This window comes from Pedobacter cryophilus (assembly GCF_005116455.1).
Taxonomy (GTDB): Bacteria; Bacteroidota; Bacteroidia; order Sphingobacteriales; family Sphingobacteriaceae; genus Pseudopedobacter; species Pseudopedobacter cryophilum.
In genome coordinates, this window is sequence record NZ_SWBP01000006.1 from 57,672 (window position 1) to 173,014 (window position 115,343).

Below are 115,343 nucleotides of genomic sequence, written 5' to 3' on the forward strand. Positions count from 1 at the left end.
TTTGGTTCGGTCCTTACTTCACAATTTTTCATGCTGCAATAATGGCAACACTGTGGGATACAAGGATCTGCATGGATAAAAAATTCAATAGCCACATTCACATTTTTATTAATCACTCGGTCTATATCAGTAACCTCGTGATGTACTTTATTCAAATCAAAATAATAAGGCAAAGTCACATGGCAATCAATATGTATTTCAGATCCGTATTGTTGTGTTCTTAAATTATGAATATCAATCCACTCTTCTTTTCTATGTTTATTTAAGTAATTGATAATTTCTTCTACCACCACCACATCAGATTCATCCATTAATCCCCCAACAGATTTCCGCGTTAAGCGATAGCCATTATAAATAATATAAAAACCTAAAGCAATAGAAATTGCACTATCTAACCAATTAATAGACGTGATATAAATTAATAATAAACCTACAACCAAGCCAAAACTGCTTACGGCATCTGTTAATAAGTGCTTTCCATCTGCCTGTAAGGTTAAAGAGTTTAGGGTTTTACTCTTGTTTATTAAATACCAACCCAACAAACCATTTACCAAGCCTGTAAAACCAATTATAAATGAACCTTCTAAAATCTGACTTAATTCTTGAGGGTAAAAAACATTGTATATGGATTTGGAAATAATTACAATTCCGGCAATCATAATCAGCGTTCCCTCTACAAAAGCCGAGAAAAATTCTACTTTTCCATGTCCATAAGGGTGATTTTGATCTCGGGGTAAACCCGCTAAATAAATACTGTAAAAAGCAAAAGAACTGGCTAAAACATTCACAATACTTTCGGCAGCATCAGTTAAAACAGCATTTGAATGCGTAATAAAATAAGCCGTAAACTTTAACAGCATTAAAGCCACGCTTACTAAAAGCGAAAGAAGAATAATTTTTATTTTGGGCTTCAAAAGGATGTGAATTTTAATGCAAATATGGATCTAAAAAGGGCTAATCAAAAATTAAATTTTTATTTGGGGGTTTTAACACGCTTTCCACTATACTCCGTTTGCCCTCAAAAAAAGGGCAATCCGGGTACCGTTTCAATCGTTAACCCAAAATTTATAAAGTGTAAAAGTTTGCCACTAGCCTTTTAATTTTTTGATATCTTCTTCAATCTCTTTCAAACTTTGTTCTTGTTGTAGAACCGATTGTTCTAATTTATATTTTTGATACTCTTTCTCAGATTTATCCAATGCCATTTGATGAGAAATAACACCTGCATGTGTTAGCAATTCTCTCCCGTTTAGTTGCAACAAACTGTCTAATCTGGCAATCCAATCCTTCATATACATGGGTACTTGTTGCTGAGCCATCGTTTCGGCAAATGCCAAATACTGTTCTACCAATAAACCTAACAACTTCATCTCATCTTCCTTTAGGTAGTTTTTAGCAATACTTGCCTCTTGTTTTTGAATAGACTTAGCTTCTTTTTTATCGTAAGAAAACATACCCATCAACGGTAAACTGGCGTCAACCCTTCTAAAAATTAATTCGGCAGCTGTATTTTGCGAAATAGCCCAAAGCAACTTGTTTTGTACTATTTTAAAAAACTCAATCGTCTTTTCTGCTTTTGCATCATAATCTATACTGGTTGTATAAATGTCTTTTATTTTTTGGTAAAAGAATTTTTCAGACAATCGTATTTCCCTAATTCGGCTTTGCAATTCGTTGAAATAATTCATTGAATTACCCGATTTAAAACGGTCATCATTTAAGGCAAAACCTTTAATAATATATTCTTTCAATCTTTGTGTTGCCCAAATTCTAAACTGTGTGCCTTGTTTAGATTTTACTCGGTAGCCTACAGATATAATAACATCAAGATTGTAAAGTAGAACATCATTTTCTTGTGTTTTGCCGATAATAGCACCATGTGGAGTGGTTATTCGGAAATTCCGAACAACCACTCCCTTATCTAATTCTCCATCTTCAAAAATATTTTTAATATGTTCACTAATCGTGGATTTTGACTTTTGAAAAAGTTCACATAGTTGCGCCTGAGATAGCCAAACAGTTTCATCTTCCAAACGCACATCAATTTTGATGTTTCCTTCTTGGTTTTCATATAAAAGTATTTCACCAGTGTTCATGTAAAATTGTTTAGGCTTATTATTAAAAGATGTTTAGGTGAAATTAAGAAAAATAAGGCTGCCTAAAAATTTGCCGCAACAATTAATTGTCCCAAATAAAAAATGCTTTTATTGGTTTATCACAAAGCGCTGTTTTAAGCTAATCTTATTGCTCACTTCTCATAGAAAAGTATTTTTATATATTTGCGCTTCAACTTAAACCATGAGTATATTATCAAATAGAATCAATAATCTGGCAGAGTCCCAGACTATTAAAATGGCCAAATTAGGTCGCGAACTTTCTGCAAAAGGAGTAAACGTTATCAATTTAAGCTTTGGTGAACCAGATTTTCACACTCCACAATTTATTAAAGATGCGGCTGTAGAAGCAATGGAGAAGAATTTCACCTATTACACTCCAGTTTCTGGTTATCCTGATTTAAGAAAAGCAATTGCAGATAAATTAAAAAGAGAAAACAATTTAGATTATAATTTTGATCAAATTGTGGTTTCTACAGGTGCTAAACAAGCATTGGCAAATGCTTTAATGGTAATGTTAAATCCGGGTGATGAAGTAATTATACCTACTCCATATTGGGTTTCTTATTCTGAAATGGTGAAATTAGCAGAAGGCGAATCTGTTTTTATAAACGCAACTGCAGCAAACAATTTCAAAATTACCGCCGCAGAATTAGAAGCAGCCATTACGCCAAAAACAAAAATGTTTATGTTTTCTTCGCCTTGTAACCCTACAGGTAGCGTTTACAGCCGAGAAGAATTAGCAGCTTTGGTTAAGGTTTTTGAAAAATATCCAAATATTTACATACTTTCTGATGAAATTTATGAGCACATTAACTTTGTTGGTGGTCATGTTTCTATCGCCGAATTTCCTTCTGTTAAAGAAAGAGTAATTTTGATAAACGGTTTCTCTAAAGCTTATGCGATGACAGGCTGGAGAATTGGTTATTTAGCTGCACCAAAAGAAATTTCTGATGCTGCCGATAAATTACAAGGTCAAATCACTTCTGGAACTTGCTCCATTACACAAAAAGCTGGAGTTGCAGCCTTAAATGGCGGTTTAAAAGAAGTACACGAAATGAGAGATGCCTTCTTAAAAAGAAGAGGGATTGTTTATGATTTATTAAGCAAAATTGAAGGTTTAGAAGTAAATTTACCAGACGGTGCATTTTATTTCTTCCCAGATGTTTCTTCTTTCTTTGGTAAATCTGTAGATGGAAAAACATTAAACAACGCAGAAGATATTTCTTTATATTTATTAAATACTGCCCATGTTTCTACGGTAACTGGCGAAGCTTTTGGGAACGAAAGATGTATTAGAATTTCTTATGCCGCATCGGAAGATGAATTAAGAGAAGCTTGTAGAAGAATTGCAGCAGCATTAGCTAATTTAAAATAATTGATTACAGCACTATTCAATAGTTTCAAAGATTTAAACATCCTCATTATTGGAGATGTGATGATAGACGCTTATTTGTGGGGGAAAGTAGATCGTATTTCACCTGAAGCCCCTGTTCCTATTGTATCTGTAAACAAAAAAGAATCAAGATTAGGAGGAGCCGCCAACGTAGCCTTAAACATTAAGGCTTTGGCGGCTCGTCCTATTATTTGTGCCGTTGTTGGTGATGATGCCGAAGGCGAAGAATTTTTAACACTACTGGCAAAAGAGCAAATCAATGCCAGCGGAATTGTAAAAATAGCCAACAGGCAAACAACTGTTAAAACTAGAGTGATTGGCCAAAATCAGCAAATTTTAAGAATAGATGCGGAAACTGACGCTGAAATTACTCAAGAAGAAACCCAACAAGTTCTAACTAAATTTAAACAAATATTAGATCAGCAAAGCATTCATGCCATTATTTTTGAAGATTATGATAAGGGATTAATTACGCCTTATTTAATAGAAGAAGTAATAAAAGTGGCTCAAGAAAAAAATATTCCTATTGTGGTTGATCCTAAAAAAAGGAACTTCTTATCTTACAAAGGAGTAGATGTTTTTAAACCCAATTTAAAAGAATTAAAAGAAGGTTTAAAAATAGATTTTGATCCTAAAAACTCATTAGAATTAAAAAATACCGTTGCGCAACTGCAAGAAAAAATTGCTTCAAAAAGTATTCTACTCACCTTATCTGAATTAGGTGTTTACGTTTTAAACGGAGAAAAAGAAAGCCTTACTCCTGCTCATATACGTACAGTTGCAGATGTTTCTGGTGCTGGCGATACTGTAATAAGTGTTGTGGCTACTTGTATTGCAGCCGGTGCAGATATTTTTACTGCCGCCCAATTAGGCAACTTAGCAGGGGGTTTGGTTTGCGAAAAAGTTGGCGTAGTTCCTGTAAATAAAGAGTTATTACTTCAAGAAGCATTAAAGCTTTAATTCTCTGCTTCTTGTTCACCATGTTTCTCAGGCTTTAACTCTGATCTGTTGGCGTCTTCTACAAAATCCTTTTTATCTTTCTGATTTTTAATAATTAAATAAATCATTAATATCATCACTAAAAGTATTACAACAGCTACTACTAAATAGTTCATTTCTTGTTTTTTAAATGAGTGGAAGAAATTATGTCTCCTTATTTTTTTTAATTCAGGATACCTTCATTTTAATCATACAAAAATAGAACCAACATCAAATTATATCACATACTTTGGTGTGTGATACCGGTCACATTTAAAGCACAAGCTATTCTATATTTTTGTTAAATGAAGAAAATATATTTGTTTGTAGCTTTATGTTTATTAGGTGTTTCATCTGTAAAATCGCAAACTCATCAATTGCAATCTTCTTGGGTAATGTGGGTTCATAACCATAGTTTATCTGCTAAAAACAGTATAAATCTAGATCTTCAGGTGAGATCTAACGAGCAATTTGATGGCATTAAGAATTTTTTAATCAGACCAAGTTTTAATCATTCCATCAATAAAAACTTAAGTGCCACCTTAGGTTATAGCTATTTTAACACACAAGTTAATGCCACTGAAAATCAAAAATCAAGCTTAAGCGAAAACATGATTTGGGAACAATTTTCTATGCATCAAAACATAAATAACATTAATGTGATTAGTAGAATACGCCTAGAGCAACGATTTATTGAGCAACAAAGTTCAAATATTTTTACCCAAAGAATAAGATTTTTTGTACGAACGGTTATTCCAATTACCAAATCAAAACCAAAAGGCTTCAATAAAGGGACATATATTGCCTTACAGGAAGAAGCTTTTTTTAATGTCCAAAACAAAAATAAGTTGAACACTCATTTTTATGATCAAAATAGAATTTCCCTGAATTTAGGTTACAAATTTAACCAAAAAGTAAATTTAGAAGTAGGCTATCTTCATCAATCTATCCATAGAAAATTAGGCTCAACTAACAATAATATATTTCAAATTGTGCTGTTTACAAAGTTCAAAAACAAATAATTTGGATCTTAAACAGTCTCATATTTATAATTAATCTTTTTTTTCAAAAAACCTAATAAAACACTACTCGTTTACCTACACGATTAACAAATTTACGTTTTTTTGGTCTTCAAAAATATAGTTAAACTATTTTTTTTTAACTAAAAGACAAGTTACCAAGCTCCGGTAACGGTTGCGTAGATTATTAAAACAAAAAATATAATTTCTATCAATTATTTTATTCAACTTGAGTTTTAGATTAGCAAAACGACTAATTACAAAACCAATTAAATTAACTAATTATTTATTTTTTTATGCAAAAAATCAAACTATTTTTAATGATGGTGGCGCTACTCATGTATTCATCAGTAAACGCACAAACAAGAATCGTTTCGGGGACGGTAACAGATGACGGAAAATTACCACTTCCTGGAGTATCTGTAAGTGTAAAAGGTGTTAAGTCTGGTACACAATCTGGTGTTGATGGTAAATTCTCTATTAATGCGCCGGCTAATGCAACACTAGTTTTTACTTATTTAGGATTTAAAACTAAGGAAGTATTAATAGGTAATTCAACCAACGTTTCCGTTACTTTAGAACTATCGGCTACTGAATTAGATCAGGTGGTGGTTGTTGGTTACGGCACTCAAAAGAAAAGAGACGTAACTGGCGCTGTTGGTTCTGTATCAATGAAAGATATAGAAAATGTACCTGTTACCAGAGCTGATCAAATTTTACAAGGAAGAGTAAGTGGAGTACAAGTAACTCAAACCAACTCAGAGCCAGGTGGTAATGTTTCTATACGTATTAGAGGAACAAACTCCATCACGTCTGGTAACGAACCATTATTTGTAATTGATGGTTTTCCGGGTGCAGGAGATCTAAACTCTATCAATCCTAATGACATTGAATCTATTGATGTTTTAAAAGATGCATCTGCTACAGCAATATATGGTAGTAGAGGTGCAAATGGAGTTGTGATCATCACTACCAAAAAAGGAAAAGCAGGGCAAACAGCTATCAATTTTGAAACTTACACAGGTTTACAAACCGTAAGTAAAACTTATGATATGATGAATGCTACAGAATATGCTAATTATTTAAATGATGTAGTTACTTTAACCAATGCCGAAACTGGCTCTGTAAGAGCGCCTGCTTATACTGCTGCACAAATTTCTGCTTTAGGTGAAGGTACTGATTGGCAAGATGCTCTTTTACGTACTGCGCCAATTAGTAATTATCAATTAAGTATTTCTGGTGGGAATACAGATACCCAACAAAGCTTAAGTCTTAATTATACTAATCAAGATGGTGTAGTCATTAATTCGGGTTTTAAAAGAGCTACCTTAAGATACAGCTTAGATAAAAAGATTAGTGATAGAATTAAAATGGGATTTAACACCCAAATATCTCGCACTGATGAAAACAGAGCTTTAGTAAATACAGCTGGTGGTAGTGCGGGTGGTGTTATTTTAGATGCCCTAAGATATAATCCTGCTATACCTGTTACAGATCCAATTACTGGCGAATACACTTTTCAAAATGGACCAGCACCTTATGCAGATAACAACATGGGTAACCCTGTTGCATTTGCTAAGAAAGTGAACAATAAATTCGCTAACCTAAGAAGCTTAATGAATATTTTTGGGGAATATGAATTTATGAAAGGTTTAAAGTTAAGAGTAAATGGCGGAGTTGATTTAAACTACAACACTCGTGATTACTTTTTACCTACTGATCTTTTCTTGGCTAACGGACAAGGAACTGCAACAAGAACAGCCAGAAACAACTACAGTTGGATTAATGAAAACTTCTTAACTTATGATAAGTCATTTAGTAAAAATCACGTTCTTAATTTATTAGCTGGTTTATCTGTTCAACAATTTGACAACACCAATTTTAATGCAACTAACACCAACTTTTTCACTAATATTTTAGGTTCTGATAATATTGGTATTGGTTCTAATATTCAGCCTCTTTCTTCATCTAGATCTAGAAAAAGTTTAGCTTCTTATTTTGGAAGAGCCAATTATAATTTCATGGAAAAGTATTTGTTTACTTTCACGATGAGAGCTGATGCATCTTCTGTTTTTGGTGCTAATAATAAGTGGGGTTATTTTCCATCTGCAGCATTTGCATGGAGAATGATTGATGAAAATTTCATTAAAGACCTCACCTTTTTAAGTGATTTAAAATTACGTACCAGTTATGGTATAACTGGAAATCAAGAGATTGACCCTTATTCATCATTAGGAAGATATTCTGCTAATGGATATACTTCAGGCGCAACCAGATTAATTGGTATTGCACCAAATAATATTTCTAATCCAGATTTATCTTGGGAATCTACTGCATCTTTAGATATAGGTATAGATGCGGGATTTTTACAAAATCGCATCACCTTTACAGCAGATTATTATCAGAAAAAAACCAGCGACTTATTATTACAAGTTTCTATTCCTAGAAGTACAGGATATGCAACTACATTAATTAATGCAGGTGGCGTAGAAAACAAAGGTGTTGAGTTGGGTTTAAGTACTGTTAATTTTGATGGAAAAAACTTCCAATGGAGTACCAATGCCAACATCTCATTCAATAAAAACAAAGTCACTGATTTAAATGGTGAATATCAACGTTTTGTTGGAGAAACCAGCAGTAGTGTTTTTCCGGGTGCAAACCCCGGAAGTAACGTATTACGTGTTGGAGAACCAATTGGATCTTTCTATGGTTACACTTTCTTAGGTATTTGGCAAACTCCAGCAGAAATTACTGCTAGCGGAATTACCAACGTAGTAAGACCGGGCGACCCACGTTATGCAGATACAAATGGCGACAAAGTAATTAATGCTTCAGATAGAACTATTATAGGTCAGGCCCAACCTGATTTTATTTATGGCTTTACCAATAACTTTAGCTATAAAGGATTTAATTTAAACGTATTTCTTCAAGGAGTAGAAGGTGTAAATGTACTTAATTTAAACAGGTACGAAATTGAATCAGGTTTGTTAAATACCAACAAACTACAAAGTGTGGTTAATCGTTGGACCGGACCAGGTACAAGTAATACCATTCCAAAAGCAAATAGTACTTTAAGAAGATCTACAGGTGTATCTAGTGACGTTGTAGAAGACGCAAGCTTTTTGAGAATAAAAACAGTTTCTTTAGCTTATAAAATCCCAGTTTTAAAATCAATGATGAAAACTGTAAAATCTACAAGCATTTATGTAACTGCTCAAAACCTATATACTTTTACTGATTATACCGGCTTTGACCCAGAGGTAAACTCTTTTGGCGCTAGTAATTTGAGTTTAAACACAGATTATAATGCATATCCAAACGTAAGAACATTTATTGTTGGTCTAAAAATTGGATTTTAAATTTTAAATACATGAAAAAATATATTTTAGTAATGGCCGGACTGATGTCCATAACCATGGTCTCTTGTGAAAAGTTTTTAGAAGAGAAACCCTATGATTTTATAGGAAGTGCCAATTTTTATAAAACCGAAGGAGATGCTAACGCAGCATTAAATGGCGTTTTTAGTAGCTTACAACCCCAAACTTATTTTGGAAGAACAAGTTGGTTGGTTACTGAGCTAAGTGGCGATTTAATGAGAGTAAATGCCACATTAGCAGATCGTGACAACTTATACGGTCAAACTTTTGATGCAAACAATGGTGAAATTGGCAACTGGTGGAATAGTTCTTTTAACTTAATTAACAGAGCTAATGATGTAATCAAAAATGTGCCTAATATTTCAATGGATGTTACCAGAAGAAACAACATTGTAGGAAATGCTCGTTTTTTAAGAGCTATGGCTTATTTTGATTTGGTAAGAAGCTTTGGTAGTGTTCCTTTAATTCTAAATCCAACAGAAGATTTAAGTAATTTAAAACCAGCCAGAACTCCAATTGCAGAAATATACACTCAAATTATTGAGGATTTACAATTTGCAGAAACAAATTGTACTGCAGAAAATTTAATTCCTGCTAGCGCAAAAGGTAGAGTATCTACTGGAGCAGCTTCTGCATTGTTGGCTAAAGTTTACCTAACTAAAGCAACCACTACTGCAAAAGAAGCTACAGATTATACAAATTCTTTAACCGCTTCTAATAAAGTTATCAATTCTGGATTATATGCTTTAGGAGCTTATGCTGATGTATTTGATGTGACCAAAGAGAACAATAGAGATCATATATTTTCTATCCAGTTTGACTTACCTCCAAATGTTGGAAACATTGTAGTGCGTATGCATTTGCCTGCTGGTTTAAACGGAACAGGATCTTTTGTTGTTGAAAAATCTTTTGAAGATTCTTTTTTAGCTTTAGACACTAGAAAAGCTTTAACACTTAAAAAAGAAACTACCACTTCAACAAATGCTTATTATTCTAAATTTGCAGATCCATTAAGACAAACTAATAATGCAAGAAACAACGTATTAATTACAAGATATGCTGATGTTTTATTACTGCAATCAGAAGCGTTAAATGAAATAAATGCAGCTGATGCCACTAAACTTACCGGAATTAATGCTGTTAGAACAAGAGCTGGTCTTCCTATTTTATTGTTAACAAATGTATTAACAAGAGATGCTTTTGTTGATGCTTTAGTACAAGAAAGAGCTTGGGAGTTTAGTGCCGAAGGACACAGACGTTTTGATTTATTAAGATTAGGAAGATATAAGCAAAGACAATTAGCAGCATTTAACAGAACTGTCGCTGATAAATACTTATTATTCCCAATTCCTCAAACAGAAATAGATTTAAATCCAAATTTAAAACCTCAAAACCCAGGTTTTGAGTAATAAAAAATAGAATTAAAGAGAAAGCCATTTCGTATTGAAGTGGCTTTCTTTTTTTATGAATAAATTTCCCTATCGTAAGCTATATATAAATCAATCTAAAATCCTTTTAAGCTAATTGAAACCACTCCTACTCAGTCTAATTTATAAAACCTGATTTAGCAATAAAGAAATCTGAAGTGATTTCTAAGATTCAACTCCTTAATAATAGCGCTTTCATTTCGTGTATTGTAATCATTTAGCGCTTTGACTTCCATGTGCACTCTGTGTTTAAAAAAATTTCCATCACGCATAAAAACAATTGTTTTTTAAAGCTTTAAATTTTGCTTTATTTTAAAACAATAGGAGAATCATAGACCTTAAAATAAAAGATAAATCTTATAGAAAATTAATTACGCATAAAATATATTGAGTATTTTTTGGTAATTGATGTCGCTCTAAAGAATGTTTTAAGCACTTTACCTTAAAAGATTACAACAAAAAACTGGCTATCTCCATTACAGAAATAACCAGTTAAACACTAATTAATCAATTATTTAGATCGGATAGCCTCCACAGGATCTAACCTTGAAGCCGAGAAAGCTGGCCAAAAACCAGATATCACTCCTATAATTACCGAAATACTTATTCCTCTGATGATGTTTCCAGAGTCTAAAACAATTTTCACATCAAAGCCATAAGTGGCTACCAAAGTCCCAAGGTATACTACACCCAAACCTATTAACCCACCTATTAAACACAATGCAATAGCTTCAAAAAGAAATTGCATTAATATGAAATAATTTTTAGCTCCCAAAGATTTTTGAATACCTATAATGTTGGTACGCTCTTTTACAGACACAAACATAATGTTAGCAATACCAAAGCCGCCAACTAAAATAGAAAAACCTCCTATAATCCAACCGGCAACGTCTACAATTCCAAAAAGCTGATCTAACTGAGCCGATATAATAGTAGTCTTATTTAATGCAAAATTATCATCTGCCGAAGGACTTAATCTTCTGATAGATCTCATTAAACCTTTCAACTCACTCTCTACATCTGTTACAGAATACATTTCTTTTCCTCTAACCGTAATTTGAGGACCGTATCTGTCACTTTCAATATCTACTAAGTTTCTGGCAAAATTTAAAGGAAGTAGTAAGGTTTTATCTGATGAAACACCTAATAAATCTTCTCCTTCTCTAGCAAATACACCTACTACTCTTACTTTTCTACCTAAAACTTTAATGTCTTTTCCAGAAGCAGTCTGATTAGGAAAAAGTCCCTCGGCAATATCAGATCCAATTAAACAAACTGGAGAACCACTAGTAGATTCATTTTCTGTAAAATACCTTCCATCAGACAAATCAAAGTTCCAAGTTTTATTATAATCATGAGAAGCTGCAGTAACTTGTGCACCTTCTATACTATTACTTTTAAATTTTAAAGTCCTGTTAGATAAACTTATTTCATAAGACAAGCCCTCAGCTGTAGTTGCTCTTTCTTTTAATGCTTGGTAATCTCTTAAACTTGCATTTGGTCTTTGCATGTACTTCCACCAAGGATAATCGCCAAAACCACCCCAAGGCCACTTCTGAACATAAATGGTTTTGCTTCCTAATTTATCAACACTAGTTTGCAAATTACCTCTAAAAGTATCTACTGCTGCAAATACAGTGATAATGGTAAAAATACCTATCGTTATCCCTAAAAGAGATAAAAAGGTACGCATTCTATTTTGCCTTAATGCATCAAAGGCAAAGATGAAGCTTTCGCGAAAGAGTTTTAGAAACAGCATATTGCAATTTAGACGCCTTTATTGAATTTAAGTTACAAGTGAATTAAAATTATGTTTTTGTGTGAATTTAAAATTCTCTAGATCAAAATGTTTTGGGCGTTTTAAAAATCAGAATAAACTTCTCTCATCGTTATCCAAAAAAAAGCCCCAACAAAAAAATCATTTAAAACCCTTTTTCATATTAAAATGAAGCCTTCAAACTCTTCAAACAACTTATTCAATATTTGAATATATTTTTCATAAATTTGCGCTCCAAATTATTTGTTTAAAACGTATGAAATTATCACAATTTAAATTCCATTTACCTGAATCTCTTATAGCTCATAATCCTACAGAAAACCGCGACGAGTCTCGTATGATGGTTTTAGATAAAAAAACAGGAAAAATAGAGCACAAAATATTCAAAGATATCTTAGGCTATTTTGAAGAGAAAGATGTGATGATTTTAAATAACACTAAAGTTTTTCCAGCCAGATTATACGGTAATAAAGAAAAAACTGGTGCAACTATAGAAGTCTTCTTACTAAGAGAGTTAAATAAGGAGTTACGTCTTTGGGATGTTTTAGTAGACCCAGCCAGAAAAATAAGAGTTGGTAATAAGCTTTATTTTGGTGATGATGATCTTTTAGTTGCCGAAGTAGTAGACAACACCACTTCAAGAGGTAGAACCATTCGTTTCTTATTTGATGGTACTGATGAAGAATTTAGACAGAACATTGAAATTTTAGGCGAAACTCCACTTCCAAAATATATTAAGCGTCGTCCAACTGCTGAAGATAAAGAACGTTACCAAACCATTTTCGCTAAAAATGAAGGTGCAGTAGCTGCCCCAACCGCAGGTTTACACTTTAGCAGAGAATTATTGAAAAGATTAGAGCTAAAAGGTGTTGATTTTGCAGAGGTAACTTTACACGTAGGTTTGGGTACTTTTCGCCAGGTAGAGGTAGAAGATTTAACTAAACATAAAATGGATTCTGAGCAAATTATTATTAGCCAAGAATCTGCAAATATTGTGAATAAAGGAATTGAAGAAAAAAGAAGAGTTTGTGCTGTAGGAACAACCGCCATGAGAGCAATTGAATCAGCAGTATCGGCAAATCATCAATTAAAACCAATTAATGATTGGACTTCAAAATTTATTTTCCCTCCTTATGATTTTAGCATTGCTAATTGTATGGTAACAAATTTTCACACTCCAGAATCTACTTTATTGATGATGGTTGCTGCATTTGGTGGTTACGAAAACGTAATGAAAGCTTATGAAGAAGCCGTTAAAGAAAAATACAGATTTTACAGTTATGGTGATGCCATGTTAATTATCTAAATAAATAAGTATTTAAAACCAAAAAAGACCGAAAATTTCGGTCTTTTTTGGTTAATTAGATTTCTAATGAAAACAAACAATCATTTTTATGCGGTTATTGTTGCTGGAGGTAGCGGCAAAAGAATGGGCAATGTTATACCAAAGCAATTTATGCTTTTGAATGGAATACCTGTTTTAATGCACACCTTAAACGCGTTCTATACAAATGAATACCAACCACAAATTATTTTGGTATTACCTGAAAGTGAAGATTTTTTTTGGCAACAATTAATAGCAAAGCATCATTTTAAAGTCCCCCATCAAATTATTTATGGCGGAACGGAAAGATTTCATTCGGTTAAGAGTGCTTTATCTATCATCACAGATTCAAATTCTATAATTGCAATTCATGATGGGGTAAGGCCTTTAGTTTCGCAAAAAACCATTTCAAATTGCTTCCAATCAGCCTTAGCTAAAGGAAATGCTATTGCCGCCATTCCTGCTAAAGATTCTATACGCAAAGTAAAAAACAATCAATCTGAAGCGCTTAACAGGTCTGAAATTTATTTGGTTCAAACTCCTCAAACTTTCATATTTGAGCAGCTTAGAAACGCTTATAAGCAAGAATACAGCATAAATTTTACAGATGACGCCTCTGTAGTTGAAAAAGCAGGCTTTCCTATCCACATAGAAAATGGAGATGAGTTTAATTTTAAAATTACTTTTAAAGAAGATTTAATTATTGCTGAGGCTCTTCTTAAATCTAATATTTAAGAATTTCGTTTAAAGTTTGGATAGATAAATCTAATTCACTTTTATTGATTACCCCCACTCTTTTAATCAAACGTTCTTTTGAAACAGAACGAATATGAAAAATCAAAAGCTCAGAAATCTCTTGTAAACCATTATGATGGTTTGGTTCTATTATTGGATTTCCTTTATAGTTTTTAATTTTTGTAGTGAGAGGAGCAGTTATTACTACTTTTAAATAGGTATTTAACAAATTTCCACTTAAAATAACCACAGGCCTATAACCCGCTTGCTCACTACCTTTAGTTGGATCTAAATTAGTAAACCATATTTCGCCTTGTTTCAATCCTCTATTTGTTTGAAATAATCTGCCATTCCTTCTTCTGCAATGAGTAAAATATCCTCATCATTTAATGCGTTTTTGTAAGATTTAGCATATTCTGCCTTATTCAATTGCTCCAAATAAATTCTCAAAGCCTTTTCAATTAACCGATTTTTGGGTAATTTCATTTTTTTTGCCTTTTCAGAAAGCAAATCCATTAAATCATCTGGCAAAGTGCTGGTGAATGTGGTCATCTTAATAAATGCTTTAAAACCAAATTTACAATTATATTTATGATTTATAAATATAATTCATAAAAAAAGCGAAACATCGTTAGACATTTCGCTTTAATTAAACTTATTAAAAGTTTAAGCTCCTCTTATCACTCTTAATAGTACTGCAATTACAGCAATTACTAATAAAATATGAATTAATCCTCCTCCAAATGGAGAAACAAAAGCGCCAAAAATCCAAAAAATAACTAAAATTACAGCTATGATGTAAAGTAAATTTCCCATGATGATTTAATTAAGGTTTAACAATAAAATATTCTTATTAATTCCATAACTAAAACCAGACCAATTAAAATTTACAATACAATATGCGTCCTTATTTAATAAAAATCAAACAATTGTTAAAGTAGTTGTATTTTAATTTGGACAAAAAAAAAGACTCAAATTACATTTGAGTCTTTTTTCTTAGTATTCATCTTCATTAAAGAAGAAGTCATCCTTGGTGGGATAATCCGGCCAAATTTCTTCGATATTTTCATAAGGCTCGCCATCATCTTCTAATGCCTGTAAGTTTTCTATAACTTCTACAGGAGCACCAGAGCGAATTCCGTAATCAATTAATTCGTCCTTTGTTGCCGGCCATGGAGCGTCTTCAAGATGTGATGCTAATTCTAATGTCCAATACATATTCTTAGAATTTATTTTATAATTTGCAAAAGTATATTAATATTTAAGCTTTACTAAAAAAGTTTTCAACAATTTTAAATCCGGGGTAACCAAATGTTCTCTTCATTTTTATTATCAAAAATTACTTTCCTGCTTAAGGTAAATAAATAATCAGAAAGTCGGTTAAGATAAATCACTACTTTATCATCTACCCATTCTTCTTCTGATAGATGAACGGCAATTCTTTCGGCCCTACGACAAACACATCTGGCAATATGGCAATAAGATGCTATTGGGTTTCCTCCGGGTAAAATAAAATGCTTTAACTCTGGCAAAACAACATTCATTCTATCTATTTCTTTTTCCAATAGCTCAATATCTTCCTCATGTAAATCAGGAATTTTCATTTTTGATTTCTCAGGGTCTGATGCCAATGTTGAACCTACAGTAAATAACCTGTCTTGTATTTCTTTTAAAGTTTGTTTGTCTTCATCGGCTATAGCCTGATCTCTAATTAAACCTATATAAGAATTTAACTCATCTACAGTTCCGTAAGATTCTATTCGTAAATGATGCTTTGGTACCCTAGTTCCTCCAATTAAAGAAGTAAAACCTTTATCTCCTGTTTTTGTATAAATTTTCATTGATATATTTTGTCTAGTCTATATACAGTTAGAATTTAATTCTTGTTTTAATATTTCTTTAAATCTAAAGCAAAAGACGGCAAAGCGCAAAAATTGTGAAATAAAAAAAGGTGAGTCACACATTACTCACCTTTTCCAATAAAACTAAAAAAATCAATTTTAAACGGCTTCCTTTTTAGCAGAAACTGTTTTAATGTCTTTATTCAAATAATCTTCTTCTATTAAACCATCTCTCATCCTCACAATTCTATGTGCATGTTGTGCAATATCCTCTTCGTGGGTAACAATAATAATGGTATTTCCTTTTGAGTGAATTTCTTCTATTAAACCCATAATCTCTGTAGATGTTTTGGTATCTAAGTTCCCGGTGGGCTCATCCGCTAAAATGATAGATGGATTATTAATAAGTGCTCTGGCTACGGCAACTCTTTGTCTTTGCCCTCCAGATAATTCATTGGGTTTGTGATGTACCCTGTTCCCTAATCCTACATTCTCTAAAGCTTGTATAGATCTAGTATCTCTATCTTTTTTCTTAATACCAGCATAAATAAGCGGTAAAGCCACATTATCTTGTGCGGTAGACCTTGGCAAAAGATTAAAGGTTTGAAAAACGAAGCCAATTTCTTTATTTCTTACGGTAGCTAATTCACTTTCAGACATTTCACTTACGTTGATGCCATTTAAAATGTATTCACCTTTGGTTGGCGTATCTAAACATCCTAAAAGATTCATTAAAGTAGATTTTCCTGATCCAGAAGGACCCATTAAAGCTACAAATTCTCCTTTATTGATGGTTAAAGAAACAGATTTCAAAGCGTGAATGGTCTCTGCTCCTATCACATATTTTCTACCTAAATCTTTAATAGTAATTAATGGCTGCATTTTAACGGTTTTGATAATTTGACAAGGTTAGTTGATCTTTTGTTACAAGGGAAACCAAAATTTTAACAAAAACCTATTTCTGAATCACTTTAGCCACTTTAATATATTCCTCATTTTTTAAGGGGGCGTTTAGCAGCGCTTCTTCTCTGGTCATTTCTTGCTTCACTTCATCAGCTCTCAATACGTTAACCGCTTGGTTCATGTAAATTAAAGGCTCAACACCTGTGGTATCTAACTCATTAAGTTTAGCCATAAAATCTAAAATCTCACTTAGCTCTTCAATAGATTTTTCTTTTTCCTTTTCGGTAAGTTCTAGTCTTGCTAAATGGGCTATTTTCTCTACGGTTTCCTTATCAATTTTCATAATTTATAATTTAAGCCTGATGCTATTTTCTGATACACTAAATCCTTTAATAAATCTTCATCCTCTGGGTTATAACCATCGGTTTCTATGGGTTCGTGAACACAAATATGCGAAACTCCGGGCTTACAACCATATTTAAATCCATCATCCCAAAATATTTTCCAATTATCATGAATGGTTACCGGTAAAATTGGAATTTTATTGGTAATTGCTAATTTAAAAGGTCCATTTTTAAATTCATGTAATTGAGGTGGAAAATCAGCTCCTATTTTACCTTCTGGAAAAATAATGACCGACATTTTCTCATGCAACCTATGCTCTACTTTTTTAATGGCTCTAAATGCAGCAATTTTACTATCTCTATTGATTGGAATATCTATGGTCTCAAAAAATATCCGCATAAAAGGATTTTTCAGTAATTCTTCCTTTCCTAAAAAGAAAAAATTATTTTTCATCATCAAGGTCATTGCAGAAATATCCAAGTTGGAGGCATGGTTTGGACAAATGATATAAGTTTTGCTCCAATCTATTTGGCTTTTAAATTCAAACTTGTAAAATATGCCGCTAAAAGCTGATGAAAGATAGGCCCAACACTTTCTCACTTTATTAAATTGAGGATATCTACTTTGTTTTCTCGAAAAATAATAAAGAAAAGGATAGAGTAAAACGAAGAATAGAATCACCATAAACAGGTATTGGTAGAGTAAACATCGTCTCAAAATTCTTTTCATAGCCCTCAAAAATAGAAATTTTCTGTACTTTCGTCGCATTATGGAAACTGTTGTTAGCGGAATCAGGTCTACTGGTAAATTACATCTCGGAAACTATTATGGAGCGGTTAGTAATTTTGTGAAAATGCAAAATGAATATAATTGCTTTTTCTTTATTGCCGATTATCATTCATTAACCACCCATCCTACTCCAGCCAACCTTCATGGAAACATTAAACAAGTTTTAGTAGAGTATTTGGCAGCGGGATTAGATCCAGAAAAAACTACTTTGTACATTCAATCTGACGTACCAGAAATTGCCGAATTGTATTTGTATATGAATATGAATGCCTATTTGGGTGAATTAGAAAGAAGTACATCTTTTAAAGACAAAGTAAGAAGCAATCCTGATAATGTAAATGCTGGTTTATTAACTTATCCGGTTTTAATGGCTGCTGATATTTTAATTCATCATGCCACAAAAGTTCCGGTAGGAAAAGATCAGGAACAACATTTAGAAATGACCCGGACTTTTGGCAATCGTTTTAATAACCTTTACCAAACCGAATATTTTAAAGAGCCTTTTGCTTTTAACTATTCTAATGATTTGATTAAAATTCCAGGATTAGATGGGAAAGGTAAAATGGGAAAATCTGAAGGAGAAATGAATGCGGTTTATTTATCGGATTCACCAGAAATCATCAGAAAAAAAGTAATGAAAGCAGTTACTGATGCTGGCCCTACTCAAGAAAATCAGGTTAAACCACAAGAGGTTCAAAACTTGTTTGATTTGATGAAAGTAGTTTCATCTGCAGATACTTTAGTTCATTTTGATGAGCTTTACAATAAATGTCAAATTAGATATGGCGATTTTAAGAAGCAATTGGCCGAGGATATGATTATTGCCACACAACCTATCAGAGAAAAAATAGAAGACATTTCTAAAAATACTGTACTATTAAGGCAAGTAGCCAAACATGGCGCCATAAAAGCCAGAGAAAGCGCTTCAAAAACAATAAAAGAAGTAAGAGAAATTATTGGCTTTAAAGCTTTTTAATATTAGATTTAAAATTGTCGGACTAAAAATCGGCGTAAGCAAAAAAATATGCACATAGCAATTGTTGGAAACATTGGAGCCGGTAAAACTACCTTAACAGAATTATTAGCTAAGAATTATGGTTGGGAAGCCATGTATGAAGCGGTTGATAATAACCCTTATTTAGAAGACTTTTACAGTGATATGAAAAGATGGAGTTTTAACCTCCAAATTTACTTTTTAAATAGCCGTTTTCAACAAATTAAGGAAATTCAAAAGGGGAATAAAAGTATCATTCAGGATAGAACCATTTATGAAGATGCTTATATTTTTGCAGAAAACCTCCACGAAATGGGTTTAATGACCACTCGTGATCATGATAATTACCGTTCAATTTTCGAAAACATTACTTCGTTTATCAATCCACCGCACTTATTGGTTTATTTAAAGGCATCTGTACCTACTCTGGTAGAGAATATCCAACGCCGAGGAAGAGAATATGAAGCCAGCATCAGGATAGATTATCTTCAAAAACTGAATGAGAAATACGATAAATGGATAAAAGGTTATGATGCCGGTAAACTATTAATTCTTGATAAAGACAATTTAGATTTTACCAATAACCCCGAAGATTTAGCATCCATTATTGAAAAAATTGAAAGAGAAATAAATGGTTTGTTTTAGCTTTCGCCGATGAAAATTTTAGGCATCATACCAGCAAGGTACGCATCCACCCGCTTTCCGGGTAAACCCTTAATAGATTTATCAGGTAAATCTATGATTCAAAGGGTTTATGAACAGTGCAAAAAAGCTTCTTCATTAGTTGAAGTAGTGGTTGCTACGGATGATGAACGAATTTTTGCTGCTGTTAAGGCTTTTAATGGAAATGTAATTATGACAGCTGATGACCACCAAAGTGGGACTGATAGATGTGCTGAGGTTGCCAGAAAAATGCCAGGCTTTGATGCTATTATTAACATACAAGGAGATGAGCCATTAATAGATCCAAATCAAATTAACCTTTTAGCTTCTTGCTTTAATGATATTTCAACAGAGCTAGCTACTTTGGTTAAAGAAATAAAAACAAAAGAAGAGCTTTTTAATTTTAACACCCCAAAAGTTATTCTCAATAAAAACTTAGAAGCTATATATTTTAGTCGCCAGGTTATTCCTTATTTAAAAAACGTAAATCCTGATGATTTTTTAAACCAATATACTTTCTATAAGCATATTGGCATTTACGGCTACAAAACATCTACTTTAGGCATCATTTCAAACATTTCTACCGGAAACCTTGAAAAAGCAGAAATGCTTGAACAGCTTCGCTGGATAGAAAACGGTTACAAAATTAAAGTAGCCATTACAGCTCATGAAAGTTTAGCTATTGACAGCCCAGAAGATGTTGAGAAAGTGCTATCCGCTTTAAAATAATTATTAAGCATGTAAAGGCCTTTGTTTTACCATGCCTCCATAGGTATCATCTACGGTGTGCATTACAATAAATGCTTGTCTATCTATGTTTTTAACCAAGTTTCTTAATTTGGTAACTTCTAATCGGGTAACAACCGTAAAAACAATATTGATATCTCTTTCCGCCAGACTTAAATTCTTTACATAACCTCTTTCTCCTTTGTAAATGGTTACCGCTCTTCCTAATATTTTGATGATGGCTTGTCTAATTTCTTCATTTTCTGATGAAATAATAGTTACACCAATGTACTCTTCAATACCATGAATAATAAAATCGACGGTTTTTGAGGCTGCCAAATAAGTTAAAATAGCGTAAAGAGCAGTTTCAAAATTAACTACCCAAGCAGCAAAACCAAAAATAATGATATTAAAGAGCAAAATAATATCGCCCACACTTAAGCTCACATTTCGTGAAATAAATAAGGCTAAAACCTCTGTGCCATCTATTACAGCGCCTCCTCTAATGGTTAAACCAATTCCAGCTCCTAAGAAAAAACCGCCAAAAACAGCTATTAATAATTTATCTGTAGTAATAATAGGGAAAAAATCAAAGGAAACCATTAATGCCAAACCGGCAATTGCGGCTATGGTTTTGAGTGCAAACATTTTAGAAATTTGCTTAGAACCTAGTAAAACGAAAGGAATATTCACCAAAATAACGAGTGCGCTAAGCGCATAACCTGTTTTAATGTTTAATAAAAGAGAGATTCCCATTGCGCCTCCATCTAAAAAATGATTGGGCAGCAAAAAACTTTTTAAACCAAAACTAGCCGAAGTGATTCCTAAAACTATAAAGAAAAATTCTTTTAAAATAACCGTATAATCTGCTTTGCGATAGGCGTATTTTAATTTCTTTTTGTAACTCATATACCGCAAAATATAATAAATTTTATAGTTTTTTGCTCAATTACATCAAAAGGATTCTTAAATTGTTACAATTTTAAACATATCATGAGCCTAAAAAGTATCAATCCGTATAACGGAAAAACGATAAAAACATATAAAGAACATAGCTTAAAAGAGATTTCTGATAAGATTAAAGAAACTCATGAAGCTTGGCTGAGTTGGAGAAAAACTGACTTTAAAGAACGAGCATTATTGATGCAAAATTTATCTGCCGCTTTAAAAAACAGTAAAGAAAGTTTGGCTAAAATGATGACAGAGGAAATGGGAAAACCCTATAAAGCGGGTATTGCCGAAGTAGAGAAATGTGCAGGAGTTTGCGATTATTATGCCACCCATTCCAAAGACTTTTTAAAAGATCAATTGGTAGATACAGATGCTACAAAAAGCTTCATTTCATTTCAACCTTTGGGTGTAGTTTTGGCTATTATGCCTTGGAATTTCCCTTTATGGCAAGTATTTAGATTTTTAGCCCCTAGTTTAATGGCGGGCAATTGTGGCATTTTAAAACATGCATCTAATGTGAGTGGCTGTGCATTAGCCATTGAAAATTTGGTGATAGCAGCTGGATTTCCTGCCCATGTGTTTCAAAGTATTTTGGTGAGTAGCAAAAAAGTAAATCCAATTATAGAAAACCCTTTAATTAAAGCCGTAACCTTAACCGGGAGTACTTTTGCCGGAAAAATGGTGGCTCAAAAAGCGGCTTCATTGATAAAAAAATCAGTTTTAGAGTTAGGAGGAAGCGACCCTTACCTTATTTTAGAAGACGCCGATTTAGATTTAGCTGCCGAAATTTGCGTAAACTCCAGATTAATCAATAGCGGACAAAGTTGTATTTCGGCAAAAAGATTTATCGTGATTAAAACTATCGAAAAGGAATTTATTCGCTTATTCAAACTAAAAATGTCTAAAAAAATAATGGGAAACCCATTGAATGATAAAACAGATATTGGTCCACAGGCTAGAGAAGATTTAAGAGAGGAGTTACATCAACAAGTTAAAAAATCTATAAAAAAAGGCGCTAAATGTGTTTTAGGAGGCGTAATTCCGAAAGGAAAAGGAGCATTTTATCCTGCAACCATTTTAATTAATGTGAAAAAGGGAATGCCTGCTTATGATGAAGAACTATTTGGACCTGTGGCGGCTATTATATCAGCAAAAAATGAAGAAGAAGCCATAAAAATAGCCAACGATACTTCCTTTGGATTAGGATCTGCGGTGTTTACCAAAGACCTTATAAAAGGCGAACGAATTGCAAAAGAAGAATTACAGGCGGGAAGCGCTTTTGTAAACGAATTGGTTAAATCTGATGCTCGATTACCTTTTGGAGGCATCAATCAATCTGGCTATGGTAGAGAATTAAGCGCTTTTGGTATTCATGAGTTTGTGAATATTAAAACAGTTTATGTGAAATAGTATGTAATAAAATAGCCCTAACAAACTTCAATTTAAATTAAATGATCATCAAAAATATGGAGCCCCATCATTGGGAAGCTGTTAAAGAAATTTATGAAGCCGGCATTGCTACTGGATATGCCACTTTTGAAACTTCGGTGCCAGAATGGGATGTTTGGGATAAAAATCATTTACCACATTCTCGCTTGATATGCGAAATTGACGGTAAAGTTGCTGGTTGGGTAGCCTTATCACCTGTTTCAGGGAGATGTGTTTATAATGGTGTTGCCGAGATTAGCATTTACATTGATCCCAAATTTCAAGGTTTTGGAGTGGGTTATGTATTGTTAGAACATTTAGAAAAGGAAAGCGAAGCTAATGGATTATGGATTTTACAAGCCGGGATTTTTGAGATCAATAAAGCCAGCATCCGACTACATGAAAAATCGGGGTTTAGAAAAGTAGGCTACAGAGAACGTATTGGACAGCTCAATGGCGTTTGGCAAAACGTAGTTTTATTTGAAAGAAGGAGCAAAACCGTTGGTGTTTAAGTTCCGTTTTTAAAGGACAATATCTTATCAATAAATTGAAAAAATTGAAAACAGCCCTTATTATATTTTTAAAATACCCCGAACTAGGTAGATCCAAAACACGTTTAGCTGCAACCGTTGGAAATGAAAACGCACTTAAAGTTTACATAGAATTATTAGCACATACAAATCTGATTTCTAAAGAATTAAATTTTGATAAATATTTGTTTTATGACAAGGTGACAGCCCATAAAATGCCTTGGGGAGATGATATTTACCACACCGCCTACCAATTAGAAAGTGATTTGGGCGGCCGAATGCAAAATGCTTTTGAGCAACTTTTTGATAAAGGTTATGAGCGAATAGTAATTATCGGATCTGACTGTTATGAGCTTACGCAAGAAATCATAGAAGAAGCGTTTAACAAGCTTAATAGCAACAAAGTAGTAGTTGGCCCTGCTAAGGATGGAGGTTATTACTTATTAGGCCTATCACAACTCATTCCGCAATTGTTTAGCGATGTAGCTTGGAGTACTGAAGAAGTGTTTTCATCTACTATTAAAATTTTAAAATCTTTAAATTTAAGCTATGATACTACCCCTATCTTATCTGATATTGACACCGAAGATGATTTAACTGAAAAATTAAAGTTATTAATTAGTTAAAATTATATAAATATCTGAACTACAATACTAATTAATTTTAAAGAAATAGTAAATACCATTAATTACTGAGCTTAAACCTATGAAAATCACAATATTTTGCATCATACTTTTTATATTTTCATTTAAGATTAATGCAGCAGAAAACTATAAAATTGGAGATCAACTTTTTGTAGCAAGTTCAAAAGGTTTGAATCTCAGATTATCTTCTTCCCTAGATTCTAAAATCATAAAAACATTAGTATTTGGTTCCAAAGTTGAAATTATTGATACTAAAATTTCAGAAATCCCTTTTAGCTTATTTGTAGATGATTTTTGGGATCATAAAGGAATAGAGCTGAAAGGTTTTTGGGTTAAGGTTAAATCAGGAGATAGTGAAGGTTATGTCTTTGATGGGATATTAACCAAAAAAAAGTATGTAGAATTTGGAGTTGAAGTTAACCAAATTAAAATTTTTGGTGAACCCAAAATAGATACACTTAAAAAAATATCAGCACCAATGAAAAATGGGATCAAATACCCTTATCAAACCATTATTAAAACTTTTTCTAATCTCATAGAAGAAGAGACCTTTTTTGATGGTTGCTGGAATGTAAAGCAAACATTTAGAAATATTTCTTTTAACGAAGTCTATTGGTTAATAAACCGAGATATGATCAATGCAGATGCTATTCAGGAAGTAAAAATAATTAGAACTAAAAACACCACTATCATCACTTATTATTCTTGTACATGATTTCGCGTTAACGATAGCAGCGGATACCGGCCAAAAGCCTAATGCCAGCGCAGTATGAGCGGATAGCGTGTTAAAACGCCCAAAATCTGACAACTGATAACCGATAACTCCTTAACTGAATTCAAATCTTACTTCCTCCTGACTACCTCCTCTTCCCTACTTCCTAATTAAAATTTATCTTTGCAGCTTCAAAAAAAAGAAAAATGAGTAAACACGGAAGAATTTTGGTAGCGATGAGTGGCGGAGTGGATAGTTCGGTTGCTGCCGTAATGTTGCATGAGCAAGGTTATGAGGTAATTGGCTTAACCATGAAAACCTGGGATTACGCTTCTTCAGGTGTAAATTCAAAAGAAACTGGCTGTTGCAGCTTAGATTCTATTAACGATGCCCGTTCTTTAGCAGTTGGATACGGTTTTCCACATTATATTTTAGATATCAGAGATGAGTTTGGCGATTTTGTGATCGATAATTTTGTGGATGAATATTTAGCCGGCAGAACGCCAAACCCTTGTGTATTATGCAATACGCACATAAAATGGGAAGCCTTACTAAAACGAGCTGATAAATTAGATTGTGAATTTATTGCCACGGGGCATTATGCAAATATCCGTTCTCAAGACAGCGGCAGGTATGTGATCTCTAAAGGAAAAGACGAGAATAAAGACCAGTCTTATGTGCTTTGGGGAGTTTCTCAACAAAATTTAGCCCGTACGCAATTTCCATTAGGCTCTTTTGCGAAATCAGAAATCAGGCAAATGGCTTTAGATATGGGGCAAATGGAATTGGCCAATAAAAGTGAAAGCTACGAGATATGCTTTGTTCCTGAGAATGATTATAGAGCGTTTTTAAAGCATAGAGTGCCCGAATTAGAAACCAAGGTTGATGGCGGCGATTTTGTGCTTACAGACGGCACAAAAGTAGGTAAGCATAAAGGTTATCCGTTTTACACCATTGGGCAGCGCAAAGGTTTAGGCGTTGCTTTTGGTCACCCCATGTTTGTGACACAGATTTTGCCCGAAAGCAATACTGTGGTTTTAGGCACACAAGACCAACTACAAAGAACCGAAGCCTTGGTAAGAAACCTTAATTTGATTAAATATGAATCAATTTTAGAACCTTTGGAAGCTACCACTAAAATTAGATACAAAGATGCTGGTGCCATGAGCCATATTCAACAAGTGGGCGATAAAATGAAAGTAAGCTTTCATCATGCGGTTTCGGGTATTGCACCAGGGCAATCAGCAGTATTTTATGAAGGAAATGACTTATTAGGTGGTGGATTTTTGATCTAAGCTTAATTTTTAATTTTATAATATTAAATTCGCTTCATGTTGAAGCGAATTTTTTTTTGGATTGTAATTTCAAGCTTAACTTGGGCTTCCTGCACCAAAGAAACAACCGCACCCCCTATTGATTTTCAAAGCAATTTTTACCCGCTTAAAATTGGCGCTGTATCTATTTTTGAGGTAGATTCTACCGCTTACAGCAATTTCACCAATAGCAGTGTAAATTATCAATTTGAAATAAAAGATAGCGTAACCAATACTTTTGAAGATTTAACGGGCACAACCAATTACAGAATAGAACGATATAAAAAGGTAAACGGAGCTTCTAATTGGGTTTTTCAATTGGTTTTTACTCGAAACAAAAGTATAAGAGCGGCTGAAGAATTTATTAATAACCAAAGGTTTATACGTTTAATATTTCCGCCATTAGCAGGTGCTGTATGGAATGGTAATTCTAAAAATACCATTGGACAGCAAGAATTTATTATTGAAAATGAAGTGGCTGCTTTAAGTCTTAATAATTTCAATTTTGATTCTACCCTAGTAGTTACAGAAATTGACGAACAAAACTTGATCAGAGAAGATGTAGTAAATGTAACTTATGCTAAAAATGTAGGTTTGGTTCAAAAAGAAGTGAAAGCTTTAGATAAAAATATTTCGACCGGAAAAATCACCAATGGCTTTGCCTACACCCTCAAGATTAAAAGTTTTAAGTAACAGTTTTTAATTTTTGGTCACAAAAAACCGCTTAATTCCCTCTTATTTTGGGATTACTAAATTTATTATCCTTTATTTGCGTTAAAATCTGATTTGAATGGCGAAAAATTTACTGATTGTAGAGTCTCCGGCGAAAGCCAAAACTATTGAAGGTTACCTTGGAAAAGATTTTTTGGTACGGTCTAGTTACGGCCATATTCGTGATCTAAAAAAAGACGATAGCGCTATAGAAGTCGATAATAATTTCAAACAACATTATGAAATTCCGGCAGATAAGAAGCAGTTGGTTAACGAATTAAAAAAGTTAGCTAAAGAATCAGAAATGATATGGCTAGCATCCGACGAGGACCGTGAAGGAGAAGCAATTTCATGGCATTTATTTGAATCGTTAGGATTAAAAGAAGAGAATACCAAGCGTATTGTTTTTCATGAAATTACCAAACCTGCCATTTTAAAAGCGATAGACAACCCAAGAAGAATAAATTACGACTTAGTAAATGCCCAACAAGCCCGCAGAGTTTTAGACAGATTAGTAGGTTTTGAGCTTTCTCCCGTTTTATGGAAAAAAGTAAAGCCATCTTTATCAGCAGGAAGGGTTCAATCTGTAGCTGTAAGATTAATTGTAGACAGAGAAAGAGAAATAAATGCTTTTACAAGTGTACCAGCGTTTAGAATTGTTGCTATTTTCTCTACCGATAAAAGAGAATTATTTAAAGCAGAACTTTCGGGTAAGTTTGATAAAGAAACTGATGCTCAGCAATTTTTAGAGAATTGTTTAAACGCCAGTTTTAAAGTAAACACTTTAGATGTTAAACCTTTAAAAAGAAACCCTGCTGCCCCTTTCACCACCTCCACTTTACAGCAAGAAGCCAGCAGAAAGCTAGGATTTTCGGTTTCCAGAACCATGACAGTTGCGCAAAAACTGTATGAAACTGGTAAAATCACCTATATGCGTACCGATTCTGTTAACCTTTCTGATACCGCAATTGATGCTGCAGCTTTAGAAATTAAATCAGCTTACGGCGAAAAATACTTAGAAGCCCGAAAATTCAAAACAAAATCGGCCAGTGCGCAAGAAGCTCACGAAGCTATAAGACCTACTCATTTTGAGTGGCATACCTTAAATGATGCCGATGCATCTGAAAAAAGATTATACGAGCTGATTTGGAAAAGAGCAATTGCCTCTCAAATGAGCGAAGCTTTAATTGAAAAAACAACGGCTAAAATTGGCATCAGCACCAGAAAAGAAGAATTAACAGCCAGCGGCGAAGTCATTAAATTTGATGGTTTCTTAAAAGTTTACCGCGAAGATATAGATGAAGAATCTGACGCTTTAGATGAACAATCTGAAAACGCCATTTTACCTCCATTAGCACAAGGCCAAAAGCTTAATTTAGAAGAAATGAACGCTACTGAGCGTTTCTCTAGGCCACCAGCCAGATATTCTGAAGCTGCCTTGGTAAAAAAATTAGAAGAGTTAGGCATCGGCAGGCCATCAACCTACGCTCCTACTATTTCTACCGTTCAAAACAGAGGGTATGTGGTAAAAGAAGAGCGTGAAGGAAAATCTAGAAATTATCAGGTGATTACCTTAAAGAAAGGTGCCATACAAAAACAAACCAAAACAGAAATTACCGGAGCGGAAAAAGGTAAACTTTTTCCAACAGACATTGGCTTGGTTGTAAACGACTTTTTGGTAGAACATTTTAAAGATATTGTAGATTTTAACTTTACGGCTAGCGTAGAAAAAGAATTTGATGAGATTGCACATGGTTTAAAAGAATGGACCACCATGCTCCATAACTTTTACAAACCTTTTCATCATGAAGTAGAACATACTTTGGCCAATGCCGATAGAGCCAGCGGAGAACGTATTTTAGGTGTTGATCCTAAATCTGGTAAAAATGTTTCTACCCGCTTAGGCAAATTTGGTCCAATTGTACAAATTGGAGAAAACGAAGACGAAGAAAAACCTATTTACGCCAGCTTATTAAAGTCTCAATCGGTAGAATCTATTACTTTAGAAGATGCTTTAGAGCTGTTTAAACTTCCTTTTTCTTTAGAAGATTACCAAGGCAAAGAAGTTTCGGTTGGCATAGGCCGTTTTGGACCATATATTAAATGGGGAGAAGCTTATATTTCTGTCCCTAAAAATGTAGATCCATTAGCTATAGATATAGAAAAAGCGAAAGAAATTATTGGCGAAAAATTAGTTGCTGATGCACCGGTTGCACATTATAAAGAAATGCCGGTAACCAAAGGCAAAGGCAGATTTGGTCCTTTCATTAAATGGAACGATTTATACATTAACGTACCCGTAAGGTATAATTTTGATAACCTTACCGAAACCGAAATTTATGAATTAATTAGCGCTAAGGTTGAAAAAGAAGCCAACAGATATATCCAACAGTGGGAAAAAGAAAAAATTGCTTTAGAAAACGGCCGTTGGGGACCATTTATTCGCTTTGGAAAAGAAATGCTAAAATTGGGTAAAAACCCAGCAAGCGGCGAGAAATATACTCCAGAAGATTTAGCCAGCCTTACATTAGAAGAAGTTAAAAAACTCATTACCGATCAAATTCCTGATGCATTTGAGCCTAAAACTAAAACTGCAAAAGGCGCTAAAAAGCCAGCCGTTAAAAAACCAGCTGCTAAAAAGGTATTAGCTAAAAAGAAATAATTATTATGAAAAAAGACATTCCAGATAATATTGTGGAAGATGTTTTTGTAGCCGTTGTGCTAGAAGCAGAAACTCCCGAAAGCAAAATATGGAATGTCTATATCATTAACATGAAGGAAGAGCCTATAGAAACCATATTGGTTACTTCTAGCGGCTACGGGCTAAGAAACGGAGAAGAAGTTAAAACCTCTACCCTACGCCATATGCTCCCTTCTATTGAAGCCAAAGCTTTTGCGAAAATAGAAGCCATTGATGAAGAAGTCTTTGGCTTAAACAATGAGTATTGGATTAGCTATTATATTGGCAAAGAAATTTTCGATAAAAAATTCATTTTCCTACCCGAAAGCATTGTAGAATCTAATTTCATCAAAATTCCTGTGGTAAATAAACCTGGGGTAATGATTGGGAAATAGGTTTTCCTTTTTTCAGAAAAGCAATTTCATCACATTTACGTTCCGCAATAATGACAACTTTGGCATTGTGCGAATAGTATTTGATAGTCTCAATACATTATTCGTTGATTTACAAGACTATAAAAACTTTAACTATCAAAAATTTTGGCTTAAACGGCTAAACCTATCAACCAATAATATTAATCAAATCACTCATTTTATGAACAAATATTCTTTCTTATTAATTATCACGATCGTTTTTATAGCTTCTCAATCTATCGCTCAAAAACACACATTCGGTAGCGAAGAACCCACAACAGTTATCAAAGAAATAAAAAGAGACAATGGTCAGCTTTACAATTTGGTTATTACTCTGCCGCTACAATACCAGCCAGAAAAAGAATATAAAATTCTTTACTATTTGGATGCTTGGTGGCTAAAAGATTTGGTTATTGGATGTTACCGAATAAAAAGCTTAGCAAGTAAAACCACATCTAATAATTTAGAGGAAGTAATTTTGGTAGGCATTTCATCTGTTGGGGATGAACGGGCTTGGAATAGGCAAAGAAATATGGACTTTACACCTTCAAAATTTAACTCAAAATTTACATTAAAATTTGGAGAGGAAGAATTAAACGAAACAACATCGGGTGGTGCAGAAGGATTTCTACAATTCTTTAGAGATCAAATCATTACATCAATAGAAAGTAAATATAAAGTAGACAGCAAAACCAGGGGCTTAATGGGGCATTCATTTGGAGGATTATTAGGCTTTTATACTTATTTAGAACATAGTAAACTATTTGCAAATTACTTATTGATTTCTCCTGCAGTGTGGTGGAATCAATCTGAAATATTTAATGATAAAGGAACAATTGTCAATAAAAGAGAATCCAACATATTTATAGCGGTAGGAACATCTGAAGCCGAAATATTAAAATCACCATTGGCTAAACTCGTAGAAAAAATAAAGTCAGAAAAGAACGGGAAATTAAGAATGACCTACAAGCAATATGACAATGCTGACCACCATTCAGTTTTACCACAAGCCATTTATGATGGAATTGAATATATTTACACCAAAACAAAATAACTCATCCAAAGCCTTGGTTAGTGTCCACACGAAACAACGTCTCTAAAGTAAAAGTTTAGTTCGTGAAGACACGAACTAAGGCGGTAGGATTAATGTAAAATTTGTGAAAGAGAATTTACCCCCGTTTAAAAATTCAAGAACTGGTAAAATAGTCTTTATCCTGAGCATCATTGTATCGGGATTTTGGTGGTTGGGACAGGTCATAAATGTATATAATATTGCTTTAGTTGGTGCAATCTTCGAGCTTTTGTGGCTTCCAATGCTAGCTATGTTATTCACACTACCAATAATTTCACTGATATTTTTGGTAAAAGAAAAGTTTAATATTAGATCAGTTTATATCTATTCTATGCTCATTATTTTCACAACTATTTTGTTTATGGTTTGCTTTAATTGACAAATTTTGTTGAATTGGTTTACAAATCCACTTTATTTTTTTTAAGTTCGATATGCACTTACGCTAACATATCGAACAGCGCAAAGCAAACCCCACAAGTTGTGATTAATATAATAAAACAGTCAAATGAAAATCAACCAACTTAATCAAAAACCAGAAATTGATTACCATCTTAAGCTTAAAGAATTATACCTTCAATTTGAATTACTTCTGAGTGAAATTCGGAAAAAGGAAGTGCCCGACTTAATAATAATCTCTATCAATAAAGATATTGAAGAACTGAATTCAATTGCTAGTTCAGGAAATGAATTGAGGAAAATTCTAAAGAAAAAACAAACAGGAATTATTAAATTACTTGAAAAAGAGCTTAAGTTGGTACCTAAAAATTATTATCGTAATCTTTGGTTAGCGCTTGGGATGTCTGTATTTGGACTTCCGCTTGGTGTTGCTTTTGGAACCATTATTGGAAATATGGCTTTTTTAGGAATAGGACTTCCAATTGGGCTGGCCATTGGAATTGCAGTTGGTACAGGAATGGATAAAAAAGCATTTAAAGAAGGAAGACAGCTTGATTTGGAAATTAAATACTAAGTACAACCCAATGCCTTGGTTCGTGTCCACACGAAACAACGTCCCCAAACTAAAGTAAAATTTTAGTTCGTGAGGACACGAACCAAGGCGGCAAGCTTAATGGCATCTCAAACATCACTAAACTAAACCATACAATTATGAACATGTTTGCCAAAAATGAAGCTAATTCAGTAGAAGAATATCTTTTTTTGATACCTGAAAATCGCAAAAAAGACATTGATTTTCTCCACAATTTTATTCAAAAAGCAGTTCCTAACCTTAAACCTTATTTTGCTACTAATATGATTGGTTATGGCTTGTTTCACTATCTAGATTCGAAAAAGCAAAAAAAAGATTGGCCCATCATTTCCCTTGCAAATCAGAAGAATTATATAAGTATTTATGTATGTACTATTATTGAGGACAAGGATGCGGCAGAAAAATATAAAAAAGAGCTTGGCAAATTGAGTAAAGGAGTAAGTTGCATTAGATTTAAGAATATAGAAGAAATTAATCTTGAAACTCTTAAAATTGTATTACAGCTTGCCGAAAAAAAACCTGGAGTTGCAGGTGCCACCATTGTAGATTAAGTATTGTAGCTTTTTAAGAAAAAAATATAATAATGGTTTTGAATACCTATTATTATAAATTAATATCTTTTTGTTAAACCTCACTCCTATACCATGCAAACAGAAACAATATTTGAAGGCTTAAAAAGATTTAACTATCAAATAGATAAATTAGAAATTCTGTTGATATTGGCAGCAAAATCTAAAAATCCGGCATTGAGCTTATATAATTCTAAAGCCCGACCGGTTGTATTTAATTTAGAGGCGCTTTCTCGCATTTATAAAAACCTGCATAACAAGAAAAGATTTGAAAGAATGCAGCTTGCTTTTAAAACTTTAGAAGACCAATTAGGTAAAATAGATTATTACGAATCTTATATCAAAGAATTTACGGTTCAAGAAAATTTTCCTAAGGTTTTGCTTGATAATTTAACCAATCATTACCACCAAGAAATAGAAAATTTAGACAAAATTCTAAAAAATGAGCAATGGATTGATGAAAATCAAACGAAGCTCAATATTATTAAAAAGGAATTAGCAGATGCTTCATGGAAATCTGCTGAAAAAGACAGGAAAAAAATTGCCAAATTTCTTATAGAGGAAATAGACGAAATTGAAGATGATTATAAAACTGGCGCACTCAACTTTGCCGATTTGGAACATGGTGTGCATGAATTTAGAAGGCAAATACGTTGGATTAGTATTTATGCCTTGGTATTAAATGGGCTAATTCAGTTAAAACCCGCTGAAGAAATTAAGCCAGAATTAGAACGATACCTCACTAAAGAAACTATTAATAGTCCGTTTAATAAACTGCCAGAAGCAAAAGAAGGTGTAGCGCCCATTTACATTGACACTTCTTATTTTTATGCGTTAAGCTGGTTAATAGCTAAAGGTGGCGATTTAAAAGATGAGGGTTTAAGAATCATTTGCCTTGAAACCACCATAAAAGAAACCGCTTTTGTAGAAGAGAGCAAAATTAAAGAAGCAACTAAAATTTTAGCCATAAATAACCATCAATCTCCAAGTAAAATTAAAGCAGAAATGAAAATACTTGCTGATTATTTTATGTTGGATGTTAAAGTTTTATCTCATATTAAAAATGATATTGGAGATGCTATTTAAGCGAAAACACCAATTGATTTAAACCAAACACAGCGTTAATTTACCTCTACTGAGTGTGGTAAAATTTTAACCACAGAGATACGGAGGTCACGAAGTTAAATGTTTTAATCTCAAAATAAAAAGAGCTCGGTTTAAACCAATTGTAATTAAATTTTTTTATAAAATATTATTTTTTTACTCTGTGTTCTCTGTTTCTCTGTGGTTATAAAAATTAAGCTCCATTTCAAGTGTGATAAGTGAAATTTTAACCATACAGAACTCGGAGGTCACAGCCCACTTATTCCAGCAAATCAATATACCAAAACCCTAAATTTTTAGGCTGATCATTTATTGGCTGCAAACAATTATCATCTGTATTTTTTGGAGTAGGAAAAGCTTTAAATACCTTTTCTCCTAAAGTGTAAGGAATTGGATTTTTAAAAATAGGTCCATCAAAGGCAAAAGTATGAAATTCTCCATTTTCTCCGCAAATATCTACATCAGCAGGAAATTGTTTAATCAAATCAGCAGTGATCACTTTACCAACTAAATTGCCTAACCTTTCTTGCGTACAAACTATTACCGTTTTAAATTTTAAATCTAAAAATTCGTTCATCAGTTCTTGAGTATCTCTTTTCCATAAAGGGAAAATTGCTTTTAAACCAACTTCAGCTAAACGGTCTTCCCGGTATTTCTTTAAATCTTCTAAAAAAATATCTCCAAAAATGGAATGGGTGATTCCTTCAGTTTTTAATTTTTCTAAATGAAAACGCATAGTTTCATCATATTCTTTCATTCCCGGCATTTCGGGTAACCTAATTTCATACAAAGGAATGCCAATGGCTTTAGCTTGCTGCACCAATAAAGCGTACCTAACGCCATGCATAGAAATACGGTTTACGTTATCATTTATACTGGTCACCAAATATTTAATATCCAATTTGGGATTTTGCAAACAATGATAAAGTGCCAAAGCAGAGTCTTTTCCACCACTCCAATTAAAAATACAAGAGATCTTACTCATGCGCTAATAATTTTTGAACCAATAATGGAATGGCAATACTCGCTTTTTCTTCAATTTTTATAAGTGGATTTGGAATTTTTACCGCCGGTATTTTAGGGTCGACCACATAAACTGGCACATTTGGCTGGGCTAATTCTATTAAACCTGCAGCCGGATAAACGGCTAAAGAGCTACCTACCAAAATCACAATATCGGCTTTAGCCATTTCATGCATTGCTTTGGTAATCATGGGCACAGCTTCACCAAACCACACCACATGCGGACGTAATTGAGAACCTAATTCGCATAATTCGCCCATTTCTATGGTATGTCCTTTTATTTTGTACAGTAAAGCTGGGTTTTTAGAAGATCTTGAATAAATGATTTCGCCATGTAAATGCATTACCGATTTAGAACCTGCTTTTTCATGTAAATCGTCTATATTTTGGGTAATAATTAAGGTTTCAAATTTATCTTGAAGCTCAGCTAAAGCCAAATGAGCAGCATTAGGTTGAGCATCCATCACAGATTTACGCCTTTCATTATAAAAAGTTTGAACCAAAGTTGGGTTGCGCTGCCAAGCTTCTGGTGTAGCTACATCTTCAATATTATAACCTTCCCAAAGTCCATCAGCATCTCTAAAAGTTTTAAGCCCGCTTTCCGCTGATATTCCTGCCCCAGTAAGTATGATAATTTTCTTTTTCATGATATTGATTAGAAGATTTGTGATTTGATAATGCTTTGCGTTGTATTTTAATCCTCAATTAAACCTTATTCCTTGCTCCTTACTCTTTAATCCTTAAACCCTACTCCTTCATTTCAAAACCATTGGCAAGCCAGATACCATAAATATAGCTTTATCTGCTTTTTGGGCAATGTATTGATTGGTCCAACCTTGCAAATCTGTAAATTTCCTGCCTGATTCTGTATCGGCATGTAAACCCATCCCCAACTCGTTAGAAATGATAATGAAAGTAGCATCTTGTTGTATCATATCATCAAATTCGGTTTTAATTTGAGTTAAAGATGCATCAATATCATACTTGGTATCTACATAAAAATTGGTAAGCCAAAGGGTAACGCAATCTACAACCACTACCCTTTTAGAAAAATCTATTTTAGCTGGATATTTTTCTTCCTCAATGTTTTCCCATCGTTGATCTCTGTCATTTTGGTGACGTTTAATTCTTTGATCAAAATCGGCATCCCAATTTCGGGCTGTAGCCAAATAAACCGGATTTTCTGATAATTCTAAAGCCAAATTTTGTGCATAAGCACTCTTTCCTGATCTGGCTCCTCCACTAATGTAGTATATCATGTTTTTATATATTGTTCACAATTCTGTGAATACCTTCCTTCAAAGTTTTAGAATTAAAATTGATCAATAAACCTAGCTTTAAATTAGATAATTTTAAATAAGTAAGTAATTGAGCGTAATGAACTGGGGCTAAATTTTCTATAGATTTCAGTTCAATAATTATCTTGTTTTCTACAACTAAGTCCAATCTATAACCCATATCCATTTTTATTTCTTTATAGATAAATGGCATTGGCACTTGTTGGATAACATCTAAACCCATATCTCTAAGATCATAAGCAAGGGCATTTTCATAAGCAGATTCTAGTAATCCTGGACCAATATTTTTATGTAGTTCTAATGCAGCACCTATAATCATATAAGAAAGTTCGTTTTCTGTCATAGTTTTAGAGATGATTATTTCACAAAAAGAAAAATAAGAAAAACTTCTTAATCTTTCTTTCAAAAACCATCAAAAATTTCACGCAAAGAAAAAGAAGAAAAAAAACGCAAAGGACGCAAAGCCTAAAAACTTAAAAAAATTTTAAAACACGATATTAAATCCTTTGCGATCTTTGCTATTTCCTCTGCGAACTTTGCGTGAAAAAAAACTTTTAAAACACGATAGCAAATCCTTTGCAATCTTTGCGTTACTTCCTTTGCGAACTTTGCGTGAAAAAAAACTTTTAAAACACGCCAGCAAATCCTTTGCGATCTTTGCGTTACTTCCTTTGCGAACTTTGCGTGAAAAAAATATCCCACCTTAACGAAAAAAAAACTCCTACAATAAAAAAAGCGATGCAAAACACCGCTTCTTTTAAAGAATATTTAAAACCTTAGTAAGCTAATTCTTTGTTACTTTTTAGTATACCAAATTTAGATTTAGCCAATTCAAAACCTCCGTAAAGTATAGCTCCAAAAACTAAGTTTCCTAACAGCAAATTCCTTTCGAAAGGAATTGCAGCAATTAACGATTGATAATAACCAGTAATGTCTTTGTTGTACATAGTTCCGGCTAACCAAGGTTGTATATCAGTTACCAACCAATGAATTAATACGCCTGCTAAAGAACCTATTAATACCGAATTGACATTTACATTTTTAATTAATGTACCAATAAAAACCATGGCTGCAAAACACACATAAACCCAAGCAAAACCTCCGTAAAACAAAGTCCATTCGCCAGTATAAGAATACGTTACAAAAATATCACTTATAAAAAGTGTAATTAAAGGCACTAAATAAGCTTTTAATTTATTAGTAAAATAAGTACCTCCAAACATTGCAATAGCTCCTACAGGTGTAAAGTTAGACCATGATGACTGTTCGCCAAAACCAATAAATCTGGTGGCGGCGGCGGCAAGAATCATGATGACTAATACCCAGTTTCTTACGTTTATTTTATTTAATGACATGTTTTTATGTTTAATTGTGGTGTAAATTTATTAAATCTTATTGAAAAAGGAAGTTTAAGCCAGCATTAAAATTGATTCCTTTGGCATTATAACCTGCAAAGTCATTATAATCTGTATCTAATACGTTTTTAACATCTGTAAAAATGGTTAAGTTTTTAAATGCTTTATATTGAAAATAGGCATCTAACTTACTGTAGCTCCTTAAATTTAAAGATACCAGTGTGAAATTACTATTGTCATAATATTGATCTGTACGTTGATCATTCCATTTATAATTTAAACTTGCAAATATCTTTTTATTCACGGTATAACCTAAATTAGTCCCGAAGCTGTTTTTTGGTCGTCTAAAAAGATTAAAAGTTTTAGGGGCGCTTTCGCTGATTTGAACTTTCCCATCTACATAAGCATAAGCAACATTCAAATTCAGTTTTTGGTTTGGCTTAAAGCCGATTTCTAACTCAACACCTTTATCGTTTTGCCTATTTTGATTGATATAACCATAATTACCTGGCGTAACTTCTCCAAAATCAATCACATCTTTTCCTCTCCTTACAAAAACAGAAGTTGTAATAGAAAGCTTCTGATCTAAAAAATTACTCTCTAAACCAGTTTCATAATTTTGAGAAGTTTCTGGTTGAAGCGCTGCATTACCATATTCAGAATTTAACTGATACAAACTTGGCACCCTATAAGCCGACGATACATTGGCGTATAACTTAACCTGATTATCTAATAAAAACGAAGGATTTAAAGTATAAGTAAAGTTACTACCATATTGGTTATGCTGATTATATCTTCCACCAACTTCCATCCTAAAAATATCTCCTCCTTTTAAAAAGAAAGAAGAATATAAACTAGTAATATGGTTATCAGTAACTAACCTTGGAGAATATATATTGATTTGATCTGTTTTTGTGAACTTATAATTTACGCCAGAGGTAAGATCTAAGAAACTGGCTAATTGATAAGAGAAAATGCTTTCCAAATTGGTAATATTCCCTTTTAAGTTTGTTAATGAGCCATTATTATCAAATTTATTAGTCACGTTGTTTTGCGAAAACACAAAGTTTAAATCGCCTTTGGCTAAACTTATTTTAGAGCTTAAATTAGCTAAAAAAGCAGTTTTATCGTAATCATACCCAATGGCATCTTCAAAAGCGCCAGCATCCAATCCGGCTTTATTTTGATTGGCCTGTAAACCAGCATTTAAAGTGATGTTTTTAGTGATGTTTTGAGATAAGTTTAATCCTAAAGCCATTTGCTTAAATTCATCTTTATCAAAACCTGTTCCTTGTGCGGTAGAAAACCCTTTTGAACTTTGATTAGAAAAGTTTAAACTTACTTGTGTTTGCTCAATTTGTCCGTTTAAACCAATTGCTTCTTTATAGGTTCCGTAACTTCCAGCGCTCAATAAAGCATTTGCGGTGAGTTTGCCCTCTCCTTTTTTAGTAATAATATTGATTACTCCGGCAACTGCATCTGAACCGTAAAGTGTAGAGCTTGCTCCTTTTAAAATCTCAATTCTTTCTATCTGATCTATTGCTATTGCTGCAATATTGTACTCGCCAGAAATGCCGGAAGCATCATTTGCCGAAATCCCATTAATTAAAATTAAGGTATTAGCTGAAGAAGCCCCTCTTAGATAAACAGATTGCACTTCGCCAGGGCTACTTCCACTACCGGCAATGGAAATTCCGGCAACGGTGTTCAATAACTCGGGAAGGCTTCTACCTTGGGCTTTTGCAATTTCCTGAGCGGAGATTACTTTTACGATTTTACCAATATCGCCAATCTTTTTTGGTGATCTAGAAGCGGTGATAACTACTTCATTTAGTGATGTGGTGTCTTGCTGTTGTGCAAAAACTTGGGCATTTGATAATGCCAGTTGAACAAGCCCTAGGCCTGCTGCAACCATGATGTTTCTTTTTTTCATTTTGTTGTGAGTTTTTGGCCCACAGCAAACAGAAAACTGTTGAATTTCAAATGAAAATACCTTCATGAGTACTCACACTCAAAAGCTCCAATCCCCGAAAGCTATGAATTTATCATGTGATGGCAGGTCTTCTGACTTACTCCCCGTTTTTCGGTCTTCCCATTATTTACAACAGTGACCATTAGAATGAAAAACAGTTATAGAGCTTACAGCTGCGGGACAGTTGAAGATTTACACCTCATTCCCTATTAATTCTAACCAAGGTTAGAAACCATAACATTGCGAAAGTAGTAGAATTAAAATAGTTTAAGGAATAATATTTTTAAAAATTACGCATATTGTATATTAATACTGCAACAAATGGTTTTCCTTACTATAATCATTTACAACAAAAAATACTTTGTGAGAGAAAAAATTTAAGAATCTGAACTCAATAACTTTAAGGAATTTTTAACCAATTTTATAAAATTCTTATAATTTAAATGATAGGCTAAGCTTTTGAAAACCAATAATAAAGCAAGTATTTTATTGCTGAAATTTATTTTTAAAATAAACTGGTTGAACTCTTATTTTGGTACAATTATGGTATTGCTTTTTTTAGATACATTGTATTAAAAGAAAAACATCGCCATGAAAATCAAATTATTAAACCGTTTTAAGTTCTCAACAGAGCATAAACATTTAGATGAAGGATTTAGTGTATTAAATTCTCATCGTTTTAAAGAAAACATTGAAAATTCTACCCAAAAAAAATCTATTTACTACACTAGTTTTCTTTACCTCATTTCTATAATTAGCATTGGAGCTTGGATAATTTCTTTAGCCATACTTCCTTTTGGAGATTTTCTTCAATTTTTACTTGGCGCAGCGGTATTATCTGTTAATCTTTTAGTTTTTAAATGGGCTAAAATTTAGGGTTTACCATGTTTAAGATTATTTGAAAATAAATAACCAATAATTTTAGGCTTCAAAAGCTATAAAACCATTTCATCAATAATCTTCTCAATGGTAATATCTGGCTCTAAACAATAGCCAGGATGTACTTTAGAGCATTGTAAAATAGTGCTTCTGGTAGCTGTTAACCACCTAAAACGAGAAGGTAAATCTAATTTAGCAATTGGAGAATTACAATTCTCGCCTCGGCAAATGCAATCAAAAACATAAAGGTGCTTTTTTAAATCTTCAATATCTAAACCTGCAAAAAACATTGCTAATTTATCTTCATCAACAATAAATTTAGCTTGTAAATATTTCTTTTTAGCACAATATAAAACCACTCCTATGTTTAAAAATTCCTCCCTTTCTACCCTAGGTACCACACGTATCACCGCGTATTCATATAAATTATACTCTTGCATTATCAGCGGCTTTTACAAAAATATCTGCATTAGCAATTCTAGAATTTAGAAACAAATTGTAGGCATTTCTATATTCATCAGGAATTGAAAAATGATCACCTTTAAGCCATTCATCAGGAATTAAATTCACAATATCAGCAATTATTTGAGGGTTTAATATTGCTTTTAACTGTACATTAAGCTCATATAAATTAGTAGCTTGAGATAACAAAACGTGGTCTTTAATTAAATTAAAAGGACTTTTAGCTTGTTCTTCCCAGTTATTCCATGAGTGATGAAAATACAACGCTGCACCATGATCTATTAACCATAATTCTTGATGCCACCACAACATATTGGTGTTTCTGGCTGTACGGTCCATGTTCATTAACAAAGCATCTAACCAAACAATTTTTGAAGCCAATAAACTATCTACTAATTTAACCCCGGGATCGTAAGTGATAGAACCTGATAAATAATGAAGTGCTAAATTTAAACCTGTACTAAACTTTAATAAATCCTGAATCTCTTCATCAGCTTCGGTTCTGCCAAAGGCTTCATCCAAATCGGCAAAAACCAACTCTGGCATTTTTAAACCCAAATATCTGGCTAACTCCCCGCCTATTAACTCGGCAATTAAAGCATTTGGGCCTTGCCCCGCTCCTTTAAATTTAAGTACATACAAAAACCCATCATCAGCTTCGGCAATAGCAGGCATAGAACCGCCTTCTCTTAAAGGGGTTACATATCTAATTACTTTTACTCTTCTTAACTGCATAAATTTTTAACTAACTCTGTATTCATTAAAATAATTTAATTACTCATTATCAATTACTTATATTGTTTAAATTGATGTAATTAATGAATAAAAAATTAGGTATTTAACATTTTAAATTCTGCTAACTGAAACTTAAAAAAAAATATTGTTGACCATTTATTAGCTTGTTAAGCTGTTTAATAAAATGATATTTTTTTCATTAAAATTAAATTACAAATGTATATTTATACTTAACATTAATAGAACCAAAAGAATTGGTTTCAATAAATTTAAACCTTTACCCTTAATTTTTAGCACAAGATGGAGAATAATAGTTATTTCGAAATTTTTAAACTAACTCCAACACCTAGTTTGCTAATCAATGCTAATTATCCAATATTTACTATTGTAGCAGTAAATATTGCATATTTAAAGGTTACAGAGAAGCTGGAAGAAGACTTAATTGGAAAAGGAATTTTTGAAGCTTTTCCTGAAAACCCAAATCAAGCTGATGCAGATGGAATTAAAAATCTTACTCAATCTTTAAAAAATGTTATTAAAACCAAGCTACCTGATAAATTAGATTTGCAACGTTACGATATTGAGATTAAGGGTACTAATAACTATGAAGAACGTTACTGCGAAAGTGAAAACATCCCAGTTCTTACTAAAAATGGAGATATAGAGTTCATTATCCATACCATTACAAATGTTACCGAACTTATTTTAACCCAAAAAAGGATAACATCATCTGCAAAAGAAATTGAAAAAAGTAAAGAATTATTAGACAAAGCAGAAATCATTTCAAAATTTGGTTCATGGGAGGTAGATCTTCTTACAAATCAATTATTTTGGTCTGATGGGGTTTATAGAATGTGTGGATATGAACCTACTGATTTTGAAGTCACTTTTGAAAAAGGATTAAAAGTTATACACCCTGATGACAGAGCACTTGCTGTTTCCTTAATGGAAAACACCATAAAAACTGGTATCGAATATAAAGCTCAAAAAAGACTGATCAATAAAAATAACGAAATCATAAACGTTATTTCAAGAGGCTCTTTAGTAAAAGATGATTTTGGGAATGCGATAAAGTTAATTGGTGTTTTTCAGGATATTACCGATCAAATTAAGGCTAATGAGGAAATAATACTTGCTAAAGATCAATTTGAATCTCTAATTCACACTATAGATGGCATAGTTTGGGAAGCTGATGCGCAAACCTTTCAGTTTAATTTTGTTAGTCCGCAGGTAGAAAACATATTAGGATACACCCCAACACAATGGTTATCAGAACCTGAATTTTGGCAAAATCATCTTGTACCAGAAGACAAGGAAGAAGCCATAAGCTTTTGCCACATTCAAACTTCAAAATCTCAAAATCACACATTTGAGTACCGAATGATAAAAGCAGATGGAAGTATTATTTGGTTAAGAGACATTGTAACTGTAATTACAAAAGATGGCATACCCATTAAACTAAGAGGAATTATTTTAGATATTAGTAGTAGAAAACTACTTGAAATTCAGAAAAATGAAGCTGCCTTAGAGCTAAAAAAACGAAATACTTTTATAGAAACCGCTTTAGAGAACCTACCAATTGGCATAGCCGTCAACAATCTTACTGATGGTACTGCAACTTTAGTAAACGATAGATTTAGTGAAATATATGGCTGGCCTGCTGAAGAATTAAAAGATATTTCTACTTTTTTTGAAAAGGTTTATCCGGATGAAACCTATAGAAACAAAATTATTAAAACCGTAATGGACGACATTGCCAGTGGTGATTTAAGCCGAATGAATTGGAAAGGCATCAATATCACTACTAAAAATGGAGAACAAAGAATCATTAACGCCAAAAACATCCCGGTTTACAACCAAGATTTAATGATTTCTACCGTATTGGATGTAACCGAAGAAACACTAAATTTTAGAGCCTTAGAAAGTACTAAAGATGAATTAAGTAAAATCATGAATTCATCCTTAGATATCATTTGTACCATTAATGAAGATGGGTGTTTTGTAAAAGTTAGTGCCGCTGCTTTAGAAATTTGGGGCTACCATCCTGATGAAATTACCGGTACAAAATTTTTAGATTTAGTTTATCCTGATGATTGCCAGAGGTCTATTGAAGCTACCCAAGAAATCAAAAACGGGACTACCATGACTAACTTTCAAAACAGGTATGTGCGTAAGAATGGCACAATAGCACCTATGGTATGGTCTGCCAGATGGGATAATAATGAGAAATTAATTTATTGCGTTGCAAAAGATGGAACTGAAAAATTACTTCACGAACAAAAGTTATTAGAGTCTGAAACTAATTACAAAACACTCTTTGAAAACAATCCTATTCCAATGCTTTTATGGGATTTTAATACGTTAGAAATTTTTGATTGCAATGAAGAAGCATTGATAAAATATGGCTATACCAGAGAAGAGTTTTTGAAATTAAATATTAGAGATATTAGACCTCCAGAAGATCTTAAGTTAATTGAAGACGCAGTGAAAAGCGAGGCGAGTTACGGTTTAATTCATAAAAGAGTATGGCGGCATTTAAAAAAGAATGGCGAATTAATGTACGTAGATATTAGTGGCCATTTAATTAATTATAATGGCAGAAGGGCCTCTATTAATTCATTAAATGATATTACAGACAAATTAAAAGCTGAAGAGCTTAAAGAATTTGAAAAAAGAGACAAAGAAGCTTTAATAAACAGTACCGATGATTTAATTTGGAGCGTAAATAAAGAGTTAAGACTTATAGTTGCAAATAATGCCGCAAATGAAAATTCACTCAAAAGATTTAATGCCATTTTACAACCCGGAGACCACTTAATAAATACTTTTGATGTCCCACAACATGTTAAAGATTTTTGGTTTGAGTGTTACAACTTAGCCCTTACGGGAAAACAATTCAAGAAAGAAATTGAGTCACATGATTTAAATAGAGAAAATGTAGTTTGGATAGAAATTAACTTTAATCCTATTTACAATAAAGAAGAAGTTATTGGGGTTGCCTGTTTTGTTAGAAATATTACAGAGAAAAAATTAGCCGAAGAATTAATTAAACAAAGTGAAGCAAACTTAGCCGAAGCTCAAAAATTAGCAAAATTAGGAAGTTGGAATTATAATGTTAAAACTGATAAACTAACTTGGTCTGAAGAATTATATAATGTTTTTGGCACCAGCAAGCAAACTTTTATAGAAACACATGGCTCTTTTGTTGATCTTATTGATGAAGAGGATAAAGAAATTGTCACTAAAACAAGTAAACATACCCAATTAACAGGCGAACCATTTACTATAGAATATCACATTACTACTCCTACTGGTGAAGAGAGAGTGATACAAGAATTTGGGTATGGTGAAAAAGATGATAACGGGAAAGTAATACGCCTTTTTGGTACTGCACAAGATATTACCGAGCGAAAAAGAGCCGAGAAATTGATATTAGAAAGTGAAGTAAAATATCGGTCAATTGTGGAGAGTAGTATGGATGGTATTTTGTTAACCATTAAAGAAGGTGATGTTCTTTCAGCCAATTCTGCGGCTTGCGAAATTTTTAATATGACTGAGGAAGAAATTTGTAATGCAGGCCGAACCGGTTTAGTTGACATCACAGACCCTCGATTAATCCCGCTTTTAGAAGAAAGAAATATTAAAGGAAGAGCTAGAGGAGAACTGATCTTTAAAAGAAAAAATGGAGCAAATTTTCCTGGAGAAATTACATCTGTAGTATTTAAAGATGCTCATGGGCAAGAAAGAACGTCTATGATAATTCGTGATATTACTGCTCAAAAAAATGCAGAAAATACCATAAAAGAAAATAACCAAAGATTTGAATATGTAACCAAAGCAACCTCTGATGCTATATGGGATTGGAATTTAAAAGATCAGGAAATTTATTGGGGCGAAGGATACAAAACTATTTTTGGCTATGATTTAAATGATCTTGACCATCATGGTAACTCTTGGACAAAAAAAATTCATCCAGATGATTTAGAGAAGGTTTTATCAAGTATACAAAAAACAATAGATCACACCTATGATAGCAACTGGTATAGTGAATACAGATATTTAAAAGCCGATGGTAATTACGCTTTTGTACAAGATAAAGGCATAATCATTAGAGATAATGATAAAAAAGCCATTAGAATAGTTGGTGCAATGCAAGACATCACCAAGAAAAAGAAAGAAGATGAACGTCTAAAATTATTAGAATCTGTGGTAACCTATACCAATGATGCTGTATTAATTACCGAAGCAGAACCTTTTGATGCACCCGGCCCAAGAATCTTATACGTTAATGAAGCCTTCACAAAAATGACTGGTTACTTACCCGAAGATGTGATAGGGAAAACGCCCAGAATGCTACAAGGTCCAAAATCTGATAGAGAAGAGCTTAATAGATTAAGTGACGCTTTAAGAAACTGGGAATCTTGCGAGATTACTACAATAAATTATAAAAAAAATGGCGACGAGTTTTGGATTAATTTTACCGTTACACCAGTTGCCAATGATAAAGGATGGTATACCCATTGGGTAGCTATAGAACGAGATGTAACAGAACAAATAATAGCTCAAAAACAATTAGAATCAGCTTATGAAGAAAGAAACACCATTTTAGAAAGTATTGGTGATGCTTTTTTTGCTATTGATAAAAATTGGGTAGTTACTTATTGGAATTACCAGGCAGAGAAAATGTTGGGCACTCCAAAAGAAATAATTTTTGGCAAAAATCTTTGGGACGTATTTTCTGAGAGCATCAATTCGGTTTCATTTTATAAATATCATGAAGCTTTAGAAACTAAACAAGTTATTCATTTTGAAGACTATTATGAACAACAAAAAAGTTGGTATGAAATAAGCGTTTATCCTTCAGACAATGGTTTGTCTGTATATTTTAAAGATATTACAGAAAGAAAAATAGCCGAAATTCAGCTATTAGATCTTAATCAGCTTTTGCTAAAACAAACCAAAGAATTAGCCATATCTAATCAAGAACTAGAGCAATTTGCCTACGTTGCATCACATGATTTGCAAGAGCCTTTAAGAATGATTACCAGTTTTTTATCGCAAATAGAAAAAAAATATGGCAATGTAATTGATGACAAAGGGAAGCAATATATCTATTTTGCAGTTGATGGCGCTAAAAGAATGCGACAGATTATTCTTGATCTTTTAGAGTTTTCTAGAGTAGGCAGAACACCAGAAAACTTAGAAGAAATAGATGTTAAAGACCTAATTATAGATATTAAATCACTCTTTAGAAAACAGATTGAAGAAACACATACCAAATTAACATTTAAAGATTTCCCACTTATTAAAAGCTACAAGACTCCAATAAGGCAGGTTTTACAAAATTTAATTAGTAACGCTTTAAAATATCACAATAAAAATACCACTCCAATTATTCAAATAAGTGTTGAAGATAAACCCAACTATTGGGAATTTTGCATTACAGACAACGGCATTGGAATAGACCAAGAATACTTCAAAAAAATATTTATTATTTTTCAAAGATTACATAATAAAGATGAATACTCTGGCACCGGAATGGGCTTAGCCATTTGTAAAAAAATTATAGAAAACTTAGGTGGAGAAATTTGGGTAGACTCTGAAGAAGGAAAAGGCAGCACTTTCTATTTTACTATAAAGAAATAATTGTTTTTTTTTCTTAGATTTATTTTAACGATTATTTGGAATATGAATTAACCTTAAAATTACTTATTTGAACATTAGCATGGAACAAATTCATATTTTATTGGTAGAAGATAACGAAGGTGATATCTTATTAACCAAAGAAGCATTAGAAGAAGCCAAAATTATAATTAAACTTACTGTAGTAAGAGACGGGCAAGAAGCCATAGATTATATGAACAAAAAAGGTAATTACTTAAATGCCATTCTCCCAGATTTGGTTTTACTTGATGTTAATTTACCTAAAAAAAATGGGCATGAAGTTTTAAAATCACTAAAGCAAAACGATGATATTAAGCACATTCCAGTGATTATGCTTACTACATCTTCCTCAGAAAAAGATATAAATTTAGCCTACCATAATTACGCAAATTGTTACATTACTAAACCTGTTGAAGTAGCAGATTTTCTTAAAGTAGTAAGTTCAATAGAAGATTTTTGGATTTCTCTAGTAAAATTACCAACAAAAAAATTAAATTCTTAATGATCAAAGACTTTAAAAAATATAGCATTTTAGTGGTTGAAGATAATCTTGGTGATTTTACTATAGTAGAAGATTTTTTGTCTGAAAACATCTCAAACCCTAAAATTTCACAAGCTAAAAACTATAAAGAAGCTGCTGCTTTTCTTCTTGATAAATCTAATCACTTTGATGTTATTTTACTAGATCTTACTCTTCCAGACTTAAACGGTACGCCACTTATATCACAAATTATAAAACTATCTTCTTCCTGCCCTATTATTATTTTAACCGGTTTTACTGATATTGATTTTAGCATCCAATCTATCTCTTTAGGCGTTTCAGATTACCTTTTAAAAGACGATTTAAATGCCCTAACGCTATACAAAAGCATCATTTACGCCATAGAAAGAAAAAAAACTTTTATACAATTAGAAGAATCTGAGAGAAGATACAGTGATTTGTTTCATTTAAGCCCTCAGCCTATGTGGGTTTATGATTTGGAAGATCTTAGCTTTTTAAGTGTAAACCAAGCCGCAGTTAACAGTTATGGTTATTCTGAACAAGAGTTTCTGAGCATGACCATAAAAGAAATCAGACCTCCAGAAGACATCTACTTGTTAGAAGAAGCTCTAAAAAATTTAAGAAATAGAGATTCAATTTTTAGCAAAAATATTTTTAGACATCGTAAAAGAAATGGCGAAATTATTCAAGTAGAAATACTCTCTAATAGTTTCTGCTATAATAATAAAGAAGCTATGTTAGTTTTAGCCAATGATATTACCTCAAGAGTTCAACATATTTCTGCTATTGAAGAACAAAACAAAAAACTACAAGAAATAGCTTACACCCAATCGCATATTGTGAGAGCACCTTTAGCAAGAATGATGGGTATTGCAAACTTGCTTAAAGAATTGAAGTTAATTACCGAAGAAGGTAATATTTTAATGGGATACTTTGTTGAATCTAGTGTTGAACTTGATGGCATCATTCGTGATATAGTTAAAAAGAGTGAACAAATCAAAATACAGTAGATGAACATTGAAGTTGCAATTATAGATGATGATCCTATTATTCTTTTTTTACATAAGAGGATTTTAAAAACCACAGGGTTTCATCAACATCCGCAGGCATTTGATAAAGCGCAAAAAGCTTTAGATTTCTTTAACAGTTTACAAGGCCCTCAAAATACTGTTGTTGCATTTTTAGATATTAATATGCCCGGCATGAATGGTTGGGACTTGTTAGACATTATTCACAAACAAGATTTTGAATTTCCTATTTACGTTGTAATGGTTACTTCATCTGTAGATACAGAAGATAAAATAAAAGCTAAAACCTATTCAAAAGTGATTCATTTCACAGAAAAGCCACTAAGTGCTGAAGATATAGAGGTGTTAAAACAAAAATTACCTTAGATTTAAATTCCAAATTCAGATTTAATCTTAAGCTGATAGCAACCACAAAAAACATTTCTTTCGAATAGATTTTTTAGATTTGATCTTTAAAAACATTTAATCGTTCATAATTTGAGTATCAAAGTTAAAGCATTAAGTAAAACCTATGGCACACAAAAAGCGGTAGATCAAATCACTTTTGAAGCATCTCCGGGTAGAATTTTAGGTTTTTTAGGTCCAAATGGTGCAGGTAAATCTACTACCATGAAAATGCTGACTTGCTATTTACCGCAAACCGCTGGCGAAGCAACAGTTTGTGGGTTTAATATTGCTTCACAATCATTAGAAGTAAGAAAACGTATTGGTTATTTGCCAGAAAGCAACCCACTTTACCAAGAAATGTATGTAAAGGAGTTCTTATATTTTGTGGCCCATATTTACCACATTTCTAATATAAAAGAACGTGTTAACGAAGTAATTTTAGCAACAGGTTTGGTAAAAGAACAACATAAAAAAATTGGAGAACTTTCTAAAGGTTACAAACAAAGAGTGGGTTTGGCGCAAGCCATTATTCATAATCCAGAAGTGCTCATTTTAGATGAACCAACTTCGGGTTTAGACCCAAATCAGTTAATAGAAATTAGAAAACTAATTAAAGAACTTGGAAAAACCAAAACGGTGATACTTTCTACCCACATTATGCAAGAAGTAGAAGCCATTTGTGATGATGTGATTATCATTAATAAAGGAAAAATTGTAGCTAATGATTCTTTAGAAAACCTATTAGTAAAACACAACGAAAAAAGTTTAGAACCTATTTTTGTGAAACTAACAAAGGAGTTGAAAGTTGAAAGTGAAATGTAAAAATCCGTCAAATCCTTATCATACGTGTTAAAAATTTGATCAAAACTTGAAATTCGAAGCAAAATTAACCAACCTGATTAGTGAGAATTCGTGAAATTCGTGATAAAAAAAACAACAAACTCACATTAACAAAAAAACAAGTGCTAAAATCATAAAATGTTAACCATATATAAAAAAGAACTCTACTCCTATTTAAGCTCATTGGTGGCCTACATTACCATCGGAATTTTTTTAATTGTACTGGGTTTATTTCTTTGGGTTTTCCCCGATACCAGCATTTTAGAATATGGATATGCCGGCTTAGACAGTTTATTTAACACGGTCCCTTACCTTTTCATGTTTTTGATTCCGGCAATTACCATGCGTTCATTATCTGAAGAAAAAAAAGAAGGCACATTTGAATTATTAGCCACTCGCCCACTTACTGATTGGCAAATTATAGGCGGAAAATACTTAGCCTGTTTAACACTGGTGCTTTTTGCTTTAATTCCAACTTTAATTTACTACATCTCAGTTTATCAATTAGGCGCAGTAATAGGTAATATTGATACTGGCGCAGTAATAGGTTCTTATATCGGTTTGTTTTTATTGGGCGCAGCTTTTGTAGCTATCGGTATTTTCGCTTCCTCTTTAACCAAAAATCAGATCATCGCTTTTGCAATTGCAGTATTTTTAAGCTTTTTCGCTTTTAGCGGATTTGATTCGGCCAGCCAGATTTTATCACTCCAAAGATTTGATAACATCCTCATCAATATTGGCATTAATGAACACTATCAATCTATTAGTAGAGGCGTGTTAGATTCCCGAGATTTAATTTACTTCTTAAGCTTTATTACCGTTTTCTTACTTATTACTAAAACTATTTTGGGAGGCAGAAAATGGTAAACAAACAAAAAAAGAAGGATATCACGCAACTTATTTTAGTTTTATTTGGGATAATTGTGATCAATGTTTTATCGCAATACGCATTCACCCGAATAGATTTTACCAAAGAAAAAAGATACAGTTTATCTCAAATAAGTATTGATATATTACAAAATTTAGAAAAACCTGTCACTATAACCGTTTATTTAGAAGGCGAATTTCCATCAGGATTCAAAAGATTAAGAAACGCAACTAAAGATTTACTGGCAGATTACAAAGCTTATGCTGGTACTAATTTAACGTTTGAATTTGTAGATCCTGCCGAAGGTAAAAATGCTGAAGAGCAGCAAGCTTTTTTTGATGAACTTACTCAAATAGGCATAGAGCCCACCAATTTAAGTGTTAAAACAGAAAGTGGCTTAACGCAAAAAATAATATTTCCGGCCGCTATGGTGGCTGTAGAAGGAAAAGAAATTCCTGTAAAGCTTTTGCAAACTCGCATCGGCTTAAGCCCCGAAGAGGTTTTAAATAATTCTATTCAGAATTTAGAATATGCTTTTTCATTGGCTATCAAAAAAGCAAGTTCTGGTGGTAAACCTAGGGTAGGTTTTACAGAAGGGCATGGCGAGTTGAGCGATTTACAATTACAAGATGCCATAAAATCTCTTGCTGATGGTTATGAGGCTGGCCGCATTAATCTTACTGATATAACTTTTGCTGGTTTAGATAAATTGAAAGTAATGGTAATTGCTAAACCAGCAACGGAATTCTCCGAATTAGAAAAATATAAAATAGATCAGTTTTTGATGCGTGGCGGGAAAATTATTTGGTCAATAGACCAAGTAAGTGCTGATTTAGACAGCATGAGAAAAACCGCAGGTGGCGAACAATTGGCTTTTCAAAAGAAATTAAATCTTGATGATCAATTATTCACTTATGGCATAAGAATAAACTATGATTTAATTGGCGATATGAATTGCGGCCAAATACCAGTAAATGTTGGCGCAGTTGGAGATCAGCCTCAAATACAAATGGTGCCTTGGTTGTTTTATCCTATCATTATGCCTGTGAGTACCCATCCATTGGTTAAAAACTTAGATGGTATTAAAACAGAATTTGTGAACACCATAGATACCATTGCAACAAAAGATGTTAAAAAAACTATTCTTTTAACCACATCTCCATATAACAGAGAATTACAAGCGCCTACAATTGTATCCTTAAATATGATTGAAGAAACACCCGATCCAAAGCTTTTTCAAAGCCAACCTAAGGCCGTAAGTGTTTTATTAGAAGGTTTTTTTAAGTCGAACTTCTTAAATAGAGCCATTCCTGATGGAGTAACTACCGCTGAAGCAACTGTTTCAAAAAGCAAGCTTACCAAAATGTTAGTATTTAGTGATGGTGATGTTTTTAAAAACCAGATCAGCGAAAAAGACGGTTCTGTTTTTCCCCTCGGATATGACAGGTACAGCCAACAAAGTTTCGGGAATAAAAACTTTTTACTCAATGCGGTTGACTATTTAACAGACGATTCTGGTTTAATCACCTTACGATCAAAAGAAATTAAATTAAGATTACTGGATAAAGGAAAATTAGTGGCGCAAAAAACCACTTGGCAGCTCATAAATATGATTATCCCGTTAATAATGTTAGTTGTTTTCGGTATTTTTCAACATATTTATAGAAGAAGAAAGTATGCAGCTTAAAATTTATATTTTTGATTTTTAAAAGCACTAAACAACAAACGATAACATGAGATTCATTGTTTCTACGTCAACATTATTAAAACATTTACAAGCAGTAAGCGGGGCTTTAAGCAATAGTGCAGTTTTGCCAATACTCGAAAACTTTTTGTTTGAGATTAAAGATGCTCACTTAACCATATCTGCAACAGATTTACAAACCAGTATGACCACCTCAGTTGCTGTAGAATCTAAAGAAGGTGGTAAAATTGCCGTTCCATCTAAAATTTTATTAGACACTTTAAAAACTTTACCAGAGCAACCCATAGCTTTCTCTGTTGATGATAAAACTTTTGCCATAGAAATTAGTGCTGGTGATGGTAAATATCGTTTGAGCGGAGAAAACGGAGAAGATTTTCCTAAAATCCCAGTTGTTGACAACGCTTCTTCTGTTAATTTACCTGCTGCTGTTTTAGCCGAAGCAATTAACAAAACTATTTTTGCGGTAAGTAACGATGAGTTGCGTCCAGCAATGACAGGTGTTTTCTGTCAGCTTTCTCCTCAAAACGTAACTTTTGTAGCAACAGATGCTCATAAATTGGTAAGATATAGAAGAAATGATGCTAAAGCAGATACCGCAACATCTTTTATTCTGCCTAAAAAAGCGTTAAACCTATTAAAATCATCATTACCATCAGATGATATCAACGTTTCTATAGAATATAACACCACTAGTGCTTTCTTTAAATTTGCAAACATCAATTTAATTTGCCGTTTAATAGATGAGCGCTATCCAGATTATGAAGCGGTTATTCCTCAAAACAATCCTAATAAATTAACTTTAGACAGAAGCTTATTTCTTAACTGTTTAAAAAGGGTAGTTATTTTTGCTAATAAAACAACGCACCAAGTACGTTTAAAAATAACTGGAAGCGAATTGAACATCTCTTCAGAAGATATTGATTTTGCTAACGAAGCACATGAGCGTATAGGTTGCCAATTTGACGGAGAAGATATGGAAATTGGTTTTAACGCTAAGTTTTTAATTGAAATGTTAAACAATCTATCAGGCGAAGAAATTACCATTGAAATGTCTACACCAAACAGAGCGGGCTTATTGTTCCCAAGCTTAAAAGATGAAAACGAAGATATTTTAATGTTGGTAATGCCAGTAATGCTAAACAATTACGCATAAAATATTCTAAAAAAATAAAATGGAAATGGCTTGGTATTAAAACTAAGCCATTTTCGTTTTAATAAAAGTTTAGCCTTGTAAAATGAAATTTAAATTGCCTGTTTATCAACGTTCATCCCTAAAAAATTTAATATTCGGCATTTTTATTTGCCTTATATTTCAAGCTTGTACAGCCAGTACCGATTCTGATTTAAACCTAGGCGAAGCCCGAATTAAAATCTACAATGCCTCTCCAGACAATAGTATGATTACTTTTTATGTGAATGATACTTTAAAAACTCCTCAAGCGCTCAGTTTTTCACAGTCTACCAATTATGCAAACACTGCTGCCGGCAGTCATATAGTTTACACTAAAACAGGTGCAAATGAAATCCGAAATTCTAAATTTTCATTTCTATTTCAGCAAAATAAAAGTTACTCTATTTTTATTGGTGGCAAAATCAGTAAAGATTCTTTAGTTTATATTTCTACCGAAGATAATTTAACCGCTCCATCAGCAAATAAAGCAAAAGTTAGGCTAATTAATGCCAGCCCAAATTCACCAAGTGTAGATGCTGTATTTTCTACCAACCTTACAGATAGCATTCCTAATTTCATGAATACCAATTTCAGGTCGGGTACTATTTATACTGAGTTTGATCCTGGAAATTACATCATCAGAATAAGAACGGCTGGCACCAAAACAGTTATTACTAGTGATTCTAATTTAAATATAGTGGCCGGAAAAATTTATACCATTTGCATCAAAGGCTTATTAAATGGAAGTGGTAACTTTGCACTCTCTACAGTTTTAATATCTGATAATTAATTTTTCTTTTAAAAAAAACCCAAACCTATAGATCTAGGAAAGTGTAGTCTGGCTATCAGATACAAGTTTTTTTTTGTTAATAATCTAATAAAAGCTTTACCCAACTAAACAGTTTATTTTACACAGGTTTGTCTTACAATCAAATGGATATTCCTATTTTTACCCAAAATTTAAAAAACGTGGAAGTTTTAAAAAACCTTATTGATTTTATTATACATATTGATGTCCATTTAAGTGAAATCATTAATAATTATAGAATTTGGACTTACCTTATTTTGTTCTTAATTATTTTTGCCGAAACCGGATTTGTTGTTACCCCATTTTTACCTGGCGATTCATTATTAATAGCAGCAGGCGCATTAGTAGCTGTTGGAAACACCGGACTTAACATTTATATTTTAGCACTACTACTTATTATTGCAGCTATACTAGGAAACATTGTAAATTATGAAATTGGGAGGGTTTTAGGGCCAAAGGTATTTAAACCTGAAAACAAGATTCTAAAACTAGAGTATTATTCTAAAACTAAGTTGTTCTTTGAAAAACATGGCGCTAAGGCAATTATTATTGGACGTTTTTTACCAATTTTAAGAACTGTAGTTCCATTTGTAGCAGGTATTGGCAGATTAGACAGATTAAAATACAATTACTATAACGTTGTTGGCGCACTAGTTTGGATCATTAGTTTTGTTTTTGCGGGTTATTTTTTAGGTAACTTTGAATTCTTCAAAAAGAACTTTTCTCTTATCGTTCTTGCTATCATCATTTTTACTATTTTCCCAACAATTTATGCTGTAATAAAGGCTAAAAAAGAAAGCAACATAGCTTAATCAAAGGCCTACATATCATATTAAAAAAAAATCAAACTCAAACAGTTTGATTTTTTTTGTTAAAATTTGTTCAACAAATAGTTTGTGAATTGACTAAACCTGATTAATAAAGCTGCCTGATGTTGGTTTCAATAATATAGCTAGATAATGGTATGCGTGTTTAAAGACTTCCAAGCTAACCAACTAACTAAAAATCTAACAATCATTCTTCTCCAACAACTTTAACAACACCCCAAAATCTTTAGGATATTCGGCAGTGAAAGTTTTGCTTTCTGTTTCAGAAATTTTAAAAGTAACCTCTCTTGAGTGTAAAGCAAACCTTTTCATAATAGGTTGCTCTTCTTCGTTTTTATTTGGACGGTAACCACGTTTAATTTGAGATAAAAAAACTGGTTTTCCACCATACATATCATCACCAGAAATAGAAGCTCTTTGCGTAGCTAAATGAATCCTTATTTGGTGCATTCTACCAGTTACTGGTCTGGCCTCAATTAAAGTATAATGTTTAAAATATTTAATAGATTGAAAATAGGTTTCTGCTCTTTTACCCTCTCCTCGGCTAATCATTACATTCCCTTTTCCTGCATTTAAAATAGGCAAATCTATCAATAACTCGTTAAAAATATGAGTTCCATCTACAATAGCATGGTAAACTTTCTTCACCTGTCTATGCTCAAACTGCATAGAAACAAATCTGTAAGTTTCAGGATCTTTGGCAATAATCATTGCTCCAGAAGTTTCTTTATCTAAGCGATGGCAAATTTGAGCATCCTCATGGTATTGCTTAGCCAACCTCAAAATATTTATCTCTCCACCTTCTCTTTCATCTAAAGAACTTATGAAAGGCGGTTTATTTACAATGATTAAATGATCATCTTCATAAATAATAAGATCTTGTAGTTTTGGAATTTTCATGAGCGGCAAAGATAGGCTTAATCCTTAAAAAAAGCATTGCGAATTGATGTTAAAAAAAAGCGACTACTTTTTAGGCGAGTCGCTATGCAAAATCTTTAGATTAGGCTTAAAACCTATACATGACTTACGAAAGTTCAAATTTGTAGCCTACACCTTTAACTGTAGTTACATAAGAATCACCTAATTTTTCTCTCAGTTTTCTAATATGCACATCTATGGTTCTATTGGTTACCACAACAGAATCTTCCCAAATATTTTTAAGAATCACTTCTCTGGTATAAACTTTACCTGGTTTAGATGCCAATAGGTACAACAATTCAAATTCCTTTTTAGCCAATACTACCTTTACCCCATTTTGGTAAACTAAAAAAGATTCTCTATCAATCACTAAATCACCAATCTCTACCTTGTTCTCAACAACTTCTTCGTTTTGGGCATTTCTTCTTAAAATAGCATTAATTCTGCTTATTAAAGCTCTTGGTTTTATGGGTTTGGCTATGTAATCATCGGCACCCACATTAAAACCTGCAATTTCAGAATATTCTTCACTTCTGGCTGTTAAAAACACCATAAATGTGTTTTTAAACTCAGGCATTGCTCTCATAATTCTGCAAGCTTCAATTCCGTCCATTTTAGGCATCATAATATCCAAAATAATTAAATCTGGTAAAGATTTACGAGCCTCCTGAACAGCTTCCTGACCGTTACTAGCGGTATAAACCTGATAACCCTCTTTCTTTAGATTATATTCAATTAACTCCAGAATATCTGGTTCGTCATCAACAATAAGAATTTTAGGTTTGCTAGTATTCATAATTAATTATTTGTTACGAATTTAGAGCGTTTTATGTAAGATATGGTTAACGTTATATTAATAAATTGTTAAGGTTTACAAATTTTTAACAATAAATGTGAATTTAAACGCACTAAACTTTATTATTAATTATTATTAACCCTTTTGCACTATAAATTCTTTTTAAGAAATTCATTTAAAGCTTCACCTCTTAAATTTTTAGCTATAATTATTCCTTCTGGATTAATTATAAATGATGCTGGAATAGCGCTTATATTGTATAATTGAGCCGTTGGTGCATCCCATTGCTTCAGCTCAGAAACATGATCCCAAGTTAAATTATCATCGGTAATAGCCTTTATCCAATTATCTTTATTATCATCTAATGAAAAACCCAAAACTGTAAAATTTTTGTTTTTAAATAAATTATAAAGCTTTACAATATTAGGATTTTCTTGTCGGCATGGCGCACACCACGAGGCCCAAAAATCTAGTAACACATATTTACCTTTGTAATCAGATAATTTCAAACTCTTTCCTGCAGGTGTTAATGCTATAATTTCTGGTGCTGGTTGCCCTATGGCTACTTTTGCTGCTATTTCCATTTGCTTAGCAAAAAAAGCTATTGTTTTATTGTTAGGATAGCTGGCTACTGCTTCTTTACTGTAAGCTATGATATCATTTTCATAACCAGAAATATCTTGCATGCCCATCACAATATTTGCAGCAAAAAAAGCGGTTAATGATTTTTTGTTATCCTTAATAAATTGAATAGACTTTTCTAAAAATGGTTTTGAAATTTCTCCTGACTTTTGATTAAACTCAGCAATAATTGCATCTTTATTGTTTTGGTCTTTAGTAATCATTCTACTATATTTTTCGGCTAACATTCCTGTTTGCATACTATAAGCAGATGTTATTTTATTATAAGCGGTAAGTTTGTCAGATTCTTCTGAACCTGTAAGCTCATAATTAGACCCTGGATCTGTTAAATTTGCTTTTAGCTGAATTTCATTTCCATTTTCGGCAATCAGGATATAAGATCTTTGACCAATTTGTATTTGATAAAACTCAGGTGATAAAGACTTAGCTTTAATTACAAATTTTTGATCTTCATCTAAAAAGGTAGAATCTACCGGAACCATTTGCCCGGTTTGATCAGCACTTAAAAGGTAAACTTTTTTTGCATCGCCAGCATTTTCAACAATACCTTTAATTACAAATTCATCTTTATTTTTGCAGGCGTTAAAAACAAAAATACCAAAACATAAAACAACTAATAATATCCTTCTCATCTTAAACTTTCAATTTTCTCTATTAATAATTTATTAGCATTTTGTGGGTCTATCTTTCCTTTTGATAATTTCATCAGCTCACCCATAAACAAACCTAAAACTCCTTTTTTACCATTATGGTATTCCTTAACCTTATCAGGAAACCTTTCTACAGCTTTTTCTATAAATAAAGAAAGTTCATCGTTATCATTTTTCGCCAATAAATTAAGCTCTTTTACCAAATCACTTACTCTTTTATAAGGTTCTAGTATTAAACTATTAAATAATTGATCTTTAGCCTGATGATGATTAATTGCTTTATCTTCTACTAAATTGATAATAGCTGCAATTTCTGAAGGTGGAATTTTGAATTGATCAAAACCCATTTGATGATCATTCAAATAAGATTTTATTGTCCCCATCATCCAGTTAGAAGCCATCTTATAATGAGCCGTAAACTTAGTTACCTCCACAAAATAATCAGCCATGTTTTTTTCCGAAGTAAGAACCAGTGCATCATAAGAAGGTAAATTCATTTCTGAAGTAAACTTTTGGTAAAGTTCTTCTGGCAATACAGGCATCTCGCTTTTTATCTGGTTTATAAACTCGTCTGATAATACCAAGGGTAATAAATCTGGCTCTGGAAAATAACGGTAATCATTAGCCATTTCCTTTGATCTTAGAGGAGAGGTTTGACCGGTTACCGCATCAAAGTTCAAAGTGTTTTGTTCTATTCTTTCGCCTTTACTTACTAGTTTTATTTGTCTTTTAATTTCATGCTCAATGGCTTTTTGAACATTTTTGATGGAATTTAAATTTTTAACTTCACATCTATTTCCTAAAGTTTTATCTCCCTTAAGGCGAATAGAAACGTTAGCATCGCAACGCATAGAACCTTCTTCCATATTGCCATCACAAATATCAAGATACCTCACCAACTTTCTTAATTCGGCTAAATATGCAGCTGCCTCTTCTCCTGATGAGATCATAGGCTCTGTTACCACTTCTAAAAGAGGTACTCCTGCCCTATTCAAATCAATAAAAGAATATTGATTATCAATATCATGAATGCTTTTACCGGCATCTTCTTCCATGTGGATGCGGTTCAAAATAATTTCTTTTTCTACGCCGTTTTCTAACCTTATTTTTAAATGCCCACCAATGCAAATAGGTTGATTGTCTTGAGTAATTTGATAGCCTTTAGGTAAATCTGCATAGAAATAATTCTTTCGATCAAAAAAATTATACCTGTTAATTTTACTTTTTACTGCCAAGCCTAATTTAGTGGCATAACGAATAATTTTTTCATTACACAATGGTAATGCACCCGGTAAACCTAAGGAAACAGCACTAATATTTTGATTTGGTAAATTACCAAAACTAGCAGAATCAGAACAGAATGCTTTTGATAATGTAGATAACTGAACATGCACTTCAAGCCCTATAACAGCTTCATATTGATGTTCAATACTTTCTAGAATAATTGTCATTTTATAATAAATAGCTATTTTAATAATAGCTTGGTTGAGATTCTCAAATATAATTTAAATAGCTACATTTTATCACCTTGTAAGTAATTATTATCAAATAATTGAAATATTGTCATAAAAATACCGTCTACATAGTAAATATAAAAAATTATGAAGAAGCTATTGTTTGTATTTGGGCTTGGCATATCAGTATTATCATTTTCCGCAACACCGTTAAGTGCTCAAGTGAATATCAATGTAAATATTGGCTCACAACCTTTATGGGGGCCTGTAGGATATGACCATGTAGACTATTATTACTTACCTGATGTGGAGTCTTATTATTATGTCCCTACCCGGCAGTTTGTTTATCAAAACAATGGAAATTGGATACATGCTACAAATTTACCTTCTAGGTATAGTGGTTATAATCTTTACAGAGGTTACAAAGTGGTGATTAATCAACCACGTCCATATTTGTACTTTAACAATCATCAAGTAAAGTATAAAAAATATAAAGGTTATTATGGCAATCAAAATGCAATTAGATACAGCAATGACTCCAGATATTATGTTGTTAAAGGTCATCCACATGGAATGCCACCTGGGCAATCTAAAAAATTTTACCAAACAAGAGGATACAATTCTCATGGTGGATATCAACAAAAAAATAAAAACGGGGGCGGGAAAAGTAAAGGAAATGGAAAACACTAAAACAAAAAAAACCGCCAATAAAGCGGTTTTTTCTTTGTAAAGCTTTGTATTTGAATTTTACAATTTACTATTTACATCTAAGCAGTTTAAATCTTCAAAAGCGGCAGTTAATCTTTTTACAAATTGATCTTCTCCTTTTCTTAACCAAACCCTTGGATCATAATATTTTTTATTTGGAGAATCATCACCATCAGGATTTCCAATTTGAGCTTGCAAATAAGCTTCTTTTGACTTGTAATAATCTAATATTCCTTCCCAAAATGCCCATTGCATATCAGTATCAATATTCATTTTAACAGCTCCGTAAGAAATAGCTTCTCTAATTTCTTCTTCAGAAGAACCAGAACCACCATGAAACACAAAGTTTACTGGCTTTGCAGCTGTTAACTTAAACTTAGCTTTTACAAATTCCTGAGAATTATGTAAAATAACGGGTTGCAATTTCACATTACCTGGTTTGTAAACACCATGTACATTACCAAAAGCTGCTGCAATAGTAAATTTTGAGCTTATTTTACTCAATTCTTCATAAGCATAAGCTACCTCTTCTGGTTGAGTATATAATTTAGAAGAATCTACATCAGTATTATCTACACCATCTTCTTCACCACCGGTTACGCCTAGTTCAATTTCTAAGGTCATCCCAATTTTACTCATTCTTTCCAAATAGCGCTTACATATCTCAATGTTTTCTTCAATAGGCTCTTCAGAAAGATCTATCATGTGTGAAGAATAAAGAGGCTTACCATGCTGAGCATAAAACTTCTCTCCTGCATCTAATAACCCATCTAACCAAGGCAATAATTTTTTAGCACAATGGTCTGTATGTAAAATCACAGCAACACCATAATGTTCTGCTAATAAATGAACATGTTGAGCAGCAGAAATACCGCCTAAAATACATGCTTGCAATTGATCATTTTTTAATGATTTACCTGCATAAAATTGTGCTCCACCATTTGAAAGCTGAACTATAACCGGAGAATTAACTGCTTTAGCAGTTTCTAATACAGCATTAAGAGAATTTGTTCCTATTATATTAACTGCAGGTAATGCAAAAGCATTTTCTTTTGCTTTTTCAAATAACTCCTGAACTTGATCTCCTGTAATTACTCCTTTAAAATCTTTTAAACTCATTTTAATTCTTTTTTTATTAGTTCGAAGTTAAAAAAAAATATCTAATGAGTTAAGCTTGTATTCGAATTATAAATGCTGCATCAAAAATGAAGCTATAGGTTCTCATAAACAATTCATCAAATTTTCGTTTATTTGCATTCACACTATTTTAAAAGATGGCTTGGTTTAAAAGAAACATAAAAGGAATATCTACCTCTACAGAAGAAAAAAAAGAAGCGCCAGATGGGGTTTGGAATAAATGTCCTAGTTGTAAAAAAGCTTTACATTATTCAGAACAATTAGAAAATAAATACGTTTGTCAATATTGCGATTATCACCTTCGAATAGGCTCTAAAGAATATTTTGAGGTTTTGTTTGATAATAATGCTTTTGTTGAACTTTTTGGAAATTTAACGTCAGGTGATCCGTTACACTTTACAGATTCTAAGCCTTACACTGATAGATTAGTAGAAAGCTATAAGAAAACTGGATTAAAAGATGCAATTAGAGCGGCTCATGGTCAAATTGATGGGCAGGATTTAGTAGTTGCTTGTATGGATTTCAACTTTATTGGAGGTTCTATGGGATCTGTAGTTGGTGAAAAAATTGCAAGATCTATTGATTATAGCATCAAAAACAAAATTCCATTTTTAATGATCTCTAAATCTGGCGGAGCCAGAATGATGGAAGCTGCTTTTTCATTAATGCAAATGGCAAAAACATCTGCAAAGCTAGCGCTACTTTCTCAAGCTAAAATACCTTACATTTCATTACTAACAGACCCTACCACAGGAGGAGTAACTGCTTCTTACGCAATGCTTGGCGACATTAATATTGCCGAACCAGGTGCTTTAATTGGTTTTGCCGGCCCTCGGGTAATTAAAGAAACTATTAAAAAAGATTTACCAAAGGGATTCCAAACCTCCGAATTTGTTTTGGAGCATGGTTTCTTAGATTTTATTGTGGATAGAAGAAAAATGAAAAGTAGATTATCTTCTTTCATTAAAATGATGAGTAATTAATCATCAAAATCCATCGTTCTTCAATTCAATATAAACTTCGTTTTTTAATATAAAAGGCATAAAAAAAACCTCACTGAAATAAATTCAGTGAGGTTTTTTTATTGATTCTTATTTTTGTTTACTAGAAACCTAAACCAACAGTAAAAGCTCTTACTTTCTTGGGAAAAGTTCCAACTTGAACCGCAGAACCTAATGAAAGGTTAATAGAATATATTTTAGTTTCAGTACCAACAGTTAATATTGCATATCCAATACCACTTACAGCACCAATATCAAAACCATTAGCAGCATCAGCTCCAACTCTTAGTTTTCCAATTCTGGTTAATGTACCATTATTTGGAGTACCTGCTCTATATAAACTATCTGTTTTAGTATTAATGGTATACATCACTGTTGAAGATGCAGGAACTAAGTTGTTACTATAAGCTACTGCAGATTGTTCTACATTACCACCATTAATTGCACCATCAAGTGTTGCTGTTCCTAAAATTGGACTAACTCTTAAGTTTTGGCCAGTATTGCTTACTATCCTTATCGCATCAGCAGTAGGATTAAAATCAAAACCAAATGCAGTACCAGATAGCAATGGTATTAATGGCAATGTTCCAACTGCGGTAGCGACGCCAGAACTTGGGTTAATTGTATAAATTCTACTTGAGCTTCCTAAACCATAAAGCTGTCCATTCAATGGTCTAAAATCTAAACCAACAATGCTTTCACCTGTTTGTAATCCTGTAATAGGTTTAGTAATAGGCTCTGGTTTAGTAAGATTAAAAATCATCAAGCCATTAGTTTCATCTACTGCATAAGCAACTGATGCTGGAGCGATAGCCAAACCAATTAAGGCTGTAGCAGGTAAACCGTTATTAGGTGTTGGGAATGGAATCAAACCTAAATCTGTTACTTTACCTGTTGCTAAATTAATTTGAAACAAGGTTGGTGTTCCCGGTGTTGCAGCAACTGCACTCGCTGGACTAGCCGGAGGTCCTACTGAAATTCCACCTACAGGTATTGCCGGAATAGATCCATTATTAAATACCACTAATGCTTCTCCTGTTGGAGCAATATCAAAACCACCTGGTCTTGCATTTGTTATGTTGGTATTGTAAGCAGAAGAAAAAGTAGCTGTAGGAACTGCCGTAGTTGGCACACCTAACAATCCAACTTGAGTTAAAGTTCCAGCATTTGCATCTTGCTTATATAATCTACCAGAATTAAAATCAACATCATATAATTCAGTAGCTGTGGCGCCACTTGTATTATTGGTATAAGCTACTTCACTTAAAACAGCATTAGTTCCTCCGTTAATATTAACATCAGTAGCAACAACAGTTCCATCATCAGGGTTTAACCTTAAGTTTTGGCCAGATTTTGTTACCAATCTAATTCTATCTACTGTTGGGTTAAAATCAAAACCAGCAACACCACCAGAAATAGCTGGGGTAAAGGGTGCTGTGCTAATTGCTCTTGCAACTCCTGTAATAGGATTTAGAACATACAATCTACTTGTGCTGCCTAAACCATATAAAATCCCTGTTGCAGGGCGATAATCAATTGCTAATATACTTTCACCAGTTTGTAATCCGGTTATTGATACAGCTGCACCTATAACTTGATTAATGTTAGAAGCATTATATCTAATTAATTGCCCACCTGTACTTATTGAGTTTGTATTTGTTAAACCAACAAAAGCTAAATTTGGTCTTGTCCCACTCTCATTAATTAATAGCTCATCCTCTTGTTTACAAGATGTGATAGAACCTATGATTAAGGCAATAAGCCCCATCATTTTTATATTTGAATTGATAAATTTCATTTTCATATTGTTATTTTAATTTGATTTACAAATAGATATATTAATTGAAAATATATCTTAATCCAAATTGCATACTGTAGGTCGATCCAAAACTAACATTATCTCTTAATATTGTTGGTGCTGGTGCATTACCATCAAACTGTAATCTAAAAGTTGGTTTAGTTGCTCCATCAGGAGTTAATAAGGCTTGATTTGTAGGCACCAATAATTGACTTCTTACTAATTGCTTACGAATACCCCAGTCTTTATTGATAAAGTTACCCAAGTTTTCAACAGTTAAATTAAACTGTACAGTATTTCTTTTTTTGCCAACATTTACAAAAACGTCTTGTAAAAAGTTTAAATCTACTGTTCCAATCCAAGGTAAAATTCCACCGTTACGCTCTGCATATTTTCCTCTTCTAGAATTCAAGTAATTATCTTGTTGAATTAAATTGAAAAATAAATCACTTTGTTGTTGTGCAGTATAAGTAATTGCATTTGGCGCAGTACCTGCCGTAAATGGAGTGAAGGTAATTTCGCTTGGATTTCTTGGAATATAAATTAAATCTGCATTAGCTCCATCTCTATTCATATCTAAAGAGTAAGTATAAGATACTCTTCCTTGACTAGATCCTTCGTAAATTAAAGAGAATGTTGTTCCTAATTTCTTTAGGTATTCTTTTCTATAAGTTAAGCCTGCAATAATTCTATCTGGAACAAATCCATTAAAACCTAATTCTTTAGCATTAGAACCGTTTACAGTTGCATTACCTAACCAAGAACCTGAAGGCTGATCACCTCCTCCGTCAAAATAGTTTTTACCTTGTTGTTTGGTGTAAGCTAAAAAAGAAGAAAAACCATTATCAAATTGCTTTTCTAATTTAGCTGTAATAGAGTAATTGTAACCGCCACTTGCATTATCTAAAACATATGTATTAAATGCACCTGTTGCAGTTGCACTTGGAATACCAGCGCTAGTAAGTTTATTGATGTATTTATCTACGTTAGCGTTTGGATAAATAATTCTATTATCTGGGTAGCCACCTACATTTAAAGGAGCTGCTTTAGTTGGATCCAAGTTTGGATTTCTAAAGAAAACCTGATTAATGTCATAATTGTATATTCCTTCTAAAGTTCCAACTATACCAAATGGTAATTTAGCATCAATAGCTAAACTAGTTTTGAAAACCTGAGGAGATTTAACATTTGGACTTAGTAAAGAAATAGCACCTGGAACTGCAGTACCAGAAACTGGCTGTGTAGCAGGTAAATAAAAGTTTGGATCTGGATTGAAAGGGAATGGAACACCACCAAAGTTGGAACCTTGTTCTACTTGTGAAAATTGCAACAAGCCTGAATCACCAGCTTGCGACACAATCCACACTTTAGGAATACCTCCAGAATATAAACCAGTAGCACCTCTAAATTGTAAACTTCTATCACCTTTCACATCATAGTTAAAACCAAATCTAGGTGAAATTAAAAGTGCAGATGTTGGCAAAATACCAGTATCTAACTTCTCACCATTTGCAAAAGTTAATGGGGTAACTAATGGATGAGTTAATAGGTCTTGAGTGTAGGTGTATAAGTCACCTCTTATACCAAATGATAGTCTTAATTTATCATTAACTGTAAAATCATCTTGAGCATAAATAGAGTATTTTGAATCTTTAAACGTAGGAAATGCCTGAGCGTAACCTGGTGTTAAAGAAAAAGTTTTTGCGTAAGATAAAGGATTTGCACCTGATTTGAAATCGTCAAAGGAATTGAATACATAGAATGATGTACCAAAACGTTGAAAACCATTTTTGGTAGTACTAGTTTCAAACTCAACTCCACCTAATAAATTATGCTTTCCAATTGTTGTTTGTACATAATCTATGAAATTATAAGATTCCACATCTCTTAAATTACCAAAAGTGAAAGGCTCATAGCCAAATGAAGTAAATGGACGTCCATCTTTTAAAATATCTACAAAAGGAAATATTGAACTTTCTGAAGTTCTTGGTTCGTTTTGGTTTGAGTAAGAACCTCTAAAAGTGTTAGCAAATTTACCTCCACCAAATGTGGTATTCAATTCAGTAACTAAAGAATAATAATTGTTATCAGTAAAATAGTTAGAATTTTGAAAAGCTAATGCATTGTTATCTGTTCTGCTACCAGTAACAGGGTAAGCGTTACCAACCAATGGATTAGTAGAATTACTTAAAAATGATGGGCTTTTACTTTCTAATTGGCTATAACGAACTGTAAATTTGTTGTTCTTATTGATATTCCAATCTAAACGACCAACAATATTCAAACGTTCACTTTCAAAACCGTATCCATCATAACCACCTGTCTCGTAACCGTAAGTGTCTCTTAAATATTGGCTAATTTCATCTAATTCTACTCTAGTTGGTCTGTTTGCTCTTGGATTTGAAGGGAAATCTGTAGGATCTACAGAAGCTATTCTACTTTGCCCTGGTCTAGCTTGTTTATCAGACTCCACACTACCAAAGAAAAATAATTTATCTTTAATAATAGGTCCGCCAATTCTAGCACCATAAATTTTAACATCATTAGGGTTCGGGATCAATTCATCGTATCCCTTTACTTTTGTACCAACATTATTTTGATTTCTAAAGTAAGTGTAAGCTGAACCAGAAAATTCATTAGTTCCTGATCTAGTAGTTGCATTAATTGCACCACCCACAAAACCAGATTGTCTAACATCAACCGGAGTTACGTTAACAGAAATTTCTGATATCGCATCTAATACAATAGGATTTGCCTGTCCGCCAGGTAAATTACCCCCAATACCAAAACTGTTGTTAAAGTTAGCACCATCTATTGTGATGTTATTTTGACGGTAATTACCACCACCAATAGAATTACCTTGAGCCTGAGGAGTTACTCTTGTGATGCTATTAATATTTCTATTAATTGTAGGTATTTCATTGATTTGACGAGTTCCAACGTTTGTTATAGAACCAGATCTGTCAGAACTTAAAACAGAACTTCCTCCAGCTGTAACTACTACTTCGTTTAATTCTCTACTGGTTACAGAAAGCGTAACGTTTAAAATGTAAGGCTCTCCCAATTTAAGATAGATACCTTCATAAGTTTTAGGCTGTAATCCTAAAAAAGTAACTTCAACTTTGTATGGACCACCTGGTCTCATGTTTAATAAGTTAAACTTACCTTCAGCATTGGTAGTTGATGCATAAACAGACCCTGTAGGAATGTGGGTTGCCTTTACTGTACTTCCAATTATTGTTTCTTTTGAGTCTTTAACTGTTCCAGTTAAACTACCCGTAGTTACCTGTGCTGATGCTGTTATTACACCTATCAACAGGAAAGTAAACAAATAAAAAATTCTTTGTATTTTTCTTTTCATGTGTGAGTTTTTAAAACGGTACAAAAATCATGTATATGGTTTAACTATACAAGGATTAAATGTTAACAAATTGTTAACAATAGCACTTATTAACAAACACTTTACTTTGAAATTAAAAAATTAAGGTTTTTTTAATCATTGCTGATTTTAATTAGCTTTGGCTTTTAAAAAATATAAAATCAGTATGAATTACGATCTAATAGTTATTGGCAGCGGTCCTGGTGGTTATGTAGCAGCAATTAGAGCAGCTCAATTAGGATTAAAGACTGCTATTGTAGAAAAGGAATCTTTGGGTGGAATATGTTTAAACTGGGGATGTATTCCCACTAAAGCACTGTTGAAAAGCGCTCAGGTTTTTGAATATATCAATCATGCTAATGATTATGGAATTAAAGTTAATGGTGCTGAGGCTGATTTTGAGGCTGTTGTAAAACGCAGTAGAGGTGTTGCAGACGGAATGAGTAAAGGAATTCAATTCCTGATGAAAAAAAACAAAATCGATGTTTTAATGGGTTTTGGCAAAATTAAAAAAGCCGGAAAAGTTGAAGTTAAAGCTGCTGATGGATCTATAAAAGAATACGAAGCTAAACACACCATACTTGCCACAGGCGGAAGATCAAGAGAATTACCCCACATTAAACAAGATGGTAAAAAGGTAATTGGCTACCGAGAAGCCATGACTTTACCTAAAATGCCTAAAAGCATGATCGTAATGGGTTCTGGTGCTATAGGTGTTGAATTTGCATATTTCTACGCTACCATGGGTACAAAAGTAACCATCGTAGAATTTATGGACAATATTGTACCTGTTGAAGATGAAGATGTTTCTAAACAATTAAACAGATCTTTCAAAAAGATTGGTATTGACATTATGACCAAATCTTCTGTTGAAAAAATTGATAGCAGCGGAGATTTATGCAAAGTAACCGTTAAAACGGAAGCTGGAGAAAAAGTATTAGAAGCTGAAATTGTATTATCTGCTGTTGGATACTCTACTAACTTAGAAGGTATTGGATTAGAAGAAGTGGGAGTTAAAACTGATAAAGGAAGAGTTTTAGTTGATGAATTTTATAAAACAAATATAGCAGGTGTTTATGCAATTGGTGATATAGTAGCTGGTCAGGCTTTAGCTCATGTTGCGTCAGCAGAAGGAATTATTTGTGTAGAAAACATCGCAGGTCATCATCCTCAACCATTAAATTACGGTAATATTCCTGGATGTACTTATTGCTCTCCAGAAATTGCCTCTGTTGGTATGACCGAGAAAAAAGCTAAAGAAGCAGGTTACGAGATTAAAGTAGGAAAATTTCCATTTTCAGCTTCTGGTAAAGCAAGTGCATCTGGAGCAAAAGATGGTTTTGTTAAATTAATTTTTGATGCTAAATATGGCGAATTATTAGGCGCACACATGATTGGCAACAACGTAACAGAAATGATTGCTGAACTGGTAGTGGCTCGTAAATTAGAAACTACAGGAATGGAAATTATAAAATCTGTACATCCACACCCAACCATGAGTGAGGCAATTATGGAAGCTGCCGCTGATGCTTATGGCGAAGTAATACATTTGTAAGTCAGTTTTAAGTTATAAGTTGCCAGTTGTTAGAATATATCAACTGGCAACTTCGTTTAATATCCTTCATTCAAATAGCTTATTTATATCCCCAACCAACCAACTCTTATGAAATTACATATTATAGAAACCGGATTTTTTAAATTAGATGGCGGAGCAATGTTTGGCGTAGTTCCAAAAGTAATATGGAATAAAAGCAACCCTGCCGACGAAAATAATTTATGCACTTGGGCAATGCGTTGTTTGTTAATTGAAGATGGAAACAGGTTGATATTGGTAGATAATGGAATTGGCGATAAACAAGACGCTAAATTTTTAAGCCATTATTATTTACATGGTGATGATACTTTAGATAAATCTTTAGCCAAAATTGGGTTTAATAAAAATGATATTACTGATGTTTTTTTAACTCATTTACATTTTGATCATTGCGGCGGCTCTATAGTGAGAGAAAATGACAAACTCAAGCCTGCTTTTAAAAACGCTACTTATTGGAGCAACCAGCAACATTGGGACTGGGCTGTTGTTCCAAATGCCAGAGAAAAAGCTTCCTTTTTAAAAGAAAACATTTTACCTATACAAGAAAGCGGACAATTACAATTTATCCCTACAGAAGACGGTATTTCCTTTACAGATGACATTAAAATAAGGTTTGCTTTTGGCCATACTGATGCCATGATGCTGCCTCAAATTAACTATAAAGGAAAAACTGTAGTATTTATGGCAGATCTTTTACCTTCTGTTGGCCATATCCCTCTCCCCTATGTAATGGCTTATGATATGTTTCCTTTAAAAACCTTAAACGAAAAGGCATTATTTTTAAAAGAAGCCCAAGAAAACAACTATATATTAATGTTAGAGCATGATGCTGTGAATGAATGTTGTACTTTACAAATGACAGAAAAGGGAATTAAACTTGATGAGACTTTTAAATTGAGTGATATTTAATATTTTACTACAAATACACACAATGGCTTGATTTTTGATAAGAATAAAATATCAGATTAACTAGAAAAATCTTTAAATAACCCCAACATTTTCACATAATTAACGTTAAAGTTTTTTAACTTTGCACTCCTTTAGTTTAAGATTACAGAATAATATATATAGATGAGACAACTCAAGATTACGCAATCCATTACCAACCGTGAATCACAATCATTAGACAAGTACCTTCACGAAATTGGAAAAGTTGATCTAATTACTGCCGAAGAAGAAGTAATTCTGGCACAAAAAATCAGAGAAGGTGACCAAGCCGCTCTAGAACGTTTAACAAAAACAAACTTACGTTTCGTTGTTTCCGTAGCAAAACAATACCAAAATCAAGGTCTTACCCTCGGAGACTTAATTAACGAGGGAAATTTAGGTTTAATTAAAGCCGCAAAAAGATTTGATGAAACCAAAGGTTTCAAATTTATTTCTTACGCTGTTTGGTGGATTCGCCAATCAATTTTACAAGCCATTGCTGAGCAATCACGTATTGTACGTTTGCCGCTAAACCAAGTAGGTTCTTTAAGTAAAATTAGTAAAGCATTCTCCAGACTAGAACAAGAATTTGAAAGAGAGCCTTCTCCAGAAGAATTGGCAGAGACTTTAGAAACTACTGTTGAAAAAATATCTGACACATTAAGTAATTCTGGAAGACACGTATCTATGGATGCGCCCTTTGTACAAGGGGAAGAAAACACTTTATTAGATGTATTGGAAAACGATAATCCGGATACTGATAGTAATTTAATTGATGAGTCTTTATCTGAAGAAATTAAACGTTCACTTTCTACTTTAACAGAAAGAGAAAGAGAAATTATAGTTCTTTTCTTTGGTTTAAGCACCAATCACCCACTTTCATTAGAAGAAATTGGAGAAAAATTTAACCTTACTCGTGAGCGTGTAAGACAAATTAAAGACAAAGCATTACAAAGACTTCGTCACACCTCCAGAAGCAAGATTTTAAAATCTTATTTAGGATAATATTAAAACCCTTTCCCATAAAGAAAGGGTTTTTTATTTACCCATCTTTTAAAAATATTTCCTCTCAACTTTATCAACATAAATAGATCACTATCAACAGCTTATTTATGTGTAATTGATACAATAAGCACCCACTTAGTGTATTTTTTATTTAAAATCTAGTAAAGGATTTCCTATAATTGCGCCATAAACCAATTATTCCCCCGTTTCATGTCTAAAAAATACGATAGCGAATTCACCAGTTGGATTGCTAAAGAGAAAAAAGCTATTGAGTTGATCAATATTGTTGGTCAGCTTTGGTTTGATAAATCTATTGAACTTATTCTATTTAGAAAACCTTTATTTGATTGTAGCGGAAGCGAAATATTAGCTCATCATCAATATGTGCAGGAAATTACCGGTACAGAAATTTCTATTTATCAAACCTTAGAAATTGCAAAAGGGATAAGCGAATTAATTATTGCACCTTCTCGCATTGATATTGGAAGATTAACCATTGAATGGCTAAATGAAGGAAATCAAGCAAAATCAATTGAAGATTTTTTATTACAAAAACTACAAAAACATGTAGGCAAGGATAAAAAAACAATGGTTTCAAAAGATGTGATTTTATACGGATTTGGAAGAATTGGAAGAATTGCCGCTAGAGAATTAATTGTACAAGCAGGTAAAGGAGAACAATTGAGATTAAGAGCCATTGTAACCCGAACTTATAGTGATGAGGAATTGAGAAAAAGAGCCGATTTATTGAGAAACGATTCGGTACATGGAAAATTTCCTGGTATTATTAAAGAAGATTATGAACATAAAGCTTTAAACATCAATGGGCAATTGATTTATTTAATAGCAACAAATAGCCCAGGTGAAGTAGATTATTCTGCTTACGGCATTAAAAACGCTTTATTGATTGACAATACAGGCTTTAGCCGAGACAGAGACGGATTGAGTAAACACCTACAATCAAAAGGCGTTGATAAAGTTTTACTTACTGCCCCTGGAAAAGATGACGTACCTAATTTGGTTTACGGAATTAACCATTTTGAATATGCAAAAGACGAGCAAATTTTCTCGGCTGCAAGTTGTACTACTAACGCCATTGTACCGGTTCTTAAGGTAGTAGCTGATTCTTTTGGAATAGAAAAAGGGCATATTGAAACGGTTCACTCTTACACTAACGACCAAAATTTATTAGACAATTTTCATAAAAAATACCGCAGAGGAAGATCGGCAGCTTTAAATATGGTAATTACAGAAACTGGCGCTGCTAAAGCGGTGGCAAAGGTACTTCCTTTTTTAACTGATAAATTGACTGGGAATGCGGTAAGAGTCCCAACTCCTAATGTATCATTAGCCATATTAAATTTAAGTTTAGAAAAAGCTGTTGATAAAGAAACGCTAAATTCTGTTCTAAAAAACTCGGCTTTATTTGGTGATTTGGTAGAACAAATTGAATATTCGGTTTCTAATGAATTAGTATCTAGCGATATGATTGGGAATAGCCATGCAGCAGTAATAGACGGACCAGCAACTATTGTTTCTAAAGATGGAAAATCTATTGTTTTATATGTTTGGTACGATAACGAATATGGTTACACCCGACAAGTGGTACGTTTAGCAAAATCTATTGCTGATGTAATTAGGTTAACTTATTACTAAGAATTAATTATGCAAGGAAAATTAAGTTACCTGCACTGTTTTAAGTAAAATAAACCTGATTGGCAGCGGTAGCTCCCTTTGTTTTTCACAAAGGGACTAAAGCAGAAAGCAGGGCTATCTTAAGTTATAAAAGATGAACCCTGCTTTTCTAAATATTTATTTTAAACAATTAGTTTTGAGCATCATCTGCATCTAGGATGGCTTTGTCTACTGTTTTAGCTAATTCTATGGCTGCATCTCTAAGTTTGATATTCTGATCATAAGCTGCATCAATTTCTATGATTTTACTTTTGCGTTGATAATCAAATTGAAGGTAATAACGTGGCGATTTCCCTGATGTATCTCCTATCATTTTTGTTGGCCAATTCCAAAAACCAAGTTCAGCAGCTTTTCTGTGTAGAAAAAGCAAATCATCTTTTGAGAGTTTTACTTTGTTTTTTACCAGAGAATCTCTTGTATTTAAAAATTGAAATTCCTGACTTTTTGAGGAATATAGTTTATTAAAATTTTTACCAACACTTTCTTTTAGGGTGATGTTTTCAAATTCGGCAAACTTATAAGGCGCATTTTTTACCATTATGGTATAATAATAAATGCAGTACAACAAAAACGGAAGAGAAATACTAACTCCTAAAAATATCTTTTTAAATCTGTTACTCATTATAATAAAATTTCTTCTTGTGTGGCATTTTCATCAAACTCGCCTTCCCACTTAGCAATTACTACGGTGGCTAAACAGTTACCTAATACATTTACAGATGTACGAGCCATATCCATTAATTCATCTATACCCAAAATGATAAAAATAGGCCAAACAGGTAAATTAAAAGAGGCTGCTGTACCTAACAAAATCACTAAAGAAGCTCTGGGAACGCCTGCAACACCTTTACTGGTGAGCATTAAAGTAAATACAATAATTAATTGCTGGCCTAATGACATATCTATACCTGCGGCTTGAGCAACAAATATTGCGGCCAAAGCGAGGTAAAGTGTGGTGCCATCTAAATTAAAACTATAACCTGTTGGGATTACAAAGGCTACAATTTTACGTGGAACACCTAGTTTTTCCATTTCTTCCATAGCTCTTGGCAAAGCGGCTTCTGAACTGGTGGTGGCAAATGCTATGGAAATTGGTCCTGCTACTGCTTTTAAAAACTTTTTAATTGGAACGCCTGTGAATAAAGCAATTGGAAATAGAACTAATAAAATAAAAGCAATTAAGGCAACATAAAGCGTGGCTAAAAGCTGAAACAAGTTTAATAAAATACCCAATCCCATGTGCCCTACGGTGTATGCTATGGCCGCTCCTACTCCTATTGGCGCAAACAACATCACAATATTTGTAAATTTAAACATCACCTCTGATAAGCTTTCTGCTGCTTTTAACATCGGTTTACGTTTATCTTCTCTTACCATAGCTAAGGCAATTCCAAATAAGATACTAAAAACAACCACTTGTAAAACTTGTCCTTCGGCAATAGATTTGGCAATGTTCTCCGGAAAAATATGTAAGATAATGTCTGTAGTGGTTTGAGGTTCTACTTTTTGTAAAGTCTCTGTAATTGCTATTGGAGGTTGAATTCCTACTCCTGCTTTTGATATATTAATGGCTAATAAACCGATGAATAGTGCTATAGTAGTTACTACTTCAAAATAAAGTAGGGATTTCCAACCCATTCTGCCTACTTGTTTCAAATCTGAATGACCAGCAATACCATAAACCAAAGTGGCGAAAAGCAAAGGCGCTACAATGGTTTTAATCATTTTTAAGAATATTTTACTTAAAACCTGCAAATTGACACCAAATTCGGGAAAATCATTTCCAATTTCTGAACCAATTACCATAGATAATAATATCCAAGTGGTTAAAGACTTCTTTTGAAAACCATAAGCTATTAAAGTTCCAATAGCCAACCATCTAACAATCATTAGAATAGGTTCTGAAATACTTAAGATTTGATAATGACTTAAAAGAGTTAATAATGCGGCAATAAATATTGCGATTGATGCAATTAATGGAATACGCTTTAATTTCATTTATTTATAGTTTGGGAATCTAACAAAAGTAACTATTTTGGCCTATTGCGCAAATGTATATAGATGAACAATCCAAAATTAGCTGATTTAAAAAAAGAACTTAATCATCATGAGCCAAATGAATGGAAAGAATTGTGTTTGCGTTTAGCAAAATATAAAACAGAAAATAAAGAATTACTTCACTATTTATTATTTTATCAAGATAGGAAAGAAGATTACATTCAGGAAGTTAAAGATTTAATAGCTTCTGAATTTGACGACCTCCATCCTTCTATATATTATGTTACCAAGCAATTAAGAAAGCTCATCAGGATTTTAAACAAGCATATTAAATACGTTTCTGAGAAAGATAAGGAAACAGAATTAGCGCTATATTTTTCTGAACTTTTTGTAGGTCATCCTATAGTAAAGACCTCACATAAAGCTTTAATTGGCTTATTATACAGGCAATTAAAGCGAATAAACAAGTTAATTCCCAAACTAGAAGAAGATTTACAATTTGATTATCAGCAACAGCTAGATATTTTAATTACTGCGCTAAAGAAAAACCGTCGTGATTTTCATATCAGAGAAATTGAATAAGTTTGTAACAATACTAAAGAACTAAAATCTAACCCTAAACACAATCATTTAAATGTCTAATAAAGAACAAGTCTTTAAGGAAATATTTCAGGCTAATTCTAAGAAAATTTACCATTTGTGTTTTGGTTATACCGGAGATGATGATGCTGCGAACGATTTATTACAAGAAACTTTTTTAAAAGTTTGGCAAAATTTAGAAAAGTTTAGAAATCAAGCTATGATTTCTACATGGATTTATAGAATAGCTGTAAATACTTGTCTTACTTATTTAAAAAGCGAAAAAAGACAAGCGAAAGACGAACTCACTCCTAATATTATTGAAAACAAAGTTGAAGAAGTTTCAGAGAAACAAGAGCAAATAAAAACTTTGTATCAGTGCATTTCTAAACTGGAAGAAAACGAAAGAATTATTATTACAATGGTGATGGATGAAGTTCCTTACCCTGAAATTGCAGAAATATCTGGAATTTCTGAAGGAAACTTAAGAGTTAAAATACACAGAATTAAGCATAAGCTTACCGAATTATATAATGAGCATGAAAGACTTTGATTCATTAGTGGGCATTTGGAATGAACAAAAAACTTCTCCTAATATTAATTATAAGGAGGTGATCAATCATTACAAAACAAACAGAAGCAAATTGAGCTTTAAATTTCTATTGGAGATTTTAGCCATGCTTATTGCATTTTCTGTAGTAAGCTATATATTTTTCACTATAGAATTTGAATTTTGGACTTCTTATGTAGGATTAATTTTGGTTAATATTTGCTGTATTTATTTTATTGCTATGCAAATTATAAACCTTAAAAATATTGCTAATAGCAATACTTTATTTGATAAACCTCAAGATCATATTCAATTTATTAAAGAATTTAAAAAATCTAGGTACATACAGCACACTCGCAATTACAAAGTTTACACGTTTGTTTTAGGCTTGGGCCTGAGTTTATACTTTGTGGAGTTCTTTTACCGCTTAAACTTAGCCGTAATGATAACCGTAGTTGCCGCAACAATAGCTTGGTTTGTGATTTGTTACTTGTATTTGATGAAGATATATATCAAAAAAGAAGAGAAACGCTTTAATGATATGCTCACTGATTTGGAAAGATTGAATGAGCAGTTTAGTGATGAGGTTTAAACCCTTCTGCTAATAGATAAATATCAATCATTTAGATTTTCATGATAATTGATTAACCCAAAAACTTCTATAGTTTGATTATTAATACGAAAAACAATAGTGTAACCTTTAAAAATCAAATCTCTTATTAATTCATCCTCAAAATAAATTGATTTTCTGAAACTGTAAGGTTTAGTTGGGATTTCACGAATCTTTAAAAATAGATCCTTCTTGAATTTAATAGCTCTATTGTTGCTATCTAAAGAAATATAATGGATTTGACTTTTTAAACGATTAAGAAAAGATTCCTTAAATATGATTTTTCTTAATCATATCATCAATCTGCTTTTCTGCATCGTCAACATCAATAAATTTAGCTTCTCCTTTTAAAATTTCATCTAGTTCACTTTGCAAATATTTTTTATGTGAAATGAAATTTTCATCTTCATGTATAATTTCAATTTCATCCTTACTAAATTTGCTTAATAACCAAATTAACTTCTCATAAATACTATCCTTTATTTTGAGCTTTATTACTTGCATAAAGTTTTAAGTTTAAACTAAGTTAAAATTATTTTTTCAGAATCTACTCCAACTCAGTCAAATCAAAACTATTATTCTTTATATTATATTCTACTTTTTTCTTTCCTTTCGGATCTTTACCTTCCAAATCGCTTTCATCAAAAAGGTTAAATTCTCTTATCAGTTTAGCATCCTTCACATAAAATTTATCCAATCCTCGGTACTCACTTTTTGTTTTTGAGCTTAAATCTGGAAACTTAATTTGGTTAACATTTTTGCCATTAAACTCATAACAAAGAATTTTAGCACTATCGTATTTATCATTCAAAGTATAGTAAATCAACACTTCGGGATTACCATCTGAATCCATATCGGTATTAAAAACTTCGGTTAAACGCCCATCTAAATTATCTGAAGAAGCAACAGTAAAATCATTTTTTAAAGAGTCGGATCTTAAAATCAAAACCGATGAAGTTGAATCTGAACCTCTGCCCCAACTGTAAACATCAAAAATAAGATCTGGCCCAACTTCAATTTTTTCATGATGACGAAAAGGAGCTGGTAATTCCATCACTACTTTTTTAACTTTTTCTTCTTTAGCCTCTTTTTCATTTCCGCAAGAAAAAAGAAAAACGATGCCGCTTAATGCCAATATTGTATTAAATGTCTTTTTCATATTTTTAGTTAGATAACATCACTGATGGAATTTCTATTTTTATACCGTCGGTTCCTTTAACAGATACCCTTAAAGTAGAACCCGGTCCATCATCAAAATAAGCTACTTTTATTTTATGCAAACCAGATTTTAACAGTACGCCTGCCGCTCTTTCATATCTAGAATGTTTTCCATCATTATCAATAATTAATTGATCATCGATATATAATTTACTACCATCATCGCTGTAAAGAGAAAACTCAAAATTTGCACTCTCATTAACGTTAATAAATCCTGTAAATACCAAGCCATACTCCCTTGCTTTACCCGCCACTTTAGTAAAAGAAATTTGTGATGCTAAACCTTTTTGAGTGGCTAAAGCAGTATCAATTTCTGAGGTATTACTAAATTTACCCGGTACATAATAGTATTTTAAAGATCCGGATTTTTTTGCAATTTCAGAAGGATAAGACGGTAAAGTATCTCTGTTAATAAGCCACGTTGTTGTTACCACACTGCGTTTACCCGATGGCGTAATTACTCTTGATTTAACATATCTAGATTCTCCTTTTGGCACTTTCACACCAAAAGGCTGTGTGTAAAGGGAAGTGGTTTCATCAGGCATATAACCGTCTATGGTATAATAAATTTGAGCTCCTTTTACTGAAGGCTTAAAATCAAAAAAATACTCGCCGTTAACTATAATAGAAGTGTCTTTAGCGCCAATAGCTTCTGGCACACGATACATAGTTTTAGTTTGATCTAATAAACTCAAATGTAATGGCACTCTGTTTTCATTAAAATTCTTAAAGTCTTTTCTTTCTAATGTTGTCCAAGCAATTTCTGAAACAGCCATTATACGTGGCAATAACATGTATTCTACTTTTGCCGCAGTTGGCATATATTCTGTCCACATGTTGGCTTGCACACCTAAAATATACTTTTTTTCTGTTTCGGTTAAACCGGATGGTGTAGGATCATAAGCATATATTTTAGAAATTTTACCTTCTCCGCCAATGGTAACCGGTTCTTGATCTGACCTCCCTTGCACATGATCTAAATAAACTCCCATATTACTTGGTGTCATGATCACATTGTGCTTTTGTTTTGCGGCAGCAATGCCTCCCGCAGTTGTTTGCCAACTCATTACCGTGGCATTTGGAGCTAATCCTCCTTCTAAAATTTCATCCCAACCAATAATAGATCTCCCATTTTTATTTACAAATTTCTCTATTCTATGAATAAAATAAGATTGTAATTCGTTTTCGTTTCTTAATTTTTCGTTTTTAATTCTTTTTTGGCAATAGGAGCAAGTTTTCCAAGCAGTTTTTGGCGCTTCATCTCCACCAATGTGAATATATTTTGATGGAAATAATGCCATTACTTCTGTTAAAACATCTTCTAAAAACTCAAAAGTATGCTCTTTGCCTGCGCAATAAATCTCAGGAAATACACCCCATTTTTCTGCAGCTTTAAACGGACCAGGATTATCGCCACAAGCCAATTCAGGATAAGCAGATAAAGCCGCTAATGAATGTCCGGGCATTTCAATTTCTGGAATAATGTTGATGTATTTTTTATCGGCGTAAGCCACCACTTCTTTTATTTGCTCTTGTGTATAATACCCACCATACTTGTTCCCATCAAACCATTGTGGCATTCTATCATGATAATTTCCTACCACAGTTTGGGCTCTATATGCGCCAATTTCTGTGAGTTTTGGATATTTTTTAATCTCAATTCGCCATCCTTGATCTTCTGTTAAATGCCAATGAAAGTTATTAAGCTTGTAAACAGCCATAAAATCAATGTATTTTTTGATAAAATCGATAGAGAAAAAATGACGACCAACATCTAAATGCAAACCACGATAAGCGTATCTGGGTTCGTCAATAATTTCACATTGAGGAATTTGATGATTTTCTAAATTATTCAAATACAATTGCGAAAGGGTTTGCATGGCATAAAAAACGCCCTTCTCTTTTCCTAACAGCTGAATGTTATTTGAATTGACTTTTAATGTATAAGCTTCTTCTGAAGAATTTGTTGAACCAGCAGAATTAAAAGAAATTACACTTTGAGGTGCTTGAATAAAGTTCTTAGCAACCACTAAATCAAAGCCTTCTTTTTCCTTTACTAAATCTTTAAAAAATTCTGCAATTTTCTTATCAGCCTCTGTTTCATATTGCAAAGCGGTTTGAGAACTCAAAACAAAATAACCTGATTGTAAGGAGATTGATTTTGGCGCCGGAATAATTCCTAAATTTATATCAGTAGATTGTGCCGAAACTGAAATAGCATTAAGAATAATGAAGATGAATATTAATGACCGCATGAATTTTGAAGCTTTTATTTCAAATCTATAAAAATATAAATGCGAAGAATCATCATAAACAAAGTTTTACAAATTTAAAATGCTTTTTAAGTTAAGCTACCTATTTTCAATAATTAAACAATTTCAAAAAACAATGAAAGTTATTTTTAAAATCATCTCTATTTTTATTCTTGTATTATTTATGAAAAATTCTAATGCTATTGCTCAACAAAAAATAAGTCCGGTACTTAACCACATTGCAATTTCTGTTTATGATTTAAATGAAAGCACAAAATTTTATAAAGAAATTATTGGCTTAGAAATCATACCCGAGCCTTTTAAAGATGGCAAACATACTTGGTTTAGTTTAGGCAACTTGGGTCAGTTTCACGTAATTTCTGGAGCCGAAAAAGAGGTTAAACATTTAAGAAGCTCGCATATTTGCTTTAGCGTGATTTCTATGGAAGATTACATTAAAAATCTTGAACATAACAAAATTGAATATAGCAATTGGGCTGGAGAGCGTAATGCTGTAACCCTTAGACCTGATGGAATTAAGCAAATTTATTTTCAAGACCCAGATGGATATTGGATAGAGGTTAATAACGATCATAAATAAGAAAAGCGGAATTAATCTGCTTTTCTTATTTATTCAGTTGCATTTAGCTAATTATTAAGCATATTCTTTAGCGGCTAAATAGCGTTCAGCTTCTAAAGCAGCCATACAACCTGTACCAGCGGCAGTAACTGCTTGACGATAAATTTTATCTTGAGCGTCTCCACAAACAAAAACACCTTCAATATCTGTAGATGTGCTATCTGGCTTAGTAATTAAGTAACCTACTTCATCCATTGCCAACCAATCTTTAAAAATATCGGTATTAGGTTTGTGGCCAATGGCTACAAAAAAGCCTGTTGCCGGAATATCATGTTCTTCATTTGTTACGTTATTAACCACTTTAACGCCAGTTACAGATTTTCCATCTCCTAAAATTTCTTTGGTATCTGTGTTATACAAAATTTCAATATTTGGAGTGCTTAACACACGATGAACCATTGCTTTTGAAGCTCTAAACTCATCTCTACGAACCAACATGGTTACTTTTTTACAAAGTTTTGCCAAATAGGTTGCCTCTTCTGCTGCGGTATCTCCTGCTCCAACAATCACTACATCTTGATTTTTAAAGAAAAAACCATCACAAACTGCACAAGCAGAAACACCAAAACCATTATATTTCTCTTCGGATGGCAAACCCAACCATTTGGCTGATGCACCTGTAGAGATAATTACGGTATCGGCTAAAATAGTTTTGGTATCATCAACTATCACTTTATGAACCGGACCTGAGAAATCTACTGCTGAAACATATCCAAAGCGAATTTCTGTACCAAAACGTTCGGCTTGTTTTCTAAAATCCTCCATCATTTCTGGTCCCATCACACCTGCTGGGTATCCCGGATAATTTTCAACATCAGTGGTTTCTGTTAATTGACCGCCCATTTGCATTCCGGTGATCATTAATGGTTTTAAATCTGCTCTGGCTGCGTATATTGCTGCCGTGTATCCTGCTGGTCCCGAACCTATGATTAAGCAATGAACGTGTTCTAATTCTTCTGTCATTTTGGTAATATTTGTAATCAAATGTAAGCTTTCAATAAAAGCATCGCAAAAATAATGTTTCTGTTTATTTAGAAAATGCGGTATTATTTCTTTGTGATGATAAACTGAACTTTAACTGTATTATTTTTAACTGAATTTTATTTGAATCTGGTATATAAAGCCAATTGCAAAACATGATTTGTGGTGGAATTGGCAGTACCTTTAATATGTTGATTTAAGTAACCTGTTTCTAAATCCATACTCTCGTTTAATCGATAACCTAAAGCTAAATAAGTTCTGTTTTGATCAAAAACCTTATTATTAAGTAGATCTTTATTTTGGATATTTAAGAACACTTCATTTTGTAAAGCTAAGAAAGCGCCTTTACTAAATTTATTGGTTTCTTGCTTTTTAAAAGGAATAACTGCCCTAGCAAAGTATCTTATCCTCTGAGAAAAAATATCTGAGGTGTTAGTTTCTATAAATCTTTGCTCTAATCTAAATCTATTTACCAAAGGTATTTTACCAATAGGTGTGGTAATGATAAACTGTTGCCAAATTCTATGCTCAATTAAATCATTATTAATAGCCGGACCTAAATTAGTTAAGATAAATGCATAGCCTACCGTAGCATTCTTTTTATCGTCAAAAAAATAAGTGAAGCCTGGTCTGATTAAAACATTTCTGACGTAAGCCAAATCATCAGCCGATCTAAACTGGGCATCTAAATGCAAACCTGTTTTGTTTGACAATTTCTGACTATGAAAAAATGCTAGCCAAGCAGATTGTTGATTCACATTTTGTGCCTTGACCGAAAGAACACCAAGAGCCATAAAAATGAAAAGCCAAGAAAAAAATTTATTCGTATTCAAAATCATTTTATAATTATATCTGATTAAGCTGCAAAATAAATCAATTCTAAGTTTGAATCATGCCTACATTAAATCTTTTTTTAATTGGAGATTGATTTGCAGCCTCAATACCCATAGAAATCACTTTGCGAGTTTCCATTGGATCTATAATCCCATCCACCCATAATCTAGATGCGGCATAATAAGGTGTTGTTTGTGCATCATATTGGTCTGTTATGGCTTTTATTTGCTTATCTTCTTCTTCTTTGGTTATCTCTACTCCTGCTTTTTTCATACTTGCAGACTGAATTTGCCATAAAGTTTTACCTGCCGAAGCACCGCTCATTACCGCAATTTTGGCACTTGGCCAAGCAAATATTAACCTTGGATCATAAGCTTTACCACACATGGCATAATTTCCAGCTCCGTAAGAATTTCCAATCACAATAGTAAATTTTGGAACTACAGAATTGGCTACTGCATTTACCATTTTAGCTCCATCTTTTATAATTCCGCCATGTTCTGATCTGGATCCAACCATAAAACCGGTAACATCCTGAAGGAAAACCAAAGGAATTTTCTTCTGATTACAGTTCATAATAAAACGAGTGGCTTTATCGGCCGAATCTGAATAGATTACCCCACCAAACTGCAATTCGCCTTTTTTAGATTTTACCACTTTACGTTGATTGGCTACAATACCAACCGCCCAACCATCAATTCTGGCTAAACCACAAACAATACTTTGCCCGTAACCTGCTTTATATTCGTCTAAACTGCCAGCATCAATCATACAATCTAAAAGCTCATGCATATCATATTGCTTTTCTCTGTTTTCAGGCAAAATACCATAAATATCTTCGGGCTTTCTTTTTGGTAAAACCGATTTTACTCTATTAAAACCAGCATTTTCTGCTGATCCAATTTTACTCATTATACTTTTAATAGATTCTAAACAAGCCGTATCATTTGGATGCTTATAATCTGTAACCCCAGAAATTTCACAATGTGTAGTTGCTCCGCCTAATGTCTCATTATCTACATTTTCGCCAATTGCGGATTTCACCAAATAAGATCCTGCTAAGAAAACAGAACCTGTTCCATCAACAATCATGGCTTCATCACTCATGATGGGCAAATACGCTCCACCAGCAACACAAGAACCCATAATGGCTGCAATTTGTACAATCCCTTCAGAACTCATGATGGCGTTATTTCTAAAAATTCGACCAAAATGTTCTTTATCAGGGAAAATTTCATCTTGCATGGGCAAATAAACTCCTGCAGAATCTACCAAATAGATGGTAGGCAATCTGTTTTCCATGGCTATTTCCTGTGCTCGCAAATTCTTTTTGGCTGTCATTGGAAACCAAGCTCCAGCTTTAACAGTAGCATCATTGGCAACTATCATACATTGCTTGCCGCTTACATAACCAATACCAGCTATTACTCCTGCAGATGGGCAACCACCCTCCTTTTCATACATGCCATCGGCAGTAAAAGCACCAATTTCTAAAAAGGGTTTATCATCATCAATCAAAAACTTAACCCTTTCCCTTGCCAGCATTTTACCTTTTTCCTTTTGTTTTGCTGCGGCCTTTTCTCCTCCACCTAAAAAAACTTTTTTAAGTTTAGTCTTCAACTCATATACAAGTTGTTTGTTAATATCTTCGTTCTTGTTAAATTCAATATCCATACGGGTACAAATTAAGCTAATTACATCATTATTAAATCATCAATATCATGAAAAAATTTATCTTTTTTATACTTATTGTATTTGCTACACCTGCATTTTCTCAAGATAAATATCAGAAAATCAACGAGAAAAGAATTCATATCAATTCAAACGGGATGAAAGTTTTAGGCGGCTGGGCTTTAACCAATTTAACTATTGGAGGCTTAGCTTATTTTAACTCCTCAGGTAAAAAGAAATACTTTAACCAAATGAATGTGATGTGGAATGTGGTGAATTTAGGCTTGGCTACAGCCGGATATTTTGGCGCTAAAGCTGATTTGAAAGAACAGTTGAGTTTCGCACAAAGTATTCACGATCAACAAAAAATAGAAAAAATACTGCTTTTAAATGCGGGTTTAGATGTAGGTTATATGGCAACAGGTTTGTTTTTAAACGAACGTGGAATAAGAAAATCATCAGATAGATTAAAAGGTTACGGTCAATCTTTGATTTTGCAAGGTGCTTTTCTGTTAGTTTTTGATGGAGCAATGTATGCTATTCATCAAAAAAACGGAAAAGGTTTCGACAAATTTTTAAATCAAATGAGTTTTAATTTTGATGGAAAACAGGTAGGAATACTTTATAAACTGAATTAAAAATTTTAATTGAATATGATAATTTATAATTTTAAGGCATGAACTATAGTCCAAATCCTGAGAGATATCAATATATGAATTATCGCCGTTGCGGAAACAGCGGAATTAAATTACCTGAAATTTCTTTGGGGCTTTGGCATAACTTCGGCGGAGTTGATGTTTACGAGAATTACAGAGCAATTTTACATTTAGCTTTTGATAGCGGCATTACTCATTTTGACTTAGCTAATAATTATGGTCCGCCACCGGGGTCAGCTGAAGAGAATTTTGGATTAATACTTAAAAAAGATTTTTTGCCTTATCGTGATGAGTTAATTATTAGTACAAAAGCAGGCTACCACATGTGGGAAGGTCCTTATGGCGAGTGGGGTTCTAAAAAATATTTGGTTTCTAGTTTGGATCAAAGCTTAAAAAGAATGCAATTAGACTATGTTGATATATTTTATCATCACAGACCAGATCCTGATACGCCTTTAGAAGAAACTATGGCTGCTTTAGATTTAATTGTACGCCAAGGGAAAGCGCTTTATATTGGTTTAAGTAATTATCAAACGCCAGAATTTAACAAGGCTGTTGCCATTTTAAAAGATTTAGGAACTCCATGCCTTATTCATCAACCAAAGTATTCTATGTTTGAGCGTTGGGTAGAAGAAAGTTTGCTAGATGCTTTAGAAGAGCAAAAAGTAGGATGCATTCCATTTTCTCCATTAGCACAAGGTTTACTTACCGATAAATATTTAAAAGGAATTCCAGAAGATTCTAGATGGGCAAAACCACATGGCTTTTTAAATGAGCAATATGCTACGCCAGATAAAATTGAAAAGGTTAGAAAATTAAATACAATTGCCAAAGGCAGAAATCAAACTTTAGCACAAATGGCTATAGCTTGGCTGTTAAAAGATAATAGAATTACAACAGTTTTGGTTGGCGCAAGCAGACCAGCACAATTGGCTGATTCTTTAAAATCTTTAGATCATTTAGATTTTGATAAAACTGAGTTAGAAGCTATTGAGAAAATTTTATTGTAGGGATAACCCTCGGATTATCCTTTATAACAATTATTTTAGGATAACCCGAGGGTTATCCCTACGTTTCAAATACTGAATAATTGGCAAAGATTTGTGATTAGTGGCTAAATTATAAGATTCTGAAATAAATTCAGAATGACAAAAAACTAACTAAACTGAAATTTTTCTTCAATTCCTAATCCAAATAAAGCGAAATCATACTTTACTGGATCTTGAGGATCAAATTGTCTTAGGTTTTCTGTTAATTCTAAAGCAGTTTGCCAATCGGTTTGTTTCCTTGAAATGATTCCTAGTTTTCTGGCAACTCTGTCTACATGTAAATCGCAAGGGCAAATTAACTGGGCTGGACTTATTCTATTCCAAATTCCAAAATCTACACCATTTTCATCATTCCTCACCATCCATCTTAAAAACATATTTAAACGTTTACAAGTAGATTTTTGCTGAGGTGATGAAACATGCTTGATGGTTCTGTGAGGAAAATCTGGCAAAGAGAAAAAATAAGATCTAAAATAATTTAAGTTTCCTTCGATAGTTGGCTGCAAAAACATCGGCGCAAAGCAAACCTCACTTTTTAATTGCTTTTTTGAAGATGCATTTGATAATGTTTCTTTAAAATCGTCTCTAAAGATTTCATCGTTTTTAAAAGGCAAAAAAGCATCTTCTAAAGAATCAAAACTTGAATAATGATGCCTGAAGAAATGAATGAAATATAAAGTGTCTGTAGCGTTAAAAGTTCGGTGTTTAAAATTTAGCAGCTTTTTTAAATCAGTATCCTGATGGTTCATAATAAAATCATGAGGAGCGCCATCCATTAAAGCAATAAGCTCTTTACATTTATTAATGATGGTGACTCGTTGACCCCAAGCCAACATAGCGCTCCAAAAGCCCATAATTTCGATATCCTGTTTATTTGTAAACAAATGAGGAATACAAACAGGATCATTGGTGATAAAACCGGGCTGGTTATATTGTATCACTTTTGCATCTAAAAATGCCTTTAAATCTTCAAAATTTAATTTAATATTCAACGTTTTGTTTTAAATCATCCTTTTTAAGAATGATATTTTATAAATTACACTTACTATGAAAAATATATCCAAAATTCTCTTTTTAGCTTTTTTAAGCACTTTCCTCCTATCGTGTTTAACACAAAAAGAAAAGGAAGAAAACAAGAGCGAAATCACAAAAATTTTAAAAGCGAACAGTTTTAAATTTATTGCTCAACAAGCGCTTCCCATGAGAATGACTGCCGTACAGCTTACTTCTGAATATACTTTAACTGTTTCGCCTGATAGTATCAATTGTTTTCTTCCCTATTTTGGAGTGGCTACACAAGCGCCATACGGTGGAACCAATAATGCCATAGAATTTATCACTACAGATTTTACTTATGATAAAAAATCAAATACCGACGGAAGCTATGAAATCACTATTATTCCTAAAAAAACAGATAAAGCAACAAGACTGTACCTCAACATTTCCGCCAGTGGATACGCTAGTTTAAATGTTTCCAGTAATTATAGAGATCCTATCAATTTTAATGGAGTAATAGTAAAACGTTGATTTTTTAACTTAACGCCGATTTTAAATCGTCAATTAAATCATCTACATCTTCTACTCCTACACTTAAACGCAAAAGGTTATCTACTACGCCAACTTTTTCTCTTTCTTCTTTAGGGATGGAACCATGAGTCATGGTTGCAGGGTGATTAATTAAAGACTCCACACCTCCTAAAGATTCGGCTAATGTAAATACCTTAAAATTTCCTGAAATTCTAAAAGTTTCAGCTAAATCCGCATCTTTTAAAACAATAGAAATCATCCCACCAAAACCTCTCATTTGTTTTTTAGCCACATCATGGTTAGGGTGATCTGTAAATCCTGGCCAATAAATCTTCTCTATTTTTGGATGATTCTTTAAGAAATGAGCTATTTTTTCTCCGTTTTCACAATGTGCTTTCATTCTTAAATGAAGGGTTTTTATTCCTCTTAAAACAAGAAAAGAATCTTGCGGACCGGGAGTTGCGCCACAAGCATTGTATATAAACCAAAGTTTTTTGTACAGGTCTTCATCATTCAATAACAAAGCGCCCATTACCACATCAGAGTGACCACCAATATATTTGGTTACCGAGTGCATGACGATATCAGCACCTAAATCTATAGGGTTTTGTAAGTATGGCGAAGCAAAGGTATTGTCAACAGCCAATATTACATTTTTACTTTTAGCAATTTTTGAAACCGCTTCAATATCAATAATTTGCATCATTGGATTGGTTGGTGTTTCTAACCAAATCAGCTTCGTTTTTTCATTTAGGTACTGATGAATATTTTCGGGATTTGTTAAATCAATAAAATGAAATTTGATACCATAATTAGCAAAAACCTTGGTGAAAATACGATAAGAACCACCGTATAAATCGTTACCAGTAATCACTTCATCGCCTGGCATCAACAGTTTCATTACGGCATCTGTAGCACCCATTCCGCTAGAAAAAGCCAAACCATATTTTGCGTTTTCTAAAGCGGCCAAACAATCTTCTAAAGCTTTACGAGTAGGATTAGTTCCTCTTGAATACTCATAACCTTTATTGTCTCCTGGCGTTTTTTGCCAGTAAGTAGAAGTTTGATAAATTGGAGTCATTACTGCTCCTGTTGTTGGGTCTGGCTCTTGACCAGCATGTATGGCTTTGGTTCCAAAGCCCAGAGGCCTCACCCCAACCCTCTCCAAAGGAGAGGGAGTAGTTTGTGTGTTATCTGTATTTTCGTTTTGATTTTTATTCATCATCAAATTTTTATTTAATTAAATCCCTTCTAAAGGTAAAGCTCTCTCCTTTGGAGAGGGTTTGGGTGAGGCTTTTTAATAAGCTAAAGCAAAAATAACTCTTTGTGTTGATGGCTTACCTGTCACCATACATACACCATCTTCTAGCGCATTATCTAAAGGAATACATCTAATGGTGGCTTTTGTTTCTTCTTTAATTCTGGCTTCAGTTTCAGAAGTTCCATCCCAATGAGCGGCAATAAATCCGCCTTTTTCATTTAAAACTTTTTTAAACTCCTCATAAGAATCCACTTTTGTGGTCATCTCGGTTCTAAAAGTATGCGCTTTATTGTAAATGCTAGTTTGAATTTCTTCTAACAAGTTTTCAATAGCATCTGCAATTCCATCTCTAGATAAGGTTTCTTTTGTACGCGTATCTCTTCTGGCTACTTCAATGGTATTACTTTCTAAATCTCTTCCGCCAATGGCCAATCTTATTGGAACTCCTTTTAGCTCATATTCGGCAAATTTAAAACCAGGTCTTTGTGTGTCTCTATTGTCATATTTAAAAGAAATTCCTTTGGCTTTTAATGCTGTGGTAATCAAATTTACTGCTTCAGAAATTTTAGCTAACTCTTCATCACCTTTGTAAATAGGAACAATTACCACTTGAATTGGAGCTAATTTTGGAGGCAAAACCAACCCTTGATCATCTGAATGTGCCATAATTAAAGCGCCCATCAATCGGGTAGAAACCCCCCAAGAAGTAGCCCAAACATGCTCTTGTTTTCCTTCTTTGCTGGTAAACTTTACATCAAAAGCTTTGGCGAAATTCTGTCCTAAAAAGTGTGAAGTACCAGCTTGTAATGCTTTTCCGTCTTGCATCAAAGCTTCAATACATAAGGTATCTAAAGCCCCTGCAAAGCGCTCATTAGCTGTTTTTTTACCTTTTATCACTGGCATCGCCATCCAATTTTCGGCAAAATCTGCATATACTTCTAACATTTGTTCTGCTTCTGCAACGGCCTCATCTGAAGTTGCATGTGCGGTATGCCCTTCTTGCCATAAAAACTCAGTGGTTCTTAAAAACAATCTGGTTCTCATCTCCCAACGTACTACGTTTGCCCATTGGTTAATTAATAAAGGTAAATCTCTGTAAGATTGTATCCATCCTTTATAAGTGTTCCAAATGATGGTTTCTGAGGTTGGTCTTACAATTAATTCCTCTTCTAACTTGGCGTCTTCATCAACAATAATATTTCCATTACCATCGTTTTTTAATCTATAATGAGTAACTACAGCACATTCCGTAGCAAAACCATCAACGTGAGACGCTTCTTTAGAAAAGAAAGATTTTGGAATAAATAAAGGGAAATATGCATTACTGTGACCAGTATCCTTGAATTTTTGATCTAAAACACCTTGTATCTTTTCCCAAATAGAGTAGCCGTAGGGTTTAATTACCATACATCCTCTTACAGAAGAATGCTCTGCAAGGTCTGCTTTTGTAACTAATTCGTTATACCATTGCGAATAATCCTCTGATCTACTGGTTAAGCCTTTACTCATGATTTATTTGGAATAATTTTTGTATTTTTAAATAATATAAACTTGGTCAAAGTTATAAATTTTAAAGATTAAAGCTTTAGCCGAAAAACCTAATAATATGATGAAAGTTAAATTTACTCCTCAAATGTTTTCACTGGGCTTTTTAGCAATTGCTATAAGTGCTTGTTCTACTGTAAAAGTTGCAACAGATAATAATGATGATGTTTATTTTTCAGATGTATCTGCTAATAGCGCTGTATACGTTTCGGCACCTGCTGTAAAAGACAATTACAACGATCGTAATGGTTATTCAGATAATGATTATTACGAAGATGTAACTAATTCTAGGTTAGATTTTTACGACGTAAGAAATAATTACGCCTGGAGAGATCATTATTATAGGAACAACTTTAACTACGGTTACGATCCATTCTTTTCTTCTAACAACTTCTCTGGCTTTAACAATGGTTGGTCTTTAGGTTTTAATTTTGGTTCTCCATTTTACGGCTATAATAATTTTAATGGATCTCCTTTTTACGGATACAATAACTTTAATAATTTTAACGGTTGGAATAATTTTGGTTCTTTTTACGGCAACTCTCCTTACGGAGGAATGTATTCTTATTACAGACCAGGTTATTACGGAAACTATGGTGGCGGTTATGGTTACGGAGGATCTAACGGTTATTATGGAAATCCTAGTTACAGTAACAGACCAAATACTCCAAGACCAAACGGAAGTTATGATAACAGAACAGGAAACTCTACTGGAAATAGCATCCCTTATCCAACAACCCGTCCGGTAAGAAATAGCAGTAATGGCTCTAATGGAGCTGTTTCTACAACAGGAACTAGAAATCCGAATGGAAGTGGATCCACTACCACCAGACCAACCAGAACACCTGTACAACAATCACCAACTACTGAAAGCAGTAGACCAACAAGAACAGAAAGACCAACCTATACGCCACCACCATCACAAGGTAGTGATTCGGGTAGATCATCTTCAGGTTCATCAAGTTCAGGAGGTTCATCTTCACCAAGACCAACTAGACCTGGCGGCAACTAAAACTATAAATGAATTTAAAAAAAACTTTATTAGTGGTTATTACAGTAATAGCTACTCAAACTACTTACGCTCAATATTTAGCCGATGCTTTAAGATTTTCGCAGTTTCAAAACAGTAGTACTGCAAGGATGGATGCTATTGGAGGATATAAATCTGCCATTGGTGGAGATTTGAGTTCTTTGTACGGAAATCCTGCTGGTTTAGGAATGTTCTCAAAATCAGAATTTAGCTTTACGCCGAGTTTAAAACTCAGAAACAACGATATTACTTTTAATAGCAAAAATACATCTGGCAGCAGCAGCAATGTTGATTTAAATAATGCAGGTGTTGTTTTCCATGCAAAAACTTATAAAAAAGGTGATTTAAATAAAGGATTGTTAAGCTTAAATTTTGGAATTGGGTATCAAAAGAAAAGTGCTTTTAGAAACGATTTTATGTATGCCGGAACTACCAATTTAAATGGATTAGGTGACTATTTTGCCGAAACAGCTTCAAGCGAAAATGCCACCCAATCTAATTTAACTTCAGCGGTAAATGGCGCAGCTTATGATTCATTTTTAATTGAAGCTACCAGTGCTAATCCTACTCGTTACGTTCCAAATACATCAACAAATTCAGAACAAATTCAATCTGTTGATAGAACAGGTGGAAGTTCTAGTATTGATTTTACCTTAGGTGCTAATGTAAGTAATACCGTTTTTTTAGGCGCAAGCTTAGGTTTATCATCGTTTAAATTTACCTCTACAGAAATGACCAATGAAGTTGGCCTTTATGCTTTTAATGGCAATAACTTTGATTATGATGTAAATTATAATAGAAATTTTAATACCGATGGTTCTGGCATCAACTTAAAATTAGGAATGATTTTAAAACCAGTAAGTACGCTTAGAATTGGTTTAGCATTTGAATCGCCAACATGGTATACCGTAACTGATAATTACTCGGAAGAATTAAATAATCCTTTAGATAACATTAACGGCACAGATGATTACCCTTTTGAATACCAATTGAGAACACCCACTAAATTAAACGGCGGTATATCTTACTTTTTTGGAGATAAAGGGTTTATTAGTGCTGATTTAGGCTTTGTAGACTATTCATCTATTCAATTTACTTCTTCTGATTCACGAACAGATTTAAATACCAATACTGATATTAAGCAAACTTATAAAAACGCAATTAACTACAGTGTGGGCGGAGAATATAGAATTCAGCCTAATTTACTTTTGAGAGTAGGTTATCAATTAACTGGCAATCCTTACAAAAACTTAAATAATAAAGATTTTGAAATTAGCGCTTATTCTGGTGGTTTTGGGTATAGATTTGGAGCTTATTATTTAGATATGTCTATTATCAATTCTAATAACAAATTATTTTACAGCAATTATTCGCTATCAGATTCCTCTGAACCAGTTTCAACTATTGAAACCAGAAATAATAGTGTTGCTTTAACTTTTGGAGTAAGATTTTAAAAAAATCAACGCATAAAAAAAACCTAAATTTTAGAGATTAATCTTTAAAATTTAGGTTTTTCTATTTAAAAGAGATTGATAATCATCGATCTCTTCTAAATTATTTTCCCACCCAAGCTCTTAACATCCATGATGTTTTTTCTTTAAATCTCAAGAAACCAATAATCATATCAGCGGTTCCTTCATCTCCAGCATTATCAGTAGCGTTTTCTATCACTTCTCTTTCCATTACAATAAGCTTTTTAAAATCGTCTAAAATAGCTTCTACCATTTTTTCTGCTGGTAATCCTTCTGTTTTAATTTCCTTAATTTCAGAAAGTTCAATATAATCTGCATAAGTACTATAAGGAGATTTTCCTAAAGTGAGTACTCTTTCTGCCAATTCATCAATAGTAAGTTGTGCATTATCATAAAGTTCTTCAAATTTCACATGTAAATTAAAAAAATTATGCCCTCTTACATTCCAGTGGCAACCTCTAACTTTTTGATAATGAATTTGATAATTTGCCAATAATAGATTTAAATGATCTACCAATTCAATTACTTTTTTATCCTCTAATCCTATTTTGTTAACTGTGCTCATATTTTGAGTTTTAATTTGGTTAAAATTTATTATTTGCTTTTCTAAATAGATAAAACCGAATTAAAATAGTGCAATATCTGTTCCACTATCAATAAATATTAATTTAATACATCATCTTAAAGTAGAATTGTAAACCAAAAAATTAAGTGATAAAGAAATTTGATGAGCTATCTGCTTCCACACATTATTATATTGCTTTTCATTTTATAGATTATAATCATTTAGCTCTGTAATCTCCGCGTCCTCCGTGGTTAATATTATATCACTATGCATAAAAAACTTAATTAAACTTTAAATTGGCGCTTTATTTATAACCACAGAGAATCAGAGGTCACAGAGCAAAAAAGATAAATCTTTTTAAAAAATAAAATAATTCTCCATGTTTGGCATTAATACCTCTTGCTTATTTTGGGATTTATTACTTTTGAAACAATGAGCATCAATACAAAAAAAACCTTTGTTTTATTTTCGGGTAAACCCGAAGAAATGATATGGAAAATAAAACTAGATGATGCTACGCAAACCCTAGCCTGGGAAAATAGAACTTTAGATAAAAAGGTTTCTTTTTACGCTTACAATTTTTCGACCCAAACTCATTTACTCCAAAACTTTAAGTTTGAAGAAGATTGGCTGTTAGGATTAGATTTTGTTAATGCTGGCATTGCTTATTTTCATGGTTTTGAAAACGAGTTTTCTCCGGTTCATAAAGGAATTATCGCTTTAGATCTTAAAGAAAATAAAATACTTTGGCAAAATTTCAGCGTAAGCGTTCAACAATTTACTAAAGAAGGAGTCGTAGTATTTGATGCTAAAATTTTTCCCAGAGCATTCCAATTGCTTCACTATAAAAATGGTGAGTTGATATCCAAATTGCAATTAAAAGATCTATACCAAACTCAATCTATTAGTAATCAAATCTTTTTGCCAGAACTTATCGCTTCTACAGAAATTTGGGACACCCAGCATCAGCTCATTTATCATGATTTAAAAATTATAAGTGTTTATAAAAATGAAGCTGATAAAACCAACCAATACCTACAGGTTTATAAAAATGAGGACCTCATCTTTGAGGATTTATTAAATGCAGATATACAAAAATTGAGCATCGATACGTTCTTTGTGTGGCTTGGCAAACTGGTTTACATTAAAAACAAATCAGAAATTGTGAGTTATTTAGTATAATTGCAAAATTTTTAAATGAACAAATCTCATTTTATGAATTATAAAACTCTTCTTTTTTTATTAGTAATATTTTCATCAACACAAGCATTTTCAAGAGATGGCAGAGACTCTACAGGGATAGAAAACTTAAACGGAAAAAAAATTATCTTACATAAAATTGAAGCAAAAGAAACTTATTATTCTTTGGGTCGCCGCTATAACGTTAGCCCTCAAAGTATTATGGAGTTTAACAAAAATACAGCTTTGCACCCATCAGAAACTATAAAAATACCTACTCAACAAAATTTTAATGATAAGCCGGTGAGCTTTTCATCTCCAAATAAAACAGAAAAACCTGCTAAACAAATTAATCATAAAGTACAACCCGGCGAAACGCTTTACGCCATTGCCAGCAAATACAATATGAGGGTTGATGATATTAAATTATTGAATGGTTTAAAAACAAATTCCTTGAGCGTTGGCCAAACTTTAAAGGTTACGCCTAACGATGAAGTAAGTTTAACTCGCACCGTAGAAACCAATAATTCTGGCAAGGCCATTTTAGTAGAGAAGCCAAAAGTTAAAGAGCGTGTTCCTGAGGTTCCGGTGAGTAAAATAAAATATTTAGATTCTACAGATTCTCAACCAAATATAGAAATCCCTAAAAACAGATACGGAATTACCGAAGTAAATGATAAAGGTTTAGCCGTTTGGATTGATGATAATAACTTAGACGCTACTAAAAGTTATGCTTTGCATAAAACTGCACCTGTGGGTACCATTGTAAAAATCACTAACCCAATGTCTAACAGAAGTGTGTTTGCAAAAGTGGTTGGCCGCTATACAGAAAATGAAACCACAAAAGACGTGATTATTGTGATCACCAAAGCTACTGCCGATGCTATTGGCGCTTTAGATAAAAGATTTTTAGTAAACATAACCTTCGGCATACCGAATGAGCAACAGTAAACCTTATGTAATTGGCGTTGCCGGTGGTAGCGGATCTGGTAAAACGTTTTTTTTAAACTGCTTTTTAAATCATTTTTCTGCAGATGAAGTTTGTTTAGTTTCGCAAGACGACTATTACATTAAAGTAGGCGAAATGACTGCCGAGGAAAATCGCTTACACAATTTTGATTTACCTACTTGTATAGAAGTTAACCAGTTTCAAAATGACGTGAACGATTTGATGGATTTTAAAACCGTTTACAAGCAAGAATATACTTTTAATAATCCAACGGCAATTCCAAAATTGTTAGAAATTAAGCCCGCTCCTATTTTAATTATAGAAGGTTTATTTATTTATCATTATCAACATATCGATCAGCTTTTTGATTACCGCATATTTATGGATGCCGCTGTTGAAATTGCTTTAGAAAGAAGGTTGAGCAGAGATTTATTAGAAAGAGGCTATTCTGAAGAAGATGTACTTTACAAATGGGATAACCACGTGATGCCTTCCTATAACGAATATTTATTGCCTCACCGTTTCCGTTGCGATAAAATCATCAACAACTCTACCAACGAGTTAAGAAACATTTTAGATATTACCGATGATATTTCTAAAGAATTAAGAGGAAAACTTGGGATTTAGGGCGTTTAGCTGAAACCCCCATATTTCTTACCTTTTTACTGTCTATTAAGATCTTTCGATTAAATATTTTGGGCGTTTAAACACGCTTTCCGCTATATTTTTTTATTTCTCCCCTCCGCAGATCCGAAAAGTGCACAAATAAAAAAGATGCCGCTGCAATCGTTAACGCGATAATCCTACCCTTTAAAATTTAGGTATCAATTATATTGTTGGTTAAATAAATTATACTATTTTTAAAGATCTATTAAACATACATCTAAAATTGAATCACATTAAAGCTGCAAAATCATTGAATTTCTTATAATTTTTGATAGCCCTGTTGGTGATTTATAGAGTTTGTTGATTAGAATAAGAGTAATAAAAACTTCCGTGATACGGCTAATTCGGGTGTATTACGAAAGTAAACTAGATGTATATTACAAATTGGCAATAATATTAACCACAAAATAAACTAAATACAAAAAATGTTAGGAAATATATTAGGTATTGTTGGTTTAATTTTAACTCTAATTTTCGGAATTTATAGTATATGGATTGCAAGAAAAACTAACAAGAAAGTATCATTAGGTTTAGAGAAAAAAGAATGTTATAGCTTGTTTAAACAAGATATAAATAGATTAAAAATTGATGTTAAATATAATAATGAAATCGTTGAAAACTATTTGATTCTTTTTAAAGGTGTTTTAATTAATAATGGCAAAACAGATATAGATAAATCTAGGATTTATAAACCTTTACAATTAAACACTAAAAAAAACTATAAATGGCTAGAAACAAACGTTTATGAGAAACCAGATGGTTCTTCTATAACATTAAATAAATCGGATGATACAACCATAGAATTATCTTGGGATTTATTAAAGGCTGGCGAAAAAATAGAATTTGAATCCTTGATTGAAGTTCCAAATAATATTGAAATTGATGAAATAAGTGATGATTTTTACAACTCAATTGAATTTGATTTTAGAATTACTGACATAAATCGAATTGATAAACTTAGCGAAATAAATATTAGAGAAAAAAGGAATTTGAGACAGCGGAATAAAATGTTATATATTTCAATATTTACATTTTTAGCAGGCATTTACATTTTTTTTAGTCCTGAATTACCTGAAAATATATCTTTATTAACTTCAAAAAAAGAGATAAAATTTGAGGTTCTAAATAGAAAAGACACAATAAATGCTGTTTTGTATTCAAAAAAAGACAATATTGTAACAATAAAAAATGATAATTTAATAATTAACAAGAATATAAGCGATTTTAATGATGATTATAAAATATTAAAAATTGATAAGACAATTTCTGAACATTCGTTGTTTAACCGAATAATGGGTGGTCTTTATATTGTGTTAAGTATATTATCATTTCTATTATTTTATAAAATAAAAAAACTACCTTCAACAGGGGGGGTAGCAAAAAAGCGGGTTCTGGGAAAAATTCAACATTCGGAATTATAATGAATAGCTGTTATAAATTGAACATTTTATCCATCTAAAACCGCTTCTTCGCAAATCCCCAAACCGTACTTATCTATCTGTACCCAATCTGGTTTCAGAGTTCCTTTTTCAGGATCACTGAAATCTTAAAATGAAAATAGAGCAGCAAATTACTAAAAACAATGTTAGTGAACTCTTACTAAATAAAGTCCTCGGTTTTTTAAATACATTTATTGATTCTACAGAACATTTAAACGAGATTGTGTTTTTAAACAAAAACCGTTATAAGCCATATATACTACACAAAATTTTACTATTCAAATAAAGAAGTTTCTTTTTAACGAAACTTCTTTATATTTGTTAGAGAAAAATATCCGATTGAATGGACAAACTTTTTGAGGTTATTATTTTATAAGAAGTGTTCGAATTTTTAAAAAGCTTACAGAAAAAGCATTCTGAAAAAATCTTATACAATATTAGAAAATCTCAAGTTGAATTAGATTCTGAACTATTAAAAAAATTAAATAACGAAATCTGGGAATTCCGAACGTTGTATCAAGAATTTCAATATAGACTTCTTGCCTTTTGGGATAAAACGTCTGAAAATCAAATATTCGTTATATCAACACACGGATTTGTAAAAAAACGAAGCAAAGTTCCAGACAATGAAATTCAAAAAGCATTGAAGATTAGAGAAAAATATTTTGTTGAAAAAGGAATAAAAAATAAAAAGAAATGAAAACATACACATTAGACGAAGTACAGGACACAATTATAGGGGAAGTAGGAACTCCAGAACGTGATTTTTTTGAGTATGAAATTCAAATGGATTTAATAGGTAAAGCAATCAAACAAACAAGATTAGAACGCAACCTGACTCAAGAAGAACTTGGAAAGTTAATCGGAGTTCAGAAAGCTCAAATTTCCCGCCTCGAAAACAATGCAAGCAATGTAACCATGGACACACTGATGAGGGTTTTTTCTGCTTTGAAAGCGAAAGTGAAATTACATGTGGAACTGGCAAATATGAATATCAATGTTGGCAAATAATTTGCCTAATAATAGAGTGGACGAGTCCGCCTGAAACTGACAGAGAACACCTCTCCCATTCTGCCCGAAAAGTTAAGCAAAGCGTCTCCACGGATTCAATAATAAATTCAAATCTCCGACTCCAAAATTTCAATTTATGATCATCAACATCCAACCCATATTAGAGCATGAAAAAGTCATTTTATATCCATTACAGGATATGGACTTTGAAGGTTTATATCTAACTGCTTCAGACCCTAAAATATGGGAACAACACCCCAACAAAAATCGCTGGAAAAAAGAAGTATTTAAAACCTTTTTTGATGGCGCCATGCAAAGCAAAGGCGCATTTAAAATAGTAGACAAAAGCAACGGAGCGATAATGGGCAGCACCCGCTTTTATGATTATAACGAGCAGGAAAACAGCATTTTAATTGGTTATACTTTTTATGCTGTGGAGTGTTGGGGACAAGGGATTAATCATGCGGTTAAAACCATCATGTTAGATTATATTTTTCAATTCGTAGAAAAAGTTAATTTTCATATTGGTGCAAATAATGTAAGGTCGCAAATAGCCATTGGCAGATTAGGAACTACAAAAATTGATGAACAGGAAGTGACTTATTTTGGAGAAGAACCTAAGTTAAATTACGTTTATAGTCTGTCTAAAAACGAATGGTTGTTGAATAAACCAGCTTCTAAGAATTAAGATTATCAAATCTCCATTTCAGGAATCTCCCCTTCTATAATTAGTTTACCTTCCGTTGCTTTTTTAATCTCATCTATGCTTATGCCTGGGGCTCTTTCTAATAATCTAAAAGCGCCATTTTCTATTTGATAAAAGCCTAACTCGGTCACCACTCTTTTCACACAGTGAACGCCCGTAAGAGGCAGAGAACAGGTTTTTAATAATTTAGATTGCCCTGCTTTGTTTACTTGTTGCATGGCTACGATGATATTTTTAGCCGAAGCCACTAAATCCATTGCTCCACCCATTCCTTTCACCATTTTACCCGGGATTTTCCAGTTGGCGATATCGCCATTTTCTGAAACTTCCATTGCACCTAAAACCGTTAAATCAACTTTTCCGGCTCTAATCATTCCAAAACTCATCGCCGAATCAAAAATTGACGAACCTGGCAAAGTAGTAATGGTTTGTTTACCTGCATTAATTAAATCGGCATCTTCTTCCCCTTCAAAAGGAAACGGACCCATACCTAATAAACCATTTTCAGATTGTAAAACAACATCTACTCCTTCCGGGATATAATTTGCCGCCAAAGTTGGAATTCCTATTCCTAAATTAACATACATTCCGTTTTTAAACTCTTTGGCTATTCTTTTTGCGATTCCGTTTTTGTCGAGCATTTTTTCGTTTTGTAGGGATAATCCTTGGATTATCCGCTTTTGTAAAATGTATTTAAAATTATTTACCTATGTAACTCTTATAAAGGATAATCCGAGGATTATCCCTACGTAGTACGTAACGTTCTTTGTTCTATTCGTTTTTCATAATTTGATCCTTGAAAAATACGATGTACATAAATTCCTGGAGTATGAATTTGATCGGGATCTAACTCGCCTGCTGGCACCAATTCTTCTACTTCGGCAATGGTTATTTTACCTGCCATAGCCATTAATGGATTAAAATTTCTGGCGGTAGATTTATAAATTAAATTCCCCATGGTATCGCCTTTCCAAGCTTTTACAATGGCAAAATCGGCATCAAAAGCCATTTCCATTAAATAGTCTTTTCCGTTAAAATTCCTTGTTTCTTTACCTTCGGCTACTTCTGTTCCTACTCCGGCCGGAGTAAAAATTGCTGGCATTCCGTAACCTGCGGCCATACAACGGGTAGCTAAAGTGCCTTGAGGGATTAATTCTACTTCTAACTCTCCGCTTAATAACTGACGTTCAAATTCGGCGTTTTCGCCAACATAAGAAGCTATCATTTTCTTTACCTGTTTCTTATGCAGCATTAAGCCGATACCAAAATCATCAACACCTGCATTATTTGAAATACAAGTGAGGTTTTTTACGCCATTTTTCACTAAAGCAGTGATAGAGTTTTCGGGAATTCCACATAAGCCAAAACCACCAAGCATCAGGGTCATTCCATCCTGTATATCTTGAATAGCAACATCAGCGTTAGCTATTACTTTATTCATATTTATAATTGGTTAAATGTAAAGGTAAATTTTAAGCTAAACATTCAAAAAAAATAAGCTTCAAACTTAAAATTTAATTCACAGGACGCACCATTACAATTTTATCATCGCTACCATTGCTGGTGATAAAATATACCTCACCATCTTTACCTACGCATATTGCTCTTTTTCTGCCAAACTCATTGGCAAAAAAATCTGCCTGACTTTCTATACTAGTTTTATTATCGTTTAGCTTAAGCTGGATAATTTTACTGGCTTTTAAAGTGGTAAGCAATAAAGAATTTTTCCATTGGGGAATGAGATTGCTGTTATAATAAGCTAAACCTGCTGTAGCAACTGTTGGCGACCAATTAATTAAGGGTTCTACTACATTATTGGCTGCACAAAAGCTTGCTTCGGTACTGGTATTGCAAAAACCTTCTACATTTGGCCAACCATAATTTCTCCCTTTTTGGATCAAATTAATTTCATCATCGTTACTTGGACCATGTTCTGATGCAAATAGTTTATCATCAACAAAAACCAAACCTTGTGAATTTCTATGTCCAAATGAGTAAATATAGCTGCCAGTTACGGGATTGTCTGATGGAATAGTGCCGTCTAAATTTAATCTTAAAACTTTACCAGATAATGAATTCATTTGCTGCGCTGAAGCCGCATTTGTGGCATCACCGGTAGTTACAAATAACTTTTTATCGCTACTTATTAATAAGCGGCTACCATTATGATAAGTCCCTGCTGGTATATTTTGAATTAAAATATTGGGATTAATAAGCGTGTTATTGCTGTAAGTATATCTTACTACTTTTTCGCGGTAAACATTATTTGCATTATAATTATAAACTACATAAACGTAAGGGGAAACGTTAAAATCTGGATGTAGCACCATGCCCAACAAACCTCCTTCACCTTGACTCACCACATCTGATATGGTGAATAAAGGCGAAATTTGTTTAGTTACTGGGTTCACACGACTTATTTTTCCGGATTTTTCTGTTATCCAAAGTTGATCATCAGGGCCATATATAATTTCCCAAGGCAGCACCAAGCCCGATGCAATCACTGTAGATTGTAGGGCTACCGGTGTATTATTATCAACAGTATCTGTAGGCTTGTTTGACTTTTTGCAAGAAAAAAAAGCAATGGTGAGTAAGAATAAAATTAGATGTTTCATTTTCAAAGGGTTTAAAAAAATAAACGCTTAAAACTTTCAAATAGTTTTATTTTAGGTATACATAAGTAATCCCATCTCCTCCTCTATCAGCATGTTCATCTTCCATTTTACTCACCTGAGGATATTTTTTTAAATAATTACGAATCAATTTCCTTAAAATACCGTCGCCTTTGCCATGTATTACTTTAAAAGAAGAAAATCCAAACATCACTGCTCTATCAAAATAACGTTCTAATTCGGCAACGGCATCTTCCCCTCTTTTACCTCTTAAATCTATCTCTGGTGAAAAACTTGCGGCGGAATCTGTATAGGACGAAGTTCCAAACCTTTTTACCTCTTTTGGCACTTGCTTATTGGCTACTTTCTCTACCCTTTTCTTTTTAACTACAGATCTTAACTCGCCAAAAGCCACTATTAAATTATCTTTTGCGACTTCTAAAACCTGGGCTAAATTATCAGAATCAAGCATTTTAATCCAATCTCCTGCAACAATTTCATCCTGACTGATTTCTGTTTTAGGCTTTTGTACAGGTTTAATCTCGTTTACTTTTAAAGCTTCATGTAATTGTGCTCTTAAAGCTTGGGTTTTAACCTTATCAGCTTTCACCTCCTTAATTTCAGAAATGGTGTTTTCTACTAATTTATTGGCATTTTTTATAATTTGCTGAGCTTCAAGCTTGGCTTCTCTAATTAAATTACGCTTGTTCTCTTCGTAATAATTCTTTAACGTTTCATTTTCGGCTAATAGCGATTTATATTTTCGTTGCTGCTTATCTAACTCTATTTTACTGTCAAAAACTTCCTTTTTATCTCTTTCTAAATCAACCAATAAGGTATCCACTTTTCTTTGCTGAACGCTGATTTTACTTTTTGCTAACGCGATTAAATGCGGAGACAAACCTATTTTTTGAGCAATCTCAAAAGCATAAGAACTCCCTGGCTTACCCATTTCTAACATGTACATAGGCTTAAGATTCACATTATCAAAAACCATTGATGCGTTTTCTAATCCTGCAGCACTATTGGCAAATAATTTCAAATTTGAATAGTGAGTGGTAATCATTCCAAAAGATTTCTTTTGGTTAATTTGCTCTAAAACAGCTTCGGCAATGGGGCCTCCAAAAAGTGGATCTGTTCCGGTACCAAACTCATCAATTAATATTAAGGTTTTGCCAGAAGCATGCTCTGTAAAGTATTTCATTTTTGAAAGATGCGCACTATAAGTACTCAAATCACTTTCTATAGATTGATCATCGCCTATATCAGCAAAAAGTTGCTTAAAAATACCCACTTCTGATTCGGCTGCGGCCGGAATTAATAAACCTGCCTGAACCATAATTTGCAATAAGCCTACGGTTTTCATGGCGACAGATTTACCACCTGCATTAGGTCCTGAAACTAATAAAATACGCACTTGGTCATCTAAATGCATATTTAAAGGAACTACCGGCTTTCCACTTTCCCTATGACTTAAAAGTAATAATGGATGTTTAGCATTAATTAGTTTGAGCTTGGCATCCTTTAATAAAACCGGCATATTGGCTTCAATTTTAATCGCAAATAATGCTTTTGCCCTTACAAAATCTAGCTTGGTTAAAAAACCATGATAAGACAATAAAATGGGCACATAAGGCCTTAATTGGTTGGTGAGCTCTGTTAAAATTCGGATGATCTCTCTTCGCTTATCGAATTCTAAATCACGTATTTTATTATTTAAACTAAAAACTTCCTCAGGCTCTATAAAAACGGTTTGCCCTGATGAAGATTCATCATGTACAAATCCTTTAACTTTTCTTTTATTTTCTGCTAAAATTGGGATACAAATTCGGCCATCTCTAACGGTTAAACTACCATCAGCAGCCCAATTATTTGCTTGGGCATTCTTATAAATCTGATCTATCTTTTTTCGGGCTTCTTGTTCAGCTTTAGCGATAGCAGTAGTGATTTCAGCCAATAATCTGGATGCATTAGGTTTAATTTTGCCCCTCACATCAATTACTGCTTCTATGTGTTTAAGAATATTTTTTTCGATAGGCAAATGCTCAAACAAAGCCTCCAAATTTGGATATAAGCCTGTCCTTTCTTCAAAATACCTAATTACGGCAAATACAGTTTGTAAAGAACTGTAAACTTGAAAAGCTTCGTCTTCACTTAAAAATGTGCCTTCTATTTTTGCTTTTTCTGCAATTTTCTTGATGTCAAAAAAACTTTGAATAGGAATAGGTTGGTCGTTTTCCAGAATATTTTTAAATTCTGACGTTTGTCTTAGAAACTTATTAATCTGATCATAGTTACTCATGAACTGGATTTTATCAACCATTCCACGTCCCATTTCACTGATACAGAAATTTCTTATTGCATTTTTAACATCCTCAAAACCTAATTTTTGAAGACTATTTAAGGGGTAAATCATTTACTTTTTTAGCTTTTGGTTTTGGCTTTATAATAGGTTTAGGTTGTAAGCTTTTTTCTAAGCCTTCTAAACTATCAATCACCTTTTGGTACATTTCATCAAGCTCTTTTGGTTGTAAACTATAGTAATTTAAGCTTTTGCTAAACTTTGCCGAATCAATGGCGTGTTTCTTAAATATATAATTATACCTGCTTTTAGCTTGCATTAACATGGTATCTGTGTTTTGTACTTGATATAAATAAGAATCTGAAATATGCATATCCACAAAAATCTCAATCATTTTATCTTTTTCAATAATGCCTGCCGGAGCTTTCTCTCCCTGACAAGAGATAAAAAAGATAAAGACACCAAACAAAGCCGAAAGTTTTTTATTCAACATAAACAGTTTAATTAAAAATGTGCTGAGCTATTTTGTTATATTTTTAAGATAAGCCCTACACAAAGTAAATCATTTGTATTTTTGACAAATATTCGCATAAAATTACGCATTAATGAGCATTACAGATAATATTAAAGCTTTTAAAACAGAGATAGAAAGCGTAAACGTAAGATTGGTTGCTGTTTCTAAAACTAAACCTATTGAAGATTTAATGGAAGCTTACAAGGCCGGACAAAGAATTTTTGGTGAAAACCAAGTTCAGGAATTGGCAGATAAGTATGAGCAATTACCAAAAGATATAGAATGGCATTTAATTGGGCATTTACAAACCAATAAAGTAAAATACATTGCCCCTTTTATATCCCTAATACATTCTGTAGATAGCCTCAAATTATTAACAGAAATTAACAAACAAGCAGAAAAAAATAACCGAGTAATTGATTGTCTTTTACAAGTTTATATCGCTGATGAAGAAACTAAATATGGTTTAGGTTTTGATGAGGTGATTGAGCTTTTAGAATCTCAAGAATTTACTGAGCTTAAAAATATCAGAATTGTTGGGGTAATGGGCATAGCCACCAATACCGAAAATCAGAAACAAATTAATGATGAGTTTTACGAATTAAGAACTCTTTTTGAAGGATTAAAAATAGCTTATTTTAAAAATGAACCTTCATTTAAAGAAATTTCTATGGGTATGTCTGCCGATTATAAAATAGCTATTGAGCAAGGTTCTACTCTAGTAAGAATTGGTAGTGATATTTTTGGTGAGCGAGTGATCAAACATTTTAAAAATCAGGAAGAAGAATAATATGAATATACCTATCCGCTTTGCGGTAAAAGAAGATTGCCCAAGAATGTTAACGCTAATTCACGAATTAGCGCTTTATGAAAAAGCTCCTGAAGAAGTAACCGTTACTTTAGCCGCTTTTGAGGATGCGGGGTTTGGTGAAAACCCTATTTGGAAAGCTTTTGTGGCAGAAAAAGATGGCAAAATAGAAGGTTTTGCATTGTTTTACATTCGCTACTCTACCTGGAAAGGTTGCAGATTATATTTGGAAGATTTTATTGTGACAGAAAATATGCGTGGCCAGGGAATTGGTAAAATTTTGTTTGAGCGAGTTTTAAAAGAAGCTAAAGATAAAAATTATGTTGGTGTTGTTTGGCAGGTCTTAGACTGGAACCAACCGGCTATTAATTTTTACAACAAGTACAACGCCCATTTAGAAGATGGTTGGCTAAATGCTTCCCTCTCAAAAGATCAAATTCAAGCTTTCTAATTTTAAGCACTAACTATTACACAACAATATAAATGCAGGTATTCAAATTTGGAGGAGCTTCTGTTAAAGATGCCGAAGGGATAAAAAATCTTACAGCAATTGTAAAATCTAATTCATCAGAAAAACTGTTGATTGTAATTTCTGCAATGGGTAAAACCACCAATGCTTTAGAAAAACTCACCAACAGCTATTTTTATCAACAAAATGATGTGAATGAAATATTTGATGAAATTAAAACATATCATTTCGAGATTTTACATCAATTATTTGAAAACCCAAACCACCCTGTTTTTAATGAAATCAACAATACTTTTGTAGAAATAGATTGGATTATTGAAGATGAACCTGTAGATGGTTATGATTTTATTTATGATCAAATAGTATCTATTGGCGAATTGGTTTCTACCCGCATTGTGAGTCATTATTTAAATTTTGCAGGCATCAATAGCCTTTGGTTGGATGCCCGTTCCTACATCCAAACAGATAATACTTACCGAGAAGGAAAAATTGACTGGGACAAAACAGCACAGCTCATTCAAAAAAATATTCCTCAAATTCTTCAACATCAAATTGGCATAACTCAAGGTTTTATTGGTAATACTTCAGAAAACTTCACTACCACTTTAGGACGAGAAGGATCTGATTTTACCGCTGCTATTTTTGCATCCTGCTTAAACGCCCAAGCCGTTACCGTTTGGAAAGATGTTCCCGGGATTTTAAATGCCGACCCTAAACTGTTTTCAGACTGTATCAAATTTGATGAACTTTCTTATGAAGAAGCCATAGAAATGACTTATTATGGCGCAACGGTTATTCACCCTAAAACCATTAAACCTTTACAAAATAAGCACATTCCATTATACGTAAAGCCTTTTTTAACCCCTTCAGAAAACGGAACTATTATTAAAGAAGCTGTAATAGAAATCCTCACTCCCATTATTATTGTAAAGAAAAATCAAATATTGGTCACCTTAAGTACCCGAGATTTATCTTTTATTACAGAAAACCATTTAAGAGATATTTTTAAGGCTTTCGCCGATGTAAATATCAAAGTGAATACCTTGCAAATTTCGGCTTTAAGCTTTTCGGCTAGTTTTGATTTTGATGACAACAAGTTTGAGCATTTTCAAAATGAAATGAAAAATGATTTTAAAATCAGGTTTAATACCGATTTAAAATTAATCACCATCCGTCATGCTAATGATGAGAGCATCCAAAAATACATCAAAACCAAAATTTACTTGGAGCAACGCAGTAGAAATACCGCTCAATTTGTATTAAAAGATGAATAATCTCATCAATAAAAACATGCTGAAATCAGAAGTTCAGGATTTTATCCATAAAAACCTGAAAACAGATTTACAAAAGCTCATTTTAAAAGGTTCTCCTTTTCCTGAGGTAAGCATACAAGAATTAGCCATACAAATAGAAGGAAAAAACAAAGCCGAAAAAAAATTACCAACTTGGTTTAAAACCGAAAACATCATCTTTCCTCCTAAATTAAATTTAGAACAAGCCTCTTCAGAAATCACCGCAAAATATAAAGCCGGCTTAATTGGAGAAGGTAATTTAATAGATTTAACAGGCGGTTATGGGGTAGATGATTATTATTTTGCTGAGAAAACCAATGTTGTTTATCACTGCGAAATGAATGAGCAACTTTCTGTTATTGTAAAACACAACGCACAAGTATTAGGAATAAATAATATACAATGCATTAAGGGGGATAGTCAAGACTTTTTGGCAAAACAAACCCAATTTGATACCATTTACATTGATCCTTCTAGAAGAGTAGAAAGTAGCCGAGTTTTCTTATTTAAAGATTGCGAGCCCAATGTGATAGAAAACCAATCTCTATATCTTAAAAAGGCTAAAAAAGTAATCATAAAAGCAGCGCCAATGTTAGATATTAGTGCTGGAATTAGCGAATTAAAAAACGTAGCTGAAGTTCACATTATTAGTGTTAACAATGAATGTAAGGAATTGCTTTTTATATTAGCGCCTATTGCATTGGCTGAACCTAAAATATACTGTGCTTTGTTGAATCAAAAACAAGAAAGAGTTTATTCTTTTTCTTATGCCGAAGAAAAAGCTCTTATAACTAAAGTAAAACCTTTAAAAAATTATTTATACGAGCCCGATGCCGCTATTTTAAAAGCCGGTTTTTTTAAATCTATCACCCAAAAATTTGAGGTAGATAAAATACATCAGCATACGCATTTATATACCTCAGAAAACCAAGTAGAAAACTTTGCAGGTAAAACGTTTGAAATTATTAAAACCACACTTTTTCAAAACTTTAAAGCCAGTAAATCAATGGCTAAAGCAAATGTGGTGACCAGAAATTTCCATCTCAAGCCAGAAGAAATCAAAAAAACGTTTAAGATTAAAGATGGCGGAGATATTTATTTGTTCTTTTGTACTAATTATAAAGAGCAAAAAGTAGTGGTAGAAGTTAAAAGAATCTAAACTAATTTTAAAAACAAGGTGCATAATTTTAGAATTATCCCAACAACAAAAAAAGCCCGCTTATCTAATAAGCAGGCTTTACAATCCATTCAAATTCTATTAAACCTTCTTTACGTTCACCGCTTGAGGACCTTTTTTGCCGTCTTCTATATCAAATTCAACATCATCGTTGTCTTTAATAGCATCTACACCGCCAATTACATCCTTAAAGTGAACAAAAATATCTTTACCATCACAAATAATGAATCCGAAACCTTTTTGTGCATTAAACCATTTTACTTTACCAGTTTTCATAAATTATTGAGTATTAAACATATAAAATTAAAAAATATAATCAATAACTGTAATAAAGTAAACAGGCATTAGATTCATATTTTAAATAACAATATCAAATATAAAAGAAATTCTCACTTAACTAAATATTAAATTATTTATTTGGTTGAGGTGTCATTCTCAAATAAGGCTTAATCTCTTTAAATCCTTTCGGAAATTTAGCCGGAATATCCTCTGTTTTAATAGATGGAGATACCACCACATCTTCACCTTCTTTCCAATCTGCAGGAGTGGCAACACTGTAATTTGCAGTTAGTTGTAAAGAATCTATTACACGCAAAATCTCCTGAAAGTTTCTTCCTGTAGATGCAGGATAAGAAATAATCAATTTAACAGTTTTATCTGGCGCAATAATAAATAAAGACCTTACGGTAAAAGTAGTTGACGCATTTGGGTGCATCATGCCATACGCTTCAGAAATAGACTTGTCTTCATCAGCTATAATTGGAAAAGTAACTTCTACACCTTGTGTTTCATTAATATCCTTAATCCAACCTTTATGTGATTCTACATCATCCACACTTAAAGCCATCACTTTTACATTACGCTTATCAAATTCTTGTTTAAGAGACGCCGTTTTGCCTAATTCTGTGGTACAAACAGGCGTATAATCTGCCGGATGCGAAAATAAAACGCCCCAACTATCCCCTAAATATTCATAAAAATCAATTTCCCCTAAAGACGTCTTCGCCTTAAAATTGGGAGCAATATCACCTAGTCTTAACATAGCTTTTTGTTTATATATTCTACTAATTTAGTAGAGTTTTAAAGAGAAAACAACTTTTTAAAGATTATGGAAAAGCAATGACATTCTCTAATCAAGTCTCGATAGCCACTCTTTCGACTATAGTGCTTGCAAAAAAACGGGAAGCTGCCGCTACGAAAGCGTTTAACTAACCTCATGCTTTACAATTAAATTAATTCTACAATAAATACGCCAAAAAACAGGATCTCTTTCTCAAAAATCAGTGCATAAAAAAAGGAGTTCAAATTGAACTCCTTTTTTTATATCCTAAAACAGATTTATTTTTACTTTACTATTTCAACTATTGCTTTAAAAGCTTCTGGATGATTCATTGCTAAATCAGCTAAAACTTTTCTATTTAAACCAATATTTTTAGTAGCACATTTTCCTATAAATTGAGAATAAGAAATTCCATACTGACGTGTTGCAGCGTTAATACGTTGAATCCACAATGATCTGAACTCTCTTTTCTTAACTTTTCTATCGCGGAAAGCATATTGCAAACCTTTTTCGACAGTATTTTTAGCAATGGTGTAAACCTTGCTTCTTGATCCCCAGTAGCCTTTGGCTAAATTTAAGATCTTCTTTCTTCTTCTTCTTGACGCTACTGCGTTTACCGAACGTGGCATAATTTAATTGTTTTTGGTAAGAGGTGATCCTTTTAAAAGAATACTTAAACCCAATCCCTGGTTAATAAATAATTACTTTCCGATGCAAAGCATACGTTGAACATTTCCCAAATCACCATTAGAAACTAATTGTGTGTGAGTTAAGTTACGTTTTTGCTTTGTGGTCTTCTTAGTTAGAATGTGACTCTTGTAGGCACTCTTTCTCTTAATTTTACCGGTTCCAGTAAGCGAAAAACGCTTTTTTGCGCTGGAATTGGTTTTCATTTTTGGCATAATAATGCTTTTTAATTTAACCTGTTAATATTATTTCTTTCCTGTTTTAGGCGCTAATGTTAAGAACATTCGTTTACCCTCTAATTTGGGTAATAGTTCTACTTTACCAACGTCTTCTAAAGCTTGAGCAAATTTTAATAATAAAATTTCACCTTGTTCTTTATAAACGATGGCTCTTCCTTTAAAATGGACATAGGCTCTCACCTTTTCTCCTGCCTCTAAGAAAGAAACGGCATGCTTTAATTTAAATTGAAAATCATGATCACTAGTATTCGGCCCGAAACGAATTTCTTTGATCACTGTTTGTTTAGCATTCGCTTTAATTTCTTTAAGCTTTTTCTTTTGCTCGTAAACAAACTTGTTATAATCTACAATTTTACAAACCGGTGGATTAGCATTTGGAGAAATCTCTACTAAATCGAGATCTAATTCCTGTGCCATTTCCAACGCTTTTTCGATAGGATAAACCCCTTGCTCTATATCCTCGCCTACTACCCTAACTTCTTTAGCTCTAATTCTTCTATTGATATTATGAGCTGGTTCTGTTACTCTTCTGCTTCTATTCGGGTTCAATTTAGGTCTAATGATTGTCCTCCATTTAAATAATTTAAATTATAATTTCTTTTTGAAGATGATTGCTAAACTCTTCTATACTCATACTTCCCTGATCACCTTCTCCGTGTTTTCTTACAGAAACCGTTCCATCTTCCATTTCCTTCTCTCCTATAATCAACATGAAAGGAATTTTCTTGATTTCCGCATCCCTAATCTTCCTCCCAATCTTCTCGTCACGCAAATCAATTAGCCCGCGAATATCGGAATTATTTAACGATTCTAAAACTTTTTTACCATATTCTTCAAATTTTTCAGAAATAGGTAAAACTATAAATTGCTCTGGGGTTAACCATAATGGGAAGTTACCCGCACAATGCTCTATCAATACGGCAACAAATCTTTCTAAAGAACCAAATGGCGCTCTATGAATCATTACTGGGCGATGCTTTTGATTGTCACTGCCTGTGTATTCTAATTCAAATCGCTCTGGCAGGTTATAATCTACCTGTATGGTTCCTAATTGCCATTTTCTACCTAGGGCATCCTTCACCATAAAGTCTAATTTTGGACCATAAAAAGCCGCTTCACCGGTTTCTACCACAGTTATTAAACCTTTTTCTTCAGCAGCCTCTATAATAGCGGTTTCGGCTAATTCCCAATTTTCATCAGAACCTATATACTTCGCTTTATTTTCTGGGTCACGTAGAGAAACTTGTGCTGTATAGTTTTCAAAACCTAAGGCTTTAAAAACATACAATACCAAATCAATTACTTTTTTAAATTCTTCTTTTACCTGATCTGGGCGGCAAAACAAATGTGCATCATCTTGAGTAAATCCTCTTACCCTGGTTAAACCATGTAATTCTCCACTTTGTTCATAGCGGTAAACAGTACCAAACTCGGCTAATCTGATGGGTAAATCTTTATATGACCGAGGCTTAAATTTATAAATTTCACAATGATGAGGGCAATTCATTGGTTTCAAGAAAAACTCCTCTCCTTCTTGTGGTGTTTTTATAGGCTGAAAAGAATCTGCACCATATTTATCATAATGACCAGAAGTTACATATAAGTTTTTATGCCCAATATGCGGGGTAATTACTTGTTCATAGCCTGCTTTTTGTTGTGCTTTTGATAAAAAATTTACTAATCTTTCTCTTAAAGCCGCACCTTTGGGCAACCATAAAGGCAATCCCATTCCTACTTTCTCAGAGAAAGTAAATAACTCTAATTCCTTACCTAATTTACGGTGATCACGCTTCTTTGCTTCTTCAATCATGTGAAGATACTCTGTAAGCTCACTTTGCTTTGGGAAAGTAACTCCGTATATACGAGTTAATTGTTTTCTGCTTTCGTCACCTCTCCAATAGGCGCCGGCTACGTTGGTTAGCTTTACGGCTTTGATAAAACCTGTATTAGGAATATGTGGTCCACGACATAAATCAGTAAAGTTACCTTGGGTGTAGAAAGTTATTTTTCCATCTTCCAAGTCTTTAATTAAATCTAGTTTATATTCGTCGCCTTTATCTTCAAAGTATTTTGTAGCATCAGCTTTTGAAATAGCAGTTTTTAAATAATCTGCTTTGGTGCGGGCTAATTCTAATACTTTATCTTCTATCTTTTTAAAATCATCAGAAGAAAATTCTCTCTCCCCAAAATCTACATCGTAATAAAAACCAGTTTCTATAGCTGGCCCAATTCCAAATTTTGTTCCCGGATATAAAAACTCTAAAGCTTCCGCTAATAAATGCGCTGATGAATGCCAAAATGTACTTTTACCTTGCGCATCATTCCAGGTTAACAATTTAACGGCTGAATCCTCTTCAATAGCTAAAGAAGAATCTACTACTTTACCGTTTACTTCGGCAGCTAAAACGTTTCTGGCTAAGCCTTCTGAAATAGAAAGGGCTATTTGGTGTGCATTGGTTCCTTTTTCATATTCCCTAACTGAACCATCGGGAAGTGTAATCTTAATCATCTACAATATGATTTATAAGTTGTAAAATTTATTTATTTGAACACTCACACAATTGAGTGTTTATGATTTGCAAAAATAGCAGAAAATTTAGATTCTTTGTTCACACATTTAATCAATTCCTATATTAATGCAACGGCATGATTTTAGAGATTGCTTTTTGATAATTATTTAGAATGAGTTGGATAAAAATGTTTGCGGATGCAACTGAAGCGTCAGAAGATTTAATTGATGATTTGGTTTTTAAGATCAAAAAAAAATTAAAGTGGAATTCTCCAGTTGTAATTATGCCCTACCGAACTTATGGTACCCGAACAAATATTTATATTAAAGGCAGGGTATTAGAAAACAAATTAATAAAACCTGCAAGTGGTAAAGAAAGTCTTTTAAACAACTTATCAAATATGTATAAAAGGTTTCAGAGTGATGAGGTATCTGGCGTAACGATAAGTGCTGTTTATCATGACAAAACTTATGAAATAATAACAGATGAGGAGGGTTATTATAGCTTAAATTTTTCGCCAGTAGGGCAACCTAATATTCATTCGCTTTGGCACCCTGTTTCTCTTAAAATTAAAGATTCTCCTATTCCTTGGGAAGATCAAGAATATATTGCAGAGGTATTAGTTCCTCCTGTTGATGCTGAATTTGGCGTTATTAGTGATATTGATGATACGGTTGTTCAAACATCTGCAACCCAATTTTTAGCCATGGCTAAAACTGTATTTTTAAATAATGCACATTCTAGATTGCCTTTCCCTGGTGTCTCGGCATTTTATAATGCCTTATTGTTGGGTAAAAGTGGGAAACGAAATAATCCTTTCTTTTACGTTTCTAGCAGTCCATGGAATATGTATGATTTGCTAAAGGAATTTCTTGATTTAAATAAAATACCAGAAGGCCCTTTATTACTTCGTGATTTTGGATTGCAGGATAATAAGTTGATCAGTAGTGGACATCAGGCTCATAAAACAAAAGAAATCGTTAATATTTTAAAAATGTATCCAAATCTTAACTTTGTTTTGATTGGAGACAGCGGCCAACAAGATGCTTACATCTACAAAGAAATAGCTACTTTATATCCTGAGCGAATTTTAGCTATCTACATCCGTGATTTAGGACTAGAAAAAACCTCCAAAGCAATTAATGAATTGATTGCTACAAGTGTTGGGCAAAATATAGACATTACCTTAACTAAAGATGCAGAACAAGCGGCAAAACATGCAGCCCAGAAAGGTTTAATTTTTGTGGAAGCTATTCCTGAAATTAAAATTGATAAAAAACAAGATAAAGGAGAATTACCTGGGAAAGAAGAAAATACGATTGTTTAAGGTGTGAATAGATAAAATCAAACAAAAATCTTATTAATTTTTACACATTACCCCAACCTGTAGCCAAAACATCAGCTAAATGCATGGTTTTAATTGGAAGGTTTTGTTGATCTATGTAAGCTTGTAGTTGCAATAAACAAGAAGCATCGGTAGATATTATATATTCTGCTCCTGTTTCTAAAGCATTTTGAACTTTTTGCTCGGCCATAGCCGATGAAATTCCAGCAAATTTTACAGCGAAGGTTCCTCCAAAGCCACAGCAAACTTCGTTATCTTTCATCTCTACCAATTCTAAACCCAAAACTTTAGATAATAGCAAACGTGGTTCTTCTTTAATTTTACACTCTCTTAAAGCACTGCAAGAATCGTGATAAACGGCTTTACCTTCTAATTCAGCACCAAAATAATCTTTGTTTAAAACATTGATTAAAAAATCTGAAAGCTCATAAATATGACCTTGAATATTTTTGCATTTATTGTGAATGGCGGTGTTAAAAAACAAATCGTTATAAGAGTTTTTCACCATTCCGGTGCAAGAAGCTGAGGGAGAAACGATATAATTTTGTTCAGAAAAATCATTTAAAAATTTAGTACCTACTTCTTTAGCTTCGTCCCAAAAACCTGCATTATAAGCAGGTTGTCCACAACAAGTTTGCTCTGGATTATAAATCACCTTGCAGCCTGCTTTTTCTAAAACTTTAACGGTATTTTTTGCTGTTTCTGGATAAAGCTGATCAATAAAACAAGGAATAAATAATTCAATATTCATTTAGAAAAAGTAGGATTAAAAAAATAAAATCAAAAGTAGAAAGTTTAAATCAGAAAATTGGAGTTTTATAAATAAGTTTTAGGTTAAAAGTGTTTTACGTTCTTGTCTTAAAACCGTGAATAATAATATTAAACCAATGATAAAAAATGTTCCTAAACTTAGGGCACTATTTCTCATGTTTCCGGTGAGTTCTTCTATTAAACCAAAACTAAATAACCCGGCTACAATGGCCAATTTCTCGGTTACATCATAAAAACTGAAAAAAGAAGCGGTATCTGGCGTTGCTTCTGGTAAAAATTTAGAGAAAGTAGAGCGGGATAACGATTGAATTCCTCCCATTATTAAGCCCACCACCGCGGCCAAAACATAGAATTGATATTCATTAGCCACAAAATAAGCAGCCACACATACTCCAATCCAAATAAAAACCACAAAAAT

At 33.0% G+C, this 115,343-nt stretch carries 114 protein-coding genes and 1 riboswitch (2 of these 115 cut by a window edge); of the genes, 60 read left to right on the forward strand and 54 right to left on the reverse strand.

Going from position 1 to position 115,343, the window contains the following annotated elements:
* Window positions 1-914, reverse strand: partial view of a cation diffusion facilitator family transporter gene (locus FA046_RS14795; RefSeq protein WP_136827317.1) — the 5' portion only. The gene continues 61 nt to the left of window position 1, outside the view; only the first 914 of its 975 coding nucleotides appear in the window; the start codon lies at window positions 912-914; its stop codon lies beyond the left edge, outside the window.
* A gap of 174 nt (window positions 915-1,088) precedes the next feature.
* Entirely contained in the window at window positions 1,089-2,096 is a 1,008-nt protein-coding gene (rhuM, locus tag FA046_RS14800; protein WP_136827318.1) for a RhuM family protein, read from the reverse strand.
* Window positions 2,097-2,298: 202 nt separating this feature from the next.
* Between rhuM and FA046_RS14805 the strand changes: the two genes are divergently transcribed.
* A complete protein-coding gene (locus FA046_RS14805; protein ID WP_205943675.1) occupies window positions 2,299-3,492 on the forward strand; it encodes a pyridoxal phosphate-dependent aminotransferase in 1,194 nt (397 codons plus the stop codon).
* Window positions 3,493-4,470, forward strand: a complete 978-nt coding sequence (locus FA046_RS14810; RefSeq protein ID WP_225870937.1) for a bifunctional heptose 7-phosphate kinase/heptose 1-phosphate adenyltransferase — start codon at window positions 3,493-3,495, stop codon at window positions 4,468-4,470.
* Here FA046_RS14810 and FA046_RS17310 read toward each other — a convergent pair.
* Window positions 4,467-4,625 (reverse strand): hypothetical protein, encoded by a 159-nt coding sequence (locus tag FA046_RS17310; RefSeq protein WP_169303384.1) that lies wholly within the window; start codon window positions 4,623-4,625, stop codon window positions 4,467-4,469. The two genes, FA046_RS14810 and FA046_RS17310, sit on opposite strands and share 4 nt — an antisense overlap.
* Window positions 4,626-4,793: 168 nt before the next feature.
* Between FA046_RS17310 and FA046_RS14815 the strand changes: the two genes are divergently transcribed.
* The 3 genes from FA046_RS14815 to FA046_RS14825 all read left to right on the forward strand — a co-directional run bounded on the left by FA046_RS14815 (window position 4,794) and on the right by FA046_RS14825 (window position 10,293).
* Complete coding sequence (locus tag FA046_RS14815; RefSeq protein WP_136827319.1) at window positions 4,794-5,510, forward strand: DUF2490 domain-containing protein; 717 nt, start codon at window positions 4,794-4,796, stop codon at window positions 5,508-5,510.
* Between the two features lie 293 nt (window positions 5,511-5,803).
* Window positions 5,804-8,866 carry a SusC/RagA family TonB-linked outer membrane protein gene (locus FA046_RS14820; RefSeq protein ID WP_136827320.1) on the forward strand — a complete coding sequence of 1,021 codons (3,063 nt, stop codon included), beginning with the start codon at window positions 5,804-5,806 and terminating at the stop codon, window positions 8,864-8,866.
* An 11-nt stretch (window positions 8,867-8,877) separates the two neighbouring features.
* The gene (locus FA046_RS14825; RefSeq protein ID WP_136827321.1) at window positions 8,878-10,293 is read left to right on the forward strand and encodes a RagB/SusD family nutrient uptake outer membrane protein; all 1,416 of its coding nucleotides are present in this window, start codon (window positions 8,878-8,880) and stop codon (window positions 10,291-10,293) included.
* A gap of 529 nt (window positions 10,294-10,822) precedes the next feature.
* On the opposite strand, the gene FA046_RS14830 is transcribed toward FA046_RS14825, so the two are convergent.
* On the reverse strand, window positions 10,823-12,070 hold the full coding sequence (locus FA046_RS14830) for an ABC transporter permease (RefSeq protein ID WP_136827322.1): 1,248 nt from the start codon (window positions 12,068-12,070) through the stop codon (window positions 10,823-10,825).
* Window positions 12,071-12,344: 274 nt separating this feature from the next.
* Here FA046_RS14830 and queA point away from each other — a divergent pair, with 274 nt between their 5' ends.
* Complete coding sequence (gene queA / locus FA046_RS14835) at window positions 12,345-13,394, forward strand: tRNA preQ1(34) S-adenosylmethionine ribosyltransferase-isomerase QueA (protein ID WP_136827323.1); 1,050 nt, start codon at window positions 12,345-12,347, stop codon at window positions 13,392-13,394.
* 66 nt (window positions 13,395-13,460) lie between these two features.
* A complete protein-coding gene (locus FA046_RS14840; RefSeq protein ID WP_136827324.1) occupies window positions 13,461-14,147 on the forward strand; it encodes a 2-C-methyl-D-erythritol 4-phosphate cytidylyltransferase in 687 nt (228 codons plus the stop codon).
* On the opposite strand, the gene FA046_RS14845 is transcribed toward FA046_RS14840, so the two are convergent.
* The 8 genes from FA046_RS14845 to FA046_RS14880 all read right to left on the reverse strand — a co-directional run bounded on the left by FA046_RS14845 (window position 14,137) and on the right by FA046_RS14880 (window position 17,836).
* On the reverse strand, window positions 14,137-14,469 hold the full coding sequence (locus tag FA046_RS14845; protein WP_136827325.1) for a type II toxin-antitoxin system PemK/MazF family toxin: 333 nt from the start codon (window positions 14,467-14,469) through the stop codon (window positions 14,137-14,139). The two genes, FA046_RS14840 and FA046_RS14845, sit on opposite strands and share 11 nt — an antisense overlap.
* Complete coding sequence (locus FA046_RS14850; protein ID WP_136827326.1) at window positions 14,466-14,699, reverse strand: ribbon-helix-helix protein, CopG family; 234 nt, start codon at window positions 14,697-14,699, stop codon at window positions 14,466-14,468. Before FA046_RS14850 ends, FA046_RS14845 begins: the two co-directional genes overlap by 4 nt.
* A 114-nt stretch (window positions 14,700-14,813) precedes the next feature.
* Window positions 14,814-14,963, reverse strand: coding sequence for a lmo0937 family membrane protein (locus FA046_RS14855; protein WP_136827327.1), 150 nt, complete (start codon window positions 14,961-14,963; stop codon window positions 14,814-14,816).
* A 180-nt stretch (window positions 14,964-15,143) separates the two neighbouring features.
* Window positions 15,144-15,365: a DUF2795 domain-containing protein gene (locus tag FA046_RS14860; RefSeq protein WP_017258669.1), complete on the reverse strand. Its 222-nt coding sequence runs from the start codon at window positions 15,363-15,365 to the stop codon at window positions 15,144-15,146.
* Window positions 15,366-15,439: 74 nt separating this feature from the next.
* Window positions 15,440-15,988 (reverse strand): cob(I)yrinic acid a,c-diamide adenosyltransferase, encoded by a 549-nt coding sequence (locus FA046_RS14865; protein WP_136827328.1) that lies wholly within the window; start codon window positions 15,986-15,988, stop codon window positions 15,440-15,442.
* 159 nt (window positions 15,989-16,147) lie between these two features.
* On the reverse strand, window positions 16,148-16,870 hold the full coding sequence (locus tag FA046_RS14870; protein ID WP_136827329.1) for an ABC transporter ATP-binding protein: 723 nt from the start codon (window positions 16,868-16,870) through the stop codon (window positions 16,148-16,150).
* A gap of 73 nt (window positions 16,871-16,943) precedes the next feature.
* Entirely contained in the window at window positions 16,944-17,234 is a 291-nt protein-coding gene (gatC, locus tag FA046_RS14875; protein WP_136827330.1) for an Asp-tRNA(Asn)/Glu-tRNA(Gln) amidotransferase subunit GatC, read from the reverse strand.
* On the reverse strand, window positions 17,231-17,836 hold the full coding sequence (locus FA046_RS14880) for a lysophospholipid acyltransferase family protein (protein WP_225870938.1): 606 nt from the start codon (window positions 17,834-17,836) through the stop codon (window positions 17,231-17,233). Before FA046_RS14880 ends, gatC begins: the two co-directional genes overlap by 4 nt.
* 169 nt (window positions 17,837-18,005) lie before the next feature.
* Here FA046_RS14880 and trpS point away from each other — a divergent pair, with 169 nt between their 5' ends.
* The 3 genes from trpS to kdsB are packed head-to-tail and all read left to right on the forward strand — an operon-like array spanning window position 18,006 to window position 20,411.
* The gene (gene trpS, locus FA046_RS14885; protein WP_136827332.1) at window positions 18,006-19,001 is read left to right on the forward strand and encodes a tryptophan--tRNA ligase; all 996 of its coding nucleotides are present in this window, start codon (window positions 18,006-18,008) and stop codon (window positions 18,999-19,001) included.
* Between the two features lie 48 nt (window positions 19,002-19,049).
* The gene (locus FA046_RS14890) at window positions 19,050-19,664 is read left to right on the forward strand and encodes a deoxynucleoside kinase (protein ID WP_136827333.1); all 615 of its coding nucleotides are present in this window, start codon (window positions 19,050-19,052) and stop codon (window positions 19,662-19,664) included.
* Window positions 19,665-19,673: 9 nt separating this feature from the next.
* Window positions 19,674-20,411 carry a 3-deoxy-manno-octulosonate cytidylyltransferase gene (gene kdsB, locus FA046_RS14895; RefSeq protein WP_136827334.1) on the forward strand — a complete coding sequence of 246 codons (738 nt, stop codon included), beginning with the start codon at window positions 19,674-19,676 and terminating at the stop codon, window positions 20,409-20,411.
* A gap of 3 nt (window positions 20,412-20,414) precedes the next feature.
* Here the strand turns inward: kdsB and FA046_RS14900 are convergent, their stop codons facing one another.
* A complete protein-coding gene (locus FA046_RS14900; RefSeq protein WP_169303385.1) occupies window positions 20,415-21,317 on the reverse strand; it encodes a YitT family protein in 903 nt (300 codons plus the stop codon).
* A gap of 84 nt (window positions 21,318-21,401) precedes the next feature.
* On the opposite strand from FA046_RS14900, the gene FA046_RS14905 reads away from it, so the two are divergent.
* The 12 genes from FA046_RS14905 (at window position 21,402) to FA046_RS14960 (ending at window position 33,505) form a co-directional block, all read left to right on the forward strand.
* Window positions 21,402-22,769 carry an NAD-dependent succinate-semialdehyde dehydrogenase gene (locus FA046_RS14905; RefSeq protein ID WP_136827335.1) on the forward strand — a complete coding sequence of 456 codons (1,368 nt, stop codon included), beginning with the start codon at window positions 21,402-21,404 and terminating at the stop codon, window positions 22,767-22,769.
* A gap of 41 nt (window positions 22,770-22,810) precedes the next feature.
* Complete coding sequence (locus tag FA046_RS14910) at window positions 22,811-23,299, forward strand: GNAT family N-acetyltransferase (protein ID WP_136827336.1); 489 nt, start codon at window positions 22,811-22,813, stop codon at window positions 23,297-23,299.
* 44 nt (window positions 23,300-23,343) lie between these two features.
* Window positions 23,344-23,943 carry a TIGR04282 family arsenosugar biosynthesis glycosyltransferase gene (locus FA046_RS14915; protein WP_169303386.1) on the forward strand — a complete coding sequence of 200 codons (600 nt, stop codon included), beginning with the start codon at window positions 23,344-23,346 and terminating at the stop codon, window positions 23,941-23,943.
* A 79-nt stretch (window positions 23,944-24,022) separates the two neighbouring features.
* Complete coding sequence (locus FA046_RS14920) at window positions 24,023-24,676, forward strand: SH3 domain-containing protein (RefSeq protein WP_136827338.1); 654 nt, start codon at window positions 24,023-24,025, stop codon at window positions 24,674-24,676.
* Between the two features lie 203 nt (window positions 24,677-24,879).
* A complete protein-coding gene (gene mnmA, locus FA046_RS14925; protein WP_136827339.1) occupies window positions 24,880-25,968 on the forward strand; it encodes a tRNA 2-thiouridine(34) synthase MnmA in 1,089 nt (362 codons plus the stop codon).
* 36 nt (window positions 25,969-26,004) lie between these two features.
* Window positions 26,005-26,679: a hypothetical protein gene (locus FA046_RS14930; RefSeq protein ID WP_136827340.1), complete on the forward strand. Its 675-nt coding sequence runs from the start codon at window positions 26,005-26,007 to the stop codon at window positions 26,677-26,679.
* 97 nt (window positions 26,680-26,776) lie between these two features.
* Complete coding sequence (gene topA, locus FA046_RS14935) at window positions 26,777-29,359, forward strand: type I DNA topoisomerase (protein ID WP_136827341.1); 2,583 nt, start codon at window positions 26,777-26,779, stop codon at window positions 29,357-29,359.
* Window positions 29,360-29,364: 5 nt separating this feature from the next.
* The gene (locus tag FA046_RS14940) at window positions 29,365-29,772 is read left to right on the forward strand and encodes a hypothetical protein (protein ID WP_136827342.1); all 408 of its coding nucleotides are present in this window, start codon (window positions 29,365-29,367) and stop codon (window positions 29,770-29,772) included.
* A gap of 199 nt (window positions 29,773-29,971) precedes the next feature.
* Window positions 29,972-30,844, forward strand: coding sequence for an alpha/beta hydrolase (locus tag FA046_RS14945; protein WP_136827343.1), 873 nt, complete (start codon window positions 29,972-29,974; stop codon window positions 30,842-30,844).
* A 523-nt stretch (window positions 30,845-31,367) separates the two neighbouring features.
* Complete coding sequence (locus FA046_RS14950) at window positions 31,368-31,832, forward strand: hypothetical protein (RefSeq protein WP_136827344.1); 465 nt, start codon at window positions 31,368-31,370, stop codon at window positions 31,830-31,832.
* A 137-nt stretch (window positions 31,833-31,969) separates the two neighbouring features.
* Window positions 31,970-32,401 (forward strand): DUF1801 domain-containing protein, encoded by a 432-nt coding sequence (locus FA046_RS14955; RefSeq protein WP_136827345.1) that lies wholly within the window; start codon window positions 31,970-31,972, stop codon window positions 32,399-32,401.
* A 93-nt stretch (window positions 32,402-32,494) separates the two neighbouring features.
* Complete coding sequence (locus FA046_RS14960) at window positions 32,495-33,505, forward strand: hypothetical protein (RefSeq protein WP_136827346.1); 1,011 nt, start codon at window positions 32,495-32,497, stop codon at window positions 33,503-33,505.
* A 277-nt stretch (window positions 33,506-33,782) separates the two neighbouring features.
* Here the strand turns inward: FA046_RS14960 and FA046_RS14965 are convergent, their stop codons facing one another.
* The 6 genes from FA046_RS14965 to FA046_RS14990 all read right to left on the reverse strand — a co-directional run bounded on the left by FA046_RS14965 (window position 33,783) and on the right by FA046_RS14990 (window position 39,132).
* A complete protein-coding gene (locus FA046_RS14965) occupies window positions 33,783-34,508 on the reverse strand; it encodes a Dph6-related ATP pyrophosphatase (RefSeq protein WP_136827347.1) in 726 nt (241 codons plus the stop codon).
* Window positions 34,501-35,193, reverse strand: a complete 693-nt coding sequence (locus FA046_RS14970) for an SIR2 family NAD-dependent protein deacylase (RefSeq protein WP_136827348.1) — start codon at window positions 35,191-35,193, stop codon at window positions 34,501-34,503. Before FA046_RS14970 ends, FA046_RS14965 begins: the two co-directional genes overlap by 8 nt.
* A 108-nt stretch (window positions 35,194-35,301) precedes the next feature.
* Entirely contained in the window at window positions 35,302-35,805 is a 504-nt protein-coding gene (locus FA046_RS14975; RefSeq protein WP_136827349.1) for a bifunctional adenosylcobinamide kinase/adenosylcobinamide-phosphate guanylyltransferase, read from the reverse strand.
* Between the two features lie 4 nt (window positions 35,806-35,809).
* Window positions 35,810-36,187: a GxxExxY protein gene (locus FA046_RS14980; RefSeq protein ID WP_136827350.1), complete on the reverse strand. Its 378-nt coding sequence runs from the start codon at window positions 36,185-36,187 to the stop codon at window positions 35,810-35,812.
* Between the two features lie 433 nt (window positions 36,188-36,620).
* Entirely contained in the window at window positions 36,621-37,199 is a 579-nt protein-coding gene (locus FA046_RS14985; protein ID WP_136827351.1) for a DUF6580 family putative transport protein, read from the reverse strand.
* Window positions 37,200-37,236: 37 nt separating this feature from the next.
* Window positions 37,237-39,132 (reverse strand): TonB-dependent receptor plug domain-containing protein, encoded by a 1,896-nt coding sequence (locus FA046_RS14990; RefSeq protein ID WP_169303387.1) that lies wholly within the window; start codon window positions 39,130-39,132, stop codon window positions 37,237-37,239.
* 104 nt (window positions 39,133-39,236) lie between these two features.
* Window positions 39,237-39,423: riboswitch (cobalamin riboswitch) on the reverse strand.
* A 339-nt stretch (window positions 39,424-39,762) separates the two neighbouring features.
* On the opposite strand from FA046_RS14990, the gene FA046_RS14995 reads away from it, so the two are divergent.
* A complete protein-coding gene (locus FA046_RS14995) occupies window positions 39,763-40,047 on the forward strand; it encodes a hypothetical protein (protein ID WP_136827353.1) in 285 nt (94 codons plus the stop codon).
* Window positions 40,048-40,106: 59 nt separating this feature from the next.
* Here FA046_RS14995 and FA046_RS15000 read toward each other — a convergent pair whose 3' ends face one another.
* A complete protein-coding gene (locus FA046_RS15000) occupies window positions 40,107-40,490 on the reverse strand; it encodes a DUF3037 domain-containing protein (protein ID WP_136827354.1) in 384 nt (127 codons plus the stop codon).
* Window positions 40,477-41,247, reverse strand: coding sequence for a HipA family kinase (locus FA046_RS15005; protein ID WP_136827355.1), 771 nt, complete (start codon window positions 41,245-41,247; stop codon window positions 40,477-40,479). The genes FA046_RS15000 and FA046_RS15005 overlap by 14 nt, the downstream gene beginning before the upstream one ends.
* Before the next feature lie 300 nt (window positions 41,248-41,547).
* Here FA046_RS15005 and FA046_RS15010 point away from each other — a divergent pair, with 300 nt between their 5' ends.
* The 10 genes from FA046_RS15010 to FA046_RS15055 all read left to right on the forward strand — a co-directional run bounded on the left by FA046_RS15010 (window position 41,548) and on the right by FA046_RS15055 (window position 55,032).
* A complete protein-coding gene (locus FA046_RS15010; protein WP_136827356.1) occupies window positions 41,548-46,893 on the forward strand; it encodes a PAS domain S-box protein in 5,346 nt (1,781 codons plus the stop codon).
* A gap of 79 nt (window positions 46,894-46,972) precedes the next feature.
* A complete protein-coding gene (locus FA046_RS15015; RefSeq protein WP_136827357.1) occupies window positions 46,973-47,413 on the forward strand; it encodes a response regulator in 441 nt (146 codons plus the stop codon).
* Entirely contained in the window at window positions 47,413-48,423 is a 1,011-nt protein-coding gene (locus FA046_RS15020; RefSeq protein WP_136827358.1) for a PAS domain-containing response regulator, read from the forward strand. The genes FA046_RS15015 and FA046_RS15020 overlap by 1 nt, the downstream gene beginning before the upstream one ends.
* Window positions 48,424-48,807, forward strand: coding sequence for a response regulator (locus FA046_RS15025; protein ID WP_136827359.1), 384 nt, complete (start codon window positions 48,424-48,426; stop codon window positions 48,805-48,807).
* 111 nt (window positions 48,808-48,918) lie between these two features.
* Complete coding sequence (locus FA046_RS15030; protein WP_136827360.1) at window positions 48,919-49,650, forward strand: ATP-binding cassette domain-containing protein; 732 nt, start codon at window positions 48,919-48,921, stop codon at window positions 49,648-49,650.
* A gap of 156 nt (window positions 49,651-49,806) precedes the next feature.
* Window positions 49,807-50,535, forward strand: coding sequence for a gliding motility-associated ABC transporter permease subunit GldF (gldF, locus tag FA046_RS15035; RefSeq protein ID WP_136827361.1), 729 nt, complete (start codon window positions 49,807-49,809; stop codon window positions 50,533-50,535).
* Complete coding sequence (gene gldG / locus FA046_RS15040) at window positions 50,529-52,223, forward strand: gliding motility-associated ABC transporter substrate-binding protein GldG (RefSeq protein WP_136827362.1); 1,695 nt, start codon at window positions 50,529-50,531, stop codon at window positions 52,221-52,223. Before gldF ends, gldG begins: the two co-directional genes overlap by 7 nt.
* A 46-nt stretch (window positions 52,224-52,269) precedes the next feature.
* Complete coding sequence (gene dnaN, locus FA046_RS15045) at window positions 52,270-53,394, forward strand: DNA polymerase III subunit beta (protein WP_136827363.1); 1,125 nt, start codon at window positions 52,270-52,272, stop codon at window positions 53,392-53,394.
* Between the two features lie 82 nt (window positions 53,395-53,476).
* Entirely contained in the window at window positions 53,477-54,202 is a 726-nt protein-coding gene (locus FA046_RS15050) for a DUF4397 domain-containing protein (protein ID WP_136827364.1), read from the forward strand.
* Between the two features lie 179 nt (window positions 54,203-54,381).
* Window positions 54,382-55,032, forward strand: coding sequence for a DedA family protein (locus FA046_RS15055; protein ID WP_136827454.1), 651 nt, complete (start codon window positions 54,382-54,384; stop codon window positions 55,030-55,032).
* Between the two features lie 195 nt (window positions 55,033-55,227).
* Here the strand turns inward: FA046_RS15055 and FA046_RS15060 are convergent, their stop codons facing one another.
* From FA046_RS15060 to gatB, 4 genes are all read right to left on the reverse strand, one after another.
* Window positions 55,228-55,947: an RluA family pseudouridine synthase gene (locus FA046_RS15060; protein ID WP_136827365.1), complete on the reverse strand. Its 720-nt coding sequence runs from the start codon at window positions 55,945-55,947 to the stop codon at window positions 55,228-55,230.
* 124 nt (window positions 55,948-56,071) lie between these two features.
* On the reverse strand, window positions 56,072-56,761 hold the full coding sequence (locus tag FA046_RS15065; protein WP_136827366.1) for a response regulator transcription factor: 690 nt from the start codon (window positions 56,759-56,761) through the stop codon (window positions 56,072-56,074).
* A gap of 149 nt (window positions 56,762-56,910) precedes the next feature.
* Window positions 56,911-58,035: a TlpA disulfide reductase family protein gene (locus FA046_RS15070; RefSeq protein ID WP_136827367.1), complete on the reverse strand. Its 1,125-nt coding sequence runs from the start codon at window positions 58,033-58,035 to the stop codon at window positions 56,911-56,913.
* On the reverse strand, window positions 58,032-59,504 hold the full coding sequence (gatB, locus tag FA046_RS15075) for an Asp-tRNA(Asn)/Glu-tRNA(Gln) amidotransferase subunit GatB (protein ID WP_136827368.1): 1,473 nt from the start codon (window positions 59,502-59,504) through the stop codon (window positions 58,032-58,034). The genes FA046_RS15070 and gatB overlap by 4 nt, the downstream gene beginning before the upstream one ends.
* 150 nt (window positions 59,505-59,654) lie before the next feature.
* Between gatB and FA046_RS15080 the strand changes: the two genes are divergently transcribed.
* On the forward strand, window positions 59,655-60,197 hold the full coding sequence (locus FA046_RS15080; protein WP_205943676.1) for a hypothetical protein: 543 nt from the start codon (window positions 59,655-59,657) through the stop codon (window positions 60,195-60,197).
* A 57-nt stretch (window positions 60,198-60,254) separates the two neighbouring features.
* Here FA046_RS15080 and fbaA read toward each other — a convergent pair whose 3' ends face one another.
* Window positions 60,255-61,334 (reverse strand): class II fructose-bisphosphate aldolase, encoded by a 1,080-nt coding sequence (gene fbaA / locus FA046_RS15085; protein WP_136827369.1) that lies wholly within the window; start codon window positions 61,332-61,334, stop codon window positions 60,255-60,257.
* Between the two features lie 155 nt (window positions 61,335-61,489).
* Here fbaA and accD point away from each other — a divergent pair, with 155 nt between their 5' ends.
* Entirely contained in the window at window positions 61,490-62,335 is an 846-nt protein-coding gene (accD, locus tag FA046_RS15090; RefSeq protein ID WP_136827370.1) for an acetyl-CoA carboxylase, carboxyltransferase subunit beta, read from the forward strand.
* 121 nt (window positions 62,336-62,456) lie between these two features.
* Here the strand turns inward: accD and FA046_RS15095 are convergent, their stop codons facing one another.
* A complete protein-coding gene (locus FA046_RS15095; RefSeq protein WP_225870939.1) occupies window positions 62,457-64,157 on the reverse strand; it encodes a DUF4394 domain-containing protein in 1,701 nt (566 codons plus the stop codon).
* 34 nt (window positions 64,158-64,191) lie between these two features.
* Window positions 64,192-67,512, reverse strand: a complete 3,321-nt coding sequence (locus FA046_RS15100) for a TonB-dependent receptor (protein ID WP_136827371.1) — start codon at window positions 67,510-67,512, stop codon at window positions 64,192-64,194.
* A 184-nt stretch (window positions 67,513-67,696) separates the two neighbouring features.
* Between FA046_RS15100 and lpdA the strand changes: the two genes are divergently transcribed.
* The 4 genes from lpdA to FA046_RS15120 all read left to right on the forward strand — a co-directional run bounded on the left by lpdA (window position 67,697) and on the right by FA046_RS15120 (window position 72,712).
* On the forward strand, window positions 67,697-69,085 hold the full coding sequence (lpdA, locus tag FA046_RS15105; protein ID WP_136827372.1) for a dihydrolipoyl dehydrogenase: 1,389 nt from the start codon (window positions 67,697-67,699) through the stop codon (window positions 69,083-69,085).
* Window positions 69,086-69,193: 108 nt separating this feature from the next.
* Window positions 69,194-70,033, forward strand: a complete 840-nt coding sequence (locus FA046_RS15110; protein WP_136827373.1) for an MBL fold metallo-hydrolase — start codon at window positions 69,194-69,196, stop codon at window positions 70,031-70,033.
* A 162-nt stretch (window positions 70,034-70,195) separates the two neighbouring features.
* A complete protein-coding gene (locus FA046_RS15115) occupies window positions 70,196-71,056 on the forward strand; it encodes a sigma-70 family RNA polymerase sigma factor (protein ID WP_136827374.1) in 861 nt (286 codons plus the stop codon).
* Window positions 71,057-71,266: 210 nt separating this feature from the next.
* Complete coding sequence (locus tag FA046_RS15120; protein ID WP_136827375.1) at window positions 71,267-72,712, forward strand: glyceraldehyde-3-phosphate dehydrogenase; 1,446 nt, start codon at window positions 71,267-71,269, stop codon at window positions 72,710-72,712.
* 169 nt (window positions 72,713-72,881) lie between these two features.
* Here the strand turns inward: FA046_RS15120 and FA046_RS15125 are convergent, their stop codons facing one another.
* Window positions 72,882-73,373, reverse strand: coding sequence for a hypothetical protein (locus FA046_RS15125; protein WP_136827376.1), 492 nt, complete (start codon window positions 73,371-73,373; stop codon window positions 72,882-72,884).
* A complete protein-coding gene (locus FA046_RS15130; protein WP_136827377.1) occupies window positions 73,373-74,749 on the reverse strand; it encodes a dicarboxylate/amino acid:cation symporter in 1,377 nt (458 codons plus the stop codon). The genes FA046_RS15125 and FA046_RS15130 overlap by 1 nt, the downstream gene beginning before the upstream one ends.
* 63 nt (window positions 74,750-74,812) lie before the next feature.
* Between FA046_RS15130 and FA046_RS15135 the strand changes: the two genes are divergently transcribed.
* The 3 genes from FA046_RS15135 to FA046_RS15145 are packed head-to-tail and all read left to right on the forward strand — an operon-like array spanning window position 74,813 to window position 76,470.
* Entirely contained in the window at window positions 74,813-75,331 is a 519-nt protein-coding gene (locus tag FA046_RS15135) for a hypothetical protein (RefSeq protein ID WP_136827378.1), read from the forward strand.
* Window positions 75,332-75,383: 52 nt separating this feature from the next.
* Window positions 75,384-75,881, forward strand: coding sequence for an RNA polymerase sigma factor (locus FA046_RS15140; RefSeq protein WP_136827379.1), 498 nt, complete (start codon window positions 75,384-75,386; stop codon window positions 75,879-75,881).
* Entirely contained in the window at window positions 75,868-76,470 is a 603-nt protein-coding gene (locus FA046_RS15145; RefSeq protein ID WP_136827380.1) for a hypothetical protein, read from the forward strand. The genes FA046_RS15140 and FA046_RS15145 overlap by 14 nt, the downstream gene beginning before the upstream one ends.
* A gap of 23 nt (window positions 76,471-76,493) precedes the next feature.
* Here the strand turns inward: FA046_RS15145 and FA046_RS17640 are convergent, their stop codons facing one another.
* From FA046_RS17640 to FA046_RS15165, 4 genes are read right to left on the reverse strand one after another with little or no spacing between them, the layout of a single operon-like run.
* A complete protein-coding gene (locus FA046_RS17640; protein WP_136827457.1) occupies window positions 76,494-76,769 on the reverse strand; it encodes a type II toxin-antitoxin system RelE/ParE family toxin in 276 nt (91 codons plus the stop codon).
* Entirely contained in the window at window positions 76,759-76,992 is a 234-nt protein-coding gene (locus FA046_RS17400) for a hypothetical protein (RefSeq protein WP_205943677.1), read from the reverse strand. The genes FA046_RS17640 and FA046_RS17400 overlap by 11 nt, the downstream gene beginning before the upstream one ends.
* A gap of 43 nt (window positions 76,993-77,035) precedes the next feature.
* Entirely contained in the window at window positions 77,036-77,647 is a 612-nt protein-coding gene (locus FA046_RS15160) for a hypothetical protein (RefSeq protein ID WP_136827381.1), read from the reverse strand.
* Window positions 77,648-77,651: 4 nt separating this feature from the next.
* Window positions 77,652-79,961, reverse strand: a complete 2,310-nt coding sequence (locus FA046_RS15165) for a family 20 glycosylhydrolase (protein ID WP_136827382.1) — start codon at window positions 79,959-79,961, stop codon at window positions 77,652-77,654.
* 133 nt (window positions 79,962-80,094) lie between these two features.
* Between FA046_RS15165 and FA046_RS15170 the strand changes: the two genes are divergently transcribed.
* On the forward strand, window positions 80,095-80,559 hold the full coding sequence (locus FA046_RS15170) for a VOC family protein (RefSeq protein ID WP_136827383.1): 465 nt from the start codon (window positions 80,095-80,097) through the stop codon (window positions 80,557-80,559).
* Between the two features lie 54 nt (window positions 80,560-80,613).
* Here the strand turns inward: FA046_RS15170 and trxB are convergent, their stop codons facing one another.
* The 3 genes from trxB to FA046_RS15185 all read right to left on the reverse strand — a co-directional run bounded on the left by trxB (window position 80,614) and on the right by FA046_RS15185 (window position 84,087).
* Window positions 80,614-81,561 carry a thioredoxin-disulfide reductase gene (gene trxB, locus FA046_RS15175; protein WP_136827384.1) on the reverse strand — a complete coding sequence of 316 codons (948 nt, stop codon included), beginning with the start codon at window positions 81,559-81,561 and terminating at the stop codon, window positions 80,614-80,616.
* 137 nt (window positions 81,562-81,698) lie between these two features.
* Window positions 81,699-82,337, reverse strand: coding sequence for a DUF2490 domain-containing protein (locus tag FA046_RS15180; protein ID WP_225870940.1), 639 nt, complete (start codon window positions 82,335-82,337; stop codon window positions 81,699-81,701).
* Window positions 82,338-82,458: 121 nt separating this feature from the next.
* Window positions 82,459-84,087 carry an acyl-CoA carboxylase subunit beta gene (locus FA046_RS15185; protein ID WP_136827386.1) on the reverse strand — a complete coding sequence of 543 codons (1,629 nt, stop codon included), beginning with the start codon at window positions 84,085-84,087 and terminating at the stop codon, window positions 82,459-82,461.
* A gap of 47 nt (window positions 84,088-84,134) precedes the next feature.
* Here FA046_RS15185 and FA046_RS15190 point away from each other — a divergent pair, with 47 nt between their 5' ends.
* On the forward strand, window positions 84,135-84,722 hold the full coding sequence (locus FA046_RS15190; protein WP_136827387.1) for a DUF6992 family protein: 588 nt from the start codon (window positions 84,135-84,137) through the stop codon (window positions 84,720-84,722).
* Window positions 84,723-84,760: 38 nt separating this feature from the next.
* Window positions 84,761-85,750, forward strand: coding sequence for an L-glyceraldehyde 3-phosphate reductase (gene mgrA / locus FA046_RS15195; RefSeq protein WP_136827388.1), 990 nt, complete (start codon window positions 84,761-84,763; stop codon window positions 85,748-85,750).
* A gap of 146 nt (window positions 85,751-85,896) precedes the next feature.
* On the opposite strand, the gene FA046_RS15200 is transcribed toward mgrA, so the two are convergent.
* Window positions 85,897-86,781, reverse strand: a complete 885-nt coding sequence (locus FA046_RS15200) for a TIGR02757 family protein (protein WP_394347371.1) — start codon at window positions 86,779-86,781, stop codon at window positions 85,897-85,899.
* 55 nt (window positions 86,782-86,836) lie between these two features.
* Here FA046_RS15200 and FA046_RS15205 point away from each other — a divergent pair, with 55 nt between their 5' ends.
* Entirely contained in the window at window positions 86,837-87,316 is a 480-nt protein-coding gene (locus FA046_RS15205; RefSeq protein ID WP_136827389.1) for a DUF4251 domain-containing protein, read from the forward strand.
* Window positions 87,317-87,320: 4 nt separating this feature from the next.
* Here the strand turns inward: FA046_RS15205 and FA046_RS15210 are convergent, their stop codons facing one another.
* Both FA046_RS15210 and proS read right to left on the reverse strand, forming a co-directional pair.
* Window positions 87,321-88,460 (reverse strand): cystathionine gamma-synthase, encoded by a 1,140-nt coding sequence (locus tag FA046_RS15210; protein ID WP_136827459.1) that lies wholly within the window; start codon window positions 88,458-88,460, stop codon window positions 87,321-87,323.
* A 153-nt stretch (window positions 88,461-88,613) separates the two neighbouring features.
* Window positions 88,614-90,086, reverse strand: coding sequence for a proline--tRNA ligase (proS, locus tag FA046_RS15215; protein ID WP_136827390.1), 1,473 nt, complete (start codon window positions 90,084-90,086; stop codon window positions 88,614-88,616).
* Window positions 90,087-90,183: 97 nt separating this feature from the next.
* On the opposite strand from proS, the gene FA046_RS15220 reads away from it, so the two are divergent.
* Window positions 90,184-91,134 (forward strand): hypothetical protein, encoded by a 951-nt coding sequence (locus tag FA046_RS15220; protein WP_136827391.1) that lies wholly within the window; start codon window positions 90,184-90,186, stop codon window positions 91,132-91,134.
* Between the two features lie 8 nt (window positions 91,135-91,142).
* Window positions 91,143-92,606 carry an OmpP1/FadL family transporter gene (locus FA046_RS15225; protein ID WP_136827392.1) on the forward strand — a complete coding sequence of 488 codons (1,464 nt, stop codon included), beginning with the start codon at window positions 91,143-91,145 and terminating at the stop codon, window positions 92,604-92,606.
* Window positions 92,607-92,706: 100 nt separating this feature from the next.
* On the opposite strand, the gene FA046_RS15230 is transcribed toward FA046_RS15225, so the two are convergent.
* A complete protein-coding gene (locus FA046_RS15230; RefSeq protein ID WP_136827393.1) occupies window positions 92,707-93,189 on the reverse strand; it encodes a Dps family protein in 483 nt (160 codons plus the stop codon).
* Between the two features lie 432 nt (window positions 93,190-93,621).
* Between FA046_RS15230 and FA046_RS15235 the strand changes: the two genes are divergently transcribed.
* The 7 genes from FA046_RS15235 to FA046_RS15265 all read left to right on the forward strand — a co-directional run bounded on the left by FA046_RS15235 (window position 93,622) and on the right by FA046_RS15265 (window position 99,121).
* The gene (locus tag FA046_RS15235) at window positions 93,622-94,371 is read left to right on the forward strand and encodes a DUF4905 domain-containing protein (RefSeq protein WP_136827394.1); all 750 of its coding nucleotides are present in this window, start codon (window positions 93,622-93,624) and stop codon (window positions 94,369-94,371) included.
* A 33-nt stretch (window positions 94,372-94,404) separates the two neighbouring features.
* Window positions 94,405-95,319 carry a LysM peptidoglycan-binding domain-containing protein gene (locus FA046_RS15240; protein WP_136827460.1) on the forward strand — a complete coding sequence of 305 codons (915 nt, stop codon included), beginning with the start codon at window positions 94,405-94,407 and terminating at the stop codon, window positions 95,317-95,319.
* The gene (locus FA046_RS15245) at window positions 95,306-95,944 is read left to right on the forward strand and encodes a uridine kinase family protein (protein WP_136827395.1); all 639 of its coding nucleotides are present in this window, start codon (window positions 95,306-95,308) and stop codon (window positions 95,942-95,944) included. Before FA046_RS15240 ends, FA046_RS15245 begins: the two co-directional genes overlap by 14 nt.
* A 464-nt stretch (window positions 95,945-96,408) precedes the next feature.
* Window positions 96,409-97,404, forward strand: a complete 996-nt coding sequence (locus FA046_RS15250; protein WP_136827396.1) for a hypothetical protein — start codon at window positions 96,409-96,411, stop codon at window positions 97,402-97,404.
* A gap of 397 nt (window positions 97,405-97,801) precedes the next feature.
* On the forward strand, window positions 97,802-98,122 hold the full coding sequence (locus FA046_RS15255; RefSeq protein WP_225870941.1) for a type II toxin-antitoxin system RelE/ParE family toxin: 321 nt from the start codon (window positions 97,802-97,804) through the stop codon (window positions 98,120-98,122).
* Entirely contained in the window at window positions 98,119-98,433 is a 315-nt protein-coding gene (locus tag FA046_RS15260; protein ID WP_136827397.1) for a helix-turn-helix domain-containing protein, read from the forward strand. Before FA046_RS15255 ends, FA046_RS15260 begins: the two co-directional genes overlap by 4 nt.
* Before the next feature lie 136 nt (window positions 98,434-98,569).
* Entirely contained in the window at window positions 98,570-99,121 is a 552-nt protein-coding gene (locus FA046_RS15265; RefSeq protein ID WP_136827398.1) for a GNAT family N-acetyltransferase, read from the forward strand.
* 5 nt (window positions 99,122-99,126) lie between these two features.
* Here the strand turns inward: FA046_RS15265 and FA046_RS15270 are convergent, their stop codons facing one another.
* The 5 genes from FA046_RS15270 to FA046_RS15290 form a co-directional block, all read right to left on the reverse strand.
* Window positions 99,127-99,780, reverse strand: a complete 654-nt coding sequence (locus FA046_RS15270; RefSeq protein ID WP_136827399.1) for a 3-oxoacid CoA-transferase subunit B — start codon at window positions 99,778-99,780, stop codon at window positions 99,127-99,129.
* 104 nt (window positions 99,781-99,884) lie between these two features.
* The gene (locus tag FA046_RS15275) at window positions 99,885-100,580 is read right to left on the reverse strand and encodes a CoA transferase subunit A (RefSeq protein ID WP_136827400.1); all 696 of its coding nucleotides are present in this window, start codon (window positions 100,578-100,580) and stop codon (window positions 99,885-99,887) included.
* A gap of 73 nt (window positions 100,581-100,653) precedes the next feature.
* Window positions 100,654-101,754 carry a PQQ-dependent sugar dehydrogenase gene (locus FA046_RS15280; protein WP_136827401.1) on the reverse strand — a complete coding sequence of 367 codons (1,101 nt, stop codon included), beginning with the start codon at window positions 101,752-101,754 and terminating at the stop codon, window positions 100,654-100,656.
* A gap of 46 nt (window positions 101,755-101,800) precedes the next feature.
* Window positions 101,801-104,167, reverse strand: a complete 2,367-nt coding sequence (locus FA046_RS15285; RefSeq protein WP_136827402.1) for an endonuclease MutS2 — start codon at window positions 104,165-104,167, stop codon at window positions 101,801-101,803.
* On the reverse strand, window positions 104,148-104,546 hold the full coding sequence (locus tag FA046_RS15290; protein WP_136827403.1) for a DUF4296 domain-containing protein: 399 nt from the start codon (window positions 104,544-104,546) through the stop codon (window positions 104,148-104,150). Before FA046_RS15290 ends, FA046_RS15285 begins: the two co-directional genes overlap by 20 nt.
* 112 nt (window positions 104,547-104,658) lie before the next feature.
* Here FA046_RS15290 and FA046_RS15295 point away from each other — a divergent pair, with 112 nt between their 5' ends.
* From FA046_RS15295 to FA046_RS15310, 4 genes are read left to right on the forward strand one after another with little or no spacing between them, the layout of a single operon-like run.
* Window positions 104,659-105,357: a YggS family pyridoxal phosphate-dependent enzyme gene (locus tag FA046_RS15295; protein ID WP_136827404.1), complete on the forward strand. Its 699-nt coding sequence runs from the start codon at window positions 104,659-104,661 to the stop codon at window positions 105,355-105,357.
* A gap of 1 nt (window position 105,358) precedes the next feature.
* Window positions 105,359-105,826 (forward strand): GNAT family N-acetyltransferase, encoded by a 468-nt coding sequence (locus tag FA046_RS15300; protein WP_136827405.1) that lies wholly within the window; start codon window positions 105,359-105,361, stop codon window positions 105,824-105,826.
* Window positions 105,827-105,858: 32 nt separating this feature from the next.
* Entirely contained in the window at window positions 105,859-107,118 is a 1,260-nt protein-coding gene (locus FA046_RS15305) for an aspartate kinase (RefSeq protein ID WP_136827406.1), read from the forward strand.
* A complete protein-coding gene (locus tag FA046_RS15310) occupies window positions 107,111-108,295 on the forward strand; it encodes a class I SAM-dependent methyltransferase (RefSeq protein WP_136827407.1) in 1,185 nt (394 codons plus the stop codon). Before FA046_RS15305 ends, FA046_RS15310 begins: the two co-directional genes overlap by 8 nt.
* 99 nt (window positions 108,296-108,394) lie before the next feature.
* Here the strand turns inward: FA046_RS15310 and FA046_RS15315 are convergent, their stop codons facing one another.
* The 6 genes from FA046_RS15315 to thrS form a co-directional block, all read right to left on the reverse strand.
* Entirely contained in the window at window positions 108,395-108,589 is a 195-nt protein-coding gene (locus FA046_RS15315; protein ID WP_136827408.1) for a cold-shock protein, read from the reverse strand.
* A 133-nt stretch (window positions 108,590-108,722) separates the two neighbouring features.
* Window positions 108,723-109,373 carry a peroxiredoxin gene (locus FA046_RS15320; protein ID WP_262709962.1) on the reverse strand — a complete coding sequence of 217 codons (651 nt, stop codon included), beginning with the start codon at window positions 109,371-109,373 and terminating at the stop codon, window positions 108,723-108,725.
* Between the two features lie 284 nt (window positions 109,374-109,657).
* On the reverse strand, window positions 109,658-110,002 hold the full coding sequence (rplT, locus tag FA046_RS15325; protein WP_136827410.1) for a 50S ribosomal protein L20: 345 nt from the start codon (window positions 110,000-110,002) through the stop codon (window positions 109,658-109,660).
* 72 nt (window positions 110,003-110,074) lie between these two features.
* Window positions 110,075-110,275: a 50S ribosomal protein L35 gene (gene rpmI, locus FA046_RS15330; protein WP_136827411.1), complete on the reverse strand. Its 201-nt coding sequence runs from the start codon at window positions 110,273-110,275 to the stop codon at window positions 110,075-110,077.
* A gap of 30 nt (window positions 110,276-110,305) precedes the next feature.
* Complete coding sequence (gene infC / locus FA046_RS15335; protein WP_136827412.1) at window positions 110,306-110,848, reverse strand: translation initiation factor IF-3; 543 nt, start codon at window positions 110,846-110,848, stop codon at window positions 110,306-110,308.
* A 34-nt stretch (window positions 110,849-110,882) separates the two neighbouring features.
* Window positions 110,883-112,808 carry a threonine--tRNA ligase gene (gene thrS, locus FA046_RS15340; protein ID WP_136827413.1) on the reverse strand — a complete coding sequence of 642 codons (1,926 nt, stop codon included), beginning with the start codon at window positions 112,806-112,808 and terminating at the stop codon, window positions 110,883-110,885.
* 173 nt (window positions 112,809-112,981) lie between these two features.
* On the opposite strand from thrS, the gene FA046_RS15345 reads away from it, so the two are divergent.
* On the forward strand, window positions 112,982-114,136 hold the full coding sequence (locus FA046_RS15345; RefSeq protein WP_136827414.1) for an App1 family protein: 1,155 nt from the start codon (window positions 112,982-112,984) through the stop codon (window positions 114,134-114,136).
* Between the two features lie 40 nt (window positions 114,137-114,176).
* Here the strand turns inward: FA046_RS15345 and FA046_RS15350 are convergent, their stop codons facing one another.
* Both FA046_RS15350 and FA046_RS15355 read right to left on the reverse strand, forming a co-directional pair.
* Window positions 114,177-114,905, reverse strand: a complete 729-nt coding sequence (locus FA046_RS15350) for a (Fe-S)-binding protein (protein WP_136827415.1) — start codon at window positions 114,903-114,905, stop codon at window positions 114,177-114,179.
* Between the two features lie 78 nt (window positions 114,906-114,983).
* Window positions 114,984-115,343, reverse strand: the 3' end of a protein-coding gene (locus FA046_RS15355; RefSeq protein WP_136827416.1) for an MFS transporter. The gene runs 948 nt beyond the window's last position; 360 of the gene's 1,308 nt are visible here — the last part of the coding sequence; its start codon lies beyond the right edge, outside the window — the gene reads right to left on this strand; it ends in the stop codon at window positions 114,984-114,986.

Excerpts from the sequence above, each read along its gene's own strand:
- rhuM (WP_136827318.1), bottom strand. The coding sequence starts at position 2,096 with ATGAACACTGGTGAAATACTTTTATATGAAAACCAAGAAGGAAACATC.
- FA046_RS14805 (WP_205943675.1), top strand. The coding sequence starts at position 2,299 with ATGAGTATATTATCAAATAGAATCAATAATCTGGCAGAGTCCCAGACT.
- FA046_RS17310 (WP_169303384.1), bottom strand. The coding sequence starts at position 4,625 with ATGAACTATTTAGTAGTAGCTGTTGTAATACTTTTAGTGATGATATTA.
- FA046_RS14815 (WP_136827319.1), top strand. The coding sequence starts at position 4,794 with ATGAAGAAAATATATTTGTTTGTAGCTTTATGTTTATTAGGTGTTTCA.
- FA046_RS14820 (WP_136827320.1), top strand. The coding sequence starts at position 5,804 with ATGCAAAAAATCAAACTATTTTTAATGATGGTGGCGCTACTCATGTAT.
- FA046_RS14825 (WP_136827321.1), top strand. The coding sequence starts at position 8,878 with ATGAAAAAATATATTTTAGTAATGGCCGGACTGATGTCCATAACCATG.
- FA046_RS14830 (WP_136827322.1), bottom strand. The coding sequence starts at position 12,070 with ATGCTGTTTCTAAAACTCTTTCGCGAAAGCTTCATCTTTGCCTTTGAT.
- queA (WP_136827323.1), top strand. The coding sequence starts at position 12,345 with ATGAAATTATCACAATTTAAATTCCATTTACCTGAATCTCTTATAGCT.
- FA046_RS14840 (WP_136827324.1), top strand. The coding sequence starts at position 13,461 with ATGAAAACAAACAATCATTTTTATGCGGTTATTGTTGCTGGAGGTAGC.
- FA046_RS14850 (WP_136827326.1), bottom strand. The coding sequence starts at position 14,699 with ATGACCACATTCACCAGCACTTTGCCAGATGATTTAATGGATTTGCTT.
- FA046_RS14855 (WP_136827327.1), bottom strand. The coding sequence starts at position 14,963 with ATGGGAAATTTACTTTACATCATAGCTGTAATTTTAGTTATTTTTTGG.
- FA046_RS14860 (WP_017258669.1), bottom strand. The coding sequence starts at position 15,365 with ATGTATTGGACATTAGAATTAGCATCACATCTTGAAGACGCTCCATGG.
- FA046_RS14865 (WP_136827328.1), bottom strand. The coding sequence starts at position 15,988 with ATGAAAATTTATACAAAAACAGGAGATAAAGGTTTTACTTCTTTAATT.
- FA046_RS14870 (WP_136827329.1), bottom strand. The coding sequence starts at position 16,870 with ATGCAGCCATTAATTACTATTAAAGATTTAGGTAGAAAATATGTGATA.
- gatC (WP_136827330.1), bottom strand. The coding sequence starts at position 17,234 with ATGAAAATTGATAAGGAAACCGTAGAGAAAATAGCCCATTTAGCAAGA.
- trpS (WP_136827332.1), top strand. The coding sequence starts at position 18,006 with ATGGAAACTGTTGTTAGCGGAATCAGGTCTACTGGTAAATTACATCTC.
- FA046_RS14890 (WP_136827333.1), top strand. The coding sequence starts at position 19,050 with ATGCACATAGCAATTGTTGGAAACATTGGAGCCGGTAAAACTACCTTA.
- kdsB (WP_136827334.1), top strand. The coding sequence starts at position 19,674 with ATGAAAATTTTAGGCATCATACCAGCAAGGTACGCATCCACCCGCTTT.
- FA046_RS14900 (WP_169303385.1), bottom strand. The coding sequence starts at position 21,317 with ATGAGTTACAAAAAGAAATTAAAATACGCCTATCGCAAAGCAGATTAT.
- FA046_RS14905 (WP_136827335.1), top strand. The coding sequence starts at position 21,402 with ATGAGCCTAAAAAGTATCAATCCGTATAACGGAAAAACGATAAAAACA.
- FA046_RS14910 (WP_136827336.1), top strand. The coding sequence starts at position 22,811 with ATGATCATCAAAAATATGGAGCCCCATCATTGGGAAGCTGTTAAAGAA.
- FA046_RS14920 (WP_136827338.1), top strand. The coding sequence starts at position 24,023 with ATGAAAATCACAATATTTTGCATCATACTTTTTATATTTTCATTTAAG.
- mnmA (WP_136827339.1), top strand. The coding sequence starts at position 24,880 with ATGAGTAAACACGGAAGAATTTTGGTAGCGATGAGTGGCGGAGTGGAT.
- FA046_RS14930 (WP_136827340.1), top strand. The coding sequence starts at position 26,005 with ATGTTGAAGCGAATTTTTTTTTGGATTGTAATTTCAAGCTTAACTTGG.
- topA (WP_136827341.1), top strand. The coding sequence starts at position 26,777 with ATGGCGAAAAATTTACTGATTGTAGAGTCTCCGGCGAAAGCCAAAACT.
- FA046_RS14940 (WP_136827342.1), top strand. The coding sequence starts at position 29,365 with ATGAAAAAAGACATTCCAGATAATATTGTGGAAGATGTTTTTGTAGCC.
- FA046_RS14945 (WP_136827343.1), top strand. The coding sequence starts at position 29,972 with ATGAACAAATATTCTTTCTTATTAATTATCACGATCGTTTTTATAGCT.
- FA046_RS14950 (WP_136827344.1), top strand. The coding sequence starts at position 31,368 with ATGAAAATCAACCAACTTAATCAAAAACCAGAAATTGATTACCATCTT.
- FA046_RS14955 (WP_136827345.1), top strand. The coding sequence starts at position 31,970 with ATGAACATGTTTGCCAAAAATGAAGCTAATTCAGTAGAAGAATATCTT.
- FA046_RS14960 (WP_136827346.1), top strand. The coding sequence starts at position 32,495 with ATGCAAACAGAAACAATATTTGAAGGCTTAAAAAGATTTAACTATCAA.
- FA046_RS14965 (WP_136827347.1), bottom strand. The coding sequence starts at position 34,508 with ATGAGTAAGATCTCTTGTATTTTTAATTGGAGTGGTGGAAAAGACTCT.
- FA046_RS14970 (WP_136827348.1), bottom strand. The coding sequence starts at position 35,193 with ATGAAAAAGAAAATTATCATACTTACTGGGGCAGGAATATCAGCGGAA.
- FA046_RS14975 (WP_136827349.1), bottom strand. The coding sequence starts at position 35,805 with ATGATATACTACATTAGTGGAGGAGCCAGATCAGGAAAGAGTGCTTAT.
- FA046_RS14980 (WP_136827350.1), bottom strand. The coding sequence starts at position 36,187 with ATGACAGAAAACGAACTTTCTTATATGATTATAGGTGCTGCATTAGAA.
- FA046_RS14985 (WP_136827351.1), bottom strand. The coding sequence starts at position 37,199 with ATGTCATTAAATAAAATAAACGTAAGAAACTGGGTATTAGTCATCATG.
- FA046_RS14990 (WP_169303387.1), bottom strand. The coding sequence starts at position 39,132 with ATGAAAAAAAGAAACATCATGGTTGCAGCAGGCCTAGGGCTTGTTCAA.
- FA046_RS14995 (WP_136827353.1), top strand. The coding sequence starts at position 39,763 with ATGAAAATCAAATTATTAAACCGTTTTAAGTTCTCAACAGAGCATAAA.
- FA046_RS15000 (WP_136827354.1), bottom strand. The coding sequence starts at position 40,490 with ATGCAAGAGTATAATTTATATGAATACGCGGTGATACGTGTGGTACCT.
- FA046_RS15005 (WP_136827355.1), bottom strand. The coding sequence starts at position 41,247 with ATGCAGTTAAGAAGAGTAAAAGTAATTAGATATGTAACCCCTTTAAGA.
- FA046_RS15010 (WP_136827356.1), top strand. The coding sequence starts at position 41,548 with ATGGAGAATAATAGTTATTTCGAAATTTTTAAACTAACTCCAACACCT.
- FA046_RS15015 (WP_136827357.1), top strand. The coding sequence starts at position 46,973 with ATGGAACAAATTCATATTTTATTGGTAGAAGATAACGAAGGTGATATC.
- FA046_RS15020 (WP_136827358.1), top strand. The coding sequence starts at position 47,413 with ATGATCAAAGACTTTAAAAAATATAGCATTTTAGTGGTTGAAGATAAT.
- FA046_RS15025 (WP_136827359.1), top strand. The coding sequence starts at position 48,424 with ATGAACATTGAAGTTGCAATTATAGATGATGATCCTATTATTCTTTTT.
- gldF (WP_136827361.1), top strand. The coding sequence starts at position 49,807 with ATGTTAACCATATATAAAAAAGAACTCTACTCCTATTTAAGCTCATTG.
- gldG (WP_136827362.1), top strand. The coding sequence starts at position 50,529 with ATGGTAAACAAACAAAAAAAGAAGGATATCACGCAACTTATTTTAGTT.
- dnaN (WP_136827363.1), top strand. The coding sequence starts at position 52,270 with ATGAGATTCATTGTTTCTACGTCAACATTATTAAAACATTTACAAGCA.
- FA046_RS15050 (WP_136827364.1), top strand. The coding sequence starts at position 53,477 with ATGAAATTTAAATTGCCTGTTTATCAACGTTCATCCCTAAAAAATTTA.
- FA046_RS15060 (WP_136827365.1), bottom strand. The coding sequence starts at position 55,947 with ATGAAAATTCCAAAACTACAAGATCTTATTATTTATGAAGATGATCAT.
- FA046_RS15065 (WP_136827366.1), bottom strand. The coding sequence starts at position 56,761 with ATGAATACTAGCAAACCTAAAATTCTTATTGTTGATGACGAACCAGAT.
- FA046_RS15070 (WP_136827367.1), bottom strand. The coding sequence starts at position 58,035 with ATGAGAAGGATATTATTAGTTGTTTTATGTTTTGGTATTTTTGTTTTT.
- gatB (WP_136827368.1), bottom strand. The coding sequence starts at position 59,504 with ATGACAATTATTCTAGAAAGTATTGAACATCAATATGAAGCTGTTATA.
- FA046_RS15080 (WP_205943676.1), top strand. The coding sequence starts at position 59,655 with ATGAAGAAGCTATTGTTTGTATTTGGGCTTGGCATATCAGTATTATCA.
- fbaA (WP_136827369.1), bottom strand. The coding sequence starts at position 61,334 with ATGAGTTTAAAAGATTTTAAAGGAGTAATTACAGGAGATCAAGTTCAG.
- accD (WP_136827370.1), top strand. The coding sequence starts at position 61,490 with ATGGCTTGGTTTAAAAGAAACATAAAAGGAATATCTACCTCTACAGAA.
- FA046_RS15095 (WP_225870939.1), bottom strand. The coding sequence starts at position 64,157 with ATGAAAATGAAATTTATCAATTCAAATATAAAAATGATGGGGCTTATT.
- FA046_RS15100 (WP_136827371.1), bottom strand. The coding sequence starts at position 67,512 with ATGAAAAGAAAAATACAAAGAATTTTTTATTTGTTTACTTTCCTGTTG.
- lpdA (WP_136827372.1), top strand. The coding sequence starts at position 67,697 with ATGAATTACGATCTAATAGTTATTGGCAGCGGTCCTGGTGGTTATGTA.
- FA046_RS15110 (WP_136827373.1), top strand. The coding sequence starts at position 69,194 with ATGAAATTACATATTATAGAAACCGGATTTTTTAAATTAGATGGCGGA.
- FA046_RS15115 (WP_136827374.1), top strand. The coding sequence starts at position 70,196 with ATGAGACAACTCAAGATTACGCAATCCATTACCAACCGTGAATCACAA.
- FA046_RS15120 (WP_136827375.1), top strand. The coding sequence starts at position 71,267 with ATGTCTAAAAAATACGATAGCGAATTCACCAGTTGGATTGCTAAAGAG.
- FA046_RS15125 (WP_136827376.1), bottom strand. The coding sequence starts at position 73,373 with ATGAGTAACAGATTTAAAAAGATATTTTTAGGAGTTAGTATTTCTCTT.
- FA046_RS15130 (WP_136827377.1), bottom strand. The coding sequence starts at position 74,749 with ATGAAATTAAAGCGTATTCCATTAATTGCATCAATCGCAATATTTATT.
- FA046_RS15135 (WP_136827378.1), top strand. The coding sequence starts at position 74,813 with ATGAACAATCCAAAATTAGCTGATTTAAAAAAAGAACTTAATCATCAT.
- FA046_RS15140 (WP_136827379.1), top strand. The coding sequence starts at position 75,384 with ATGTCTAATAAAGAACAAGTCTTTAAGGAAATATTTCAGGCTAATTCT.
- FA046_RS15145 (WP_136827380.1), top strand. The coding sequence starts at position 75,868 with ATGAAAGACTTTGATTCATTAGTGGGCATTTGGAATGAACAAAAAACT.
- FA046_RS17400 (WP_205943677.1), bottom strand. The coding sequence starts at position 76,992 with ATGCAAGTAATAAAGCTCAAAATAAAGGATAGTATTTATGAGAAGTTA.
- FA046_RS15160 (WP_136827381.1), bottom strand. The coding sequence starts at position 77,647 with ATGAAAAAGACATTTAATACAATATTGGCATTAAGCGGCATCGTTTTT.
- FA046_RS15165 (WP_136827382.1), bottom strand. The coding sequence starts at position 79,961 with ATGCGGTCATTAATATTCATCTTCATTATTCTTAATGCTATTTCAGTT.
- FA046_RS15170 (WP_136827383.1), top strand. The coding sequence starts at position 80,095 with ATGAAAGTTATTTTTAAAATCATCTCTATTTTTATTCTTGTATTATTT.
- trxB (WP_136827384.1), bottom strand. The coding sequence starts at position 81,561 with ATGACAGAAGAATTAGAACACGTTCATTGCTTAATCATAGGTTCGGGA.
- FA046_RS15185 (WP_136827386.1), bottom strand. The coding sequence starts at position 84,087 with ATGGATATTGAATTTAACAAGAACGAAGATATTAACAAACAACTTGTA.
- FA046_RS15190 (WP_136827387.1), top strand. The coding sequence starts at position 84,135 with ATGAAAAAATTTATCTTTTTTATACTTATTGTATTTGCTACACCTGCA.
- mgrA (WP_136827388.1), top strand. The coding sequence starts at position 84,761 with ATGAACTATAGTCCAAATCCTGAGAGATATCAATATATGAATTATCGC.
- FA046_RS15205 (WP_136827389.1), top strand. The coding sequence starts at position 86,837 with ATGAAAAATATATCCAAAATTCTCTTTTTAGCTTTTTTAAGCACTTTC.
- proS (WP_136827390.1), bottom strand. The coding sequence starts at position 90,086 with ATGAGTAAAGGCTTAACCAGTAGATCAGAGGATTATTCGCAATGGTAT.
- FA046_RS15220 (WP_136827391.1), top strand. The coding sequence starts at position 90,184 with ATGATGAAAGTTAAATTTACTCCTCAAATGTTTTCACTGGGCTTTTTA.
- FA046_RS15225 (WP_136827392.1), top strand. The coding sequence starts at position 91,143 with ATGAATTTAAAAAAAACTTTATTAGTGGTTATTACAGTAATAGCTACT.
- FA046_RS15230 (WP_136827393.1), bottom strand. The coding sequence starts at position 93,189 with ATGAGCACAGTTAACAAAATAGGATTAGAGGATAAAAAAGTAATTGAA.
- FA046_RS15235 (WP_136827394.1), top strand. The coding sequence starts at position 93,622 with ATGAGCATCAATACAAAAAAAACCTTTGTTTTATTTTCGGGTAAACCC.
- FA046_RS15240 (WP_136827460.1), top strand. The coding sequence starts at position 94,405 with ATGAATTATAAAACTCTTCTTTTTTTATTAGTAATATTTTCATCAACA.
- FA046_RS15245 (WP_136827395.1), top strand. The coding sequence starts at position 95,306 with ATGAGCAACAGTAAACCTTATGTAATTGGCGTTGCCGGTGGTAGCGGA.
- FA046_RS15250 (WP_136827396.1), top strand. The coding sequence starts at position 96,409 with ATGTTAGGAAATATATTAGGTATTGTTGGTTTAATTTTAACTCTAATT.
- FA046_RS15260 (WP_136827397.1), top strand. The coding sequence starts at position 98,119 with ATGAAAACATACACATTAGACGAAGTACAGGACACAATTATAGGGGAA.
- FA046_RS15265 (WP_136827398.1), top strand. The coding sequence starts at position 98,570 with ATGATCATCAACATCCAACCCATATTAGAGCATGAAAAAGTCATTTTA.
- FA046_RS15270 (WP_136827399.1), bottom strand. The coding sequence starts at position 99,780 with ATGCTCGACAAAAACGGAATCGCAAAAAGAATAGCCAAAGAGTTTAAA.
- FA046_RS15275 (WP_136827400.1), bottom strand. The coding sequence starts at position 100,580 with ATGAATAAAGTAATAGCTAACGCTGATGTTGCTATTCAAGATATACAG.
- FA046_RS15280 (WP_136827401.1), bottom strand. The coding sequence starts at position 101,754 with ATGAAACATCTAATTTTATTCTTACTCACCATTGCTTTTTTTTCTTGC.
- FA046_RS15285 (WP_136827402.1), bottom strand. The coding sequence starts at position 104,167 with ATGATTTACCCCTTAAATAGTCTTCAAAAATTAGGTTTTGAGGATGTT.
- FA046_RS15290 (WP_136827403.1), bottom strand. The coding sequence starts at position 104,546 with ATGTTGAATAAAAAACTTTCGGCTTTGTTTGGTGTCTTTATCTTTTTT.
- FA046_RS15295 (WP_136827404.1), top strand. The coding sequence starts at position 104,659 with ATGAGCATTACAGATAATATTAAAGCTTTTAAAACAGAGATAGAAAGC.
- FA046_RS15300 (WP_136827405.1), top strand. The coding sequence starts at position 105,359 with ATGAATATACCTATCCGCTTTGCGGTAAAAGAAGATTGCCCAAGAATG.
- FA046_RS15305 (WP_136827406.1), top strand. The coding sequence starts at position 105,859 with ATGCAGGTATTCAAATTTGGAGGAGCTTCTGTTAAAGATGCCGAAGGG.
- FA046_RS15310 (WP_136827407.1), top strand. The coding sequence starts at position 107,111 with ATGAATAATCTCATCAATAAAAACATGCTGAAATCAGAAGTTCAGGAT.
- FA046_RS15315 (WP_136827408.1), bottom strand. The coding sequence starts at position 108,589 with ATGAAAACTGGTAAAGTAAAATGGTTTAATGCACAAAAAGGTTTCGGA.
- rplT (WP_136827410.1), bottom strand. The coding sequence starts at position 110,002 with ATGCCACGTTCGGTAAACGCAGTAGCGTCAAGAAGAAGAAGAAAGAAG.
- rpmI (WP_136827411.1), bottom strand. The coding sequence starts at position 110,275 with ATGCCAAAAATGAAAACCAATTCCAGCGCAAAAAAGCGTTTTTCGCTT.
- thrS (WP_136827413.1), bottom strand. The coding sequence starts at position 112,808 with ATGATTAAGATTACACTTCCCGATGGTTCAGTTAGGGAATATGAAAAA.
- FA046_RS15345 (WP_136827414.1), top strand. The coding sequence starts at position 112,982 with ATGAGTTGGATAAAAATGTTTGCGGATGCAACTGAAGCGTCAGAAGAT.
- FA046_RS15350 (WP_136827415.1), bottom strand. The coding sequence starts at position 114,905 with ATGAATATTGAATTATTTATTCCTTGTTTTATTGATCAGCTTTATCCA.